Annotated in this window: 95 protein-coding genes and 2 riboswitches (2 of these 97 cut by a window edge); of the genes, 46 read left to right on the top strand and 49 right to left on the bottom strand. The window is 35.7% G+C overall.

Annotated elements, in window-relative coordinates:
• Positions 1-3262: the 5' portion of a GEVED domain-containing protein gene (locus G6R40_RS11030; protein WP_165135321.1), read on the bottom strand. The gene continues 2087 nt to the left of window position 1, outside the view; the window shows 3262 of its 5349 coding nt (coding positions 1-3262); the start codon lies at positions 3260-3262; its stop codon lies beyond the left edge, outside the window.
• 124 nt (positions 3263-3386) lie between these two features.
• Positions 3387-4391: a T9SS sorting signal type C domain-containing protein gene (locus G6R40_RS11035; RefSeq protein ID WP_165135323.1), complete on the bottom strand. Its 1005-nt coding sequence runs from the start codon at positions 4389-4391 to the stop codon at positions 3387-3389.
• A gap of 584 nt (positions 4392-4975) precedes the next feature.
• Here G6R40_RS11035 and G6R40_RS11040 point away from each other — a divergent pair.
• The 3 genes from G6R40_RS11040 to G6R40_RS11050 all read left to right on the top strand — a co-directional run bounded on the left by G6R40_RS11040 (position 4976) and on the right by G6R40_RS11050 (position 9271).
• Positions 4976-6532, top strand: a complete 1557-nt coding sequence (locus G6R40_RS11040) for a helix-turn-helix domain-containing protein (RefSeq protein ID WP_165135326.1) — start codon at positions 4976-4978, stop codon at positions 6530-6532.
• Positions 6533-6669: 137 nt separating this feature from the next.
• A complete protein-coding gene (locus G6R40_RS11045) occupies positions 6670-8220 on the top strand; it encodes a sulfatase-like hydrolase/transferase (RefSeq protein ID WP_165135329.1) in 1551 nt (516 codons plus the stop codon).
• A 1-nt stretch (position 8221) separates the two neighbouring features.
• Positions 8222-9271 carry an acyltransferase family protein gene (locus G6R40_RS11050; protein ID WP_165135332.1) on the top strand — a complete coding sequence of 350 codons (1050 nt, stop codon included), beginning with the start codon at positions 8222-8224 and terminating at the stop codon, positions 9269-9271.
• 2 nt (positions 9272-9273) lie between these two features.
• Here G6R40_RS11050 and G6R40_RS11055 read toward each other — a convergent pair whose 3' ends face one another.
• Both G6R40_RS11055 and G6R40_RS11060 read right to left on the bottom strand, forming a co-directional pair.
• Entirely contained in the window at positions 9274-10299 is a 1026-nt protein-coding gene (locus G6R40_RS11055) for a glycosyltransferase family 2 protein (protein ID WP_165135335.1), read from the bottom strand.
• Position 10300: 1 nt separating this feature from the next.
• Positions 10301-11275 carry a glycosyltransferase gene (locus tag G6R40_RS11060; RefSeq protein WP_165135338.1) on the bottom strand — a complete coding sequence of 325 codons (975 nt, stop codon included), beginning with the start codon at positions 11273-11275 and terminating at the stop codon, positions 10301-10303.
• 181 nt (positions 11276-11456) lie between these two features.
• Between G6R40_RS11060 and G6R40_RS11065 the strand changes: the two genes are divergently transcribed.
• The gene (locus G6R40_RS11065) at positions 11457-12455 is read left to right on the top strand and encodes a glycosyltransferase (RefSeq protein WP_165135341.1); all 999 of its coding nucleotides are present in this window, start codon (positions 11457-11459) and stop codon (positions 12453-12455) included.
• A 35-nt stretch (positions 12456-12490) separates the two neighbouring features.
• Here the strand turns inward: G6R40_RS11065 and G6R40_RS11070 are convergent, their stop codons facing one another.
• The 15 genes from G6R40_RS11070 to G6R40_RS11140 all read right to left on the bottom strand — a co-directional run bounded on the left by G6R40_RS11070 (position 12491) and on the right by G6R40_RS11140 (position 27520).
• Entirely contained in the window at positions 12491-13777 is a 1287-nt protein-coding gene (locus G6R40_RS11070; protein ID WP_165135344.1) for a nucleotide sugar dehydrogenase, read from the bottom strand.
• A 4-nt stretch (positions 13778-13781) separates the two neighbouring features.
• On the bottom strand, positions 13782-14774 hold the full coding sequence (locus tag G6R40_RS11075) for an SDR family oxidoreductase (protein WP_165135347.1): 993 nt from the start codon (positions 14772-14774) through the stop codon (positions 13782-13784).
• A gap of 83 nt (positions 14775-14857) precedes the next feature.
• Positions 14858-15655: a glycosyltransferase family 32 protein gene (locus G6R40_RS11080; RefSeq protein ID WP_165135350.1), complete on the bottom strand. Its 798-nt coding sequence runs from the start codon at positions 15653-15655 to the stop codon at positions 14858-14860.
• Positions 15652-16815 carry a glycosyltransferase family 4 protein gene (locus G6R40_RS11085; protein ID WP_165135353.1) on the bottom strand — a complete coding sequence of 388 codons (1164 nt, stop codon included), beginning with the start codon at positions 16813-16815 and terminating at the stop codon, positions 15652-15654. The genes G6R40_RS11080 and G6R40_RS11085 overlap by 4 nt, the downstream gene beginning before the upstream one ends.
• Positions 16816-16887: 72 nt before the next feature.
• Positions 16888-17760 carry a glycosyltransferase family 2 protein gene (locus G6R40_RS11090; RefSeq protein ID WP_165135356.1) on the bottom strand — a complete coding sequence of 291 codons (873 nt, stop codon included), beginning with the start codon at positions 17758-17760 and terminating at the stop codon, positions 16888-16890.
• Entirely contained in the window at positions 17757-18722 is a 966-nt protein-coding gene (locus G6R40_RS11095; protein WP_165135359.1) for a glycosyltransferase family 2 protein, read from the bottom strand. The genes G6R40_RS11090 and G6R40_RS11095 overlap by 4 nt, the downstream gene beginning before the upstream one ends.
• The gene (locus tag G6R40_RS15380; protein WP_165135362.1) at positions 18715-19020 is read right to left on the bottom strand and encodes a hypothetical protein; all 306 of its coding nucleotides are present in this window, start codon (positions 19018-19020) and stop codon (positions 18715-18717) included. Before G6R40_RS15380 ends, G6R40_RS11095 begins: the two co-directional genes overlap by 8 nt.
• A gap of 168 nt (positions 19021-19188) precedes the next feature.
• Positions 19189-20328, bottom strand: coding sequence for a TDP-N-acetylfucosamine:lipid II N-acetylfucosaminyltransferase (locus G6R40_RS11105; protein ID WP_165135365.1), 1140 nt, complete (start codon positions 20326-20328; stop codon positions 19189-19191).
• Positions 20328-20960: a NeuD/PglB/VioB family sugar acetyltransferase gene (locus G6R40_RS11110; RefSeq protein WP_165135368.1), complete on the bottom strand. Its 633-nt coding sequence runs from the start codon at positions 20958-20960 to the stop codon at positions 20328-20330. The genes G6R40_RS11105 and G6R40_RS11110 overlap by 1 nt, the downstream gene beginning before the upstream one ends.
• 2 nt (positions 20961-20962) lie before the next feature.
• Positions 20963-22045 carry a DegT/DnrJ/EryC1/StrS family aminotransferase gene (locus G6R40_RS11115; RefSeq protein ID WP_165135371.1) on the bottom strand — a complete coding sequence of 361 codons (1083 nt, stop codon included), beginning with the start codon at positions 22043-22045 and terminating at the stop codon, positions 20963-20965.
• 2 nt (positions 22046-22047) lie between these two features.
• Positions 22048-23325, bottom strand: coding sequence for an ABC transporter ATP-binding protein (locus G6R40_RS11120; protein ID WP_165135374.1), 1278 nt, complete (start codon positions 23323-23325; stop codon positions 22048-22050).
• 19 nt (positions 23326-23344) lie between these two features.
• Positions 23345-24205: an ABC transporter permease gene (locus G6R40_RS11125; RefSeq protein ID WP_165135377.1), complete on the bottom strand. Its 861-nt coding sequence runs from the start codon at positions 24203-24205 to the stop codon at positions 23345-23347.
• 5 nt (positions 24206-24210) lie between these two features.
• Positions 24211-25071: a glucose-1-phosphate thymidylyltransferase RfbA gene (rfbA, locus tag G6R40_RS11130; protein ID WP_165135380.1), complete on the bottom strand. Its 861-nt coding sequence runs from the start codon at positions 25069-25071 to the stop codon at positions 24211-24213.
• Between the two features lie 57 nt (positions 25072-25128).
• Positions 25129-26208, bottom strand: coding sequence for a dTDP-glucose 4,6-dehydratase (gene rfbB, locus G6R40_RS11135; RefSeq protein ID WP_165135383.1), 1080 nt, complete (start codon positions 26206-26208; stop codon positions 25129-25131).
• Between the two features lies 1 nt (position 26209).
• The gene (locus G6R40_RS11140; RefSeq protein WP_165135386.1) at positions 26210-27520 is read right to left on the bottom strand and encodes a UDP-glucose dehydrogenase family protein; all 1311 of its coding nucleotides are present in this window, start codon (positions 27518-27520) and stop codon (positions 26210-26212) included.
• A 253-nt stretch (positions 27521-27773) separates the two neighbouring features.
• Here G6R40_RS11140 and rimP point away from each other — a divergent pair, with 253 nt between their 5' ends.
• The 14 genes from rimP (at position 27774) to pckA (ending at position 51821) form a co-directional block, all read left to right on the top strand.
• On the top strand, positions 27774-28241 hold the full coding sequence (gene rimP / locus G6R40_RS11145; RefSeq protein WP_165135389.1) for a ribosome assembly cofactor RimP: 468 nt from the start codon (positions 27774-27776) through the stop codon (positions 28239-28241).
• 19 nt (positions 28242-28260) lie between these two features.
• On the top strand, positions 28261-29496 hold the full coding sequence (gene nusA / locus G6R40_RS11150; protein WP_165135392.1) for a transcription termination factor NusA: 1236 nt from the start codon (positions 28261-28263) through the stop codon (positions 29494-29496).
• 96 nt (positions 29497-29592) lie between these two features.
• Positions 29593-32496: a translation initiation factor IF-2 gene (gene infB / locus G6R40_RS11155; RefSeq protein ID WP_165135395.1), complete on the top strand. Its 2904-nt coding sequence runs from the start codon at positions 29593-29595 to the stop codon at positions 32494-32496.
• Positions 32497-32718: 222 nt separating this feature from the next.
• On the top strand, positions 32719-35562 hold the full coding sequence (locus G6R40_RS11160; RefSeq protein WP_165135398.1) for a SusC/RagA family TonB-linked outer membrane protein: 2844 nt from the start codon (positions 32719-32721) through the stop codon (positions 35560-35562).
• Between the two features lie 23 nt (positions 35563-35585).
• Positions 35586-37052 carry a RagB/SusD family nutrient uptake outer membrane protein gene (locus G6R40_RS11165; protein ID WP_165135401.1) on the top strand — a complete coding sequence of 489 codons (1467 nt, stop codon included), beginning with the start codon at positions 35586-35588 and terminating at the stop codon, positions 37050-37052.
• Between the two features lie 82 nt (positions 37053-37134).
• Positions 37135-38460: a T9SS type A sorting domain-containing protein gene (locus G6R40_RS11170; RefSeq protein WP_165135404.1), complete on the top strand. Its 1326-nt coding sequence runs from the start codon at positions 37135-37137 to the stop codon at positions 38458-38460.
• A gap of 136 nt (positions 38461-38596) precedes the next feature.
• Positions 38597-41473: a SusC/RagA family TonB-linked outer membrane protein gene (locus G6R40_RS11175; RefSeq protein WP_165135407.1), complete on the top strand. Its 2877-nt coding sequence runs from the start codon at positions 38597-38599 to the stop codon at positions 41471-41473.
• An 11-nt stretch (positions 41474-41484) separates the two neighbouring features.
• Positions 41485-42669 carry a RagB/SusD family nutrient uptake outer membrane protein gene (locus G6R40_RS11180; RefSeq protein ID WP_165135410.1) on the top strand — a complete coding sequence of 395 codons (1185 nt, stop codon included), beginning with the start codon at positions 41485-41487 and terminating at the stop codon, positions 42667-42669.
• A 144-nt stretch (positions 42670-42813) separates the two neighbouring features.
• The gene (locus G6R40_RS11185; RefSeq protein ID WP_165135413.1) at positions 42814-44730 is read left to right on the top strand and encodes a putative porin; all 1917 of its coding nucleotides are present in this window, start codon (positions 42814-42816) and stop codon (positions 44728-44730) included.
• Between the two features lie 10 nt (positions 44731-44740).
• On the top strand, positions 44741-46318 hold the full coding sequence (gene bshC / locus G6R40_RS11190) for a bacillithiol biosynthesis cysteine-adding enzyme BshC (RefSeq protein ID WP_165135416.1): 1578 nt from the start codon (positions 44741-44743) through the stop codon (positions 46316-46318).
• A 32-nt stretch (positions 46319-46350) separates the two neighbouring features.
• Positions 46351-48291 carry a LysM peptidoglycan-binding domain-containing protein gene (locus tag G6R40_RS11195; RefSeq protein WP_165135419.1) on the top strand — a complete coding sequence of 647 codons (1941 nt, stop codon included), beginning with the start codon at positions 46351-46353 and terminating at the stop codon, positions 48289-48291.
• Positions 48292-48318: 27 nt separating this feature from the next.
• Entirely contained in the window at positions 48319-49194 is an 876-nt protein-coding gene (gene fabD, locus G6R40_RS11200; RefSeq protein WP_165135422.1) for an ACP S-malonyltransferase, read from the top strand.
• An 11-nt stretch (positions 49195-49205) separates the two neighbouring features.
• Positions 49206-50114: a GYDIA family GHMP kinase gene (locus G6R40_RS11205; protein WP_165135425.1), complete on the top strand. Its 909-nt coding sequence runs from the start codon at positions 49206-49208 to the stop codon at positions 50112-50114.
• A 111-nt stretch (positions 50115-50225) separates the two neighbouring features.
• Positions 50226-51821 (top strand): phosphoenolpyruvate carboxykinase (ATP), encoded by a 1596-nt coding sequence (gene pckA, locus G6R40_RS11210; RefSeq protein ID WP_165135428.1) that lies wholly within the window; start codon positions 50226-50228, stop codon positions 51819-51821.
• Between the two features lie 67 nt (positions 51822-51888).
• Here the strand turns inward: pckA and G6R40_RS11215 are convergent, their stop codons facing one another.
• The 4 genes from G6R40_RS11215 to G6R40_RS11230 are packed head-to-tail and all read right to left on the bottom strand — an operon-like array spanning position 51889 to position 54538.
• The gene (locus G6R40_RS11215) at positions 51889-52392 is read right to left on the bottom strand and encodes an NUDIX domain-containing protein (RefSeq protein WP_165135431.1); all 504 of its coding nucleotides are present in this window, start codon (positions 52390-52392) and stop codon (positions 51889-51891) included.
• 1 nt (position 52393) lies between these two features.
• Positions 52394-53302 (bottom strand): site-specific tyrosine recombinase XerD, encoded by a 909-nt coding sequence (gene xerD / locus G6R40_RS11220; protein WP_165135434.1) that lies wholly within the window; start codon positions 53300-53302, stop codon positions 52394-52396.
• A gap of 24 nt (positions 53303-53326) precedes the next feature.
• Positions 53327-53761: a deoxycytidylate deaminase gene (locus G6R40_RS11225; protein ID WP_165135437.1), complete on the bottom strand. Its 435-nt coding sequence runs from the start codon at positions 53759-53761 to the stop codon at positions 53327-53329.
• Between the two features lie 6 nt (positions 53762-53767).
• Positions 53768-54538 (bottom strand): enoyl-CoA hydratase-related protein, encoded by a 771-nt coding sequence (locus tag G6R40_RS11230; protein WP_165135440.1) that lies wholly within the window; start codon positions 54536-54538, stop codon positions 53768-53770.
• A 359-nt stretch (positions 54539-54897) separates the two neighbouring features.
• Between G6R40_RS11230 and eno the strand changes: the two genes are divergently transcribed.
• The gene (gene eno, locus G6R40_RS11235; protein ID WP_165135443.1) at positions 54898-56190 is read left to right on the top strand and encodes a phosphopyruvate hydratase; all 1293 of its coding nucleotides are present in this window, start codon (positions 54898-54900) and stop codon (positions 56188-56190) included.
• Positions 56191-56273: 83 nt separating this feature from the next.
• Entirely contained in the window at positions 56274-57560 is a 1287-nt protein-coding gene (locus G6R40_RS11240; protein ID WP_165135446.1) for a citrate synthase, read from the top strand.
• 63 nt (positions 57561-57623) lie between these two features.
• Here G6R40_RS11240 and G6R40_RS11245 read toward each other — a convergent pair whose 3' ends face one another.
• Positions 57624-58493: a DMT family transporter gene (locus G6R40_RS11245; protein WP_165135449.1), complete on the bottom strand. Its 870-nt coding sequence runs from the start codon at positions 58491-58493 to the stop codon at positions 57624-57626.
• Positions 58494-58742: 249 nt separating this feature from the next.
• Here G6R40_RS11245 and G6R40_RS11250 point away from each other — a divergent pair, with 249 nt between their 5' ends.
• From G6R40_RS11250 to G6R40_RS11295, 10 genes are all read left to right on the top strand, one after another.
• On the top strand, positions 58743-59657 hold the full coding sequence (locus tag G6R40_RS11250) for a dimethylarginine dimethylaminohydrolase family protein (RefSeq protein ID WP_165135452.1): 915 nt from the start codon (positions 58743-58745) through the stop codon (positions 59655-59657).
• A gap of 66 nt (positions 59658-59723) precedes the next feature.
• Positions 59724-59823: riboswitch (SAM riboswitch) on the top strand.
• 133 nt (positions 59824-59956) lie between these two features.
• Positions 59957-61243: an O-acetylhomoserine aminocarboxypropyltransferase/cysteine synthase family protein gene (locus G6R40_RS11255; RefSeq protein WP_165135455.1), complete on the top strand. Its 1287-nt coding sequence runs from the start codon at positions 59957-59959 to the stop codon at positions 61241-61243.
• An 89-nt stretch (positions 61244-61332) separates the two neighbouring features.
• Entirely contained in the window at positions 61333-62256 is a 924-nt protein-coding gene (gene ctlX / locus G6R40_RS11260) for a citrulline utilization hydrolase CtlX (RefSeq protein ID WP_165135458.1), read from the top strand.
• A 167-nt stretch (positions 62257-62423) separates the two neighbouring features.
• Complete coding sequence (locus G6R40_RS11265) at positions 62424-62774, top strand: S-adenosylmethionine decarboxylase family protein (RefSeq protein WP_165135461.1); 351 nt, start codon at positions 62424-62426, stop codon at positions 62772-62774.
• The gene (locus tag G6R40_RS11270) at positions 62774-64201 is read left to right on the top strand and encodes a DUF4178 domain-containing protein (RefSeq protein ID WP_165135464.1); all 1428 of its coding nucleotides are present in this window, start codon (positions 62774-62776) and stop codon (positions 64199-64201) included. The genes G6R40_RS11265 and G6R40_RS11270 overlap by 1 nt, the downstream gene beginning before the upstream one ends.
• 10 nt (positions 64202-64211) lie before the next feature.
• Entirely contained in the window at positions 64212-64403 is a 192-nt protein-coding gene (locus tag G6R40_RS11275) for a hypothetical protein (protein ID WP_165135467.1), read from the top strand.
• Positions 64404-64415: 12 nt separating this feature from the next.
• Positions 64416-64631 carry a DUF350 domain-containing protein gene (locus tag G6R40_RS11280; RefSeq protein WP_165135470.1) on the top strand — a complete coding sequence of 72 codons (216 nt, stop codon included), beginning with the start codon at positions 64416-64418 and terminating at the stop codon, positions 64629-64631.
• Positions 64624-66138: a polyamine aminopropyltransferase gene (locus G6R40_RS11285; RefSeq protein ID WP_165135473.1), complete on the top strand. Its 1515-nt coding sequence runs from the start codon at positions 64624-64626 to the stop codon at positions 66136-66138. The genes G6R40_RS11280 and G6R40_RS11285 overlap by 8 nt, the downstream gene beginning before the upstream one ends.
• Complete coding sequence (locus G6R40_RS11290) at positions 66113-67708, top strand: NAD(P)-binding protein (protein WP_185670484.1); 1596 nt, start codon at positions 66113-66115, stop codon at positions 67706-67708. The genes G6R40_RS11285 and G6R40_RS11290 overlap by 26 nt, the downstream gene beginning before the upstream one ends.
• Complete coding sequence (locus G6R40_RS11295) at positions 67705-68724, top strand: hypothetical protein (RefSeq protein WP_165135476.1); 1020 nt, start codon at positions 67705-67707, stop codon at positions 68722-68724. The genes G6R40_RS11290 and G6R40_RS11295 overlap by 4 nt, the downstream gene beginning before the upstream one ends.
• A 199-nt stretch (positions 68725-68923) precedes the next feature.
• Here G6R40_RS11295 and G6R40_RS11300 read toward each other — a convergent pair whose 3' ends face one another.
• The 11 genes from G6R40_RS11300 to G6R40_RS11350 all read right to left on the bottom strand — a co-directional run bounded on the left by G6R40_RS11300 (position 68924) and on the right by G6R40_RS11350 (position 83321).
• Positions 68924-71227 (bottom strand): TonB-dependent receptor domain-containing protein, encoded by a 2304-nt coding sequence (locus G6R40_RS11300; protein ID WP_228455850.1) that lies wholly within the window; start codon positions 71225-71227, stop codon positions 68924-68926.
• Positions 71228-71489: 262 nt separating this feature from the next.
• Positions 71490-71828, bottom strand: coding sequence for a DUF3817 domain-containing protein (locus G6R40_RS11305; RefSeq protein WP_165135479.1), 339 nt, complete (start codon positions 71826-71828; stop codon positions 71490-71492).
• 6 nt (positions 71829-71834) lie between these two features.
• Entirely contained in the window at positions 71835-72422 is a 588-nt protein-coding gene (nadD, locus tag G6R40_RS11310) for a nicotinate (nicotinamide) nucleotide adenylyltransferase (RefSeq protein ID WP_165135482.1), read from the bottom strand.
• Between the two features lie 10 nt (positions 72423-72432).
• Entirely contained in the window at positions 72433-74139 is a 1707-nt protein-coding gene (gene recJ / locus G6R40_RS11315) for a single-stranded-DNA-specific exonuclease RecJ (protein WP_165135485.1), read from the bottom strand.
• Between the two features lie 255 nt (positions 74140-74394).
• Entirely contained in the window at positions 74395-75351 is a 957-nt protein-coding gene (metF, locus tag G6R40_RS11320) for a methylenetetrahydrofolate reductase [NAD(P)H] (RefSeq protein ID WP_165135488.1), read from the bottom strand.
• An 88-nt stretch (positions 75352-75439) separates the two neighbouring features.
• Positions 75440-78103, bottom strand: coding sequence for a methionine synthase (metH, locus tag G6R40_RS11325; RefSeq protein ID WP_165135490.1), 2664 nt, complete (start codon positions 78101-78103; stop codon positions 75440-75442).
• A gap of 51 nt (positions 78104-78154) precedes the next feature.
• Positions 78155-79102 (bottom strand): homocysteine S-methyltransferase family protein, encoded by a 948-nt coding sequence (locus G6R40_RS11330; protein WP_410497363.1) that lies wholly within the window; start codon positions 79100-79102, stop codon positions 78155-78157.
• Between the two features lie 76 nt (positions 79103-79178).
• Positions 79179-79499: a four helix bundle protein gene (locus G6R40_RS11335; RefSeq protein WP_228455851.1), complete on the bottom strand. Its 321-nt coding sequence runs from the start codon at positions 79497-79499 to the stop codon at positions 79179-79181.
• 88 nt (positions 79500-79587) lie between these two features.
• A complete protein-coding gene (locus G6R40_RS11340; RefSeq protein ID WP_165135496.1) occupies positions 79588-80778 on the bottom strand; it encodes an O-succinylhomoserine sulfhydrylase in 1191 nt (396 codons plus the stop codon).
• 60 nt (positions 80779-80838) lie between these two features.
• On the bottom strand, positions 80839-82377 hold the full coding sequence (locus G6R40_RS11345) for an ACT domain-containing protein (RefSeq protein WP_165135499.1): 1539 nt from the start codon (positions 82375-82377) through the stop codon (positions 80839-80841).
• Between the two features lie 5 nt (positions 82378-82382).
• Complete coding sequence (locus tag G6R40_RS11350) at positions 82383-83321, bottom strand: alpha/beta fold hydrolase (protein ID WP_228455852.1); 939 nt, start codon at positions 83319-83321, stop codon at positions 82383-82385.
• 63 nt (positions 83322-83384) lie between these two features.
• Positions 83385-83491: riboswitch (SAM riboswitch) on the bottom strand.
• Positions 83492-83780: 289 nt separating this feature from the next.
• Between G6R40_RS11350 and G6R40_RS15330 the strand changes: the two genes are divergently transcribed.
• The 4 genes from G6R40_RS15330 to G6R40_RS11360 all read left to right on the top strand — a co-directional run bounded on the left by G6R40_RS15330 (position 83781) and on the right by G6R40_RS11360 (position 87351).
• Positions 83781-83996, top strand: coding sequence for a hypothetical protein (locus G6R40_RS15330; protein ID WP_317164508.1), 216 nt, complete (start codon positions 83781-83783; stop codon positions 83994-83996).
• A 48-nt stretch (positions 83997-84044) separates the two neighbouring features.
• Positions 84045-85046, top strand: coding sequence for a hypothetical protein (locus G6R40_RS15335; protein ID WP_317164509.1), 1002 nt, complete (start codon positions 84045-84047; stop codon positions 85044-85046).
• Positions 84953-86377, top strand: a complete 1425-nt coding sequence (locus G6R40_RS15340) for an MGH1-like glycoside hydrolase domain-containing protein (protein WP_317164510.1) — start codon at positions 84953-84955, stop codon at positions 86375-86377. Before G6R40_RS15335 ends, G6R40_RS15340 begins: the two co-directional genes overlap by 94 nt.
• Positions 86378-86526: 149 nt before the next feature.
• Positions 86527-87351: a flavin reductase family protein gene (locus G6R40_RS11360; RefSeq protein ID WP_165135505.1), complete on the top strand. Its 825-nt coding sequence runs from the start codon at positions 86527-86529 to the stop codon at positions 87349-87351.
• A gap of 3 nt (positions 87352-87354) precedes the next feature.
• Here the strand turns inward: G6R40_RS11360 and G6R40_RS11365 are convergent, their stop codons facing one another.
• From G6R40_RS11365 to G6R40_RS11385, 5 genes are all read right to left on the bottom strand, one after another.
• The gene (locus tag G6R40_RS11365; protein ID WP_165135508.1) at positions 87355-88143 is read right to left on the bottom strand and encodes an IclR family transcriptional regulator; all 789 of its coding nucleotides are present in this window, start codon (positions 88141-88143) and stop codon (positions 87355-87357) included.
• A 95-nt stretch (positions 88144-88238) separates the two neighbouring features.
• The gene (locus G6R40_RS11370; protein WP_317164511.1) at positions 88239-88997 is read right to left on the bottom strand and encodes an Asp/Glu racemase; all 759 of its coding nucleotides are present in this window, start codon (positions 88995-88997) and stop codon (positions 88239-88241) included.
• Between the two features lie 3 nt (positions 88998-89000).
• Positions 89001-89912 carry a fumarylacetoacetate hydrolase family protein gene (locus G6R40_RS11375; RefSeq protein ID WP_165135511.1) on the bottom strand — a complete coding sequence of 304 codons (912 nt, stop codon included), beginning with the start codon at positions 89910-89912 and terminating at the stop codon, positions 89001-89003.
• Between the two features lie 11 nt (positions 89913-89923).
• Positions 89924-91036, bottom strand: a complete 1113-nt coding sequence (locus G6R40_RS11380) for a cupin domain-containing protein (RefSeq protein WP_165135514.1) — start codon at positions 91034-91036, stop codon at positions 89924-89926.
• The gene (locus tag G6R40_RS11385; protein WP_165135517.1) at positions 91026-92027 is read right to left on the bottom strand and encodes a carbon-nitrogen hydrolase family protein; all 1002 of its coding nucleotides are present in this window, start codon (positions 92025-92027) and stop codon (positions 91026-91028) included. Before G6R40_RS11385 ends, G6R40_RS11380 begins: the two co-directional genes overlap by 11 nt.
• A 242-nt stretch (positions 92028-92269) precedes the next feature.
• Between G6R40_RS11385 and G6R40_RS11390 the strand changes: the two genes are divergently transcribed.
• The 10 genes from G6R40_RS11390 to G6R40_RS11435 are packed head-to-tail and all read left to right on the top strand — an operon-like array spanning position 92270 to position 104767.
• Positions 92270-93061 (top strand): SDR family oxidoreductase, encoded by a 792-nt coding sequence (locus tag G6R40_RS11390; RefSeq protein ID WP_165135520.1) that lies wholly within the window; start codon positions 92270-92272, stop codon positions 93059-93061.
• A gap of 14 nt (positions 93062-93075) precedes the next feature.
• On the top strand, positions 93076-94305 hold the full coding sequence (locus G6R40_RS11395) for a styrene monooxygenase/indole monooxygenase family protein (protein WP_165135523.1): 1230 nt from the start codon (positions 93076-93078) through the stop codon (positions 94303-94305).
• A gap of 10 nt (positions 94306-94315) precedes the next feature.
• The gene (locus G6R40_RS11400; RefSeq protein WP_165135526.1) at positions 94316-94795 is read left to right on the top strand and encodes a flavin reductase family protein; all 480 of its coding nucleotides are present in this window, start codon (positions 94316-94318) and stop codon (positions 94793-94795) included.
• A gap of 32 nt (positions 94796-94827) precedes the next feature.
• Positions 94828-95913, top strand: coding sequence for an LLM class flavin-dependent oxidoreductase (locus tag G6R40_RS11405; protein ID WP_165135529.1), 1086 nt, complete (start codon positions 94828-94830; stop codon positions 95911-95913).
• Positions 95914-95945: 32 nt separating this feature from the next.
• Positions 95946-98258, top strand: a complete 2313-nt coding sequence (locus G6R40_RS11410) for a bifunctional salicylyl-CoA 5-hydroxylase/oxidoreductase (protein WP_165135532.1) — start codon at positions 95946-95948, stop codon at positions 98256-98258.
• A gap of 11 nt (positions 98259-98269) precedes the next feature.
• The gene (locus tag G6R40_RS11415; protein WP_165135535.1) at positions 98270-99025 is read left to right on the top strand and encodes a cyclase family protein; all 756 of its coding nucleotides are present in this window, start codon (positions 98270-98272) and stop codon (positions 99023-99025) included.
• A 48-nt stretch (positions 99026-99073) separates the two neighbouring features.
• Positions 99074-101230: an indolepyruvate ferredoxin oxidoreductase subunit alpha gene (locus G6R40_RS11420; protein WP_165135538.1), complete on the top strand. Its 2157-nt coding sequence runs from the start codon at positions 99074-99076 to the stop codon at positions 101228-101230.
• On the top strand, positions 101227-102750 hold the full coding sequence (locus G6R40_RS11425; protein WP_165135541.1) for an indolepyruvate oxidoreductase subunit beta family protein: 1524 nt from the start codon (positions 101227-101229) through the stop codon (positions 102748-102750). The genes G6R40_RS11420 and G6R40_RS11425 overlap by 4 nt, the downstream gene beginning before the upstream one ends.
• Positions 102751-102778: 28 nt before the next feature.
• Positions 102779-104353, top strand: coding sequence for a phytoene desaturase family protein (locus G6R40_RS11430; RefSeq protein WP_165135544.1), 1575 nt, complete (start codon positions 102779-102781; stop codon positions 104351-104353).
• A gap of 9 nt (positions 104354-104362) precedes the next feature.
• Positions 104363-104767, top strand: a complete 405-nt coding sequence (locus G6R40_RS11435; RefSeq protein ID WP_165135547.1) for an acyl-CoA thioesterase — start codon at positions 104363-104365, stop codon at positions 104765-104767.
• 91 nt (positions 104768-104858) lie between these two features.
• On the opposite strand, the gene rpmA is transcribed toward G6R40_RS11435, so the two are convergent.
• Positions 104859-105116 (bottom strand): 50S ribosomal protein L27, encoded by a 258-nt coding sequence (gene rpmA, locus G6R40_RS11440; protein WP_165135550.1) that lies wholly within the window; start codon positions 105114-105116, stop codon positions 104859-104861.
• Between the two features lie 28 nt (positions 105117-105144).
• On the bottom strand, positions 105145-105519 hold the full coding sequence (gene rplU, locus G6R40_RS11445) for a 50S ribosomal protein L21 (RefSeq protein WP_165135553.1): 375 nt from the start codon (positions 105517-105519) through the stop codon (positions 105145-105147).
• Between the two features lie 150 nt (positions 105520-105669).
• Between rplU and G6R40_RS11450 the strand changes: the two genes are divergently transcribed.
• Entirely contained in the window at positions 105670-107166 is a 1497-nt protein-coding gene (locus G6R40_RS11450; RefSeq protein WP_165135556.1) for a GH3 auxin-responsive promoter family protein, read from the top strand.
• 23 nt (positions 107167-107189) lie between these two features.
• Positions 107190-108428: an MFS transporter gene (locus G6R40_RS11455; RefSeq protein WP_165135559.1), complete on the top strand. Its 1239-nt coding sequence runs from the start codon at positions 107190-107192 to the stop codon at positions 108426-108428.
• A 163-nt stretch (positions 108429-108591) separates the two neighbouring features.
• Here G6R40_RS11455 and serS read toward each other — a convergent pair whose 3' ends face one another.
• The 7 genes from serS to G6R40_RS11490 form a co-directional block, all read right to left on the bottom strand.
• Entirely contained in the window at positions 108592-109860 is a 1269-nt protein-coding gene (gene serS / locus G6R40_RS11460) for a serine--tRNA ligase (protein ID WP_165135562.1), read from the bottom strand.
• A 99-nt stretch (positions 109861-109959) separates the two neighbouring features.
• Complete coding sequence (locus tag G6R40_RS11465; RefSeq protein WP_165135565.1) at positions 109960-110460, bottom strand: hypothetical protein; 501 nt, start codon at positions 110458-110460, stop codon at positions 109960-109962.
• A gap of 38 nt (positions 110461-110498) precedes the next feature.
• Complete coding sequence (locus G6R40_RS11470; protein ID WP_165135568.1) at positions 110499-111737, bottom strand: oligosaccharide flippase family protein; 1239 nt, start codon at positions 111735-111737, stop codon at positions 110499-110501.
• Entirely contained in the window at positions 111730-112881 is a 1152-nt protein-coding gene (locus G6R40_RS11475) for a glycosyltransferase family 4 protein (protein WP_165135571.1), read from the bottom strand. The genes G6R40_RS11470 and G6R40_RS11475 overlap by 8 nt, the downstream gene beginning before the upstream one ends.
• Positions 112882-112887: 6 nt before the next feature.
• Positions 112888-113376, bottom strand: a complete 489-nt coding sequence (locus tag G6R40_RS11480) for a hypothetical protein (RefSeq protein WP_165135574.1) — start codon at positions 113374-113376, stop codon at positions 112888-112890.
• Positions 113377-113490: 114 nt separating this feature from the next.
• The gene (locus G6R40_RS11485) at positions 113491-114276 is read right to left on the bottom strand and encodes a (Fe-S)-binding protein (protein WP_165135577.1); all 786 of its coding nucleotides are present in this window, start codon (positions 114274-114276) and stop codon (positions 113491-113493) included.
• A 78-nt stretch (positions 114277-114354) separates the two neighbouring features.
• Positions 114355-115343 carry the 3' portion of a (Fe-S)-binding protein gene (locus G6R40_RS11490; RefSeq protein WP_165135580.1) on the bottom strand. 349 nt of this gene lie beyond the right edge of the window, so the window shows 989 of its 1338 coding nt (coding positions 350-1338); its start codon lies off the right edge, out of view; its stop codon occupies positions 114355-114357.

The raw sequence follows: 115343 nt of genomic DNA on the forward strand, positions 1-115343 counted from the left end.
TGCCAGCGGGTGGAGATTCTGCTTTGACATCTGCAAAGAAGTAATAAAGAGTTCCGTTTCCATGCCAGTTAGCATTGTAAGTCATCACAAACTTAATGACATGAACGCCTGTATAGCTGCTAACATCTACTGTTTTGTCTTGTCTATGATAAGAATATCCTTGTCCTGAACCTTGTTGAGTTATTGTGGCCTCAAGAGTTCCAGAAGTATCGGTTAAGGTTCCACCAATCTTAAATTCAGCTTTTGAATTAGGGTTTGCATCAAAAGGACCTCCAACAGAATAATAATTACCCGCATTAAAGGTGATTTGAGAAACATTGGTCAAATCTATTTGTTGAGAAACAACAATAGTCCCACTCCCTGAATAGCCAAAGTTAGAACCTAATCTTAACCAATTCCCAGGAAAAGATGATTCAGGAGTGTTTACTATACTTGCTGTTTTTCCTTGTCCACTTGTTCCTGTTACTGTCCAGTCATTCGTGCCGTTTGAAAAATCTCCATTCACCACTCGATTTCCTCCTGATGCGGTAATTACATCATGACTTGCATCGGCTATAACTCCAGAAAGGCTATTGCTTTGGAATTGTGCTTGTGTGGTTTGGAACCAATCTGGATTGGTTTTTGGCGTTTGGTAAGTGAAACTGTAGGCTTCGGTTGTCCAGTCGCTCCATTCGTTATTAACTGAAGCTTTAGCTCTTGCCCTTACATAATAGGTTGTATTATTAGAGGGCGAAAATGCATTCGTGAATGTGAAGTTATTCTCTGTATTGGTATTGAATGTTCCTGTGAAATTTTGCCCCCAATTTGTCCCACCAGCGAATGTTGGATTGCTATTGATTTCTATTTGATACTCGTTGGCTTCTTCTGCTTGATGGCTTAATCTAAACTTTGGTGTAGTGGTGTCTATTCTACTGTTGTTGAAAGCTAATGGCTCTGTACCGCCGTAGTTGTGGAATTGTAGATTTTTAACCGCTAATTGCTCCCAAATCCAAGAAATGCTAGAGTTTTGTGTAATGGTAAAGTTTGCTGTGTCACCAGTTCCTGTAGCTGGTACACTTCCCGTTCCTGTCCAACCGGTAACATTATAACCAGCTCTTGTCCCTGAAGTTGCAGTAACAGAGGTGTTGTTGGCAATGGTGTAGTTTCCATCTGCATGTGATGCTCCTATGTATGCATTGGAAACAGTGAGGGTAGGATCTCCTAAAACAACGAGGTCATAATCCTCAGTTTCTCCATATTCAAAAGTTGTATCATAATTTGCAGAAGTAATACTCTGATCATCATAAGCAGAGCGTACCCTTAACCTTTTTGTTCCCGCCGAAGTTCCAGAAGGAACGGAAATGTTAAATGCTAGTACTTGGTTTCCTGATGTTGTGTTTGCAGAAACGCCAATATACTCATTTGCATCAGCAAAATCTCCATCCTCATTCCAGTCGACCCAAACAGCTACTTTACCACTATTGTATGGCGAGCCAATATCACGGTATGTTGCATTTAAAGTATAAGAATTGCCAGAATTTACGTTAGTACTGAGATTGTACCTATTATATCCAGTTGGAGTATTTCTATAGATAAGATCAGCATTATTATTTGCACTTGTAGAGGTAATTGCTGTTGTATTATTAATGCTACCAAGAGTTACGTTACCAATTTGTATATATCCTATATCTTTATATGCCGCTGCATTTGCATAAGTGTGAGCTGAATGTTTATACTTGTCAACTGCATTATAGGTTATTGTTAAATAAGGTTTATTAGCATCAGCATATCCAGCAATAACATAAAATTTTGTAGTTGTTCCGCTTCCCCATCCTGGGCTAAAACTAACAGGAAAAAATGCCATATTGTTTCCAGATTTTTTTTCAACCTCTGATAAGGCTGCTGTTGTAGTTCCAGGGTTTAAACTTACATTTGCCCAAGTTCCAATATTTTGATTTGGCATATAATTATACGCTCCTCTTGTGTTTCCAGGATCTGTAATTGCAGTATAAAGGTTTGCGTAATTATTTAACCATACTAATCTTGAGAGATCATAACTAGTATGTCCTATATTAATACTATTTGTATTTGATTCACTTACATAAGGTCCCATCGATCCACCTTTATTACTTATGTATAATGATACATTAACTGCCGTGACATTAGATAACGAAGGGAGTGAGGTTAGATTAAAAGTTGCCCAGCCTCTATACCAACCACCACTATAACCTGCAGCAATATTTCCGTTACCGCCATTAGAATTATATGTTTGTCCAGTTGAAAAATTAGTTGTAAAAGGATAAGCAGTTGCTGTTGGGTCAATTGCAATTGGAAAAATCCTCTCATTGGCGAGAATCCAATCTGCTTTTACTTTTGTATATAATATAAAGATATTTCCTATTTTTTCGAAACTTATTTCGGGAGATAATTGGGAGGGTAAACCTGCGACTTCAGAATTATAATTTTCTATTATTTCTGGTGCAGAATACTCCATTATGGCTTCCTCATTAGTGTTAAGTACATATATCCCAGGAATTGTTTGGTATTCTTTTTTTAATTTATTGTATTTCTTAATTCCATTTACGATGTTGAAATTTTTAGGTAAAATGATTTCTTCTTCAAAAACAAGATATTCTGCTCCTGCAGGTACATTTCCTAAATCTGCTTTTGAGGGAATAATGTAATTTAGTTTTCTTTGTCCGGTTTTAACAATATACTCCGCAGAAATTTTCCCAAATAAATTGTGGTAGTAGATTTTATCGCCGTCAACTGTGGCTTTTACATCGGCGGCTTCTTGGGTATTTACTGCGTTGCCATTTGCTTCCCAATACATTTTACCGTTTAGAAATTCTTTTACTTCGCCTTCTTTAGTTTTAGAGATAATTCCTTTATTTGAGGACGCACCGAAGTGGGATTCCATAAGATTGGAGGTGTTTGCAAAAGGAAAGTCTTGCGAATTGTTTTTCTTGATTTTAGTGTCAATGTCTTCCCACTTGCCATTTTTTTGGTAATGCATTGCGCCAGCACCAATAACGGCTGTATAGGATCCATCTTTGTTTTTGAAATGTTTAGCGTCTGCAGTTCTTTTAGAAATATCTTCTATTTTCCCTTTCATCATTTCCAAGGGATGTTTGTCTGAGGTTTTCATCTCTGTGGAAGAATTGGTCAAGGCTTGAGAAAGTACTTGTTCGTTTTTGTTTTGCCCCCAACTAGAAAGTGAGAGTAACAAAACAAAAGCAATAAGTGTTTTTTTTAGGATTTTAGAAGATAGAATATTCGACATGGCCTAAGGATTTGTGTTTTTAGAGTACGTGGATCGTGATGCTGTCTTAAAATGGCATCATCAATAGAAAAGAAAGAATCCCGAAAATTTGTATTCAGGGATTCTTTCATATAGAAAAGTATAGTTAGTTTTTAATTTTTTGGCTTAGTTCTTCGCCGTTTTCTAATTTGGCTTTTAAGATATAAATGCCTTTTGCTAAAGGATTGGCGTTGATTCGAACTTCTTTGTTGTTGTTGTTATCAGAAAGATTTGTGACAAGTTTGCCACTCATGTCATACAGATTGATTTCTTTAATGTTAGAAGCATTGGTTTTTACCACAAAGTTTTCACCGTCTTTGTAAGCATTTAGCTTGTTCTTATTCACTTCTAATGTTCCGGCAGTTGGGATTTTTGTACCTCTAATGATAATATCGTCTATGATAAATCCGCCACCACTTCCATATCCTTCATCCACCACCATACGAAATGCTAGTCGGAAGTTAGGTTGATCTGCTCGGTTAGCGGGTAAAGTTAAGGTTGTTGTTTTTACTTCTGCGTTTCCATAATAGAGACCACCTCCAAATGTACCATGCTCGCTGGTCTGTCCGCCTTGTCCTCCAGACTCGTCCATCAGCCAAGTTGATCCACCATTGATAGACGTGTTGATGGTGCCATAATCGTACACAATATCGTCTTCAACTTCTCCTACGCATCGCCATTTGAATTCTACTGTTATATTTTCGTAACCAGCAGTGGATACGCCAACATGTGCCCAACGTGTTGTATAGAAAGCGCCTGCTGATGGCTCTTCGCCATCCCAAGTTCTGAATGCCTGATGAGCTACATTAGGACTGTTGGCATTGAAGAAGCCCATGCCCAGAGATTTTCCAGAAATAGGCATTACAATATCGTTGCCTCCACTCGCGTCGTCTGACCAATTCCAAAGGTGTCGGTAATTGCCATATTGGGTTGCTGTTGAGCTAGCCAGCCAACCGTTGATAGGCGTTGTTGCGGATACGATTGTATTTGTAAAGTTTCCATTGTTACCATCAAAATTTTGTTGGTAGATAACCTCTTGCGAAAATGCATAGCTGCTTGTCAATAGTGCGGAGCAAATAGCAAGTGTTTTTAAATAGGAATTTTTTCTCATTGTTTATTTAGAGTATTAGAGTTGTATATCGTTTTTGATTTTTTTAAGCTGTTATTTATTATTTAGAATAGATTGTTTTTGTTGATTTGGTTATAAATTGTGATAAAAATATTGTGTTTTTAATTTTTAGTTCAATAATTATCGGCAATTAATGAAAATTACATAAGAATAAAAAGTTTTCACCTATCCGTTTTCTGTAATTTAAAAACGATTTTTCGATTTATGTACTGATAATCAAGATGTTGTTTTCTTTGTTAAATGTTTTTTATGAGTGCGATGTATGAAGTATATACAGCCTGAAATGATTCTTTTGTATTAAAAAGAGCTTGTTTTTGACTTAATTTCATACGGGATTCGACTTTTTTTTGAAGAATATCAAGGTATATCTTGACTTTTACATTTGTTTTATCTATTTTTAGACTAGCTTTATGAGATTGTTATATCAGGATTTAATATTTAATTTTTTGATATTTTTTTTAATAAAGAATGAAAATTTTTGGTGTTTTGTTAATTGTAATAGGTCGTAAGTGGGTGTTATTCTAAATAAGAATTCAATTGTGTATCATTTATATAAACTTTGTTTTATGTTTTGCTTTGTTGTGGTGTCTGGGCAACAAAGTATTGGTATGGAAAAAATCAATAAAGATTTTGAAAAGGCGCTTCATTATGTGACTTCTGATAATCCAGAGAAAGCGATTCCGATTCTGAATCAAATCCATAAAGAAGGTAAAGCTATTGGCTATCAGCATGCTGTGACGCGGGTAGGGCATACGCTTGCTATTATTTATTTTAATAGTTCGGATTATGATAAAGTTATCAATCTGGATGACGGCTTTCTAAAAGTTGGCGAAGAGATCAAAGATTATGAAAAAATGTCGCACATATACAGGCTTAAAGCTTGCGCATATTCGGAGTTGGGCGTCTTAAAAAAAGCCAAAGATGTATATGCTTCAGCTTTAGAATATGCGAATAAAATAGAACCAGGCAATGGCAAACAACATGCTCTAGGCGTTATTTATGGTAACCTGGCGAGTCTTTTTATAAAAAGTGGTGCTCCTCAAGATTCGATTTTTGCGAGTATAGAAAAAAGTATAGCGGCAGCAGATAAAATAACAGAAACAGATAATCTTTATATTTCTAAAAAATACAGTCTGATAGCTTATTCTTACATGATTTTGGCTAATGAGTATCTGAAGTCTGGCAATCAACAATTGGCGGGAACCTATTATCAAAAAGCTTACAAAATTCATAATACCCAACCAGTACCCTTGGTAGAAAAAGTGGTTTTACTAAATGAGTTAGGTTATTTTTATAGTGAACAAAAAGATTATGAAAAAGCCGTAGAATATGCAGAACTTGGACTTGCTATGGAGAAAAAAGCAAGTTTTCCGCAGCTTAGGAAAGTTCTTTTTGAAAGCCTCTCAAAATCCTATTTGGAATTGCAAAAGACAGAAGACTCCAAAAAATACTTTGAACTGTTCACCGCTCTAAATGACAGCATCAACAAAAATGATAGAAGCGCGTTAAGTAGTACCATCATAAAACAAGAGAAACAATATAAGGATAAAGCAGAAAAACAAAGTCTTATCTACGCCTTGTTGTCTGTGGGTTTAATTGTTTTGGTAGTTGTTTTTTTCTTGTATTACAAAAAGAAAAAGCAAAAACAGATTCAGAAAATAAAAAGCATTTTAAAACAACTCGAAGAGCAACATCATGACAATAAAAATGACGTTTCCGTTAGCACGATAATAGAAAAAATAGCCGACAAAGAAGAAGAAATTGCACTAATGCCTCCTGAAGCCGAAGAGAAACTTTTGGAAAAACTTAGCGATTTCGAAAAAGAAAAACATTATCTCGAGCGAAAAGTGTCTTTACCCTATGTAGCAGCAGCTATAGAAACTAATACCAAGTATCTGTCTTATATTATTAAAAAACATAAAGGCAAGGATTTTAATAAGTACATCAATGATTTGAGAATAGATTATATCGTTAGAAAGCTGAATGACAACCCAACTTATAGACATTACAAAATAAACGTCTTGGCCGAAGAAGCTGGTTTTTCGTCACATTCGAAATTTGCCACGGTTTTTAAAGCTTATGTCGGGAGCTCGCCTTCGGAGTTTATAAAATACTTGCAATAGATTTTATGATTAAAGGCTTTGGATGTTTGGAAATCAGTGTCTTGACTTTTAGAATCTATATTTTTATAAATGGGATGTTATGCAAAGCTGTTAACAAGTATAATAAAAATTTTATATTTGCCTCTAAATAAACATTAATGAAAAGAAAAAGATTAAATTATTGTCTTATAGCAGGTTTGTTTCTGGTGTTATTGGCAATTTATTTATTCCTAAACATAAAAACCAATTCTTATCCTTGGCATAATAATATACAGATTACGCGACATAGTGTTGATTATGCATTGGGTTTTGCCTCTTTTAGTTTTTTCCTAGCGCTATTAATAAAAAAAAGTAAATATCTAAAATATGTTGCTTATGTTTTTGTGGTGTTAATGTTTGTTAACGTGTTGATTTCCACAAGTGTATTTTATGTTTATAAAGAAATATTTAATAGGGAAATGGCATATAGCATAATGTCAACATCATATAAGGAAGCTAGTAATATCTCTTCTACTTTTTATATTCCTATTTTTTTCAGTTTAATATATATTGTTTTTTTTAGTGTTTTTATAGAGAAATTAAGTCAGGTTATTAAAATCAATACTTTAGCTTATGTTGTTTCGATACTTTGGATTGTAATTCCAATATGTTGGACTTTTAAAGAAAAGAGGGATATAGAGGCGTATAGAATTACCCATCCTGGTTATGGCGTTCATTATGTAGAGCCAAAATTTGTTTTTCAAACATTTCCTTCATTTTATCAAGGGATTAACTATTTGAATGATATACAGGCTGTTAAAAAATATAAGCCAGATTTTTCCTTAATATCTAAAACGATAAATTATGATGCAATTGATAAAGTTGTTGTTGTCGTTGGAGAATCTGCTCGAAAGCAAAATATGTCGCTCTATGGCTATGGGAGAAAAACAACGCCCTTTGAAGATAAAGAAAAATCAAATATGTTTCTTTATACGGATGCGGTTTCGCCTGCTTTTGTCACATTCCAAGCTGTACCTCTCAGCTTAAGCAGTATTAGTATGGATACTTATGCACAAAACAATTTTGGGGATATAGCAGATAATATCATTAATGTAGGAAGACATTTTAATCGAAAAACTTATTGGATAACTGGATCCAAGTCCGAGCCCGAGCATATATTAGCCTACAATGCCCATCAGCTAATAAAGACCGAAGATAGCCATGATGGCTACCTGCTTCCAGAATTTAAAAAATTAATAAAAAATAAAGAAAAACAGCTTATTGTTCTACATTTGTTAGGATCGCACGCCGATGCAAAAAATAATTATCCAAAAACACATACTATTTTTAAAAATCAAAATAGCTTGGACGAATATGATAATTCCATTGCTTATACCGACTATTTGCTTGGACAAGTTTTTGAAGATCTTAGAGATACTAATAGTGCAGTACTTTATTATTCGGATCATGGACAAGCCTATACGAACGAAAAGTTTTTCCACGCACCATCGCAAGAAGCGAACATGATTCCTCTTTTTGTTTGGTATGGCAGTAAGGTTCCAGAAGCATTGCGAAAACCAGGGGTTGAGACTAGACAGACATCATCAACGATTGTTTATGATTTGGTATTGGAACTTATGGGATTGCAGAATAGCAAGTCAAATAAAAATGATCAAGCAAAATTTCTTAAAAATGGGAAAGTAATTCCTTTTAACGAACTCAAAAAATAATATGCAAGGTTTATATAGTAAAATTGAAACCAACTTCTTTAAAGGTATTGGGATTTTAATGATTGTTTTTCACAATTATTTTCATTCGTTACCAGAATTTGCTTTGGAAAATGAAGCTGGTTTTTCTGCTGTTAATGTTAAATTGTTTACTAAACATTTGGTGAGTTTTGATTTTAATAATTGGATAGGTTCAGTATTCGGATTCCTTGGGCATTATGGCGTGCAGATTTTCATTCTCTTTAGCGCTTATGGATTAAGTATTCAGTTTAGTAAGAGTAGTCAAAGTGTTACACAATTTGTTTTGCGCAGGCTAAAGAAGATTTACTTTTTAATGTTTTTTGGTATCGCTTTTTGCATTGTTCTTTCGTGGCTTGTAGGCAATCCAATGTCGCTTTATGATATCGCTAAGAAAAGCTTTCTACTAGGCTCTACGATTAGTAGTTTTTCAGATTGGTATTTGTATGGGATGTTTACGGGTCCGTTTTGGTTTTTTGCTTTAGTTATACAACTTTATACTATATTTCCAGTATGTTATAAAATCATAACTCGTTTCCAAAAAGAAAAAGTTTGGCTGGTTTTTCTAGGATCTTATGTCATTATCTACCCCATTTATTATTTTACTTTAGGAACACATTTTACTATATTGGGAAGTGTTTTTGGGCATTTGCCCGAAGTGTTTTTGGGAATTGCTATGGCACATTTTAAAATTAAAACATTTGATAAATGGATCGTTATTGCCGCAGGAATTGTTTTCATATTTTCTCAGTTTTTTGAAATCATCTTTCCATTAAGCTTTTTAGCAATCAGCATATTGTTAATCCAAGCTTTTAATTGGTTGGAAAAAGCAAGTCCAACAGTATTAAAAAAGATTATAATTTTTACTGGAGAAATTTCGATGATTTTATTTGTGGTGAACGGCCGTTTTAGATTTTTGCCAATTTTCTCAGACTTTTCGATGTCTCAGGTTATGTATTATATTCCGCTATTATTTGGACTAAGCTATATTCTTTTCGTACTGTATAATGCTCTACAAAAGCAACTGAAAATATAAAATTAATCCACTTTCGCACCGATATCTCGATATTGTTGTTTAAATTGATTTGCCCATTTTTTCCACTCTGTAGACTGTGCGGCAGGATGATTGGCTTTATCTAAAAAATACATTATATAATCATCAGAAAAATCTCTCGGATAGTTCTCCATGGCGTCAAAATCATTATTTAACCAAGCTTCATTAAATATAAAATTCATTCGGTTAACATCAAATTGATCTGCGTATTTATGATAAGATCCTGTGGCTGACGATTTGAAAGTTGTTTTTAAAACTTCTTGATTGGTTCTTGCAAAAACTGCTTTTTTATTATGATGATACCAACTGGCTGCATTTCGCAATTGTTGCTTTTCATCAACTTTTCCGTGGGCATCTTTCCAGATGGCCAGCCAATAATCTTTTCGATACAATCCCATCAATATGGAATTAATACTCCAATATTTTTGTTTGGCGTAATTATCAGTTAAACCAAGTTTATAAAGTATTGTGAAAAATTTAAAACGATTATAAAAGAACAAATCCATGATGAATTTATTCGATGTAAAGAGTTTTTTTGGGATTACAGATGTAATATTTGCGGCCAAAGCTTTGATTTCGCAATATTGATTTTCAGTATAGTTTCCAAGCCAGCCAAGTCTTAAAAGGGGAATTTGATACGTCTTCATATCATCGACCAACACATCAAGATCGACGTCAGATGAAAACCAAACATCATCTTCTATGACCAAAACATAATCTGAGGAGGACTTTACGCTGTTATACCAAAGTTCAGTAGGAATAGCAAAGCCATCTATTGTTGCGCCTGTTTCTAAATTTTGCTGAATAGCGTCAACTTTAGACTTGTATTGAGAGGATTTAAGAAGCTTTATTTCTGGAAATTTTTGCTGTATTTTCTGTAAATAAACATCTGGCGTCCCGTCATCCAAAACATTGATAATGTATTTTCCCGTAACATTTTGTTGGATAGAAGACAAACAACGGTCGAGATAATGCGGTCTGTTAAAGGATTTTATGATAATGTCCGTCATTTTAGCCTATTAGTTTTATCAAATGTTTTTTAATTTTAAAAGCTAATTTGTCAATTATATGATAGCCGAGCAAATTGGTTTTAGGATATTGTAAACCTATCTTTTTATACAAAATCTCAGTTTCTTCTTTAGTGTTAAATGAAATGGAACATCTTAATGCAAAAAGCAAATCTGCTTTATCATTTTTAAAATCCAGATCCAAAACTTTCAAAAAATTATCCGGATCAAATTGTTGATACGTGTCAGCGCCCGTTCTAACATGTTCTTTGTAAAAGCTTCTTATTTTTTCAACAAATAACCATCTCGTAAACTTTGATTTTTTTCGTGAAATAGAGGTTTTTAAAATGCGATATTTCAACAAAACTTCAGGAAGATTGGCAAGCTTTTTTCCAGCGACAATCATATTGAAATACAAGTCATAATCTTCACAAAAAAAAGCTTTTTCGCGGTAACTTTCGACGGATTCTTTGCGAAACATAATCACAGGATGATACAACGAAATTTTCTTCGGCATCCGTTTTACAATATCAACATGATGTTCTATCGCTTGCCAGGTTTCTATAGGTTTTGTATTTTCGTCAACCAGTTCGATGCTTGCGCCAACAATGTCTATCTCAGGATTATTTTCTAAAAAATTAACTTGTTTTTCAAACCGTGTTAGAAACGAAATATCATCGGCATCCATTCGGGCAATATATTTTCCTTTGGCCGTTTTCAAGCCAATATTGAGATTTTCTATAAAACCGGCTGTGCCTTTATTTTGTTCTTTTTTAATGATTTTTATTCGGGGATCATTTTTGGCATAAGATTCCAAGATAATTAAAGTCTTGTCCGTAGAGCAATCTTCGATAATAATAAATTCAAAATCAGAAAATGTTTGATTGAGAATTGACGTTATTGCTTCCTCAAGATATTCTTCTGCGTTGTAAGCCGACATCACTACAGAAATAGTTGGGGTAGTGTCTATGTTGTTCATTTTAAGTTGGTTAAACTTTAAGATTGTTGGAGGTTATACATTTAACAGAAATCTTGTCGACGTGCTGAAATTTGAAAATTCAAAAATTAAATTTTTAAAGAAAATCATCATTATGGTTTCGTGTTAAGCAAAGATACAGATTTCCAAAAATAAAATGATAATTTTGCAAATATTGAAAAACATGACTGAAAAAAAAGTAACCATTTCTATCCCGATTTTTAAATGTGAAGATTTTATTATCAAAACCTTAGAGTCGGTAATTTCCCAAACTTATCCAAATGTTGAAGTGCTTCTTATCAACGATTGTACGCCCGATAACAGCGCTATTTTAGTTAATGATTTTATAAAAGAAAACGCCTTAGCTGGCTGGAAGTTAATCGATTTAGAAGAAAACTCTGGACTGTCTGTTGTTCGCAACAAAGGTATAGATGAAGCATCGGGCCAATATATATTTTTCCTTGATAGCGATGATACTTTGGAAGCTACCGCGATTGCTGATTTGGTGGAAAAAGCTGAGGCTACTAATGCTGAAATGGTCATGGGAGAAGTGAGAGTCATTAAGCTTCCAGAAAATACAGAAGTCGATATTTTTAATCTAAAAGAAAAAGAAGACGCATTGGTTGGGAACAAAATAATTCTTAAAAGTCTAGTCGATGGTGGATTTTTGGTCTCCAGCTGGAACAAATTAATTCGCTTGGATTTTCTTAAAGACCATCAACTATATTTTACCAAGGGACTTTATGCGCAAGATGCTTTGCATACTTTTGAAATGGCGCTGAAACTACAACATGTCGCTTTTTTGAGGAAAAAAACTTATAATTATTTTCTACATTCCAATTCGGTGATTCATAATCGGAAAAAAGTCCATTTTGACAATTGGATTACGATAGCCAACAAAATAAATTCGTATTATTTAAAAGAAAAAGATAAAGAAAGAAAAGAACAGATTCTTAAGTATTTGCTTAATTTTAAAACGATGACTTTGTTGATGAATTGGAAAGCTCAAAAAAATGAAGAACTTTGGAAACGTAGTTATTCAGCCTATTCGAAGCTTAAAGGTTTGGGGATAGGTGATTATTTTTCCTCGACATTTTCCAAAAAAGAGAAGAAAGAAAGCCTCTTAATGTCTTTACCGACAAATTTAGGTTACAAAATATTCCGTAAGAGATTCGGAAGTTAAAACAAAAAACAGACTCAATATTGAGTCTGTTTTGTTTATAGTCTTTTAATATTTTCTGCGGGCTCTAGTTTGCCTTTAACATCATATATCACAGCGTTTGGCTTTAATAAGGTGTTGAGATCTAGCGCTTCGAATTCATTATGAGAAACAGCCAATACCACAGCATCGTATTTCTGATTCGGAAGTGTTGAAAATGTCTCAATAGCATATTCGTGTTTGACTTCTTCGGAATTTGCCCAAGGATCGTAGGTGTTGACTTTAATGTTATAATCTTCAAGATTTTTGATCACATCTACTACTTTCGTATTACGAACATCGGGACAGTTTTCTTTAAAAGTAAATCCTAAAACCAATACGTTGGACTGATTAACTTTGATATCTTTTTTAAGCATTTGCTTTACGACTTCACTTGCCACATAATGTCCCATAGAGTCGTTCATACGGCGGCCTGCCAATATAATCTCTGGGTGATAACCAAATTCTTGTGCTTTTTGTGCCAAATAATAAGGGTCAACACCGATGCAGTGTCCACCAACCAATCCCGGTTTGAAAGGAAGGAAATTCCATTTTGTACCCGCAGCAGCCAAAACATCGTGCGTATCGATGTCCATCAAATTAAATATTTTTGCTAACTCGTTGACAAATGCAATGTTAATGTCACGTTGTGAATTTTCGATAACCTTTGCCGCTTCAGCTACTTTAATCGTTGGTGCCAAGTGGGTTCCAGCAGTGATCACTGATTTATAAAGTTCATCGACCGTTTTTCCAATTTCGGGTGTAGAACCAGAAGTCACTTTTAATATTTTTTCAACCGTATGTTCTTTATCACCAGGATTAATGCGTTCTGGAGAATAGCCCGCATAGAAATCTTGGTTAAATTTTAATCCAGAATTTTTCTCTAAAACAGGAATGCATTCTTCCTCGGTCACGCCAGGATAAACAGTAGATTCATAGATGACGATGTCGCCTTTTTTCAAAACTTTTGCGACGGTTTCGCTGGCTTTGTAAAGCGGTGTTAAATCTGGGCGGTTGTTTTTGTCAACAGGCGTTGGCACTGTGACGATGTAGATGTTAGAGTCTGCAATGTCATTTAATTCGTTAGAACAGTACAAACCTTTTTCTGCGGAAGTAGGCTTGTGGTCTATGCTCGCATTTTTTAGGACGTCGTTATCTACTTCTAAAGTCGAATCAATACCTTGGCGAAGTTCCGAAATTCTTGCTTGGTTGATGTCGAATCCGACAACAGGAAACTTGGTTGCAAATAATCTTGCTAAAGGTAACCCCACATAACCGAGTCCGATAATACTTATTTTGTGATTCATTGTTTTATTTTAAATTTTCCCAATACCATTTTACAGCTTCTTTCAGCCCGTCTTTCATAGAAAATTGAGGTTGGTAATTTAGTAAATTTTTAGCTTTGTCGATGCTTGCTAGCGAGTGCGGAACATCGCCTTTTCTGTAGTCACCGTGGATGACTTCTACTTCTCCAATTTTAGAATCAAACTCAGACAAATAATCTTTAAGATATTTTACTAAATCGTTAAGTGTTGTTCGTTCTCCAAAAGCAACATTATAAACTTGATTGTAAGCTTCTTGATTGTCGGAAGTTACGGCCAGCAAATTCATTTGGATAACATTGTCGATGTAGGTGAAGTCGCGAGAATATTCGCCGCCACCGTTGATGGTGGGTGATTCGTGATTCATAAACTGCATCACAAATTTCGGAATAACCGCTGCGTATGCGCCTCCTGGATTTTGTTTTCTCCCGAATACATTGAAATATCGTAAGCCAATGGTGTCAAAATCGTAAGTTTTTTTGAAAACGTCCGCGTACAATTCGTTCACATATTTGGTAATGGCATAAGGTGAAAGTGGTTTTCCGATGCGTTCTTCAATTTTTGGAAGTGCCTCCGAATCGCCATAAGTTGAAGAACTCGCGGCATATACCATACGTTTAACACCAGCGTCTCTTGCAGCAACCAAAATGTTAAGAAAGCCACCAACATTGACATCGTTGCTTGTAATAGGATCGTTGATTGATCGAGGCACCGATCCCAACGCCGCCTGATGCAAAACGAATTCTTGACCTTCACAGGCTTTTTTACAGGTTTCTAAATCGCGGATATCACCTTCAATCAGTTTGAAATTGGGATGATTTTTTATGGCTTCCAAATTTTCGCGACGACCCGTAGAAAAATTGTCAAGGCAAGTAACATACACGTCATTTTCTAACAAGACTTCGCATAAGTTGGAACCTATAAATCCTGCACCTCCAGTGATGAGGATGTTTTTATATTGTAGTTGAGGTTTAAAATTCATTAATACTTTCTTTTAGCTTATATTGTGTTGCAAATTTACATTCTGCTTTTTAGAAAGAGATAAAAATGGATTAATATTTTAATTTATTTTTTAAGTTTTAAACGCTTTAATAATTTATTTTTAACATATTCAACAATATAAGTGAGCGGTATTTGATCTAAAATCTGGTCAGGTGTATATATTTTGTGATGGTGAATTAGGTGCTTTATAGTTTCTTTAGCATTTTTGTTTTCAACAAATTGTTTGACAATACTGTAAGAATTTACAAATTGTGAATAGAAGTGCTTGTGCTCTTTAATCCAGTTGCCTTCGTAGTGATGCACTACAAAATTAACAGGAATATTTGCCGAAAAATAGTTGGAAGGGTATAGTGTAATACCTTCTTTTAAATGCTGTATTTCGTCTAAGTTAGGCTTAGCTCCATATTTTTCGATAAGAAATTTATTAAAAGTTTCTGTACTGATTACTAATTTATATTCATCTTGTTGGTCATAAAATACTTGCATATCATTAACAAAAGGATGATTAGCTTCTGCACCAAAAAATGCGGAAAACGGTTTTCTGATCATTTCAAAACCACAAATACAACGAGAATCTAAAACTTCATTTAAAGATTTTCGCACTTCCATATCTGTGTCTAGATTGATGCCTCCGTATTTGTTAATAGCCCATACTCTGGCGTAATCGGCAACAAATACCCAGTCCTTTTTTTCAAACGCTCCCTTTACAAATGGGTTTATATTAACATCAAAAGTTTCCTCATTCCATTCCATAAATTGGTAATCAGGAAGATATTTTTTCCAGGTTGCTATACAGTTGTTTGCAAGTTCTGATTTTGGTTTACCACCAAACCAGCAATAATGAATAATTTTTGGAATCATTTTGTTTTATTAATTAAGGATTTGAATAAATTGTCCCATTGTTCTAAAATAGGTTTTACTTGATAATTAAAAGATTTCTCACGGCTTGCATCTCCCATTTGTTTTCGTAAACTAGGATTTTCGATTAAATGATTGATATGGTCTGCAAGTGTAGAAGTATCACCAACTTGGCTCAAGTAGCCATTGATACCATCTTCGATAAGATCACTTGGGCCACACTCGCAATCGAAAGACACCAAAGGCAACCCAAAATGCATGGCTTCTATAAGGACCAAAGGCAAACCTTCGAATCGAGATGTCATTACGTAAATACTACTGTTAAGATATTCTAAATCGACTTGTAGAGAAGGTGGAATAATTGTGATGGAATCTTCTAAATTATATTTTTTTATCAGATTTCTAACTTTGTTTTCTTCTTCGCCATTGCCAACAATTCTTAGTTGCCAGTCTGGATGTTTTTGTGCAACTAGGCGCCAAACGTCTATGAGATAATCGAATCCTTTTTGATAATGAAATCGTCCAACAGCCAACACGGTTTTCGATATACAAGAACTTGTCTTATCGGTTGACAAAGAAATTGGATTGGAAATATAGCTCGTGTTTGGAAATAATTTTTTCCAAGATTGTAGATCTCTTTTGGTTAGCAACACAAAATGATCAAGACCACGAATGCTTTTAATATAAGTGCGACGCGCCATAACATCCAGAATATCTTTCGGGTGTTTGACGTCTTTTAATGTTTTAAGTGTTGAAAGTGGCGATTTGTTAAAAGCGAAATGAAACTCACCAATTTTTTTGCTTTTATCTTTTAGTTTGTACAGAAACTTATATTCTAAACCAAAAGTTGTTGTAATAAGAATATCTTGAGGATTCTGTTTTAAAAATAATTCCAGACTGGATTTGTACTGTTTTAAAAATTGTCTTTCTTGGTTTTTTTTTGATAGAAAATTTCCATTAAAAACAGTATTGCGTCTTATGTCGAGATGTAATTGTTTAACATTCTCCGAAAGTTGAAAAAAGAAACCTTTGTCAAATTGTGAATAGGTAACGATGCTAACCTCATGTCCCAGTACATCTGCAAGATAATTCATCTTGAGGGTAAGGATGCGGGAAATGCCACCTGGATAATGCAAAGAAGGATAGAGATAGGTGATTTTCAATGTTGTGTGTTTTTTTTGAGATTGGTTTTTACAGTTTTAGTCTTTAATAATGTTTAAAAATATTAAAACAATTTATAATTTATAAAATTTTAATTTTTTATTGATTAAAACAATTATGGATAACGGAATCGAAATGTCTTTTAATTTCTCAGTCCATGTTGATTTGATGTCATTGATTTGGAAATCCCAATACGCGTTAAGAGCACTCAATTTAGCTATGAAAGGGATTTTTTCCTTGCTTAATGCTTTGAAAAATAATGAGGCGCCTTTCGGTGATTTCTTTAATAACTGCCAAGATTTTGCAGTTAAGCCGTCTTCAAGATAATCCGCAAAATAGATGGGATCATCAATATACAGGGTTTTATATTTTTCACCAATTTGACGATAGACGTAGGATTCTCTGAAAAATTTTTCTCCTTCAAAATGTGGATAAGGATATTGTTTCTGAATCTCGGTTTTGAAAGCTGTAGCAAAATCTCCTTTTATTCCTAACTGGTAAACGAGTTCGTTATGGGTTAAAAGAATCTCGTGCTGCGGAAGGTTTTTTGAGTAGATAATTTTGCTTTTGTCTTTTATAGAACGACAGCCAATGGCAATTCCGGCGACGTTTTTGTTGTCTTTTATATGGCCATATTTAGCAGTAAGTCTATCAATGGCATCATTTGATAAGAAATCGTCGCTGTCCACAATGAAGAACAGTTCGCCTTTGGCTTTTTCTAATCCATGATTAATCGCAATATGTTTACCATTGTTTACTTGATGATAATAACGAATCGGAAAATCTGCCTTTTCTTGAAATTGTTGTACCAATTGCGCCGTATTATCTGTACTTCCGTCATCGACAATTAACCACTCAAAATCTTTGTGTGACTGCTCCAACAAGGATTGATACAATGTCGGAAGAATGTAAGCGCGGTTGTAGGTTGGCGTGAAGATGGTAATCATTTTTTGATAAAATTAATCCAACGATATTCCATTTTTTTTGGAGTCAAACCTATTGAAATTAATATTTTCGAGAAGTTTTTAATTTCAATTTTTTGTAGTTTAGTTAATATATGAAGTTTTTTTAAATAATTATTGATGAAAATTTTTAAATTAACAGTATCTTGATTTTTAATAATTTTTAGTAATATAAGAATTAGATGCTCATAAGAATTCTCTACTAAATCTTTATCTTTTGTCTGTATGCCAATATGTAGCGCTTTGTTTCTTATATGCAGCTGAGATGGAATGTAATCTGGATTATAATTTTGCGCTTTTTTGGTGATAGAGTTGTCGTGTAGCCGGTACAAAAAAATAGATTTGTTTACAAATCCAATTTCATGTTCTTTAAGATTTGGTAAAATGTTAAGATAAAAATTGGTCTCTTGACCTCGCTTAATATTGGGGTCAAAAAGTTCTTTATCCTTCAGAAAATCTTTTTTAATTAAAGAACTTGGTGTTAATATTGGAAATCGCCAAAAGATGTAATCGTTTACCAGAGAGTTTTTTCGTTCAAAAGAAGATGTTCTTGTAAAGTTGAGCTCGTCATCGACATAGTCATGTTTTGCAAAGACAATTTGTGTTTCTTTTTTGAACAAAGGTATTCTAGAAGATAAAAAATCGTTTAGCATAATATCATCACTATCAAAAAAAACAACTAATTCTCCTTTTGAAAGCTCGAATCCATGATTTCTACAACTATTCCCGCTTTTCACTAGATGGTCAGGTCTGCTATAATAAGAAATTCTACTATCCTTTTTCATGTAGCTTTCTAAAACTTCAGGCGTATTGTCCGTGCTTCCGTCATCCACGATAATACATTCCCAATTTTGATAGGTTTGAGCGATAATAGAATCCAAGGTTTCGCCTATAAGATTGGCTCGATTGTATACGGGGATGATGATAGAAACAAGCGGATTATACATGATGTAAGTTTTCTATAGATAATTTTAATTGTTCTTGAAGTGTTTTTTTGTTAAGCTCTTTGTAAAGAATATTTCTATTATATTCTATTTCTTGATGGTTGTGTATATTGTTAATAGAAGCGTTATTGAGGTCTTTTTCGTAGCTATATACAATAATACCTATTTTTTTTAAATATTGATAAAATGTATTTTTTTCACTTAAAAATACTTTGGCCCCGAAATAAATTAAAGTAATTATATTGCCTACAGCTTGCCGTCGACGATTATTAAAAATAGCAATCTTTATCGAATTAAGCAAAATGTTATAATCTTCTAATTTTAAAAAGTCTGTGGTATGTTGCTAAGGTTCAGGGTTTAAAGGGTTTGATTTTAAAATCTTTTTGACATATTCTTGATTACCATATGAGAGAGGGACAATATGATGTTAATTCTAAATTTTAGTTTTCGTCATTTTCCTTAAGTTTTATTACTGTTCTTTAGCTGATTTTATCAAATTAAATAATTCTTTAGTCCTAGCTTCTACAGTTGTTTTTGAAAAATAATTAAAAATGAAATTTTTATTATACATAATATCTTCAAGATTCATTTTTGTGTTTAATTCTTTAAAATCTATTTTTGAAGTAGGTGTAAATATGACACTATTATCTCGTAAAAATTCTGATGTAACGCTTTTGCTATTTAAAAATATTTTTGCTCCTAAGTATCCCATAACTATTAAATTACCTATAGCCTGTTGTCTAATATGGTTAAAAATTACGTAACCACAATTAAAGATAATATTATTATAATCTTCCATCGGCATAAAGTCTACTAAGGCTAAGAAATTTTTACCGAGCATTTTGTGTCCATAATCAATTATCTTTTTTTTGTATTCTTCGTTCCCAGAGTAGCTGAGAGGAACAACAACTTTTCTGTCCTCCAAGTTAATTTTACTTAATTTGTCTATTATTGAGATATGATTATTGGAAGGGTCTGCAGAGTTACCTAATAAAATATCCTTTTTATTTGATAAATCAATATCCATATTACTGCCAATATACATTTCTAAATAACCATATGTATATGGTAAATATTTTATGTCAGAATTTAATTTTTTAATTTTAGAATATTCATTAGGTAATACAGGAGCAAAATAGTCTATTTTTTTGACCGCTTCTAGTAATTCTGATTTATAATATTTTTTTAAAATATTGTTTCCTAGTATTTTGAAGGATATATTATTATATATGAGTTTATCTTTGATATTATTTAAATTTAATTTTGACTCATCTTTTTCATATAAATTCAAGGCTTCTATTTTCCATTCACTATAGTATTCATAACCCCATAAAAACCAACAATAAATAAGTTTTTTTTTATGTTGGATAATTAAATTCCTAAAAATATGTGGTAAACTATGAAAGAAAATAACATCAAAAGAGGCTGTTATTTCTGAAAATTTATTCTCTATGACTTCAGTAGAATAATGAATGACATTGTTAGACTTTACATAATTTAATTTGTCATTATTTGAAATAACAATATTGATAACATTGTCTTTATGACTTAATTTTTGTATCGCAGAATCTACAAACTTATCATCAATAAATAGCTGTAGTATTCTCATTAGTTTTGCTTTATAATTTTTGCAGGTATTCCCACAACTGTACAATTATCAGGAACATCTTTTGTGATGACAGAACCTGCGCCAATTATTACATTTTTACCTATTTGAATATTGGGAAGTATAGTAGAGTTTGTTCCTATAAAACTGTTTTCTCCTATGATACAATTACCTGAAATAGATACAGAAGGACAGATCTCAACATAATCACCTATAATTACATCATGACCTATAGATGAAAGTTGATTAATAATAACTGATTTGCCGACTATTACATCATTTGTAATAACTACTTTTTGCATGATATTACAACCAACAGCTATCTTATTCCCATAATTTCCAATACTAGAATTTGTTGCAATTATTGTTGTATTTACTCCTCCTATTGCTTCAAATTTTTCGACCAACATCTTTCTTAATGATGGGTTTCCTATTCCAATTGTAAATCGATTATCTTTAGTTTTAAAATAATTTTCAGCATCTTTTATACTTTTTAAAACAGGGAATTGGTTATATAATACATCATCAATATCTACATTCACATCATCATAAAAAGATAGATTTTCGAGATCATTATTTTGATGGCAAATTTCTAATACCTCTTTTGCAAAACCCTTTGCTCCAACTATTAACATAATTAATTGTTTTGAGTTCTCAACATTAATCTACAAATATGATCTACCTCTTCTAATGTTAAATCATGATACATTGGTAAGCATAATACTCGTTTTGAAATATTGTCTGTAATTGGCATTTCAGTAGGTTCTAAATAAGGTAATGCTGATGCTAAACTAGGGTAAAAGTAGCGACGAGTTCCTATTTCATTTAATTGTAAAACCTCTTTACATTTTAGTAACAATTCTTCACTTTCAATAATAATTGGGTAATAAGAATTATTATTGGCAGAGTTTGCATACCATTTAGGTCTATAATGGTTAAATCCTTTTAATTTTTCGTCATATCTATTGGCTATTTGCTGACGCTTATTTTTAATCTCATCAATATGATTTAAATTAACAATACCCATAGCTGCATGAAATTCTGAATTTTTACCATTAATCCCTAATTCAGAAAACGAATCAAAACCAGAAATTCCAAAGTTTCGAATAGATGCTAGTTTTTTTAATAGATCGGGATTTGATGTAGTGATTAATCCTCCCTCAATACTATGATACAATTTAGTTGCATGAAGGCTACAAGTAGAAATATCACCAAATTCGAATATGGATTTTCCATTAACTTCTACACCAAATGCGTGTGCAGCATCATAGATAACTTTCAAATTATGTTTTTTTGCTATTTTTTCAATAGCTATTACGTCACAAGGATTTCCATAAACATGAGTTGCCAAAATAGCTTGTGTATCTTTAGTTATAGCAGCTTCAATTTTTGAAGCATCTATACATAATGTTTCTTCATCTATATCAACAAAGACTGGCGTACAACCTTCCCATACAATAGTAGAGGTTGTAGCTACAAATGAAAAGGGTGTTGTTATAATTTCCCCCTTTAGATTAAGTGCTTTTATCGCCATCTGCAAAGCGATAGTACCATTTGTTACAAATAATAGGTGATTAACTTTAAGATAATCCTTCAAGTTCATTTCCAGTTGACTCGCTAAAGGTCCCATATTAGTTAACCATTGTCTATTCCAAATACCTTTAATAAAATTTTGGTATTCTTCTTGTGGAGGTAAAAAGGGTCTAGTTACAGGTATCATAATTAATAGAAGTTAGCATCCAATAATAGAGAGTTTCCGGGTCTTATTTTTCGACCACTATTAAAAAAGTCGGATTCAATAACAGATAGAACTTTGGCATTAACAAGAACATCACAAAAATCTTTAGGACTGGTTGTCTTGTGAGAAATTTGATATGAGAAAAAATAATTTTCAGCTCTTAGATTGAATTTTGGAATATCAAGTATGATTTCTTTATTACTTTTAATTTCAAAACGCATTTCATCTGAAACCCATGTGACAATTTTATTTTCATACTTATCTGAAAATCCACATGCAATGATTAGATTGTTAAAGTCAATATTAGCATGATTTTCAATCGTAAATTTAATTTTAAGAGCATCTCCAGATAATATTTCGGATGTTGGTTGCCCAAGATTGTTATAAAAAATAATATCGGTTACCTCGACTTGTTTATTTCCTATTTTATCTTTTCTAGATTGTATTGCTTCCTCGTAGTTACCAGCAGTGTCAGATAAGTAACGAGAAATGGTATCTTCTATTTCTCCAACATATTCCAAAGTTCCATTTTTCATATAGACACCAGAATCGCATAAACTTTTTACCGCGCCAATGTTATGACTTACAAAAAGTACAGTTCTTCCTTCACCTTTTGATACATCATTCATTTTGCCAAGACATTTCTTCTGGAACTCGGCATCGCCCACTGCTAAAACCTCATCAACGATTAAGATTTCCGATTCTAAATGTGCGGCAACAGCAAAAGCTAAGCGAACATACATACCAGAAGAATAACGTTTGACAGGTGTGTCGATATAACGTTCTACTCCTGCGAAATCTACGATTTCATCAAACTTACGTGTGATTTCTTTACGTGTCATTCCAAGAATAGCACCGTTCAAATAAATATTTTCGCGACCTGTCATTTCGGGATGAAAACCAGTGCCAACTTCTAACAACGAAGCAATACGTCCTTTGTATTTGATAGAACCTGTTGTTGGTTTTGTTACACGAGAAAGCAATTTCAATAAGGTTGATTTACCTGCTCCATTACGCCCAATAATCCCAACAGCCTGCCCTTGTTCTATTTGGAAATTAATATCTTTAAGTGCCCACACATAATCTGATGCACCTTTTTGAGTTCTATCATTAGTCTCTCCAATTTTTAGATAAGGATCTTCCTGTCCTCTAATATTGGCCCACCATCTTACAATATCATGTTGTAATGATCCAGTTCCCACTTCACCAAGTCGATACTGTTTCGAAACATTTTCGACATCTAAAACAATATTTTTTGACATAAATAAATTCTTAAAAAAATTAAACAGTATCCATGAACGATTTTTCAACTTTATTGAAAATGAATGTGCCAATCAATAATACAATAAATATGAAAATAGTGGAGTAGAGCAACATACCAATGTTAAAATCACCCACACCAAGGTAAGCATATTTGAAGCACTCAAAAATTCCGGTTAATGGGTTGTAGTCCGCAATCCATCTGTAATTTTCGGGTATTGAAGATACGGGATAGACAACAGGTGTTATATACATATACAAAGAGACGCCAAAACCTAATAACATCGATAAATCTTTATATTTTGTTGTCATAGACGAAAAGATCATACCTGTTCCCATAGCAAATGCTGCCATTAAAATAATTAAAAAAGGTGTTGCTAATATCCATAAATTAGGATGCACATTTTTGTCTACTATAAAATAATACAAAAGAAAGCCAACAAATAAAAGGAATTGTACCGCAAATTGCATCAAGTTGGATGTTACAATAGCCAAAGGCATAACCAATCTTGGAAAATAGACCTTTCCAAATATTGAAGCGTTACCTCGGAATACATTGGACGTGTTATTAAGACAAGACGAAAAATAATTCCAAAGGATAACTCCAGATAGATAAAAAGGGATTTTCGGAGCACCATCTGTAGATAAATTAGCAATGTTACCAAAAACAATCACATACATGATGGTTGTGAAGATAGGGTTTATAAAAAACCACAAAGGGCCTAAAATAGTTTGTTTAAAAGAAGTAACGAAATCTCTCTTGACCAACATATAGACCAAGTCTCGATAATTCCAAACTTCTTTTAAGTTTAAAGAAAATAGAGAATGTTTGGCTTCAATTACTTGAGACCATTTTTTATTATCATCAATTGTGTTGTTCATGTGTTTTATTTGACTAAGTTTTTCAAATAGCTACCATAGCCACTTTTACCATATTTTTCTGCGGATTTTAAAAGTTGTTCTTCGTTAATGAATCCTTTGCGGTAAGCAATTTCTTCGATACAAGATATTTTGAAACCTTGTCTTTTTTCAAGAACACGTACAAATTCTGATGCTTCGTGTAAAGAGTCAAAAGTTCCTGTATCAAGCCACGCTGTTCCGCGACTCATCACGCCAACTTCTAGCTCCCCTTTTTCCAGGTATATTTTATTAATATCGGTAATTTCTAATTCGCCTCTTGAGGATGGTTTTAGATTTTTTGCATATTCTACAACAGAGTTGTCATAAAAATATAAACCAGGCACCGCAAAATTAGATTTAGGTGTTGTGGGTTTTTCTTCAATGGAAAGCGCATTGTTGTTTTTATCAAATTCTACAACGCCATAACGTTCAGGGTCAGATACTTGATAAGCAAATACACAACCGCCTTTAAGCTTTGTTTTGCTTTCCAAAAGTTGAGGTAGGCCTGTACCATAAAATATGTTATCTCCCAAAACCAATGCAACAGAATCGTCTCCAATAAAGTCTTCTCCAAGGATAAATGCTTGTGCTAATCCGTCTGGAGATGGCTGTATTTTGTACTCAAAACGACAACCTATTTGAGAGCCGTCTCCAAGAAGTCTTTGGAAAGCTTCCTGATCATGAGGCGTAGTGATAATTAAAATCTCACGAATTCCAGCTAATAACAGTGTGGAAATCGGGAAATAAATCATGGGTTTATCATATACAGGCATTAGTTGCTTGCTGACCGCGATTGTTAATGGGTATAATCTTGTGCCTGATCCTCCAGCGAGAATGATTCCTTTCATATTTTGTGATTATAGTGAAATAAGCTTCAAGGTGTCTCAAAGCTTATTATTCGGTTATTAGTTATATTGCTTTTCGTAATATTTTTGATAGTCTCCAGAGGTCACATGCTCGAGCCATTCTTTATTTGATAAAAACCAGTCGATTGTTTTGGAAAGGCCTTCTTCAAATGTTACAGATGGTTTCCAGCCTAGATCTTTGTTAAGTTTTGTCGCGTCTATTGCATAGCGTTTGTCATGTCCTGGTCTGTCTTTCACAAACGTAATGAGCTTTTCTGAAAAACCAACAGATTTGCCTGTTTTTTCGTCAACTTGCTTGATGAGTTCTTTTACAAGGTCGATGTTTTGCCACTCGTTCCAACCGCCAATGTTGTAGGTTTCACCAGTTTTGGCTTCATGAAAAATCTGGAAAATTGCTTTTGCATGATCGATAACATATAGCCAATCTCTTGTGTATTTTCCGTCGCCATATATTGGTAAAGGTTTTTCGTTCAGTATGTTAGAGATGCAAAGTGGAATCAGTTTTTCTGGAAAATGATTTGGCCCATAATTATTCGAACAATTAGAAACGATAAATGGCATGCCATACGTGTTCCCATAGGCTCTTACCAAATGATCGGAAGCCGCTTTGCTTGCAGAGTAGGGTGATTTTGGATCATAAGAAGTTTCCTCGGTGAAGAAACCTGTTTCTCCTAGCGCACCATAGACTTCGTCTGTAGAAACATGATAGAACAGATTGGTTCTCGTTTCATCAGGGAAATTACCATGTTGATGGTCAGGATTTAGTGCCCAAAATTCTTTAGCCAAATTTAACAGGTTAGCTGTACCATTCACGTTGGTGTTGATAAAAGCATTAGGATCGGTAATGCTTCTGTCGACATGAGATTCCGCCGCTAGATGTATGACGGCGTCAGGATTATGCTTTTCAAAAACTTTTCTAAGTTCTTCAGGTTTTGTTATATCAGCTTTTTCGAAAATGTAATTAGCTTCATTCTCGATATCTTTTAAATTTTCTAGATTTCCAGCATAAGTTAGGGCATCTAGATTGATAATTTTGGTGTTGGGAAGGTTCTTAACAAATTCTCTTACAACATGAGATCCGATAAAACCTGCGCCACCTGTTATGATAATGTTTTTCATATTAGTTTTTTACGGTTTTTCTACCGATTGATTTATAAAAAAATCCGTGTTGTTCTGGAACTTCTAGAGGGAACATATTACGACCGTCAAAGATGATTTTGTTTTTCATTTTGGATGCCATAAGTTCAAAATTTGGATTTTTAAACTCGGGCCATTCCGTTGCGATTAACAGACAGTCAGCATCTTCTAATGCGGAATACATGTCTGTCGCGTATTCGATTTTATCACCGATAACTTTGCGAACATTAGACTCCGCAATTTTATCATAAGCTATGATTTTTGCGCCTTTATCAAGAAGGATTTTGATGTTGTCCAAAGATGAAGCTTCTCGGATATCGTCTGTATTTGCTTTAAATGCCAAACCCCAAAGCGCAATTTTTTTACCACTAAGGTCATTAAAATATTTCTCGATATCGCTTGTTAAAATAACTTTTTGAGCATTGTTAACTGCTTCTGTAGATTCTAAAATTTTGAAGTTAAAATTTTCATCTTTTCCAGATTTTATTAAAGCTTTTACATCTTTCGGAAAGCATGAGCCTCCATAACCAATGCCCGGGAACAAAAACCGGTGACCAATACGATCATCGCTTCCCATGCCCAATCTCACTTTGTCAACATCGGCACCTACCAATTCGCAATAATTTGCGATTTCGTTCATAAAAGTAATTTTTACAGCCAAGAAAGAATTAGCTGCATATTTTGTGAGTTCTGATGATTTTTCATCCATGAAAATTATTGGAATTCCCGTATTGGTAAATGGCTGATAGATTTGTGCCATAATGTTTTTTGCTCTCTCAGAACTGCAACCTACAACAACTCTAGCAGGATTCATAGAGTCTTCAACCGCAAAACCTTCTCTCAAAAATTCTGGATTGGATACAACGTCAAACGGAATATCTGTTTTCGATTTGATAACTGCCCCCACTTTATCCGCTGTGCCTACTGGGACAGTTGATTTGTTAACCACAACTTTATAGTCGGTCATCATTTTGCCAATGTCATTAGCGACTTTTAGAACGTATGACAAATCTGCTGATCCATCTTCTCCTGGCGGTGTTGGAAGTGCCAAGTAGATAACTTCACTTTTGTCTAAAGCTTCTTTAAGATTGGTCGTGAAAAATAAACGATTGGCTTGTATATTTCGAAGAAACATTTCCTCAAGGTTTGGCTCGTATATTGGGACGATACCTTGTTTCATGTCTTCAACTTTTTTTTCATCAATGTCTACACAATATACAGAATTTCCCAATTCTGCTAAGGTTGTACCAGTTACTAATCCTACATAACCAGTTCCTACAATGGTAATATTCAATGTTTGAGTTTTTAAATTTTGTACAAAGATAATTTTTTTTAACATATTTATAATGACTTTAGTCTTTTTCGTGATTTTAGTACAGTTTAATTTTTTTGTTAAATGTTAAGAAGCTTGTTGATGTAAAGCCTTAAAATTCAATATAATTTGGATTTTTTTAAAAAAAGACTTACATTTGCAGAAGATTTACGGAACAGAATGAAAAGGCCTTCGAGAGAGAGCCTTTTTTCGTAGATGTAATTCATGAGAAAATATGAGTTTTAGAGAGAAAGTAGAAGCTTTGGTGGCTTCTTATTTAGAGGAGAGAGAGGATTTGTTTTTGGTTGATCTTAAGATTTCGGCAGATGACCAAATAACAATTATTATCGATGGAGATCAAGGGGTTAATTTACAAGATTGCTTGGATGTTAGTCGCGCTGTCGAGTTTAATCTTGATCGCGAAGAGCATGATTTTGGGCTTCAGGTGATGTCTCCAGGCTTGTCGGAGCCATTGACTTTGGTGAGACAATTCAGAAAAAATCTAGGAAGAGAATTGGATGTTCTTCTGACTACAGATGAAAAAATCCAAGGAGAGTTGATAATGGTTGATGATGAGTCAATCACTTTGATGTTGAGATATCGCCGTCCAAAACTTATTGGAAAAGGTAAAGAAGATGTCGAAGAAGAAAAAGTAATAAGCCTTGCTGATATCAAAAAGGCTTTGGTGGTAATTAAATTTTAATAAAGAAAAATATTAATCAATGGATAATTTAGCTTTAATTGAAGCATTTGGCGATTTTAAAGAAGTAAAAAATATTAGCAAAATTGATTTGATGGCAATCATAGAAGATTCTCTTAAAACACTTTTGAGAAAAAGATATGATTCTGACGATCATTTTGATGTTATTGTTAACCCTGATAAAGGCGATTTTCAAATTTTCTTGAATAAGAGAATTGTTGAAGATGAGATGTCAGAAGATGATGACTTAGAAATCGAAATTTCTGAAGTTAGAAAAATTGACTCAACTTTTGAAGTTGGTGAAGAATATACACAAGAAATTCCTGTGGCTAAATTAGGCCGTAGAAACATCTTGACGCTTAAGCAGATTTTAGCAACTAAAATTCAGGAGCATTTTAATGCAGCTTTGTACGAGCAATTCCGCGACAGGATTGGACAATTGGTAGTTGGAGAAGTTCACCATATTCGTCACAAACATGTTATCATGTTGGATGATGAAGGTAACGAGTTTATCCTGCCAAAAGAAAACCAAATCCCATCTGACTTCTTCAAAAAAGGTGACAATGTTCGTGCAATTGTTGAAAGTGTTGACTTTAGAGGGGCAAAACCACAGATTATCATTTCAAGAACTTCACCGAAGTTTTTAGAGCAATTATTAGAATTAGAAATTCCTGAAATCCAAGACGGAACCATCATACTTAAGAAAGTAGTGAGAATTCCAGGTGAAAAAGCGAAAATCGCGGTTGACGCATACGATGACAGAATTGATCCAGTAGGAGCTTGTGTAGGGGTAAAAGGTTCAAGAATACATGGTGTGGTTAGAGAATTGCGCAATGAGAATATCGACGTAATTCAATGGTCAAAAAATCCGGAAATTCTTGTTAAAAGAGCTTTAGGAAATATCATTATTAATAAAGTAGAAATCAACGAGGAAGCCAACTATGCATTGGTGTATACGCCCGTTGAGGAGATTTCTAAAGTCATTGGTAAACAAGGACAGAATATTAAACTAGCCTCTTGGTTGACAGATTTTGAAATTGATGTTTACAGAGAAAAACAAGAAGACGACGATGTAGAGTTGACAGAGTTTACTGACGAGATTGAAGATTGGGTGATTGCAGAATTCAAAAAAGTAGGATTAGAAACCGCTAGAAGTGTTTTAGATAAAGATACAGAAGCCTTGCTTAATCTTGTTGATTTGGAAGAAGAAACCATCCAAGAAGTTAAAGAAATTTTGAGAGCAGAACTAGAAGATTAATTCTCAAAATTAGTCTTTGAAATATCCTATTAAAAAGTAAAGTTAAAATAGTAGTACCTTTGCTACGACAACTAAAATAAAGAAGTAAATTTAAATATGCCAAAAATTAGATTAAATAAAGCGGTTAAAGAACTTAACATTTCAATACCACGTGCTGTAGAATATCTACAAGGTAAGGGTATTGAGGTTGACAGTAATCCCAACGCTCTATTAGAAGAACAGGCATTTTCTGCATTAGAAGCTGAGTTTCGCAAAGATGGCGAACAAAGAAAAGCTTCTCATGAGGTGGTGATTTCTAAAGTTCCAGACGAAAAACTGGAAATTCAAGAAGCAAAACCTGAGGTTATAAGAGCCAAAGCTAGCGTACCCGAAACTAAAATTTTGGGTAAAATAGATCTTGATGCACAAAAACCAGTAGAAGAGGTGGCTAAGCCAGTTGTGGAAGATGCTGTGCCTGCGAAGCAAGAGGACAAAAAAGAAGAGAAACCAGAACTTAAAATTGTCGATAAAATTGATTTGTCGCAGTTTGAAACAAGGCCAAAAGCTGCCAAAAAAGAAGTTTCTAAAAAACCAAAAGCTGAAGAAGCACCATCAAAAACTGAAGAAGTGAAGCCAAAAGTTGAAAAGCCAATTGAAGCTAAACCTGCAACACAACCAAAAGTTGAAGCACCTGCAAAATCTGAAAAAACAGAAGAACCGGCAATAACATCTTCAGAACCTGATAAAATCGAAACGGTTTATCAAAAACTAGATGGTCCCAAAATCTTGAAAGAGAAAATTGACCTATCACAATTCGCAACAAAACCAAAATCTTCTAATGCTGGCGGACCAAACGCTGCTAAGAAGAAAAGAAAAAGAATTGAAAAACCAGGTCAGCCAGGAGCCAACAACCAACAAGGCGGAAATAATAATAACGCAGGAGGACAAGGCGGTAACAACCAAGGTGGCAACAGATTTGGTAACAATAATAACCGAGGTGGTCAAGGTGGCAACAACCAAGGTGGAAACCGTGGTGGCAACAATAACCGTGGTGGCCAAGGTGGAAATCGTGGAGGCAACAATAGAGGCGGACAAAGAGTGATGCCTGTTGAGTTGACAGATGAACAAGTTAAAAATCAAATTAAAGAGACTTTAGAAAAACTGACCAACAAAGGCGGTAAAAATAAAGGAGCTAAACACAGAAAAGATAAACGTAATTGGAGAAGAGAGCAAGATGAACTTCAACAAGAACGTGAAGCACAAGATACAACGCTTAAAGTAACAGAGTTTATTACGGTTAACGAGTTAGCCAGTCTTATGGACGTTAGTCCAACAGAGGTTATCTCTGCCTGTTTCTCGTTAGGAGTTATGGTAACGATGAACCAGCGTTTGGAAGCGGATACTTTAACATTGGTTGCCGATGAATTCGGTTATAAAATTGAATTCTCTGATGCTGATCTTGAGGAATCAATCGAAGATGAAGTTGCAGATTCCGAAGAGGATTTGTCAACAAGAGCGCCAATTGTAACCGTAATGGGACACGTTGACCATGGTAAAACATCTTTGCTTGACTACGTTCGTAAAGCAAATGTTATAGCAGGTGAATCGGGAGGAATCACTCAGCATATCGGTGCGTATAATGTTAAACTAGAGAATGGTCAGAAGATTACCTTCTTAGATACACCTGGTCACGAAGCCTTTACAGCGATGAGAGCGCGTGGTGCTCAGGTTACTGATATTGTAATTATCGTAATTGCAGCAGATGACGATGTCATGCCACAGACCAAAGAGGCTATTGCCCATGCGCAAGCAGCTGGCGTACCTATGATTATTGCAATTAACAAAGTAGATAAACCAAACGCTAATCCAGATAATATCCGTCAACAACTTTCAGGGATGAATATTCTTGTAGAAGAATGGGGAGGAAATGTACAATCGCAAGAGATTTCTGCTAAGTTTGGTAACAACGTAGATTTGTTGCTTGAGAAAGTATTACTTCAAGCGGAAATGTTAGAGCTAAAAGCTAATCCTGATCGTTCAGCAAACGGTGTTGTAATCGAAGCTGCATTAGATAAAGGCCGTGGTTATGTGTCAACAATGTTGGTTCAGAACGGGACTTTAAAAGTAGGAGATTATATCGTTGCGGGTAAAAACCATGGTAAGATTAAAGCCATGTTGGATGAGCGTGGAAAACCCATGCCAAGTGCAGGGCCTTCTATTCCGGTAACTATTTTAGGTTTAGACGGTGCGCCAACGGCGGGTGATAAATTCCGAGTTTACGAAGACGAAAAAGAAGCTAAAAATATTGCAAACAAACGTGAGCAACTTCAAAGAGAGCAAACACTTCGTACTAAGAAACATCTTACATTGGATGAGATTGGGCGTCGTATTGCACTAGGGGATTTCAAAGAGCTTAATATTATTCTTAAAGGTGACGTGGATGGTTCTGTTGAAGCATTGTCAGATCAATTACAGAGATTGTCTACAGCTGAGATACAGGTTAATATATTACATAAAGGCGTTGGTCAGATTACAGAAAGTGATGTCTTATTAGCCGCCGCATCGGATGCGATTGTTATCGGATTTAATGTAAGAGCAAGTGTTAATGCAAAAGATATTGCAGATAAAGAAGAGGTAGAAATTAGAACATATTCTATTATCTATGCTGCTATCGATGAAGTGAAAGAAGCGATGGAAGGCATGCTTTCTCCAGAGATTAAAGAACAAGTAATTGGTAACGTAGAGATTCGCGAAGTGTTCAAGATTTCTAAAGTTGGTACTATTGCGGGTTGTATGGTTCTTACAGGAAAAGTAACCCGTAACTCAAAAGTTAGACTTCTTAGAGATGGTATCGTGAAATTCGATGGCGAGCTAGAAAGCTTAAAACGTTTCAAAGACGATGTTAAAGAAGTTACCAAGGGCTATGAGTGTGGTCTTAATTTAAAAGGTTACAACGACATTGAGGTTGGCGACATTTTAGAAGTGTACGAAGAAATCTCCGTGAAGAAGAAACTGAAATAAAAAATACTATTCAATGAATAATAGGCTGCTAAGATCATTAGCGGCCTATTTTATTTTTATTAATAATCGTTTTAATTTAAGAATTAACTTGTAAAATAAGACGTGATATAATGTTGTTTTCTTTTTGATTTTAATAAATGTTTAAGAAAGTTTTAAAATTAATTTGGTGTATTAGGAAAAAATTAACATATTTGTAGCTTATAATATCAAATTAGTGTTAATATGAACGTGAAACTACGAGTTTTAAGCGCTGGGGCTATTTTCTTTATGGGGGCCTCAATGTTTTCACAACAAAAAAAATCCGATACGATAACTAATGCTATTGAGGAGGTAGTTATTTTAGGTACGTATGGTATCAAAGAGACCCAAGAACAAAAAGTAGGTTCTTATTCATTAGTTTCTGCTAAAGCCTTAGAAAAGCCTGTTGCGATATCTGTTGATTTAGCCATTGCAGGGCAAGTTTCGGGAGCTGTTATTAGTTCTAATAGCGGACAGCCAGGGTCAAATGCAAAAGTGCTTATCCGGGGTATCAGTAGTCTTAGTGGGGATAATCAACCACTTTATATTATTGATGGTGTTCCGGTTACAGTTGGAGATCAAGCTGGTGTTGCAACCTCTTCCAATGGTTTGTCATTAGTGGATCCTTCAGATATAGAGTCAGTAGAGGTTTTGAAAGATGGTGCAACAACATCACTTTATGGATCTAGAGGGGCTTCTGGTGTTATCATTATTAAAACCAAATCTGGTAAAGGTGGTAGAGGTAAGCTAACTCTTAATATGGAGTATGGTATGGGAACTGCTGCCTACGAGAAGTATAGTTTTATGAATGCTTCACAACAGATGCAGTCTTTGGTAATGGGTTATATGGGGAACGGAGAGTCTTTGGAAGCTGCTACTAATAGTGCAAATGCAATTTTAAGAAATTGGGATGGTACTGTAGATACGGATTGGGAAAAAGCAACAAGACGCTCTTCAACAGGTTTGTACAAATATGGTCTTAATTACTCTTTCGGGAATGAAAAAATCAAAGGTTATGCTTCGGTTGGTTCTACGGAACAAGAAGGTATAATTCGTGATGCATTATATAGAAGAATTAATGCAACTGTAAAATTGAATGCTAAGCTGTCAGATAAAATTAATGTAGCATTTTCTAATATCGTATCTAGAGGAACACAGTGGGGACCATTAGATTATGGTTATTTTGCAAACCCTGTATTGAGTTCTAGATTTGCTTCTCCTACGAGTCCTATTTATAATAAAGATGGTTCTTATAATCTTGATATCGTTACTTCTGCAGGTGAAGATTTTAACCCTGTAGCTATTCAGAATATTAACAGAAGAAAGTCAGCGGTTACAAAGATACTTTCGTCTTTTGGTTTGGATTATAGCATTATGAGTAATTTGAGATTCTCTACTAATTTGGGAATGGACTACAATTACTATGATGAGTCAGAATATCGTAACCCAGATTTTGGTGATGGTAACAACCCAACACAAGGTATTATGGGGTTAGCTTTGCAGAGTGATTTTAGCTATACTACATTGAACTGGTCAAACTTCTTACACTACGATTGGACAATTAATGACGACCATAAAATTAATTTATCTGCAGGGACAGAATATACGCAATTGTGGACAAAACGTTCTCAATCTGCTTCTACAGGTTTTGCAAGTGGACACTATGAGCAGAATAACTTGCAGTGGGGACCAACACCATACATGGCTTGGTCTTATAATGAACAAAGTCATTTGATTGGTCTTATTGGAAGAGCTTCTTATGGTTACAAAGATTTGTTCAATGTAATGGGATCATTCAGAAGAGATAAATATTCACACTTTGGAGATGATAGAAAAGAAGGTAATTTCTGGGCTACTGGAGCTAATGTTAATCTTCATAAATTAGGAAACATTGGAAATTATTTTAATGAGTTAAAAGTAAGAGCGAGTTATGGTGAAGTGGGGAACATAGGAGCTATCCAATATCTTTCTCGTCCAACTTTAGGTGTTGCCAATTATATGCTAGAAAACGGGATGGCTATTAACAATCCTGGAAATGAAGATTTAGGTTGGGAAAAATCTAAAAAATATAACATCGGTTTAGACCTTGGTTTGGTTCAGAATAGATTGAAAATATCTTTAGATGTTTACAAAAATATTGTAACAGAACAGCTAACAACACAAGTGCCTAATGCACCTTCTACAGGTTTTGGTAACTTAGTAGGAAATGCGCTAGGGCATGAGTCAAAAGGTATTGAATCAACAATCTCTTATGATGTGTTCAAGAAAGGAGATTTCAACTGGACAATTAATGCTAACTATGGTTATAACAAATCAGTTGTTACTAAGATTTTAGGACCTTATGTCGGTGTAGATGGATTTAAAAGATATGTTGTAGGGCATAATCCAACAGAGTGGTTCTTGTCACATTATGCAGGTGTTGATAAGTCTAATGGAGATGCATTATGGTATACTGATGCTACCCATACGCAGTTAAGTAACGGTTCTGGTACGAGCGCTTCAGTATTAAGAGACTTTACAGGTAAAAATGCATTACCAGCGCATACTGCAGGATTAACAAATACATTTAGTTATAAAAATTTAACATTAAGCTTATTATTCACTTACCAAGGAGATTTCTATGTGTATGATCTTTGGGGAAGATATTTTGATAATGATGGTCAAGGTGTGAAAGATAATAAGGTTGTAGATGTGTTAAATAGCTGGACGCCAACTAATACAAATGCGGATAGGCCTCAATATAGAGCGGGTAACGCGGTGCCGATGTATCACTCTACAAGATATCTATATAAAGGAGATAATATCAAGCTAAAGAGTGCGGAACTTGGCTATAAACTAACTAAAGATCAAATGAAGATTGATGGTATTAATAATGTGTACCTTTATGTAAGAGGTGTTAACTTATTAACATTTGCATTTGATAAAAACTTGCCTTTCGATCCAGAATCTAATAGCAATCACATGGGAACCATTGGAGGTATGGGATTATACGATCAAACAATGCCATTGATGAGACAATTTATGGTGGGTGCAACGATTGATTTTTAATTAAAACTCTAACAACGATTACAATGAAAAATAAAATTATATTATCACTATTTTTAGGTTCATTATTATTTTCTTCTTGCTCGGACAGCATGTTCGAAGAAAATTATTCTGAAGCTGGGCTTGTAGTAGTGGATGAAAATGCAGTTAGAACTAATGCTGACTTAGAAATGTCAATTAAAGGTCTATATGCGAAATTATCTAGTTCTAACGGTTTCGGTGGAGATCATTTCACTTACCAAGAACTTACAGGAGATATTGGATTCGTTTCTCAATCTAACTCTGGTTATTTTGTGGGAACAAACGGTGGAACACACATCCAAGTTGATGGTGGCGCCGGCGGAGGACTTTGGGCAACTTTTTACAACACAATTGCTAATGCTAACTTCGTACTAAGTTTTGAAGGTAAGCTTCAAGAAGATGAAAATGCAATTCATAAAAATGAAGAATTATTTGCTCATGCAAAAATTATTAGAGCATATAACTATTTAGCATTATTAAGCTATTTTTCACCAAATTACGGTGAGGGAGATCAAAGTCTTGGGGTGCCTTATTCAACAGTTTTTGATATCAAGGCTAAATTACCAAGAGAAACTGTTCCTACAGTAATTAATAATGTTATTTCAGAATTAGAAGGCGTATCAGCATATTTTGAACAAAATGGTATCAGCGAAGGAATTTATGATTTCAAAAGATCATTTAGTCCACTTGCAGTTGAAATGCTATTGGCACGTGCTTATTTATTCAAAAAAGACTATCCAAAAGCTGAGTACTATGCTCAGAAAGTTATCGACGATACCAATATTCCTTTCTTATTGAGAAAAGATGTTGCACAATTCTTTATTAATGGAGAAGAAGCAGCTTATGAAACAATTTTTCAATTGGAATTTAACTCCGTTACACCGCAAGGTTTAACAGATTATTGGGGAACCAATGCGAGATACAAGCAAAACTTTATGGCGCGAAAATTCTGGGAGGCTTCAGGACTTAAAGTTCCTACTAATAGCGCAAAACGTGATGCAAGAGCATTCAGTTGGTATATGACCAATAATATTGTAACAGGATATCCAGATAATCCGAAACCTATCGATGTAAGAAAATACTTATCAGGATCGAGAGATTTAATCCAGCTAAGAAAGTCTGAAGCAGTTTTCATAAAGGCGGAAGCACAGTTTCATTCTAATCCAAGCTTAGCTTCTCAAACGGTTACTAATTGGGTTAAAGAATACCGCTTCCCAGACTATGTGCCAGCGGTTACATCAGGCCCAGGTGTTTTGGATGAAATCTTAACACAAAAAGCTATGGAGTTTTTCCTAGAAGGTCTTCGTTTTTCTGATTTGAAAAGAAATAACAGAGCGGTTGTTAAGTATCAAACAAACTCTATGGGACAACCATTAACAGAAATACCAGTTGGAGATAGAAGATTTATTTGGCCAATTCCATTTAGTGAAATCCAAAACAATCCAAATATTACACAAGCTCCTGGATACTAAATTATATTAATTCGGAGTAATATTATATTACTCCGAATTAAAAAAAATATTTATATTTGAATATCATTTAAAATTTATTATTATGAAAAAATTATTACTTTCTTTATCTGCTTTAGCAATCGGAGGTTTATTACAAGCACAAACCCCAGGATGGGATGGGATGCAAACAGGTGCGCCATCTTTGCATTACCCATATGCAATGTCTGTTATTGATGCTAACACAGTTTGGTTTGCAGATCATGCAATAAGCAGTGCTCCGGACCAAGGGAAATATACAACAAAAACTACGGATGGTGGTGCAACATGGACGAATATCGCAATAACAGGTATTCCTAGTGCGGCTACTTTAGGTGACTTTAGTGCAGCTTCAGCTACAACTGCTTGGGCTGTTTCCTCTGGCTCTGGATCACAAAATGGTGTTTGGAAAACAACAAATGGTGGTACATCTTGGACTAAGCAGACTTCTGCTGCTTACGGAGGCCAATCATTTGCTAACATCGTTTATTTCTGGGATGAGAACGAAGGTATCTCCGCTGGTGACCCTGTAGGCGCTAATTTTGAAATGTACAAAACTACTAATGGTGGTACAAACTGGACAAAAATAACGAATGCACCTGCGCATGCTGGTGATTTCGGTTATACGCATATTAGATTTGTTACAGGTAATAATATTTGGATGGGTACAGATACAGGACGTGTATTATATTCTCCAGATAAAGGCGCTACTTGGCAAACATTCCAGTCACCAGCATTAGACTTTGGTGGTGTTACTACAGCTGGAAGTTTCGCAAACATGGCTTTTAAAGATGCATCAAATGGTCTTCTTCAAACGAATGATAGTGGGGTAGTTGGTCTTTGGAAAACTTCTGATAGTGGAGCGAATTGGACTGAGGTGTTCCCACAAGGAAACTTCAATGGAGAAAATATCGCTTATGTGCCAGGTACAGCTAATACTTATGTAAGTACAAGTGGAGACGGAGCTTCTTATTCTCTTGATGGTGGAGAAAACTGGGTAGATATGGAGTTCCCTGCAGGGGAGGCGCCGTATGCTGGTGCAGTTCAATTTATAAGTCCTACAGTTGGTTATGCTGGAGGGGCGAGCGAGGCTGCTGTTGGAGGCGTGCCTATTAGTGCAATGTATAAATTCAGAGGACAATTCTTAGCAGTATCAGATGTTAATGCTTCTAAAGCTAAATTAACAATTGCTAATAACCCTGTAGGTGATAAAGTTGAATTAAAGTCAACTAAAGAAATTGTTACTGCAACAGTAATTGATATGGCTGGAAAAGCTATAAAAAGAGAAAATGCAGCGTCATTCAATGTTTCTAATCTATCAAAAGGAACTTATATTATCCAAGTTCAATATAAAGACGGAAGTTTTGAAAACACTAAGATGATTAAGAAATAATTTAATTATTTATAACACACGAGCCACCAAATTAGTAATTTGGTGGCTTTTTTATTAAATATTTATGTGTTAAATTTTTGGATATGTTAAATATTATTAACATATTTGCGCCGAGTAAATATTAAATAGTGTTAATATGAATGTAAAATTAAAAGTGTTAACTGCTGGGGTGTTGTTTTTTACAGGACAAGCAGTTTTTGCACAACAAAAAGCAAAAGATACGGCTACAACCTCAATAGAAGAAGTCGTTCTAGTTGGTTATGGAAAACAGAAAAGAACTGATGTAACAGGATCAATTACTACAGTTAAGTCAGAAGCTCTTCAAGAGCAGCCAGTATCGTCGGTTGAGCTTGCATTGCAAGGTAAGGCACCAGGTGTACAAGTTGCAAGTACTGGAGGAAGAGCAGGGAATACTACTAAGATTAGCATTAGAGGGAATGGTTCTTTAAGTGCTTCAAATAATCCATTATACATTATTGATGGAGTTCCCCAAGAATCTATGGGTAATTTGTCTCCTGACGATATAAGTAGTATGCAGGTTTTAAAAGATGCAGCTTCGAGTGCTATTTATGGTTCAAGGGCTTCTAATGGTGTGGTTTTGATTGAAACAAAAGCAGGACGATATAATGGAAAACCAACAGTTTCTTTCTCTAGTTCTTATGGTATTCAAGAGATAATTAAAAGACCTGATCTGTTAAACGCTGAACAATACAGACAAGTACATGAAGCAGCAAGATTGAATTATCTTAGTGATATTCAAAAAGGAATTTTAGCATCTCCTGCTACTGGATCAGTAGGGTATTTAGGACTTAATAATCCAATGACGGATACTGGAATTAATACTAATTGGATGGATTATGTATTAAGAACTGGGGTTATTACAAATAATCAAATTAGTTTTACTGGCGGTACAGATAAATCGAAAATGTATTTGTCAGTATCTCATATTGATCAAGAAGGTATTATCCAACAAGATAAATATCAGATAGCAAGAGTTAGATTGAATGTAGAGCAAAAGATGACAGATAAGTTTAAAATAGGAATGAATTCTTATTTTACATATACTAGTTCTAATCCAATTGCTGATGATAACAATACTTACCAACCGTGGAGTAATGCTATGAATGCGGCTCCAAATCAAGCTGTATATGGTGCCGATGGTAGACCTAATAGGAATCTTAATACGAACAATCCTTTATGGGCTTTTGAAAGACAAGTTAGTGATAAATGGCAGAATATCGGAGCTAATTTCTTTGCTATTTACAACCCAATTAAAGAAATTACCTTAAAAACTTCCATTAGTGGAAATATTGCTTCAAATCGATACAATAGATTTGATGCGCCAAGTACAAGAAGAGGAGAGAAAGAAGGAAAACCATGGGGTTATGGATATTATAGTACGCAAAATAATAGAGATTTTTTAATTGAAAATACAGCGTCCTATGATAAATCTTTTGTAGATAATAAATTGAAGCTTAATGTTTTGGTTGGACAGTCATTTCAACGTTGGGAATATGAAGATTCTTATGTAGCAGGGGAGAACTTTCCGTCGGATAATTTACCATGGTTAATATCTGCAGGAACTATAAACCAAGGAAGAAGTTATTTCACTGCAATGTCTTTAGCCTCGTTCTTTGGTAGAGCACAAATAACTTGGGATAATAAGTATAATTTAATGTTATCAACAAGATATGATGGGTCCTCTAAATTTAGAAAAGGAAATAAGTGGGGTAATTTCCCAGCAGCATCCATTGGGTGGACTGTGTCAAATGAATCTTTCTTTAATGTACCTGCAATTAATGAATTTAAATTGAGAGCGTCTTATGGATTTACTGGAAATCAAACAGGAATTAGTTATGCCGCTGGACAAAATCTTATTTCGGGTGGACAAAATCATAATCAAAACCCTGGTTTAGCCGTAACTGATTTATACAACCCAGATTTGAAATGGGAAAAAGGAAAATCTATAGATGCAGGATTTGATTTATCAATGTTCAATAGAAGACTAAATCTAACAGCAGATTATTATGATAAAACGACAAATGATTTGTTATATAGAATGCCTGTAGGTCAAGAAAGTGGATTTTTAAACCAACTACGTAACGTAGGTTCTATTAACAATAAAGGTTTTGAGGTAGCCTTAGATGCTAAAATAATTAAGGGTTCTATGTTTACATGGGATTTTGGAGCTAATTTCTCATATAATAAGAATACTGTAGAAAAAATTGGAACTAAAGCTGGTCAATATACAACTGGATTTGTTTCTATCGTTAAAGAAGGCGAGTCTCTGGGATCATTTTATATTCTTGAATCTTTAGGAGTTGCAAAAGAAACTTATCAATATAAAGATGCTACTGGTAAAGTTACTAAAACAGTACAAGCTGGAGACATGATTTATAAAGATGTTAACGGTGATGGTATTATTAATAATAATGATAGACAGGTCTTCAGTGGAGGTATTGCGCCAATGTATGGTGGTTTAAATACAAGAATTGCTTATGGAATTGTTGATTTATCAATTAATGCACAATACTCTATCGGGAAAAAAGTATATGCGATGTACAAAGAGAAAAGTGTTAGTGGTGCAGCAACAGGTTATCCCTCTTTCTCAACCAATATGATAGGTGAACAAATGGATTATTGGACACCAGAGAATACAGATACTAATGTACCTCGTCCACATTTGGCTAGTGCTACTTCATCATGGAATAATCAAAAGTCTACAAGATTTTTAGAAAATGCAGACTATTTAAGAATTACTGATATTACTTTAGGGGTAAATCTTAAAAATGAACATTTAGGATTCATTAAATCAATGAGAATTTATGCTCAGGTTAGAAATGCATTTACTTTTACGAAATATAGCGGATTAGATCCTGAAACTTATTATGTGGATCAAACTGTTGGTTCTTCACAAACTACCACTGATACAACTAAGATATCTTCTGGTGTAGACATCAACGGAATTCCAAATGTTAAAATTTATAGTTTAGGACTAAATGTTAACTTCTAAAATTAATTAAAATGAAAAAATTAAGTATATTACTATTGTCATTTGGTTTACTTTTTACTTCATGTGAAAAAGAACTAGACATTAAATCTGAAGTTGCTTTGGATGGAAATTCTTCACTGTCTTCGTCAGATATTGATAAAATATTAACAGGAACCTATAAGAAAGTAATGGAGCCAAGTAATTATCCTTACTTTAACGTTATGGCCTCAGAAATTATGGGTGATAATTATAAACCATTCAAATTTCAATTTATTCAAATACAATATCTTTCTGAACATACTACACCGCCAGATGATATTATGCTAAGTTATTTTTATAAAGATTTCTATGCGGCTATCATGAGAGCACATACTGTACTTAAAGTACCAACTGCATCTAATTCTCAAAAAGGAAAAGCAAGATATGTAAGAGCATTAAGTTATTTAAGACTTTATGATTTATTCGAAGGCGTTCCGGTAGTAGATGAGAATTATGATGGTTCTCCAGTTAAGGCTAATACTCCCAAAGAAGTTCTTAATTTTATTATTGAAGATTTGAAGTATGCTAAAGCTAATATTGAACCAATCAATGTGGGGAACCAAGATTCAAAACTAACTCCAACTAAAGAAGCGGCATCTGCTTTGTTAGCTAGAGTATATAGAATGAACGGTGATCTTGCTAGTGCAGGTGTTGAAGCTGAAGAACTAATTAAAAGTGGTAAGTTTGCTATATCAGATAATCCTAAAAATAATGATAATGAGGTAATCATGAAGTTTGCTGGTAACTTAGCAGAAGCTAATGGTTCATGGGGTTGGATTATGAGCTACGATGCTAGAACTTGGAATTGTTTCGGTGTGTCAGATCAAATTATTGCTTTATTAGGGCAAGATGACACTAGAAGAGTTCTTTTCGATATTGATGAAGCACCACAAACAGGAAATTTCATTTTTTCTAATAAATATTCAAGAGCTGATGATTCGGATTTATTGATTTCAAGAATTCCAGAGATGTATCTTATCTCTGCTGAGGCTGGTAATTCAGCTAGATTGACTGAACTTCAAAGCAAAAGAAAATCATCATTGTCTTTAGATGACGAAAGAAGATTGGAATTGTCTTTCGAATGGGTAAGATGGTCTGATCTAAAATTGAAAGGGGAACCATATAAATTGCCTTTCCCACAAGGAGCTATGGATGCTAATGATTTATTAGGTAAATAATAAAAATTATCATTATTAAAAAGCTGCCTTTCAATTTATTGAAAGGTAGCTTTTTTTGTTGCTATCTTTACTTTAAAATTTTTATTATAAGGAGTTTTTAAGCATTCATAAAAATCCGTTACTTTTGTATTTCAAAACTTTCGAATGAGATACATTCTTTTAGCATTCCTTTTTGGTGTTCAGTTTTTGTCTGCGCAGATTATAACCAGCAAAGACGGCACAAAAAAAAGCGAAGATACTTTGGTTGTGGTTTCGGGCACAAAAGACTCGCTGGAAATTTTTAAACCAACAATTAATGATTACTTGTATCAAACACAGTTTTCACAAAAGAAACTTTTTGATACAAGCTTTTCTATTTCGCGATCCTATGCGTTTACCCAATTCAATAACCGCGATAACTTCGGGAAAATTCAGTTTGTAAATATAGGTTCGGGTTTTCAACCACTGATTTTTGAAACCAATAAAGAGCAAAATCTTTCGGTGCTTCCTACCAACAAATCTTTTTTTATTTTAGGAGCCGATGCTATCAAATATTATGATGTCAAAACGCCAACAGCAACGTTTGTCTATCACAATGCGATGCGAAATGGCGCAGCATTGAGTTCAACTTACACGCAAAATGTAGGAAAAAATTTCAATTTTGCGATAGAATATATGGGATTGCGCTCTCAGGGTTTGTACAGAAATAGTTTGGCAGCGTCAAACAATAGCATATTTTCTGCGCATTACAAATCCAAAAATGAAAAATATGAAGCCTTCGCGCATTACATTCATCAAAATATAAACAATGAAGAATATGGTGGGATTGCAGATATAGACGTTTTTCTTAGTGGAGATTCTCGTTTTAAAAACCGCCAAAATTTGGAAACCAATCTCAGTGATGTGACTTCCAGATTGTATTACAGACGCTATTATTTCAGTCACGAGTTTGCGCCTTTGGATCCTGCAAAATATCCTTTTAAACTTAGACATACGATCTCGCATCAGGGCAACAAATATTATTTCAGTCAAGCTTCAGTACATCCTTTCCTTGGAGACGATGTTATTAATGGTTTTGCCTTGTCGTCCAAGAAATATTCTGATAACTTGAGTAATACCTTCAGTTTAGTTTGGGATAAAGAAAACTTCAAATTGGATGCAGGTGTTCGTCATCAAAACATCACTTTTGGGAATCTTTATCCTTCCGACTCATTGGCCATTCCAGGTACTTTGAAGGAAAACAGGTTCGGTGCTTTAGGAAATTTGGAAATCAAACTTTGGAATCGTTTTCAATTAAAATCTTTTCTTGAATTTTCTAACGGTAATACATTCGGGACTTTTCTTAAAACGACAAATTTAGTTCAGTTCGAGCCCATTAAAGATTATTTCGTAGATGCCCATTTTAACTTCCAAAGTGCAGTGCCTAGTTTTAATAATTTGTTGAACACCTCGATTTATGGACATTACAATTACTATCTTAATGATTCAAAAAATGAAACAACGACAGAGCTGGGTGCAAAACTCCGTTTAAAATGGTTTGACTCAAATATTTATGTTAATTTGGTACGTGTTGACAATTACGCTTATTTTGATAAAACTGGAAAATCTTTACAAGCGCCGGATGCACTCAATATCACACAAGTTGGTGGAGAAGCGACTTTACGTTACGGAAAATTTAACCTCAATGGTCGATTACATTTCCAAAATGCAATTTCGGGGAAAGATTATTTTCCGATGCCGAGCTTTATAGGCCGCGCTAATTTGTATTATCAAACCAAAGCTTTTAAAGATGCTGCCGAAATACAAGCGGGCATTAAAGTTTATTATTTCACAAAATTTGCATCACGCGATTATTCGCCAGTTCTTAACGAATTTATGCTTCCCAATGACAGAGCTTATTCCATCGGAGGCCAGCCGATTGCAGACGCTTACTTTAATCTGAAAGTGAAACGTATGTTCTTCTATATCGAAGCGCAACATTTTAATACGACATTTTTACAAAACAAATCTTATACAGCGCCATATTTTCCGATTTATGATTTTCGGTTGAATTTGGGAATCGTTTGGTACTTATTTAGCTAAATTCAAGAGGATGAATTTGGATTTTAATCATATCAAAAGTATTCCGCAACTTATCAAAGATTTTCTAAGTGATAATCTAGATTTTGCGGCTTCAAAACCTTTTAGTTTTGAAACAATTTCTCAACAAATTGGAGAAAAAGAAAAATCTTACTCGCCCAAAGTTCGTGAAGCTTTGCATCAAAGTTTGACCAAACAATTGCATAACCAAAATTTGTCATTTTTACAACAACAAAATTTGGATTTGTTAAAGCAAGATAATACGTTTACGATAACAACAGGTCATCAACTGAATCTTTTTACAGGGCCTGTTTTTTTCATTTATAAAATTTTACAAACGATAAAAACGACCGAGGAGCTAAAGAAACAATTTCCAACTAAAAATTTCGTTCCTATTTTTTGGATGGCTACAGAAGATCATGATTTTGATGAAATAGACCATTTCAAAACCGAGCATCATTTTTATCAAACCAAAGCCAAACAAGGCGGTCCAGTTGGACGAATAAAAGTTGAAGATCAATATTTTATTTCCGAATTTGAAAAAGAGTTTAAAGATTTTGTGTTCGGTACGGAGTTAATTTTGATGATGAAGGAAGCCTACAAAGTGGGAAATACCTTCGCGGAAGCAACCAGAATTATCGGACAAAATCTATTTGCAGATTATGGGTTGTTGATGTTGGATGGCGACGACAAAGCTTTGAAAGCCTTAATGATCCCTACTTTTAAAAAGGAATTATTAGAGGAGCAACTTTTTAAAACAACTTTGGAAAGAAGAAATCTTTTAGAAAAAAAATACCATAAAGTTCAAGTAAATCCTCGTGCGATTAATCTTTTTTATCTTTCGGAAACCCGAAATAGAATTGATCGGCAAAATGATAAATTCGTTGTTCTCGACACAGACATCAATTTTACAGAACAAGAAATTTTAAAAGATTTAGAAACGAATCCTGAAAAATTTAGTCCCAATGCGGTGCTGCGTCCTGTTTATCAAGAAAGTATTTTGCCTAATCTAGCTTATGTTGGAGGAAATGCCGAAGTTATGTATTGGCTAGAACTTTCAGATTATTTTGCATCGGTTGATGTGCCGTTTCCAGTGTTGATTCCGCGTAATTCTTTATTGTTTTTAAAAGAAAAAACCTTTAATAAAATTGAAAAACTCAGTTTAAATATTTCGGAGTTTTTTGAAGATTTTGCGAGCATTATAAAAAAACATTTGTTGGAAAATCAAGCTTTACACGAGCTTTTAATATTGCAAGAAGAAGAACTAAAAAAGCGTTTCTCTGTTTTGAAAGAAGAAGCTTGGCAGACCGATGTGACATTTAAAAATTTGGTGGAAGCCGAAGAAACACGACAACTAAAATCTTTGAAAAGAATGCAACAAAGATTGCTTCGCGCAGAGAAAATCAAGCATTCTGAAAAACTAAAACGCTACGAAGATATTTTTCTAGAAGTCCATCCTGGAGGGATTTGGCAGGAACGACAATACAACTTTTCGGTTTTTTATGCGGACGAAGGACCAGATTGGCTAAAATCTTGTTACGAACTTATGAATGTTGAAAAATCAGAATTGATCGTTTCGCATTTAATTTGAAAGCCTTATTTTTGTAAATATTATTTTATAAGATGATTAAGAAAATCTTTGTTTTATCTGCATTAACAACAGTTTTAATTGCAAGTGCACAAGCAACTCACAAAGTCGAACCGAAAGAAACGGCCTATGGTATTGCAAAAAAATACGGACTTAGCTTGGCAGAGCTTTATCAACTGAATCCTCAGATTAAAGAAGGAGCAATTGGTATTGGTGACATGTTAAAGGTTTCTAAATCAGGAAGTCAAAATACATCTGCGGCTACAAAACCCGCAACTACTACCACAGCTTCAAATAAAACAGGAGCAATTATTCTTCAGCCAAAACAAACAATTTATGGTATTACAAAACAATATCATATTTCTGAAGCTGATCTTCGCAAACTAAATCCGAATTTGGATAATCACATGAAGATTGGTGACGAAGTGGTTTTGCCTTTAGATAATATTAAGAAATATGCAGACGGAGCAGCTACAAGCCAAACGTCAACTGTTACAACGACAACAACTTCTTCATCCGCAGGAGAAGCAGATGATTTGTACACGATTAAAGAAAAAGATAATTATTATAAAATTTCGAGACAGTTCAACATTACGCAAAAACAATTGTTTGCTTTGAATCCAGGTCTTGAAGAAAAAGGCCTTAAAGCGGGAGATCATATCCGTATAAAAGGAGATCTTTCTAATTCTACAATTGTAGTTGCAGAAACAAAACCTGTAACCAAAGTAGAAACAACGACCGCCAGCAATAATACTGTAGCTACAACCACAGAAACAACAACGTCAACTACGAGTACGGATGACTATATTACATACACCGTGAAAAGTGGTGATACGGTTTTCGGAATTACAAATAAATTCAATGTCGATCTTAATGAATTGTTGGCACTCAACCCAGATTTAGTCAATGGACTTCGTGCGGGAATGCTTTTGAAAATTAAAAAGCTAGACCCAATGTATTCAAAAAAAAATGGCGATAACCTGAATGTGGTTTTGATGTTACCATTTGGTTTTGATGCTAATGATAGCAAATATAGATCGATGGCTTTGGATTTTTTGACAGGAGCAAAACTAGCCGTAGAACGTAATGTGGCTAAGGGAATGAATCTCGATATCAAAGTTATTGATGCCGGAAACGAAAATACTTTTAAAAATAGCATTTCGCAAATTAATCAAGACAATACAGATTTAATCATCGGTCCTTTTTTCAAAACGAGCGTTATTGAGGTTTTAGAATTTGTAAAAAATAAAAAAATCCCTGTTGTTGCACCTTTTGCAAATTCTGAGGATTTATATAATTACAGCAATTTAATCATTGTAGAAACCAACCACGATGCGTATGTCGAGAGAATGATAAAAGAGGTTGGGCAGGTCTACTCTAATCAAAAAATATATATCGTGGCTGACGATACAAAAGCGAATGCAAACGCTATCAAAACAGGATTGGAAAAAAATCTTAAAAAACCAGAAATTATTATAGTAAATTCGGCTAATGATATTCAGTTGGATCAAAATATGATGACAGGTCAATCTGCGCCAATTATTTCGATTCTTGCTAATGACGAAGATAATGTTGGCGCTGCTTACGCTAACCGATTAATTGCTTTATCCAAAGACGTTGACGGAAACAAAGCATTCAGCATGTTTTATAATTCAGCATTTGAGAAAAAAAGCGACGACTTATCAAAGTCAAGTTTAGTCTATTTGATGGATAAAAAAATCAATACCGAAGGGGCTTTCGAAACCGAAGTTTTGAGTGATTACAAGAAGAAATATTGTAAAACGCCAGGCCGTTATGCAGTTGTAGGATTTGACGTGGTTAACGATATGTTGTCTAGAGAGAACAAAAAAGGAGAAATTTTTAAACAAATTAATAAGTCGCAAACACAATTAGCGACCAAGTTTGAATTCACGAGAATCAAACCAAATGGTGCTTATGTCAACACAGGTTACAGAGTGGTGAGATTGGTGCCTTAATTTTTAAGTATAGGAAAGAGTTAATATATGAAAGCACTTGTATTCCCTGGTCAGGGGTCTCAATATGTTGGGATGGGTAAAGAGTTATATGATGCCCGCAGAGACATCAAAGACTTGATGGATTCTGCAAATGAGATTCTAGGCTTCGATATTCTTAACATCATGTTCGCGGGAACGGACGACGATCTTAAGAAAACTAAAGTTACACAACCAGCTATTTTTATCCATTCTGTGGCAGCGGTTAAAGCGATAGACACATTAGGGGCGCAGATGGTAGCGGGACATTCTTTGGGTGAGTTTTCAGCTTTGGTGGCTAATGGCGTTTTGTCTTTTGAAGACGGTCTAAAATTAGTTGCGGAAAGAGCAGCCGCTATGCAAGAAGCATGCGATGCTAATCCGAGTTCTATGGCGGCAATCTTAGGCTTGGAAGATCAAGTTGTTGAAGATATTTGTCAATCTATTGATGGAATTGTGGTTCCTGCAAATTACAATTGTCCTGGACAATTGGTCATTTCAGGAGAAACAGAAGCAGTGGAAAAAGCTTGTGCCGTTTTGAAAGAAGCAGGCGCAAAAAGAGCTTTACTTTTGCCTGTTAATGGCGCATTTCATTCTCCATTGATGCAACCTGCACAAGAAAGATTGGCGGCAGCAATTGAGAATACAAAGTTTAGAAATGCGACGATTCCGGTTTATCAAAATATTACAATGACAGCAGTTTCTGATCCTGTTGAAATTCAAAAAAATCTTATTGCACAATTGACAGGCCCTGTAAAATGGACTCAAAGTGTGCAAAATATGATTAAAGATGGCGCGGAAATGTTTATCGAAGTTGGACCTGGGAAAACCTTACAAGGTTTAATCAAGAAAATAAATCCTGAAATTTTCGTATCTTCAGCCTTATAATTTAAAAAACTATGAGTCAAATTTTTTCTCGCGGGAAATTATTGCTCACTTCAGAATACGTCGTTCTTGACGGCGCAAAAGCTCTTGCTGTACCAACCAATTGGGGGCAAGAGTTTTTTTTTAAGGAGCAACTAGAAAACAAGCATCAGTTATCTTGGACGGGCAAACATCAAGGCGATGTCTGGTTAACTGCCCAGATTGATTTTAAAGCATGGAAGGTTTTGGAATCTAATAATCCACAAGCGGCCGAGTTTGTTTTAAATACTTTGAGGAATTGTCAAGTTTTGGGTTCTAAGAAATTTGATACTAATGAAGGTGTTGATGTGGTTTCTAACCTTCAGTTTCCAGCTAATTATGGTTTGGGAAGTAGTTCTACTTTGATGACGAGTCTTGCAAAATGGACAGACGTTGACGCGTTTAGGCTAAATGCTTTATCATTGGGCGGAAGTGGTTATGACATTGCCATAGCGGAAGCAAATCATGCGATCGTTTTTCAAATCCAGGATTCTGAACCAACTTATGAGCGAATAGATTTTAAACCCGATTTTTTGAAAGATTTGGTTTTTGTTCATCTTAATCAAAAACAAGACAGTCGAGAAGGCATCAGACTTTACCGTTCTAAAGAAAAATCAATGACTTTAATTTCAGAATTTACCCAATTAACGGAAAAGGTTTTAGAAACAAAAAGTTTGACAGAATTCTCAAATTTGATGCAAGAGCATGAAAATTTGTTATCCATTTTTTTAGATAAAAAATGTGTTAAAAAAGAATTTTTTGAAGATTGTCCTGTTTTTGTGAAGTCTTTGGGTGCTTGGGGAGGCGATTTTGTGCTGACTTCAAAATTTGAAGATTATGAAAAATACTTTTCTAAAAAGGGTTTTGAAACAATAATTCCATGGAATGAAATGGTATATTCATAATGTTTAATTAATTTTTTTGAAAACTGACGATTGTCAGTTTATTTAATTTAAAAATATTACTTTAAGGGTTTAAATTTGCAAAAGGTCAAATAATATAGTAATTAGTAAATTATGGAACACATTAAACGCTACCTAGAGCGTAATGGTATCACAACGGACGCAGAGATACTTTACAATCCTTCTTACGAAACACTTTTCCAAGAAGAAATGAATCCTAATAACGAAGGATTTGCTAAAGGAATTTTAACCACAACAGGAGCAGTATCTGTTAACACAGGTGTTTTTACAGGTCGATCACCAAAAGATCGTTACATTGTAAAAGATGCCGCTTCTGAGAACACAATTTGGTGGGATGGTAACATCAACAGACCAACAACAACTGCTATTTTTGATGAATTACTAGGTTTGGTACAGAGAGATATGTCTGGAAGTAAGTTGTATGTTGTAGATACATACTGCGGAACAAATCCAGATACACGTCTTAAAGTAAGATTTATAACAAAAGTGGCTTGGCAGGCGCATTTTGTAACCAATATGTTCATTCGTCCTTCACATTACGAATTAGAGCATTATGGCGAACCAGATTTCTTAGTAATCAATTCTGCAGAAACAGTTAATCCAAATTGGAAAGAGCAAGGTCTTAATTCGGAGGTTTTTGTCATGTTTGATTTAACGAAGAAAATTCAAATCATCGGAGGTACTTGGTATGGTGGCGAAATGAAAAAAGGTATGTTCTCTATGATGAACTATTATCTTCCGCTAAAAGGTATGGCTTCTATGCACTGTTCTGCTAACGTTGGCGAAGAGGGTGATGTTGCGGTATTCTTTGGACTTTCAGGAACTGGTAAAACGACACTTTCTGCTGATCCAAAACGCTACCTAATTGGGGATGATGAGCATGGTTGGGATGAAAATGGCGTATTCAACTATGAAGGTGGTTGTTATGCAAAAGTTATCGACCTTTCTGCTGAAAAAGAACCAGACATTTTTGCAGCTATCAAAAGAGATGCATTATTAGAAAACGTAGTGGTAAAAGACAACGGTGAAGTTGATTTTGCGGATGGCTCTATCACAGAAAACACACGAGTTTCTTACCCAATTTATCATATTAACAAAATTGTTTTACCTTCTAAAGCTGGACACGCTAAGAAGATTATTTATCTTTCTGCAGATGCATTCGGTGTGTTGCCTCCAGTTTCTATCTTAACCGATGACCAGGCGCAATACCATTTCCTTTGTGGATATACGTCAAAATTGGCTGGTACAGAAAGAGGCATTACAGAACCAACACCATCATTCTCTCCAGCATTTGGTGAGGCTTTCTTGTCGCTTCACCCAACAATGTATTCTCATACATTAATTGGAAAAATGAAAGAACATGGTGCCAAAGCTTATTTAGTTAATACAGGATGGAATGGTACAGGTAAGAGAATTTCTTTAAAAGATACAAGAGCTATTATCGATGCTATTATTGATGGTTCTATCGATAAAGCAACTACTGATACAGTTCCTGTAATGAATCTTGAATTCCCAACGGCGCTTCCTAATGTGTCAGAAGGTATTCTGGACCCAAGAGATACTTATGCCGATAAAGCAGAATGGGAAGCTAAAGCTAAAGATTTGGCATCTCGTTATATCAAGTATTTTGAACAATATGCTAATAATGACGAGGCTAAAGCATTAATCGCTAGCGGACCTCAGATCTAATTTTAATTCTTATCTTAAAATAAAATCCCTCACGTTTAGCTCGTGAGGGATTTTTTATGGAATATATTTAATAAGTTTTAAAAAAGTTTTTTTGAGATTCAAAAGCGATGTCTTCGAGATTAATAACTTCTTTTTTAATCCAAATAAAATCAGAAACTTCTTTTTTCTCTAGCTCCGGAACGAACTTTTCATCAACTTCATATTCATAAAATAAATCCAAAGTATTATAGTCGATATCTTTGTAATGATAGACATTGGGAGCGCTTGTTAGGTATTTTAATTTTTTAGTATCGATGTCAAGGTTTAGCTCTTCTTTCAATTCGCGGCGACAAGTTTCTTCTGCGGATTCTTTGGGATCGACAAATCCTCCGCTGAGATCCAACTTTCCGATACTAGGATTTTGATTTCGTTTGGTTAAAAAAATCTCATCACCACAGCGGATGACAACCGCCACGGCTCCAGCGCAATTGTGGTATAATGTATAATCGCATTGTCCGCAACTCCATTTTTTTTCGCCATCCCAAAGTAAGGATTGGTTGCCACATTTTGGACAATATTTTAATTGATTCATATTATAAAGTTTGATTTCTTGGATGATAATTAAGAATGACATCTCTTAATTCTTCAGTTTCCAGTCTGGTGTATATTTGGGTTGTTGTAATGCTACTATGCCCTAGCATTTCCTGGATATAGCGCAAATCTGCACCGTTTTGTAACAAGTGCGTCGCAAAAGAATGGCGAAATGTATGCGGCGAGATGTTTTTGTTAACGCCTGCACGATCGGTTAATTCTTTAATAATTAAAAATACAATAACGCGTGACATGCTAGAACCACGAGAATTAAGGAAAATGACATCTTCAAATTTTTTGTTTATTTTACCTTTGGCGCGGACATCTTTGATGTAGTCCCTCAGGATTGTGGCGGTGTATTCGGCTAATGGAACAAGTCTGATTTTGTTTCCCTTTCCTTGAACTTTGAGATAATGTTCTTTGAGGTTAAGATTAGAAATCTTTAAATCTATAAGTTCCGAAACGCGAAGTCCACAGGCATACAAAACTTCCAGAATGCATCTGTTGCGTTGTCCAAGATCGTTGCTGGTGTCAATAGAGTTTATAATTTTTTCAATATCTTCAAAACTTAGCGTGTCAGGAAGATACAAGCCAAGTTTTGGACCTGTCAACAGTGTCGCGGGATTGTCATTTCGTATTTCGTCTTCTACAAGATATTTAAAAAAAGCTTTTATGGAAGAAATCCATCTTGCTTGCGATCTTTCGCTAATTTTCTTTTTGGAAAGTTGGTATATAAATTCTTGTAAATGATCAAAGCTAATATCTAAAGGCGAGATGCCTTCGAGTTCTGTTTGGGCATATTCTTGTAATTTTTTAATATCCCGTACATAAGCTTCGAGCGTATTGTCGGAGAAGTTCTTTTCAAATTTTAGATAATTCGAAAAGTCGTTTATTTTTTCAGACCAATTCATTATTTGTGTGTTTTATTTGTGTTTTTATTTTAACTCATATAATTTTTCTTCACTTATTTTTAAAATTTCTATTCCTGCGCTTGTTAAAAAATCCAGTCCAGAATTGTCGGAATAATCATTGATATAGACGACTTTACTAATGCCAGATTGTAAAATCAACTTGCTGCATTCTTTGCATGGCGACATTGTAAGGTACAGTGTTGCGCCTTTTGCAGATTGTGTGCTGGAGGACATTTTCAGAATGGCATTGGCTTCTGCGTGCAATACATACCAATGTGTTTTTCCCATGTCGTCCTCACAATTATTTTCAAAACCAGACGGCGTCCCATTGTAGCCGTCTGATATAATCATTCTGTCTTTAACGATTAGGGCGCCCACTTGTTTTCGTCTGCAATACGAAAGATTGGCCCATTCTAGCGCCATTTTTAGATAGGCAATGTCAAACTTATTAAAGTTCATGTTGTTTTAGAAATTTGGTTTTCTCTTTTCTAAAAATGCATTTACGCCTTCTTTTTTGTCCTCGAGGCCAAACAATTCTCCAAAGTTTTTAATTTCTTTTTCAAAACCAGCTTGTGAATCATTAGAAAAGTTGACAGCCTCGATAGCCTTTTCTATGGCTAAAGGTGAGTTTTTTGAAATTGTTTCTGCTAACTCGGTTGTTTTAGTAAGAAGTTCTTCAATTGGGAAAACCTCATTAACTAAGCCGATTTCTTTGGCACGTTGTGCTGTAATCATCTTCGCAGAGAAAATCATCTCATTGGCAAGACCTTTTCCTACCAATTTTGGAAGTCTTTGTGTGCCACCATAACCAGGAATCAATCCTAAGGTAACTTCTGGAAGTCCAAGTTTTGCATTTTCTGATGCGTATCTTATGTGACAAGCCATTGCCAGTTCTAACCCGCCACCAAGAGCAAAACCATTAACCGCAGCAATTACTGGTTTGTTTAGATTTTCAATTTTATCAAATATTAGTTTTTGATTATCTCTAGAAAGTGCTTCTGCTTGCGAAACGTCCAAGTCTGTAAATTCTTTAATATCTGCTCCCGCTACAAAAGATTTTTCGCCAGAACCGGTTAAGATAATCACTTTTATAGATTTGTCCTTCTCGACATTCTCTAAAGCTTTGTTGAGTTCTATTAACAATGGCGCATTAAGAGCATTAAGACTTTGGGGTCTGTTAATTGTTATGTAGGCGATTTTTTCTTTCTTTTCTAGAATGATATTTTCAAAAGTCATCTCTTTTTAATTTTTGTACAATAGTTCTATTTGCAAAATACAATATTTTGTATAATCATATTATAAATATATTCCTTTTTTTATTCTGTATGCAAATTATACTAACAATATTTTTAATAAAAGCGCTTTCTTGTTAATCTTATTCTTTTTTGGGATTTAAAACGGATAAAATATGATCTTGTTTTCTTTTTATAAATTTAAAAACTACTAATGCATACAAATTATTTTATTTTAAAATTTCAATTAAAGACTTTAAAGAATTCTATCAAATATTAATCATGTTTTCATAAAATATCAATTCAATTGACTAATTTTGTAAAGCTTTAAAAATGAATATTAAATCAAATTAAATTTAGAAAATGAGTTACATTTCTTTTATCGATGCTAGACAAATTCTAGACTCTAGAGGTAATCCAACAGTAGAAGTTGACGTATTCACAGAAAATGGTGCAATGGGACGTGCGGCAGTGCCTTCTGGAGCATCGACTGGTGAGCATGAAGCAGTTGAATTAAGAGACGGTGGGAGCGATTATCTTGGAAAAGGCGTCCTTAAAGCTGTAGAAAATGTAAAAGAAGTTATTGCTCCAGAATTAATTGGTTTGCCAGTTTTTGAGCAAAATTTGTTAGACCAAATTATGATTGACCTTGATGGGTCCAACAACAAGGGGAATCTTGGTGCTAATGCTATTCTTGGTGTTTCTTTGGCCGCTGCAAAGGCTGCCGCTAACGAGTTGAGAATGCCACTTTATAAGTATGTGGGTGGTGTTAATGCCAATACGCTTCCTGTACCGATGATGAATGTTATCAACGGAGGATCTCACTCAGATGCGCCAATTGCATTTCAAGAGTTTATGGTAATGCCTGTGAAGGCAGACTCTTTCTCTCACGCTTTGAGAAAAGGAACTGAAATTTTCCACAATTTAAAATCTATTTTACATTCTAGAGGCTTATCAACAGCTGTTGGGGACGAAGGAGGATTTGCGCCAACATTTAAAGGGACAGAGGATGCTCTAGACACTTTATTACAGGCAATTGAAAAGGCTGGTTACAAGCCAGGTGATGATGTGATGATTGCTTTGGATTGTGCGGCGTCAGAATTTTATAAAGATGGTATTTACGATTATAGAAAATTCCAAACGCCAGATTCTGCACAGTTCAGTAGAAGCGAGCAAGTTAACTATTTGGCAGAATTAGCAGCTAAATATCCAATTATCTCCATCGAAGATGGTATGCATGAAGATGACTGGGAAGGTTGGAAAATGCTAACAGACAAAATCGGTGACAGCGTACAATTGGTTGGTGATGACTTGTTTGTAACAAATGTTGAAAGGTTGTCTAGAGGTATTAAAGAAGAAGTTGCCAATTCTATTTTGGTAAAAGTTAATCAAATTGGTTCTCTTTCCGAAACGATGGCTGCAGTTCAAATGGCTCAAAATAATAAGTACACATCTGTAATGTCTCACAGATCGGGCGAGACAGAAGATGCAACCATTGCTGACCTTGCTGTTGCGATGAACTGTGGACAAATCAAAACTGGGTCTGCATCTCGTTCTGATAGAATGGCAAAATACAACCAATTGATAAGAATTGAAGAAGCATTGGGTGAAACAGCCGTTTTCCCAGGTTTGGATGCTTTTAAAATTAAAAGATAAGTAAGTTTTAACAAAATTTTAAAAAGAGCGAACTTTCGCTGTTTGCTCTTTTTTATGTATATTTATACCAAAATTATTTTATAATGTCAGATAATAAAGTTATATTGAATTACGATGGTAATTCCTATGAATATCCTATCGTTGACAGCACTATTGGAGATAGAGGGATAGACATTTCTAAATTAAGAGACCAAACGGGTCTTATCACTTTGGATTTAGGTTACAAAAATACTGGTGCAACAATCAGTGATATTACTTACCTAGATGGTGATAAAGGAGAATTGTTCTACAGAGGTTATCCTATCGAGCAAATTGCTGAAAAATCAAACTTTACAGAAGTAATGTATTTGTTACTTCATGGTGAATTACCAACGCAAGATCAGTTTACTTCTTTTGATAAAAACATCAAAAATTATAATTTCGTAGCAGACGAAATGAAAAAAATTCTTGACGTTTTCCCTCGTTCTGCTCATCCTATGGGCGTTTTGTCTACTTTGACTTCTTCCTTGACAGCTTTTAATCCTAAAGCGGTTAATGTTAATTCAAAAGAAGAAATGGATCACGCAGCAGAATTAATGTTAGCAAAATTCTCTCATCTTTGTGCATGGACTTACAGAAAAACGCAAGGTTTACCAATCAATCACGGTGATAATAGCTTAAGCTATGTTGAGAACTTCTACAGAATGGCATTCAGATTACCAAACGAAGAATTTGTAATGGATCCAGTTGTAGTAGATGCTTTAGATAAATTGTTAATCCTTCACGCTGACCATGAGCAAAACTGTTCTACTTCTACAGTAAGAATGGTGGGTTCTGCACACACAGGGCTTTTCGCATCTATCTCTGCTGGAGTTTCTGCACTTTGGGGACCACTTCACGGTGGTGCTAACCAAGCAGTTATTGAAATGCTAGAAATGATAGAACAAGACGGTGGTGACGTTAATAAGTGGGTGGAAAAAGCGAAGAGCAAAGAAGACAGCTTCAGACTAATGGGCTTCGGACACAGAGTTTACAAAAACTTCGATCCACGTGCTAAGATTATCAAAAAAGCAGCAGACGATATCCTTAACAAATTAGGAATCCACGATAAAGCTTTAGATATCGCAATGCAACTAGAAAAAGTAGCATTGGAAGATGATTACTTCGTATCTAAAAAATTGTATCCAAACGTTGACTTCTACTCAGGAATTATCTACAGAGCATTAGGCATTCCAACAGAAATGTTTACAGTAATGTTTGCATTAGGAAGACTTCCAGGATGGATTTCTCAATGGAAAGAAATGAGATTGAAAGGTGATCCAATTGGTCGTCCAAGACAAGTCTACCAAGGTGCCGGTCTTAGAGACTATGTTGACATGACAAACAGATAATCAAATTTATCTTAAATATAAAACTCCCTATTTTGGGAGTTTTTTTATGTTTTAATTTTATCTTTAAACTTCTTTTCGGGAAGATAACATATTGAGCGAAACGCCGCTTAGTATTAAAACAATTCCGATTAATAAATTGCGTGTGAAAGCTTCATTAAAGAAATAAACACTCACGGCAACGGCAACAACTGGTTCCAAAGCGCCCATAATTGCAGTGGGCGTAGAACCGATTTTCTGGATGGCTAAAACCAAAGTTACACTAGATATTAATGTGGTTACAAATGCAAAACTGACGAAATTTAAAACAATAGAAAAACTAGGAATGCTTAGATTTTCTTTTGAAATCAAAGATTTTATTAAAAAATAAATAGACGTGAATAACATCGAGTAGAAAGACAATTTTATCCCAGAAACATTGATTTTTGCTTTGTTCACGATGATGATATAAAGGCCATAAAACAACGCACTCAGCAATACAATTCCGAGCCCTAGATAATTTATTTCAAATTTATCACCTTTCAAACACAAAATTATAACGCCAGAAAAAGCCAATAATAATGAAACAATGCCCATTTTGGAAAGTTTTTCATGGTAAAATAAAAACATAATCGACGCGACGATAACGGGATAAACGAAAAGAACTGTCGAGGCAATTCCAGCAGATAAATAATCATATCCCAGAAACAAAAATTCTGATGATAGGGCATAAAACAATCCCAAAATCATTAGAATCCCACATTCCCATTTGTTGATTTTAAAATTTACCTTTTTATATAGTAGATACAGGCTCACCATAATTGCTGAAAATAAAAATCTATAAAACAACGTAACGTCCATAGAGAAGTTAATCTGTTTCATCGGAAGTATAAAAATCGGAATCAAACCATACGAAATGGCTGAAATAATGGCTAAAATATATCCTTGAGATTTCATTGCTTTTCAAAAAATTCTTGCAAAGTTACGTCTATGCAATCAGAATTTGTTTGTTTTTGCACCAAATGATATTTTTTTTGCACGAAGTGTTTTTTCCATCTATTCCAAAAACTTTGGATAAATACTTTGAAATTGTTTAGTATTTCAAAAATTTTATATTTTAAATCATCTTCACGCAGATGATATTCCTCATGCCCGCGCCATAGGAGATACTTTGCAATCTGTATATTTGCCTTAGACGAGAATTTTATGAAGCTAAATATTAAAAACGAAACAGGACAACTGAAATCTGTAGTTTTGGGACAACCCAACTCTTTAGGAAATCCACCAAAACTAGAGGAAAGTTACGACGCAAAGTCTTATTTTTCTATTCAAAATAATATTTATCCTACAGAAACCGACATCGTAGCCGAGATGAATGCCTTCGAGCAAGTTCTTCTAAAACATAAGGTTAAAGTCTATCGTCCAGAAGTTATCGAAGATTACAATCAGGTTTTTGCACGCGATGTCGCTTTTGTTATCGATGATAAAATGATTATTTCTAATATTATCGAAGACAGAGCGGACGAGCAGGAGGCTTATCGCAAAATTTTTGAGCAAGTCCCTTGGAGAAATATTATCAACCTTCCAGAAACTGCGCATATTGAAGGTGGCGACGTTATCGTTTGGGACGATTTTGTTTTTGTAGGAACTTGTTACTCACAGGATTATAGGAATTTTAAAACCGCTAGAACCAATGGTTATGCCATAGAAATTTTAAAAGAATATTTCCCTAAAAAACGTATTCTCGATTTTGAACTAAAGAAAAATGATACCGAACCTTACAAAGGAATTCTGCATTTGGATTGTACGTTTAACCCTGTTGGAAAAGACAAATGTATAATTTATAAAAATGGATTTGTTGACGAAAGCGACTATCATTTGATTCTTGATATTTTCGGTAAAGAAAATTGTTTTGAAGTTAATGATGAAGAAATGTTCGAGATGTATCCTAATATTTTTTCCATCTCGCCAGAAGTGGTGGTTTCCGACAAAGCCTTTACAAGATTGAACAATCATCTTCGCGATGTTTGGGGAATAAGCGTGGAAGAAATCCCCTATCGTGAAATTTCTAAAATGGGCGGATTGCTAAGATGTTCTACTATGCCTTTGGTGAGAGAATAAAAAATAGTCTTGCATATTTAAAATTTAGTTAATACTTTTGCTCTTGTAGTTCAAAATATAGAATTACGCTTATCCAGAAAGATGGAGGGATTTGACCCGTTGAAGTCTTGGCAACCTGCTTAGGTAAGGTGCCACATTCAACCTCAGGAATGAGGAAAGATAAGTCAGAGATTATTTGAAATATATTATTAAAAATATTCAAAACTCTTTCGGCTTGTCGGAAGAGTTTTTATTTTTCCGGCAAATGCCCAACATCTTGGATAAGTTTTTAATGTTTAATAATTTTAAATTTATAAAAGATGAACCATTACAAATTCGAGACCTTACAAGTACATGCCGGACAAAGCGTAGATAAAGACACTAACAGTCGTGCAGTGCCATTGTACCAAACTACTTCTTACACTTTTAATGACGCACAACATGCTGCCGATCTTTTTGGATTGAAAGCCTTTGGAAACATCTACACCCGATTGATGAATCCTACAACGGATGTTTTCGAAAAACGTATCGCAGCTTTATATGGAGGCGTCGGCGCTTTGGCGGTTTCTTCTGGACATGCCGCACAATTCATAGCCATTACAAATATTTTGCAACATGGTGATAACTTCGTGACTTCGCCTTATTTGTATGGTGGAAGTCATAATCAGTTCAAAGTGAGTTTTGCAAAATTAGGAATTGAAGCACGCTTTGCAAAAGACGATAATCCAGAAGATTTTGAAGCTTTAATTGATGACAATACCAAAGCTTTGTATGTGGAAACGATAGGCAATCCCACTTTGAATATTGCTGATTTTGAAGCGATTGCAAAAGTTGCAGAAAAGCATCAGATTCCGTTAATTATCGATAATACCTTTGGTGCAGGAGGTTATTTATTTAATCCATTCGAGCACGGCGCAAGCATCATTGTAGAATCTGCCACAAAATGGATTGGCGGTCATGGTACAAGTGTGGGCGGCATCATCGTAGATTCTGGAAAATTTGATTGGACAAATGGGAAATTTCCTTTATTGTCTCAGCCGTCGCCCGGTTATCATGATTTGGTGTTTACTGATGTTTTTGGGAAAAATTCGGATTTTGGAAATATTGCTTTTATCATCAAAGCTAGGGTAGAAGGTCTGCGTGATTTTGGTCCAACGATTTCACCTTTTAATTCGCATCAATTGTTGTTGGGGCTAGAAACTTTATCGCTTCGTTTGGAAAGAACGGTTGAAAATGCTCAAAAATTAGCAGAATTTCTAGAACAACATCCGAAAGTTGAGAAAGTGATTTATCCTGGTTTAGAAAGTTTTACCGATAAAGAAAATGCCGAAAAATATTTGAAACGCGGTTTCGGAGGCGTTCTTAATTTTGAAATTAAAGGCGGAAAAGAAGCGGCTGTAGAATTTATTAATTCTTTAAAGCTAGCGAGTCATCTGGCAAATGTTGGCGATGCTAAAACTTTGGTAATCAATCCTTCATCGACGACGCATGAACAATTGAGCGATGCCGAACAAAAAGCTGCCGGAATTACGCCTGGACAAATCCGTGTGAGTGTAGGAATTGAACATATTGATGATATTATTGCCGATTTTGAGCAAGCTTTTTAAAGATTCTAAATTCATAATGATAAAATGACAAGTTCGGTGGTTTTTCTGCCGAACTTTGCTATTTTTGTGACCTAAACATATTTCACATTATGCAAACAACCAATACTGTTTTGATGATTGAGCCGATTGCCTTCGGTTACAATGCCCAAACGGCAGAGAATAATTATTTTCAAGTAGAACAAAAAGGCTTGGAAGTTCAGGATAAAGCTTTGGAGGAATTCCATGTTTTTGTTGAAAAACTTAGAAGTAAAGGTGTTAATGTTATAACAATAAAAGATACGTTGGATCCGCATACGCCAGATTCGATTTTTCCAAACAATTGGGTGAGCTTTGCTGCGGATGGGACAGTTGTACTTTATCCGATGTTTGCGCCCAACAGACGTGCAGAACGCCGTGAGGATGTTTTAAACGCAATTAAATATAAAGGTTTTAATATCACTAAAATCGATGATAGAAGCAACGCTGAAAAAGATGAAAAATTCTTGGAAGGTACAGGAAGTATGATTTTCGATCATGATCATAAAATTGCTTATGGCTCTGTGTCGTTGAGGTTGGACGAAAAACTATTCCGTGATTTCTGTGCAGAGTATGGCTATACGCCAATTGTTTTTCATTCTTACCAAACGGTGGATGGAATCAGGCTTCCGATTTATCATACCAATGTGATGATGTGTGTCGCGGATAGATTTGTGGTGATTTGCCTTGATTCTATTGATAATGAACTGGAAAGAGAAAAAGTGATTGAAGTGATTAAATCTAGCCAAAAAGAAATCGTAGAAATCTCGGAAGAACAACTTCAGCAGTTTGCAGGAAATATGCTTCAGGTTCAGAATGATCATGGTGACAAATTCCTTGTGATGAGTCAATCGGCTTATCGCTCTCTAGATAAACATCAGATCGCACAAATTGAACAATATTGTGAAATTATCTATTCGGATTTAGAAACGATAGAAACTAACGGTGGCGGAAGTGCGCGTTGTATGTTGGCGGAGGTTTTCCTTCCTAGAAATTAATCTTTTTGTATGTGATGACCAATCTCTAGCCCCGATGGAAGCGGCATCCTTTTTTGAGGTGGCTGAGCGGAGCCGAAGCCCCGTAACAAAAGATACAGCGGACAGCGGGAATAAGCTTCCAAATAATCAAAGACAGACTAAAAATATCTTGAAAAAACACAACATAAATGAATGACAAAGGGCTTCATATTTTAATAACTTTAAAAACAGAAAAAAAAGATTTGCTTTTGGATTGTGAATCTTTTGAATCTTTTGCAATTTCAACTTTAGAAAAATATGAAGCAGAAGTTGTGGGGAAATGCAGGCATATTTTTGATAACCAGAGTTATACTACTACGATTGTTTTGAAAGAATCGCATCTGTGTATACATACTTGGCCAGAATATAATCAACTGCAATTCGATGTTTTTTTATGTAATTATTTACAAGATAATACGAAAAAAGTGGAAGCTATCGCAGAGGATATCGTTTCATATTTTGAAGGAGAAGTTTTGCAACAAGATAAAATATATCGCTAATGGAGTTCGTTTGTCCAGTTTGTAATATAAAAAATCAGCATCAGCTTGACTTTATAATCGAAGAATATGTTTGTTCCTCATGTTATAATCTTATTGATGTCAGACAAAACAAATCGAGAAAACAATTACCTAGACAAGGAAGTAATGTGGTTTTAGACACCACAAAACGCGGAATAATAGATGGTGTAGAGTATTTTGTGGTTGCAGTCACTTGTCGCAACTATGCTAATGTTGCGGAATGGAGAGAATATTTTCTAAAAGACAAAGATGGTAATAATGCCTTCCTGAGTGAGAGCGATGGACATTGGGTGTTTTTAAAATTGCAAGATGAAGCTTTTAATGAGCATCGTGGTTATTGTGATTTTAAAGGCAAATTATATAGACATTATGAGACAACACCAAGTTCAGTTTCTTATCTGGAAGGTTTTTTTGAGGATAGAGTGAGTTTTAAAGTTGCTACATATAAAGAATACGTCAATGGTACAGAAATGGTCTCTTGGGAGCAAAGCGGTTCGGGGAAAGTTTTTTTCTGGGGAAAACATATTTCTAAATACAAGATCAAACAACAATTTCTGCCGAACTATATGCCAAGCTATCAAGGTATAGGTATTGTCCAACCCTTTTATGTAAATATAAAACAGGTAGCTCCGATTTTTGTAATGACAGTTTTGTTGATGACTTTGTTTCAGATTTTTGTAACGAGTAATAACAACAACAAAATAGTTTTCGACCAAAGAATTTTATATAGAGATATTTTTAATAAAGAATTAATCACCAAAAGTTTTAGCTTAGAGGGTGCATCTGCTCCTATGCAAGTAAAATTGGCTACAGATGTTGATAATTCTTGGGCAAGTATAGAGCTTAGTCTTGTTAATGAAAAAACGAATGAAGTGACCTATGCAACCAAAGATATAGAATATTATCATGGTTACGAATCTGGTGAAAGCTGGAGCGAAGGTTCCAAAACTGAAAAGTTTAACTTATGCGGAGTAGCTCCAGGGAATTATCATTTTGTAATTGCTGCCCAAAAGGAAAAAGCGCCTTACATTTACAATGACGTCTATATATCTGAGGATAGATCCAAAAGTTATGTTATGACCAACGACGGTTTTATGGATGTTATTGAAAACCCTACTGGAGATAAGATGGCTATTAATCTTTCAAATTTAGAGAATAATAATCCAGTCGTTTTTAAAGAATTAGAAGCAGCAAAACTTTTTACAAAGAATAATCCATCAGCTGTGCTATCTATCAACGAAGAAGAAACTAATACTGATTTTGGTATTACAGCAGAATGGCTACCAGTTAGCTATAGGAATTTTGTGATTATTATAATTGTAATATTAGCTTTGGGTATAGGATTATATTTTTTGAAAGGATATTTTGATACGATGAAGTGGAAGAACAGCTCTAACTCACCTTATTAATTTTCTAAAAATGAAAAATGTTTTCAATTATATTAAATCGAATTGGTTGCTACTGAGTATTGGTTGCGGATTTTTTGTTTGGTTTGTCTACCTGACTTATTCTGGGAACCAATGGTGCGATTGTGTCAAAACTGAAAAAATTCAAGATGGGCAACGTACAAATACACATACAAGAAGTTTTTACAGATTTTATCATAAATAAAAAATAAAAGAGATGGGAGAATTTAATTACTTACCGATTATAAATTCGATATTGTATTCTTTTTTAGGAATTGCAATTTTGGTACTTTGCTATTGGATTATTGAAAGGTTGACACCAGAAAAAACCTGGCATGAAATTTCAAAAAATAATAATATGGCGCTAGCTATTATTTTTGGTGCCTTTATTATTGGGATTTCTATTATCATAAGCGCCGCAATACATGGGTAGAATAAAACTCTCTTTTGAGATTTTGTTGCTTTTTTCGGTGTTTGTAATAGCAACTTGTGGTCTGGTATACGAGTTGGTTGCGGGTGCTTTGGCAAGTTACCTTTTGGGAGATTCTGTGAAACAGTTTTCTTTCATTATCGGTGTATATCTTTTTGCAATGGGTGTGGGCTCTTATTTGGCAAAGTTTGTTAGAAAAGATCTTATTGACAAATTCGTAGAAATCGAAATCCTTGTAGGCGTTATTGGAGGAATAAGCTCTATAGTCTTGTTTACAATTTTTAACACAACAGACCATTTTGAGTGGGTATTGTATATGTTTGTATTTGTAACAGGATGTCTTGTGGGGTTAGAAATTCCTTTATTGATGAATATTCTCAAAGATAGAGTAGAGTTTAAGGATTTGGTTTCCAATGTGTTTGCATTTGACTATATTGGTGCGCTTATCGCCTCAATTCTGTTTCCCTTAATATTAATTCCGAAACTCGGGATTCTTAGAACACCACTTTTCTTTGGACTCATCAATATCTCCGTTGCTATATTTCTCTGTTTCTATTTAAAAAATGAAATTAAATCTCGCATAGCTTTACAGACAAAATCGATTATTTCTTTTTTTATTTTGTTGGGTTTATTTGTTTTTGCTGACCGAATATTATCCCTTTCTGAAGAAAAACTTTATGGCGAAAATTTAATTTATACGCACAGTTCACCATACCAACGGATTGCTTTAACTAGAAATAATAAAGAGTTTAGGCTTTATCTTAATAATAATTTGCAGTTTTCTTCTACCGACGAATATCGTTACCACGAAGCTTTGGTACATCCTGCAATGTCCATGGCTCCAAAAATTGAAAGAGTCTTGGTTTTGGGTGGAGGTGATGGTTTTGCAGTTAGAGAAGTTTTGAAATACGCGAATGTAAAATCTATAAAATTGGTGGATCTTGATCCAGAGATGACACGGTTTTTTAAAGAAAATACGACAATGCGCCAACTCAATAACGATGCACTGAATAATGCGAAAGTTGAAATCATTAATCAAGACGCCTATATGTGGGTTAAACAAATGAAGGATACTTTTGATGTCATTATTATTGATTTTCCTGATCCATCCAATTATAGCTTGGGAAAGCTTTTTTCATTACAGTTTTATATAGAATTAAAAAAAATAACAACACCGAAAACCTATATTTCTGTACAAACGACTTCTCCTTATTTTGCTCCAAAATCATTCTGGAGTATTCATAAAACAATTAACCAGGTTTTTCCAGAAGTTAAGGCATACCACACCTACGTACCATCTTTTGGAGAATGGGGATTTTGTTTAGCTTCTCAAGAGCTGCAGAACAATAAGATTTATAACAAGTTAAATAATCTTCGATTTTATGATTATAACTTTTCGCAGATGGCTTATTTTAATAAAGACATGATAGCAAAAGATGTGGAAGTTAACCGTCTCGATAACCAAATTTTAGTAAGATATTTTGATGAAGAGTGGGGAAGGATACAATAGAAGAGGCTTTGTTTTAACAATGTTTTGGGGCAGCATGATGTTGCCTTTTTTACAATTCTGTTCTAAGAAAGCAAAATCATTTTTACTAAAAATTACAGGAACTAATCATATTTTGGGACATCGCCTTTGGGCTAAAGATTTTCCAAAAGTTTCCGAAGTTATCCGTACGGAGGTATTGATAGTTGGTTCGGGCATTTCGGGATTATCGGCTGCACGAGAACTTTCGATGCATGCCAAAACAAACTTCTTGATTTGTGAAATGGAAAGTTTCATAGGAGGTAATTCTTCCAATGGAGAAAACAAATATTCTAAATATCCACGTGGAGCTCATTATCTTCCGCTTCCTAATAAAGACAATCAAGAACTTATTGATTTTTTGAAAGAAGCCAAAATCTATCTAGGCGACGATGAATATGAGGATCCAATTTTGGATGATTATCAATTAGTTTTTCCGCAAGATGAACGATTGTTTTTCAAAAATGCTTGGCAAAATGATATAATTCCGCAAAGAGGACTAGATGAAAATTCTAAACAAGAGTTTGATCGTTTCTTTAAAATGATGAATGATTTTAAACTAAAAAAAGATGATTTTGGAAAATTTTGGTTTACAATCCCTAGTCAAAATGTAAGTCAGAATGAAGAGACTAAAAAACTCGATAATTTAAAATTTAAAACTTGGCTGGACGAAAATGATTTTAAATCCCAAGAACTTCTATGGTATCTAGATTATGCATGCAAAGATGATTATGGACTAGGGATTGAGTATGTTTCTGCATGGGCAGGGATTAATTATTTTGCAGGAAGAAAACATGATTGGGCACCCAAAAAATCTGACCAAGTTATGACTTGGCCAGAAGGTAATGCACGCTTATCAAAACATCTTGCTGTACACTCTGAAAACAAAATTCTAAAACAACATCTGGTGTTTGATGTTATAGAAACAGAGCAGAATGTTGAAGTTTTAGTTTTTGATAATGTTAACAAAAAAACGATTAAAATTGTTTCTGATAAGTTGATTATGGCAACACCTCAGTTTGTTAATAACTTTTTTTTTAAAAACAGAAAAATAAAAAATTTCACATACGTGCCTTGGTTGTTGGCGACCTTAACTTTGGATAAAGATTTCGGAGGTGGTGAAGAATTAGCATGGGATAATGTTATCTATGGAGGAGAAGGTTTAGGCTATATCTACGATCAACATCAAAATATTTCTCAAAATATAGGGCATAAAGTTATCACGTATTACAGAAGTTTTTCAACTGATGATTCTAACAAAGCAAGAAAACAACTTTTTAAAATGAAAGAAGAGGATCTAAAAGAATTGGTTTTAAAAGATTTCCGAATAGCGCATCCTCTTATTGATGATTTTATCATCGAGATTGAGTTTAATAAAATTGGACATGCTATGATTGCACCTACTCCTGGGAAAATTTTTGGAAAAGATTCTCAAATAGCTAAAGAGGATATTAATCGGAAAATTTTTTTCGCACACTCGGATTTGTCAGGAATTTCCATTTTTGAAGAGGCCTTTTATCAAGGTATTTATATAGCTCGTAAAATTTTGTCATGAAACAAGCTTGGATACATAATGCCAGAACGGATATAATTTTCATATTGTCGCCACCTATTGTAGTCTTAGCGATTGTATTGTTATTTCATCAACAGTTGGAGCAGGTGCAAGATCATTATTCCTTTTTCACATGGCTGTTTTTAATAGTTTTTGTTGATGTGGCGCATGTTTATTCTACTTTGTTTAAAACCTATTTTGTAAAAGAAGAATTCCAAAGAAGAAAACTAATGTATCTGGGTATTCCAATTTTTAGTTTGATTTTAGGAATTATTCTTTATCAATTTGGAGAGTTGTTTTTCTGGTCTGTTTTAGCTCTGGTTGCAGTCTTTCATTTTGTGCGCCAACAATATGGTTTTATGAGACTTTATGCTAGGTTCGAGTCAAAAGGGTTTTCTAAAACTATCGATAATCTCAGCATATATTCTGCTACTATATATCCGATGATGTATTGGTTTTGCACGCCTCGTAAGTTCAATTGGTTTGTAGATTCAGAGTTTTCTTGGATGCAGAACTTAAATGTTTTTTTGAGATACTTCACAATGCTTTACGTTGCAGTAATTCTATTATGGATTGGTAAAAGTATTTTTGAATTTATAAAAACAAAAAGTATCAATATTCCTAAAAATTTATTGATAGTCGGGAGCTTCTTATCTTGGTATTTTGGAATTGTTTATTTTAATAATGATTTGATTTTTACGTTATTAAATGTCATCTCTCATGGCATACCTTATATCGCGCTAATCTATATTAAAGAAATTGAACAAAAATCTGATTCCGGTCTCAGATCTCTCCTTATTTTTAAACAGGCTTTTGGTGTGGTACTTTTTGTATTTGTTATTTTAGGTTTTGCCCTTTTTGAAGAATTTATTTGGGAAAATCTCGTGTGGAGAGAACATATTAGTTGGTTCGGAATTTCTTCTATAGAAAAGTCTTATTTTGTTTTGATTCCACTTTTGGTTGTTCCCCAACTGACACATTATTTGCTAGATGGATTTATCTGGCGACAACAAAAATGATTTTTTATGACCAATCTCTAGCCCCGATGGAAGCGGCATCCTTTGGCGTTGGCGTGAGGTGGCGGAGCGTAGCGGAGCCAACCGAGCGACAAGGCTAAAGATATAGCGGACAGCGGGAAAAAGCTCCAAAGAAATAAATGAAAAAGCTTCAATCCTAGGATTGAAGCTTTTCATTGAAAAATATAATTTAGTTAAATGTTTATCTCGTTCTCGATTTGATGTCGTCTGCCGCACTGTCGATATTTCTGACTTTTTTAACTTTTTGATTACCAAAGTTGTAAGTTAAACTTACGGTAACACCTCGACGGAATTGATCGTTGAGAACCTTGTTGTAATTGCCATTGGCTTGGATGTCTTCTATTTTGATAATGTTGGTTCTCAAAACATCGCTAAGATTAAGCGCAAAAGTCCAATTGTTCCAAAGTTTTTTGATGCTTAGATCAAGGCTGGATAATGATTTTAGCATACCAAGTTCGATTTGTTGTTTGTCGACATAAAAGAAGTTGACACCAGCGAACCATGTTTTGGCTTTGTCCAGGCGAATGTTGTTGCTGGTTTTTATCACAAAACTCGTGGAATTGGTTTTGTTGATGTATTCTGAGAAAACGTCGCCAGTAGTTGGGTCAATGCTAAGACTTCCGTTGTTGCGGTTGTGTTGTACTCCTAAAGTTAAATTGGCTGTCCAATATTGTTTGAAGAAAGATTTTTGCATCCCAAGCATTGCGGACATCGTTTGCTTGTCTCCGAAATTGGTTCTTATGTAGCGCAATTGTTGAACTTTGTCAATAATTGGTTCCCCGTTTTGGTTTTCCATAGGATTTCCATTGTCATCAAGTCTTGGCACATCCAGTGTTCTTTGTAAAGGAACTTGCGTAATAACATCTTTGAAGTAAGAATGGCTCAGCACCATGAAATATGCATTGTGGAACATATATGTTAACTCATTATTGTAGGAAGATGCGGCTTTTACAAATGGATTGTTTTGGGTGTAATTATTTTCGGTTAAAATATTTCTTACAGGATTCAGTTCCCAAAAGCTAGGTCTTCTCATTCGGCTGGAAAATGCATACGACAGATTGTTTTTTTCATTGATGGCGTAATTCAGACTTAAATAAGGAAGCAGTTTTTTATAATTTTGTTCCACGCGTGCCATGTCTGGACGGTCGATTGGCGCATGGTCAGACGTTCCTACGCTGTTGGTTATTTCGTAGCGTGTACCGATTTTACCTGAGAATTTATCAGAAAATTTCTTCTCTAAAGTTAAATACAGTCCATAGATGTTTTCGTCGTATATGAAATAATTAGGTTCATATTTGGTATCTTTTGATGGAATGTAAAATTGCGTTTCATACTTTGTGTCGTTATCGGTTTTGGTTTTGTTGTAGTTACCACCGACAGAGATTGTAAAGTCATTTTTGAACTTTTTAATATAATCCACCATTCCTGAGAAATTGTTGATTTTTTGTGGAATGCTTTGGAAAATCGTTTGTGATTTTTCAATATAGTTGGCATTGGCATCAGAGAGCCACGTGTCATTTGTAGAATTTTGAATACGTTTGTAGGTAAGATAGGCGGCATTAAGATTAAGCTTACTTCCCAGAGAATCTGTTTTTAATTCGTAGTTCAAATTAAAGTTGTTGTTGTAAGACCTTGCATTTTCGATGTTGTCAGAAATATTATAGCGGTAATCTTCTATAGCTTTATCATTTAAAAATTTAATGGTATTAAAAAGATTAATGCTAGCGCCATAACTTCTATTGGCCCAAGTATTCCATGTAAGTGCCAAATTACTTTTCTCCGTCAATTGATAATCAATGTTGAGATAACCTCCGATATTTTTATTCGGGTCATCTATTCTACCAACCGAAGTGTTTGAATTTTCGGACGTGCCATTCGCGAGTTCATAATATTGCGCTTCGATATCTTCTCCACCTGTGATATTGGCACTTATCCCCAATTTGTCTTTGCGATAGTTAAGGCTAAGACTCGCCGAAGATTCGTTGTATTTTGATTGCGTGTTTGACATTCTCATATTTCCGTTGAGTCCGTCAGAGGTTTTTTTCTTTAAGATGATATTGATAATGCCATCGTTAGCCTCCACCTGATACTCGCTTCCAGGCATGGTTATCACTTCTATTTTTTGAATGTTTTCAGACGGTGTATTTTTAAGAAATTGCGCCAAAGAATCTGCGTCCATATTACTTTTTCGACCATTGATGTAGATCACGGTGTTGCCTTTTCCGGCAATCGTTAAACTTTTGTCATCTGTAGAAGATATTAAAGGCGTTTGTTTCAAAAGATCAAAGGTCGTACTTCCTTTGGCTACTGGCGATGCTGCAACATCATAAACAAAACGATCGCTTTCTTTTTTGAAAACTTGTTTTGTAATAGTAACTGCTTGTATTTCATTGGTTTTTTCAGCTTTTGTGCTGTCGCTAGGTTTTAGCTGAGCCATGGCAAGTCCACTGAAAAATATTGCTGCGATGAGAAGTTTTGGTTTCATGATATTTTGAGTTATGTAAAAATTAATATTTGTTGATACAAAGATATATATTAAAATAAGTAGTATGCAATACAAAGTACTATAAATAGTTAGTTTTAAAATTTAATATGTTGATTATCAGTGTTAAAAAATTAAAATTAAATTTGCTTCTTGTATAATTAGACAACAGACTTTATAGATTTGTTACATAAAAGCATAAAAAAAACACCGATTTTTTTTCGATGTTTCTTAAAGTCTTGATTTTAAATTAGTAAAATCTAAATTATTCGCGTTCTTTCTTAGCCAATTTTTTTTCGACCCATATTGTCGCAAACGGGAAAAAAGCGGAGATCAGCGCAATGACAAAATCTTCGTCATCCCAATTGTATATTTTTCTCATAGATGGCATAAACAAAAGATATAATGTGAAAAATAATCCGTGGATGTTACCAATGATAATGATGTAGATGGTCGGCAAAAGTCCATCTCGGTCTTCTCGTATCCAGATCATCGCGGTGAAGAGGAAAAACCATGAAATAGCTTCTGCGGTACAAACCTGTTTAAACCATTTGATAACTTTTTCTTCAGGATATTTTGCAAAAAATTGTTCTAAAAAATTCATTTCAGTTTATTTATAAAAATTGCTGCCGTCCAAATAATCAAAAACCTCTGGAGGAAGCATTGGACGCGTGTTTTTTCCTTCCTTTATCATATTGCGAATTTCCGTTGCAGACAACTCAATGATTGGCGCGTTGATCAGAATAATATTTTCGCTTTCAGAAGTATAATTATTATCTTTCTTTTCACCATCAAATAATCTTGGATAAACAATAATCTGATGGTTTTTAATTAAAACATCCGCATTTTTCCACTTATGAAGTCCTGCCAAATTATCTTCACCCATAATCAAACTGAATTGATAGTTTGGATATTTCTCCTGAAGATAAGCAAGTGTGTCAATTGTATAACTCGGTTTTGGAAGCCCGAATTCTACATCGGAAGCGCGTATTTTGGGATAATTTTTTATGGCGAGGTTAACCATGTCCAGACGATTGTGATCGGACAAAAGTGATTTTTTATCTTTAAAAGGATTTTGGGGACTCACCACAAACCACAATTCAGACATGTCAGATTTTTCCAAAATGTAATTGGCTAAAATTAAATGCCCAATATGTATTGGATTAAAAGATCCGAAAAACAATCCGATTTTTTTCATGAATTCAATTTTAATGAAACGAAACGTCACGGATATTTAAGAAATATGATACATTACCTTTCCAATGATTTTCTTCCACTGTGAAGGCCATATCAAAAGATTTATTTCTAAAATCATTAGCAAATTCTCCAAGTTTGAAGCCGATGCATTCAATATTTCTGTTGGTACTTGGTTGATGAATGAAGAACTTCAAATGATTGCCATCTTTTCCCATTAATCTAACATAACCAGCCACTTTCACATCTTTTAACACCAAAACTGGCTTCATGTTTTTAGGCCCAAAAGGCGCTAATTTTCTATGGAAATTGTAGAATTCTCGGTTTAGATCATCAATATTAATAACGCTATCGACATAGATCGACGGCTCTTTTTGATGCTCCTGAATGTGATCCCGAACATAACCTTCGAACATGATTTTAAAAACTTCAAAATTTTCCTTTTCCATGGATAAGCCTGCAGCAGCCTGATGTCCGCCAAATTTCAGAAATAATTCGGAGCAATAATCCAAAGCTTCATGAATGTCAAAATCCGATACAGAACGCGCTGAAGCGACCATCTCACCATTGTTCCCATCGGTGAAAACCAAAGTCGGTTTGAAATGACTTTCTATAAGTCGAGATGCGACAATTCCGATAACGCCTTTGTTCCAAGAAGGATCATAGACAATTGTAGAAAGTGTGTCTTGTGAAGATTCCAAAACCTGATTCATCGCCGATTGTGTAATGTTATGATCCATCTCGCGGCGCTCATCATTTAGGTTGATGATGTTATCAACAATTTGCTGTGCTTGTTTCAGATTATCAGAAATCATAAGTTCTACAGCCGCTTTTGCATGAGAAATTCTTCCTGCAGCATTTATTTTTGGCGCGATATCAAAAACAATATTTGAAATTTCGAAATGTGCCAGTTTTTCTTCCGGTATTAATAATCGCAAACCGAATTTTCTCGTTTTACGAAGGAATTTTAATCCTTGTTTTGCTAATACACGATTCTCTCCAGTTAGTGCCACAATATCTGATGCAATACTAATTGCCAAAAGATCGGTTAGTTCAAACAATTCACTTTCCGGAATTTTATAGATGGTATTAAGACCTTGGCAAAGTTTGAAACCAACACCACAGCCGCTTAACTCTTTATAAGGATAGCGACAATCTTTACGTTTGGGGTCCAAAACCGCAACAGCCTTTGGTATTTGGTCGCCGGGTAAGTGGTGATCGCAAATGATAAAATCAACACCTAGTTTGTTGGCATATTCAATTTTATCTACTGATTTTATACCACAATCCAAGGCGATTATTAAGCTGAAGCCATTTTCTTTGGCAAAGTCAATACCTTCATTAGAAATGCCGTAGCCTTCAACATTACGATCTGGAATATAGAAATCAAGATATTTTTTGTCCACGATTTTGCTCAGATAAAGATACATGAGCGCGACAGAAGTTGTTCCGTCCACATCGTAATCGCCATAGACCATCATTTTTTCACCATTTTCTATTGCTGTAGCAATACGCTCGACAGCTTTTTGCATGTCGGCCATCAGGAATGGATTATGGATGTCACCACCATTAGGTTTGAAAAACTCACGCGCACTTTGGTAGTTGTCAATGTCGCGCAAGACGAGAAGTTTGGATTCCAAAGTTCCAAATCCAATCGAGGAAATGAGACCGTCTACAATGTCTTCGTCGGGTTCTGGTTTATAAATCCATTTTTGACTCATAGTTACAAATTTAGTCAAAAATTTGCTGTTTAAGAAATAGTTTTTTTTCTTGGGCAATTCCCTCACCGAACTTTGTCCGCAGCTCGGGTCGGGCTGTTCGCTTTATCTTGAGCTGTGGCGCTCGGTCGGCTCCGCTGCGCTCCGCCGCCTCGCTCCACACCCAAGGATGTCGCTGCCATCCCTATTGCAGAGATGGCAGACCAAAATATAGATGTTAAAAAAAATAATTTTCAAGGATTTGAAAAATGATAGTTTCTAAAAAACCGCGGAAGCAATTTTTTTTGTCACATCGCTTTTTCCCATGGTGTAGTAATGTAGAACTGGCGCACCTTTTTCTAGTAGTTCTTTACTTTGTTGGATGCACCATTCGATACCGATTTCTTTAGCAGCTTTGTTGTCTTTACTTTTGGCAATTTCGATGACCAATTCGTTTGGAATATCCACTTTGAAACGATGCGGAATCATACTTAGCTGGCTTTTGGTAACCAAAGGCTTCAACCCAGGAATTATCGGAATATTTATGCCTTCTTCTCTGCATTTGTCAACAAATTCAAAATATTTTTGATTGTCAAAAAACATTTGTGTCACGATGTAATCTGCGCCAGCTTCAACTTTCTTCTTTAAATAGTGCAAATCTTGCGAAAGACTTGCAGCCTCCATGTGTTTTTCGGGATAGCCAGCAACGCCGATGCAAAAATTAGTTGGACAAGAGTTTTCCAAAGACTCATCAAGATAATTTCCAGAATTAAGACCTTGAATTTGAAGCACCAAATCGCTCGCATTGGCGTGACCGTTTTTTTCAGGTTTAAAATAAATTTCGGATTTTACAGCATCGCCACGAAGTGCTACCACATTTTCGATACCCAGAAAATCCAAATCGATCAGAAAGTTTTCGGTATCTTCACGATTGAAGCCGCCACACAAAATATGAGGAATGGCATCAACTTTATATTTGTTTTGGATTGCGGCGCAAATGCCGACCGTTCCTGGACGTTTTCTGACAACGCGTTTTTCCAATAGCCCGTCGTGTCTTTCGATATATTCGTATTCTTCGCGATGATAAGTCACATCTATAAAAGCGGGATTATAATCAAGCAATGGATTAATCGCATCAAAAATCGATTGAATGTTTTGACCTTTTAAGGGCGGTAATATTTCAAAAGAAAATAATGTTTTTCCGTTTGCGTTTTTTATGTGTTCTGTAATTTTCATGTTTTAGATTATAGAGTCAAGATTCAAGACTTTATTTATATTTTTCTTATTTTTAAACCCACAACTATCAACTGATAACCAACAACCTTTAACCTTCCACCAAAATCGGAGCAAGCCATTTTTTAGCGTTATCCAAGGCGATATTTTTACGATTTGCAAAATCTTCCAATTGGTCTCCTTTAATTTTTCCAACCCCAAAATATTTGGCGTGTGGACTTCCAAAATAATAGCCAGAAACCGCTGCTGTTGGGAACATGGCTAAACTTTCGGTAAGGATAACGCCAATATTTTCTTCAACTTTTAAAAGTTCCCAAATCGTTTCTTTTTCTAAGTGATCAGGGCAGGCAGGATAGCCAGGCGCTGGACGGATGCCTACATATTTTTCGGCAATTAATTCTTCATTTTCTAAATTTTCATGTTCAGCATATCCCCAAAATTCGGTTCTCACTTTGAAATGAAGACATTCGGCAAAAGCTTCGGCAAGACGATCAGAAAGTGCTTTGGCTAAAATGGCATTATAATCGTCATGATCCTGTTTAAAGGCATTCACCAGTTCATCAGTTCCAAAGCCTGTGCTTACTGCGAAACAACCGATGTAATCTTGCTTTCCGGTTTCTTTTGGGGCAATAAAATCGGCAAGCGCAAAATACTCTTTACCGGCTGATCTTTTCAGTTGCTGACGAAGCGTGCGGAAGGTAGAAATTACGTTTCCGTTTTCATCATACACTTCAATATCATCATCGCTCACCGAGTTTGCAGGGAAAATCCCAAAAATTGCTTTTGCCGTTAATTGTTTTTCAGCGATGATTTGGTTCAGCATTTTTTGAGCATCTTGATAAACTTCTCTCGCTTGTTCGCCCACAATTTCATCCTCTAAAATTTCTGGAAATTTACCATGAAGTTCCCAGCTTCTGAAAAACGGTGACCAGTCCAAGAATGGAAGAAGTTCTGCCAAATCAAAGTCTTCAATTATTTGGATTCCTAATTTTTTAGGTTGAAAAATAGTTTCATTTTTCCAATCGATTTTAAATTTATTTTTTCGTGCTTCTTCAATTGGGAGATAAACTTTTTCAATTTGTCTGCCCAGGAATTTTTCACGGAACTCGTCGTATTCGGCTTTTAATTCTTTCTGGTAATTTTCAGAATTTCTATCCAAAAGTTGTGAAACCACACCTACAGCTCTGGAAGCATCATTGATGTGAACTACAGTGTTCTCGTATTTCGGAGCAATTTTTACAGCAGTATGCGCTTTAGAAGTCGTTGCACCCCCGATTAACAAGGGGAATTTTAAGTTTTTTCTTTGCAGTTCATCGGCAACATGCACCATTTCGTCCAAACTTGGGGTAATCAATCCGCTAAGACCAATGGCATCCGCATTTTCATCAATCGCAGTTTGAATGATTTTTTCCGCTGGGACCATCACACCCAAATCCACAATTTCGTAATTGTTACAACCCAAAACCACGCTCACAATATTTTTTCCAATATCGTGAACATCGCCTTTCACGGTTGCCATCACCACTTTTCCATTGGCTTTTCGGGTGCTGTCTTTTTCTGCTTCGATGAAGGGTTGAAGATGAGCCACCGCTTTTTTCATCACCCGAGCCGATTTCACCACTTGGGGAAGAAACATTTTTCCGCTGCCGAACAAGTCGCCTACAACGCCCATTCCGGTCATCAGATTAATTTCGATAACATCCAAAGGTCGTTCTGCAGACAATCGGGCTTCCTCCACATCTTCGATGATGAACCGATCTGTTCCCTTCACCAATGCATGGGTAATTCTGTCCTGCAATGGCTGGTTTCTCCATTCCAGATTTTCTACCGTTTCTTTTTTTGTGGATTTATGTTTTTCAGAATAGTCTAAAAGTCGCTCTGTGGCATCATCTCTACGATCCAACATCACATCTTCCACCAGTTCTAACAATTCTTTTGGAATTTCGTCATACACTTCCAACATCGCAGGATTCACGATTCCCATGTTCATTCCGTTTTTAATGGCGTGATACAGGAAAACCGAGTGCATCGCTTCTCGAACAGTATCATTTCCTCTAAACGAAAATGAAACGTTGGAAACACCGCCACTCACGGAAACATAAGGTAGATTTTCGCGAACCCATTTTGTGGCCTCAATAAAATCTAAAGCATTTCGGCGATGCTCGTCCATTCCCGTTGCTACTGGGAAAATATTAAGGTCGAAAATAATATCTTCCGCAGGAAAACCAACTTTGTTCACTAAAATATTGTACGAACGTTTTGCAATTTCAATTCTTCTGTCGTAATTATCGGCTTGTCCGGCCTCATCAAAAGCCATAATTATCGCCGCTGCACCGTAACGTTTTATGATTTTTGCATGTTGAATAAATTCGGTTTCACCTTCTTTTAGAGAAATGGAATTCACCACCGCTTTTCCTTGAACGACTTGCAATCCTGCCTCCAAAATTTCCCATTTTGAAGAATCAATCATAATCGGGATTCGAGCGATATCAGGCTCTGAAGCAATGAGATTTAGGAATCTTACCATCGAGGCTTTTCCGTCCAATAATCCATCATCGAAATTAACGTCCAAAATTTGCGCACCGCCTTCCACTTGATGACGAGCGATATCCAAAGCTTCGGAAAATTTTTCTTCTTTAATTAAACGCAAAAATTTCTTAGACCCCGCAACATTGCTACGTTCTCCAACATTGATAAAATTGGATTCTGGGGTGATGATGAGGGGTTCGAGACCGCTTAGTTTTAAATATTTCATAGTGTTAATGAATGTAACAATGTATCAATTTACCAGTCTAGCAATTATTTGTTAAACTGTTACATTAATTTTTCTCGGTTGATAATTTTTAGCCAAATCAGCAATCGCTTTAATATGAGGTGGCGTTGTACCGCAACATCCTCCAATAATGTTGATTAAGCCTTTTTCTAAATATTCTTTAACTTGTTGTGCCATTTGTTCGGGCGTTTCGTCGTACTGACCGAAAGCATTCGGTAAACCAGCATTCGGATAGGCTGAAATCAAAAATTCTGATTTAGAAGAAATGGTTTCCAAATAAGGCGTTAGTTGTTTTGCTCCCAAAGCACAATTGAAACCAACGCTCAACAAATCCAAATGCGAAACAGAGATTAAAAATGCCTCTGCTGTTTGTCCGCTCAATGTTCTTCCCGAAGCATCCGTAATCGTTCCTGAAACCATAATGGGAATTCGGATTCCTCGTTCTTCAGCAATTTCATCAATGGCGAAAAGTGCTGCTTTTGCATTCAATGTATCGAAAATGGTTTCCACCAAAAGAATATCTGAACCGCCTTCTAACAAAGCTTCCGCCTGTTGTTTGTACGCAATTCTCAATTCATCAAAAGTAATGGCGCGATAGCCTGGATCGTTAACATCTGGACTCAAACTCGCAGTTTTGTTGGTTGGACCAATAGAACCCGCTACAAATCTCGGTTTTTCAGGATTTTGAGCGGTGAACTCATCGCAGACTTGACGCGCTATTTTTGCGGATTCAAAATTCAGTTCATAGACTAAATCCTCCATGTGATAATCGGCCATCGCGATTGTAGTTCCGGAGAATGTGTTGGTTTCGATGATATCTGCGCCAGCTTCCAAATATTTTTTGTGAACCTCAGCAATGGCTTGTGGTTGGGTTAAAGAAAGTAAATCGTTATTTCCTTTCAAAGGATATTCCCAATCTTTGAAACGTTCACCACGATAATCTTCTTCTTCGAATTTGTAGCGTTGAAGCATGGTTCCCATGGCGCCGTCAAGAATCAGTATTTTAGTTGAAAGTTGATGGTAGAGAGTTGATTGTCTCTCCGATATCAAAGTTTTATTATTTATCATTTTCTAATTTTTTATAGTAGGTAATAAATCCACTAATTAATTTTTTACATAAGACAGTTTGGAGCTGAATCGATTTAAAATCATCATCATTGATATAGTTTTGGTCGAGCGCAATATAAAATTGTGTTTCTAATTCATACAAAGACCCTCTGGCAATATGCAAAAACTGAAGTGTATCTTTTACGGTTCTTCTTCCGCATCCCTCAGCGATATTGGATGGAATAGAAATCGCAGCTCTTCGCATTTGATTAACTAAACCAAACAATTCATCTTTTGGGAAATTCTTTGACAAAATGTAAACTGAATTCACAAGTTTTCTAGCCTCTTGTCAAACTTCTAATTCTGTATATTCCTTTTTCATTTTTCTAATAACCAATAACTTTTAACCGATAACTAATTTAATCCAAAGCTTGCCTTAAATCACCAATAATATCCTCCACATTTTCTAATCCTACTGAACAACGCACCAATCCTGGAGTAATTCCCACCTCGTTTCTTTCGTCACCAGAAAGCTTGGAATGTGTTGTGGATGCGGGATGCGTAACAATGGTTCGGGTGTCGCCCAAGTTGGCGGAAAGGGAACACATTTTTATTTTGTTCAAGAAATTTCGACCGCCTTCGCTGCCTCCTTTCACTTCAAAAGCGACAATATTTCCACCTAATTTCATTTGTTTTTTAGCAACTTCATAGCTTGGATGCGATTTTAAGAAAGGATATTTCACCAATTCTACATTCGGATGATTTTCTAAAAACTCAGCCACTTTCAAAGCATTTTCGCAATGTTTCTCAACTCGAATGGCTAAAGTTTCCAAACTTTTACTCAAAACCCAAGCATTAAAGGGAGAAATTGCGGGTCCTGTGTTTCTCGCAAACAAATAAATTTCCCGAATTAAATCTGCTTTTCCGACCGCTACACCGCCTAAAACACGACCTTGACCATCTATTAATTTCGTTGCAGAATGCACTACAACGTCTGCTCCGTACTTAATGGGTTGCTGCAAATAGGGCGTTGCAAAACAATTATCTACGATAAATAAAAGATTGTGCTTCTTCGCGATTTGGGCCAAAAATTCTAAATCTAAAATCTCAATCGCAGGATTGGTGGGTGTTTCAACATAAAGAATTTTGGTGTTGGGTTGGATGTATTTTTCAACATTCTTTTCGTCTTCGGCTTTGAAATAGGAGGTTTCGATATTCCATTTTGGAAAATATTTTGTGAATAAAGTATGCGTTGAACCAAAAACCGACTGGCAACTTACAATGTGATCGCCAGAATTCAACAAAGCGGCAAAAGTGGAATAAATTGCCGCCATTCCCGTTGCGAAAGCGTAACCAGATTCTGCGTCTTCCATTTTCACTATTTTATCGATAAACTCAGTTACGTTGGGATTAGAAAATCGGCTGTACAGATTTTTGTTTTTTTCATCTGCAAAACTTGCGCGCATATCTTCGGCATCTTCGAAAACGAAGCTTGATGTAAGATATAACGGTGTAGAATGCTCATCGAACTGCGTGCGTTCGGTTTGGGTGCGAACGGCAAGGGTTTCGAAATGGTTATCAGTTGTTGGTTGTTGATTGTCGGTACTCATTGTTTTATTTTATTAGTCTACCATTTTATGAACTATTGTTACATTGCTATATTATCTAATTTATTTCGTTTCACTCAATCTTAAAATATCTCCGAAAACGCCACGAGCGGTTACTTTTGCTCCAGCACCAGCTCCCATAATTACAATCGGATTTTCGCCGTAACTTTCGGTATAGATTTCAAAAATAGAATCAGAACCTTTTAGTTGTCCCAATGCGGAATTGGCAGGAACGGAAATTAATTTCACGTCCAATTCGCCTTTGTCTTTTTGCAAATCGCCATGCAAATCTCCGACGTAGCGAAGAACGTGATTCGGTTCTTGATCATCTTTCGTTTTTTGGAAAACCTCATCTAGCTCTTCAATTCTCGATAAAAATTCATCTTTAGAAATTGGAAGAAGTGGTTCTGTAACGAGGTTTTTGATGTTGATATCTTCAAATTCGTTTACTAAATCTAATTCTCTCGCCAAAATCAACAGTTTTCTTGCGACATCATTTCCAGAAAGGTCTTCACGAGGGTCTGGCTCTGTAAAACCTTTGTTCATTGCTTCTTTCACTATGCTTGAAAATTTCTCATCCCGAACTGAAAACTGATTAAAAACATAACTCAAAGTTCCCGAAAAAACACCTTTAATTCGTGTAATATTTTCTCCCGAAAGATGCAGAAGTTTAATGGTGTCAATTAAAGGTAAACCTGCTCCCACATTGGTTTCGTATAAGTATTTTTTGTTATTTTTAGCAAGAATGTTTCTGAAATCTCGATAGTCGGAAATCGAAGAGGTGTTGAAAATTTTGTTAGAAGAAACGATATCAAAACCATTGTCCACAAATTCTGTATAATTTTTAACAAAATCTTTGCTAGCCGTATTGTCCACCAAAACAAGGTTTTCTAGATTGTGATCTTTGGCGTAATGGATAATGTCTTGAATATTAGTTTCTGTATTTGAATAATTGATTTTTTGTCGCCAATCGCTTCTGAAGCCGGATTTATTTAATACCATTTTCTTTGAATTGGAAATTGCAATGATTTTTAAATCAATTCTTTTTCTTGTTAAAATGTCATAGGCCGAATCTAAAATCTGTTCAATTAAAGTAGAACCAACATTTCCATGCCCAATTAAAGCCAGATGAACGACTTTAGGTTTTCCAAAGATCTCGGTTTCGATGATGTTTTGGGTAATTTCCGTTTGGTTATCTGTCACCACAATGTTGACGCGACCAGTTGATGATGCTTGACTTAGTAATAAAGGGAAGATTTTATTACGTTGAAGCTCGGATAGTATTTTTGTATTCTGTTCCGATACAAAACCGAGTACACAAAGGTTATCAATGCTGTAAATATTGCTAACGATGCCCGCGTTTTTTTCATGTTTAAATTCTTTGGAAAGCAATGTTACAGCCGCTTCTGCGTCTTTCTCATCGACCAAAACCGAAACGCCATTTTCTATAGCCTGTTGAGAAATAACGCCAACGCTGATGCCGCCATTGTTTAAAGTGTTAAAAATTCTTGAATCTATACCAATTTGACCAAGGAAGTCCTTGCCTTCGAAATTAACTAAGGCTTTTTTTCTGTATATATTGATGGAGGGTTGATCTGTCATGGTGTTTAGTAAATAGGTTTTAGAAGTTCTTGTAATTGTTTGTATTCCATTAAAAAAGCGTCGTGGCCATGGCTGGATACGATCTCGTCGTAGAAAATATCCTTTTTGTCCTGTTTAATTTTTTCGAAACATTTTTTAATTTCAGATACTGGAAAAAATAGATCCGTATTAATAGCGATGAGGTTGATATTGGCTTTAATTTTTCTTAAATATTTTTCATCCGTATCTATGGTCATCAACAGTTGGTTCATGAGCTTGTAGGCTTTCAAACTAAATCTTTCGTTGAGTTTTTTGCCGTGATAGATAAGCCAATCTTCTGATTCGCGCATGGATTTTTCTGGAAGTATTTTGTTATTAAATCTTTCATTAAGAGATTCTGGCGTTCTGTAACATAACATGGCGTGTACGCGGGCTTTTTCTAAAGGCTTCTCTGCGGAATCTAAAAGGTACTTTTGTACCAAGCATTGTGAATAAAGCCAATCGTGGGTTTTGTAATCTGAGGCAATTGGGATGAAGTTTTCGGCAAGATTTGGTTGTAATGCTAACATTTCCCAAGCAATAGAACCTCCTAGAGAACCTCCAATAATACTATGGAGTCGCTGGATTTTTAAATGTTTTAATCCAAGTAAAAATAGATTTGCAATATCTTTACTCGTAAAGCTTTCATAATCCTCGATAAAAAAATCGTTGTAACCATTGCCAGGAATATTAAAGCTAAGAATACTGTATTTTTTAGTTGAAATAATCTGTTGCGCTCCGATGATATTTTTCCACCAACCTTTGCTTCCAGAAACGGTTGAGTTTCCAGTTAGGGCATGATTTACTAATACAATTGGCGCAGTGCCGAGAGTTTTGCCAAAGACTTCGTAGCTAAGAGGAATTTCAAAGTGTTTTCCTGAAAGTGTTTTGTAATTGATGTGGATTGTTAATAATTCTTTTTTCAATGTTGATGATGTTTTTAAATACATTGAAAATGCCGTTGAGAATGGCTGAAAAAAGAACTTCAGTTGTTATCTGTCCAAAATATTTTGGTAGAACGTAGCACCTTCTTCGCTTTCGCAAAGGGTTGCCAAGGTTTCGTAGGGTCTAGTCCCTCAACCTTTCTGGATAACATTTTCAATATGTGAATGAACGCTTGTGCAAATGTAGCAACTTAATTTTAATTTCCAATAAAAAAATCTAAAAATAACAATATTTTAGAAAATTTTATGGGTAAAGTGTTTTTGTTTTAAGTTTTTATTTAAAATATTCTAATTTCTGATTTTGCTGAGTAGGGGTTTTTTAATCTTTTTTAAACATATTTATTGTGATAAAATTTAATGTTTTGAGAACGCCGAATTTTGTAATTTTGTTAGTGAGACTTTATCATTTTAAATAAAATATTTTGATAAGAATAATAGCAAATGGTAGAATTTGAAAGAATAAATAATCCGAATTGGAAAAAATGGGGCCCTTATGTTAGTCACCGCCAATGGGGAAATGTTCGGGAGGATTATAGTAATAATGGTGATGCGTGGGGATTTACAAACCACAATAATGCCGAAAGTTGGACGTACCGTTGGGCGGAAGAAGGCATTGCCGGAATTTCTGATGACAGGCAGTTGATATGTTTTGCCTAGTCTTTTTGGAACAAAAAAGATGCAATTATCAAAGAGCGTTTCTTTGGGTTGAGCAATTACCAAGGCAACCACGGTGAAGATATTAAAGAGATTTTTTATAATCTCGATAATACACCATCGCACAGCTATATGAAAATGCTTTACAAATATCCTATAAATGCTTTTCCATACGAGGATTTAATTAATACCAATGCACACCGAACCAATAAGGAAAGAGAATACGAAATTATCGATACAGGTATTTTTGATAATGATGAATATTTTGACATTTTTATAGAATATGCTAAAGTTGGAGAAGATGATTTTTTGGTGAGAATTGATGTTCATAATCGTAGTGATAATGATGCGCCTTTGGTTGTTTTGCCAACACTTTGGTATCGTAATAATTGGCGATGGGGTTATAACGATTACAAAGCTCAATTAAAATTTTCTAAACAAGGCGAAATTGATATTCATCATGATAGTATCCCGCTGAAGAAGCTTTATTCCAGAAATAAAAATGTAGAAGCGCTGTTTTGTGAAAACGAAACCAATAGGCCGAAACTCTTCGGGGAAACACACGACGATGGTTTTTATAAAGATGGGATTAATGATTATATCCTCCGTGGCGGAACTTCTGTAAATCCTGAGAAATTAGGAACCAAAGCGGCTTTTCGTTGCGAAGAACTTATACCAGCAAAAGCCAACAAAATTTTTGAATTTCGTTTGTCGCCACATATTCTAGAAGATGCCTTTTGGGATTTCGAAGAACATTTCAATCGCCGTATTCAGGAGGCCAATGATTTTTATGCCCATATTCAACAAGATATAAAAAGTGAAGATGAAAAAAATGTCCAGCGACAAGCTTTCGCGGGACTACTTTGGAACAAACAATTTTACCATTATAATGTCGGGAAATGGCTGACAGGCGATCCAGATAATCCTGTTGAGCGTTTAGGCTATATTAGAAATCATGATTGGCAACATCTGCACAACAAAGATATTATCTCGATGCCCGACAAATGGGAGTATCCTTGGTATGCGACGTGGATTTGGCATTTCATTGCGTAAGTTTTAGTTTGATAGATTCTCTTTTTGCAAAAAATCAACTTTTGTTGCTGACCAAAGAATGGTATATGCATCCTAATGGACAACAACCAGCCTACGAGTGGAATTTCAGTGATGTCAATCCGCCTGTACATGCATGGGCAACGTTTCGTGTTTTTAAGATTGATGAAAAACATAATGGAAAACTTGATTTATTCTTCTTAGAAAGTGTATTTCAGAAACTGTTATTAAATTTCACTTGGTGGGTTAATCGTAAAGATTTGAATGGAAATAATATTTTCGGTGGTGGATTTCTTGGCTTGGATAACATCGGCGCATTTGATAGAAATATGAAACTCACCGAAGGTGAATATCTTGAGCAGGCGGATGGCACGAGTTGGATGGCGATGTATGCGCTTAATATGATGCGTATTGCGATGGAACTGGCGACATACAATCCAGTTTATGAAGATATGGCGATTAAGTTTTTCGAACATTATTTGTACATCGCGGAAGCTATGGAAAATATAGGAAACGAAACCAATGGACTTTGGAATAAAGACGATGGGTTTTTTTATGATCTTTTACAATTGCCAGATGGATCCAGCGTTAATTTAAAACTTCGAAGTATTGTTGGTTTAATTCCGATGTTTGCTGTTGAGGTTATTGAGGATAGTTTGCTAGAAAAACTTCCTAATTTTAGGAAAAGGATGGATTGGGTGTTACACAACAAAAAAGATTTAACGCAATTGGTGTCCAAATGGTATGTTGAGGGCGAAGGTAACAAACATTTGATGAGTATCATGCGGAAAACGCGTCTTAAAAAAGTCTTGGACAGAATGTTGGACGAAAAAGAATTTCTGAGTGATTATGGAATTCGCGCCCTGTCAAAAGTTTATGAAGAATATCCTTTCAAATTCAGTATTGCAGGGTATCATTACGAAGTGGGTTATCTTCCCGCAGAAAGCGACAGTCGGATGTTTGGCGGAAATTCGAATTGGCGAGGTCCAATATGGTTTCCGATAAATTTTTTAATTGTCGAAAGTCTGCAACGCTTTCATTTTTTCTATGGTGATAATCTGAAGGTAGAATTTCCGAAAGCTTCTGAAAATGTCGTTAATCTTAACGAGGTTTCTAAAGGACTTTCACAACGATTGTGCAATATTTTTCTGAAAGACAAGCATGGAAATCGCGCGTTCAACGGTGGCGATTCAAAATTCAATCAAGACCCGTATTTCAAAGATTACATCATGTTTTACGAATATTTCCATGGTGACAATGGTCGGGGTGTTGACGCGTCGCATCAATGTGGCTGGACGGCTACGGTTGCCAAATTATTGAAACCGAGATTTTGATCTTTTTTAATGATTAAAGGAGTATGGATTTTTAATATTTAAAATTGGATCTAAAACATCGGAAATCTTGATTGTTATTAGTATTTTTGAGAAGGATTAAACCCTATTTTTTTACAATATTTATTAAATTAAATTTTAAAATTCTAAGAATGAAAAGTTTTGCAGCCACAGACATTTCGACTTACGAAATGCAGGATATTATGAAATATGCGATTGCGCCGCGTCCTATTGCGTTAGCTTCCACCATCGACTCAGAAGGAAATTGCAATTTGTCGCCGTTCAGTTTCTTTAACATGTTCAGTGCAAAACCGCCGATACTGATTTTTTCGCCATTGCGACAAGGAAAAGACGATCCTAATAAAGACTCTTTACGGAATATTTTGGAAGTTCCCGAAGTTGTGATTGGGTTGGTTAATTTTGATATTGTTCAACAAATTTCGTTAGCGTCGGCGCCTTTCGGTCGCGAGGTTAATGAGTTTGAAAAAGTGGATTTAACAACTTTGGACGCTGACCTTGTAAAACCAAAACTTATCGCAGAATGTCCAGTTAATTTTGAATGTAAAGTTCTTGAAGTGAAAGCGCTTGGTGAAAATGCTGGCGCTGGCAATCTTATTATTTGTGAAGTGCTAAAAGTTCATGTTAAAGATGATTGTTTTGGGGAGGATGGAAAAATTGATCAGGCTAAACTAGATTTGGTGGCGCGGCTGGGTGGCGATTGGTATTCGCGAAATAATGATCAAAATCTATTTAAAGTGCCACGACCAAATAATCAAAATATTGGTATTAATAATCTTCCTTTTGAATTGAGAAGTAGTAAAGTTTTTACTGGAAACGATCTAGGAATGTTGGCAAATATCGATGCGCTTCCTGAAGCTCTGTTTTCTTCCGATGTTGACCATCATAAAAAAGCGCAAAACTTCCTGCTTCAGAACAGAATTGAAGAAGCATGGGAAGTTTTAATTTTAAAATCTTGATAATTATTCCGGGAGTTGATAGCCTCTTTTTTGAGAGATTTCAAGGCCAGCTTGTTTTAGCATTTTTGCGGCGCTTCCGTTGATGCGGTCGTCGAGTCCACCGATTTTTCCCATAATGGTTAAACCGGCAATCATGGTGTTGGAAAAGTCAAAAATAGGAACCGAAATTGCCGTGAGATCCGATAAGATTTCTGCGCGACCTTGGCTGATACCGTCTTGTTTAACGGTCTCAAGCATTTCTTTCACTTTGTTAAGATTGTTTTCCAGGTCAAGTTCTCCTTTGTTGCTCTTGATTTCTTCGATAATCATCGGCATCATTGAGCTATGGGGAAGATGTGCCGCAAAGTTTTTACCAACTGCTGAGGTGAGAATAGGTAATACACTTCCGATTCTTAAATCAAATAAAGTTTCGCTATATGTGCCGTCCAATCTATAGATAATGGTTGGGCCGCGGTTACCCCAAACGCCTAAAAATATGGTGTGTCCCAAGTCGTTTGCGAGTTGACGCATATGGGGTTTGCAAAGTTCTGCAAGATCGGATTGGTCGAGATAGGCAAGTCCGAGTTTCAAACAAGAAGTGCCCAAGCTGTAAAAGCCAGTATCGGGATTTTGTTGTACAATTTCTTCTTCCTGAAAACTGACAAGATAAGAGTGGATTTTGCTCGGGGAAAGTCCAATTTGCTCTGAAATTTCTTTTAACGGTAACGGATATTGAGATTGCATTAATGCTTTTAATATAGAAAAGCCAACATTAATTGATTGTATGCCTCTTTTCTTTTTGCCTTCCTCCATGTGATTCTAAACTTTTTACAAAATTAATAATTTTAATGCCAGTTTTATTATAATTAAATAATAAGGCTCTACATTTTCCGTAAAGCCTTTTGTTTTTAGTATTTTCCTGAAAGTAAAGCTCCTGCATTAGGAACTTTTGCTTCGAGTCCTAGTTCTTTTAACATTCTATAGGTTGTAGAGATTGCGGCGGTAATAACTGGTAAGCCAGATTCGTCTTCTACAAATTGTACCGATGGTAAAGATGGCATCTGGACACAAGCTGAAAGTACGATTGCCTCTACACCGTCGAGATTTAGTTTTTTATAAATTTCTTTTAAATTCTCCGGATCCAAAGCTGCAACTTCCAGATTGTCGGAAACCTCTAGTGCGATCCAATCTTTTACAGTAAAACCTTGATCTTCTATATAATCAACAACCATTTGTGTCAAAGGCTTCATGTAGGGTGCAACAACGGCAATGTTTTTTACGCCCAATGTTGTAAGGCCTTCTATCAATGCGCCGGCGCTCGTTACGATAGGTGTGGGATAATCGTTTTCTACTGTTTTTTTATAAAGGCGCTCTTGAGAAACGCAATGATAGCCTTTTCCCATAGACATGATCGCTACCAAGCAGGCATAACCCATAACATCTACGTGAGCATCAGAAAGTTCTAAAGCGCATAAGTCTGAATTAGCGTCCATTTTTGCAAGTTCTTCTTTGGTAACATGTTTCATTCGCATTCTTGCAGAGTGAAATGTAAAACGTTCAGGAAAAATGCTTTCGCGAAGTCTAAACATTGCAGGGATTTCCGTTTCCATCGTTACGTTCGAGCTTGGCACGATTTGTCCAATACGGTAATTTAATTTCTTTGCCATGGTTTAAGCTTTAACAATGTAATTTTTTAAAGTTCCTAATTTGTCAATTGTGATTTCTACAACGTCGCCTGGCCACATGAATTCTTGAGGCTCGCGACCTGCGCCAACACCTGCGGGAGTTCCTGTTGCGATGATATCGCCGGGTTCAAGGCTTATAGACTCGCTGATGTCTTCGATGATGTCGTTAACATTGAACAACATGAATTTTGTATTCCCGTTTTGTTTTTCAACGCCATTTACTTTCGTTGTAATTTGTAAATCGTGAGGATTGCTTAGTTCGTCAGCTGTGATTACATAAGGACCCATTGGTGCGTAGGTGTCTTGACCTTTCGAAACAATCCATTGTCCAGAACGGCGACAATCTCTTGCGCTAATGTCGTTGATAATAGTATATCCAAATACGTAATCTAGAGCTTTTTCTTTTGAAACTTGTGTTGCTTTTTTGCCCATGATAACGGCCAATTCGCCTTCCCAGTCCATTTGTTTGGTAACATTTTCATTGTGCTTGATAGCATCACCTGGGCCGATAACTGTTGTCGGAGGTTTTGAGAAGATAACACATTTCTGTGGTAGATCTTTTGAGGTGTCGAGTGTTCTTGCGGATTCTGCTACGTGCTCTGTGTAATTAAGTCCAATTCCGAAAATGTTCTTGCGTGGTTTCGGTATTGGGGCGGTAATAATTGCGTTGGATAAAGGGATGCTTGTTGCCACCAAGCTTCTAGCCTCGATATTTTTTAAAGTTTCTGCTACTGCTTTTACTGCTGCTGGTCCAAGATCAATAAATTCCAGCATTGTTGACGGTAGGTCGAGATCGTTTTCGATGCCCCAAGATTCCATGTCAATAATGAGATCTTCGTGTACAATTCCTAATCTGATTTCTGATTCGATATCGCTTCTAAAACTTACTAACTTCATAATTTTATATTTTATTTTAATTGCTGGTGTCCTTCTGGGTGTGCTTTTTCTTGATAAAAACCTAATTTTTCCACGGTTGGTAAATCATTGAAAGAGAATAAATACAACTCTTCTGTTTCGGATGTGTTAGCGAATTCGTGATACAGCCAAGATGGAATGCAGAAAGTGTCTTTTTCTTTAAACTCATATTTAATACCGTCTATGATAACATAACCTTGGCCTTGTGCAACTTGAAATACAAAAGAACCGGTATGTTTGTGGGCTTTGGTTTTTTGTCCAGGTTTTAGCATTTGCATAGTAGCGCCCATTGTTAGCATAGGATGTCCACCTGTTAGAGGATTGGCGTATCGCATGATGTAGGCGTCATAAGCTGTGCCTTCGCTAACTTGAGCTAGATTTTGTAAAGCTTTTTGTGTATTTTCCCAAGAATATTTGAATAATGGTGAGTAAGGTTTGTCCCATTCTCGGTCTATTGGGATAACGCCAGCACCTGAGTAGCTCATTGGTGAATAATTTTCTGCGACAACCAAATCTTGTCCGCCAGCTTCTTCTTCCAATACAGCATAATCATTTGCTTCGAAAGCGTTAATCATCGGAATGTCCAAGCCGTCTAGCCAAATGCAGGTTTGTCCATCTTTTTCTACGCCATGCTCATGCCATGCGCTATTTGGTGTAATCACAAAATCGCGAACGCCTAGTTCTATTTTGTTGCCGTCAACAATAGTGTAGCCTTTTGCGCCTTCCATGATGAAACGAAGCGCAGATGCTGCGTGGCGGTGCGCGGGTGTGAACTCGCCAGGTTGCGTTATTTGGATGCCGGCATAGAGTAGTCCGACAGCGGCTTTTTCCTTGATTCTATTCTTATTTTGAAGATAAACAACGCGTCTGCCTGCTTCGCCAGGAGTTACCAAACGTGCCGCTTCCAAGACAAATGGACGTAACTTTTCGTAGCTCCAAAACATAGGGGCGGAAATGGTATGTGGTTCCCATGGTTCGATATCGTTGGCGACAGTCCATAACGCGCCTGTGTCCATGTCTTGTAGTTCTTTATAATATATTTCTAGTTCTTCGGAGCTTTTTACTTTAGCTCTACCATAGATGTCATCGCTGTAGTTAGTTTCCATAAGTTTGATTTTTATTGTAATCTAATTCTTCAATTGTTTCATAAAACTGAGCAGGAGTTTGGGGTGTGGTATTCACTTTAAAGTCAAAGATATCAAATCTGTTATAGTGACCCAAAATGTCGTGCATCTGTTTTGGTTGGATGCAAGCGGATAAGTCTATTTCAGCGTAAGCAATGCCTTCTTTGTCAATTAATGGTTCGCCAATAACTTGCCCGTTAGGGTCGATGAAGCCTGAAAATGCAGAGTTTTCTCTTTGGAATAATGATCGACATTCTGGATTTTCTTCTTCAAAAAGTTTAATAATATCCTCATTAATTGTACTGCAAGAGATAATGGTGTAAAGTTTACCCTCGAACGAATGAGCGGCTGCACGAATTTTTATAGCTTCAGCCATATTGTAGTCAACTGGTGCTACAGGAAGGCTGATGTAGTTGGCGATATGGATCAGTTCTCCTTGAGAAATTAAAGCAAAACGGGCTAAGGTGTTCGTGTTTTCTCCGCACGCCAGAGTTCCTAATGGGCCAACGGAAGTGTCATAAACTTTAAGAGAAGAACCGTCGCCACCAGTCCAAGTTAGCTTTTCTGCCCAAGTCGGAACCAGCTTTCTGTGCCTTCCCAAAAGTTGACCTTCGTTTGAGATAATCAAATTGGTATTATATATAGTACCAGTCTTTCTGTTTTCTTTTTCGTTAATTCCGATAACGACATTGATGTTGTTGAGTCTTGCGGCATCAAATAATTTTTGTAGCCTCGGATCGTCAATGGCGATAGAGTTTTCATATAATTTTTTAAACCATTTGCTGCCCTTTACCGGATTCATAATCCAATTCCAATATGGGTAAGCGCAAATGAAAACTTCTGGAAATGCTACTAGTTCGGCGCCATTGCTTGCTGCTTCTGCTATCAAATTGCAGGCTTTATCAATGGTCGCTTCGATGTCAAAATATACTGCGCTGGTTTGTACGGTTGCAGCCTTGAATTTTCCTAACATGATTTGGTGTGATTTTTTACTTTGATTCAAAAATATAAAATTGATTTCAATAATGGTGAATAAAAATATAAAAAAATCAAATAAAATTTTGATTTAAATATTATTTGGCTGAAAATCAAATAACTAGAATAATTCAGCAAAAAAAATATGCAAATATTGAATTTATTTTACCAATGTTGAATTTTTTTTATACATTAGCAAAACCCAAACATTACAAAATATTAATATGAAAATTCATTATTATGGTTCAATTAAAAGATAAAGTATTTATAATAACGGGGGGCGTTGCTTCAATCGGTTATGAGATTGCAAAGAAAATGATTGATCTAGGGGCTAGAGTTGTGATTGCTGATATTGCAGATGATATGGGCAAGGCGGCCCAAGAGCGCTTAGGAGAACACGCGTTCTTTGTTCATACAGATATTACTAAAGATGAAGATTGTGAAAATCTGATTCAGCAATGCGTAAATAGATTCGGTAAAATAGATGTTTTAGTAAATAATGCTGCATCTTATGGTGATGATGGCGCTAAGACCACTCGTGAAACATGGCTCCATACACTTAATGTAAATGCTGTTGCGGCAGCAATTTTGGGTGAGATGGCACGTCCTTATTTGAAGGCGTCAAAAGGTTGCATTGTTAATACGGGCTCAATATCTGGAGCTTTTCCTCATATTGAACGCTGGGCCTATCCTGTATCAAAGGCAACATTAATCCATCTTAATAAAACCCAGGCTGTTGAATATGCAGCGGACGGTATTCGTGTTAACATGGTGCGTTTAGGGCATGTTTGGTCTGCGCCTTTCGAAGGTTTAACTCAGAATGATCGTGCGCATGCGGATAAAGTTACGAAAGCTTATAATCTTATTGGTCGTGTGGCTAATGGAGAAGAAATAGCGAATGCGGTAGCTTTTGTAGCGTCTGATGATGCTAGTTATATGACGGGTTCGGAGATTGTTGTGGATGGTGGCTATAGTGCTATGGGGCCAGAGCAACATTATCCGTTGATGTCAAAATTAATGAAAAACCAATAAGCAAATTATAATATATGTCAAGAAAAGTTTCAATTGTAGGTGCGGGGCAATCCGGCCTGCAGCTAGGTTTAGGCTTAGTACAAAAAGGTTACGATGTAACAATTTATAGTAATCGTACGCCTGAGCAAATTAAAAATGGAAAAGTAATGTCGAGCCAGTGTATGTTTGACATGGCTTTGGAAAATGAAAGAGAGTTAGGTATTAATTATTGGGAAGATACTTGTCCGCCAGTTGAAGGCTTGGGTATCACAGTGCCTCATCCAGAAAAACCAGGAGAAAAATTATTCACTTGGGCAGGGAAATTGGATAAGCCTGCATATGCAGTCGATCAACGTATCAAGATGCCTTACTGGATGGAGAAATTTGAAGAAATGGGTGGTAAAATCATCATTAAAGATGTTGATGAAAACGATCTAGAAGATATTACTGCAGAAAGCGATTTGACCATTCTTGCAGCAGGTAAAGGAAGTATTGTGCAAATGTTCGAGAGAGATGCTGAAAAAAGTATGTATGACAAACCGATGCGTGCTTTGGCGTTGACTTATGTGAAAAACATGGAACCTAATAAGCCATTTTCCAAAGTGGCATTTAATTTAATTCCTGGTGTTGGAGAATATTTTGTTTTCCCAAGCGAAACTATTAATGGTTCTTGCGAAATTATGGTTTTAGAAGGTATTGTTGGTGGTCCAATGGATTGTTGGCAAGACATCAAAACACCAGAAGAACACTTGGCTAAAAGTTTAGAAATTCTTAAAACCTATTTACCTTGGGAGTACGAACGTTGTAAAAATGTAGAGTTAACAGATGATAACGGTATTTTGGCAGGACGTTTTGCGCCAACGGTGAGAAAGCCAATAGCGACACTTCCTTCTGGTAGAAAAGTTTTCGGAATTGCGGATGTTGTTGTTGTTAATGATCCAATTACAGGACAAGGTTCTAATAACGCTTCGAAGTGTACCAAAATTTATTATGATTCTATTTTAGAAAGAGGCGATCAAGCTTTTGATGAAGCTTGGATGCAAGGTACTTTTGACCAATATTGGGAAGCTATTAAAGACGTAGCACTTTGGACAAATACATTGCTAGGCCCACCGCCACCACATATTCTTAAATTCTTAGGTGCGGCAGCTTCTCAACCAAAATTAGCACATTTGTTTGCTAATAATTTTAATGATCCTAGACAATTCTTCCCTTGGTGGTTGGATCCAGTAAAGACTGACGAATTAATCGCTGAAAACGCTTAAAATAAAACTTATGGAAATTAAAGAGTTTGACAGCAGAGCCTTTCGTAATGCCTGTGGGACTTTTACTACAGGTGTTACAATTATCACGAGTAAAAAAGAAGATGGTACAGTGCATGGGATGACGGCTAATGGGTTTATCTCTGTTTCTTTGGATCCGCCATTAATTGCCGTTTCCATTGGTAACAATCAAAAGATGCTCGAGACGATTAAAAATTCTGGCGTATATGGCGTAAGTATTCTTAAAGATGATCATTTGGAGCATTGCAACCACTTCGCAGGAAAACACAATCCAGACTTGGTGGTAGATTTTGTTGAGTATGACGACGTTCCTGTTTTGCCAAATGCCTTAGCGCATTTCGTAACCAAAGTTCATTCCTCGCATTTGGCGGGCGATCACACCCTTTATATTGGGGAAGTTTTAGATTTTTATTCAGAAGAAGATGGTAATCCCATTCTTTTTCACCGAGGACAATTTAGAGAATTAAAGTAATTTAATTCCATTTCAAATTTCAAAATATTATAATGAGTTCACATCCTTTTACAGAAAAAAATAAATTTATACTTGGTACATTCTCAACCAATTGCGGCGGTGGAATGACCGTTTCCAAGCTTGATGACCGTTGGAAAGCAACTTGGGAAAACAATGAAAAACTTGCCGTGTTGCTTGACGAGGCGGGTATCGATTTTATGCTTCCTATCGCACGTTGGGTAGGTTATGGTGGTGAGACAGACTTTCATGGTGAGGTTTTAGAAACAGTAACTTGGGCAACTGCTTTGCTGGCAAAAACTAAAAACATCCAGATTTTTGCAACCGTTCATACTGTTGCTAATCATCCTTTGGTGTTAGCGAAACAAATCGCAACCATGGCAAAAATAAGTGGCGATCGCGTCGGTCTTAATATCGTTGCTGGTTGGAATAAGCCAGAATATGATGCCTTAGGTTTAGATTTACCAAACGATCACGAAACGCGTTATGCTTATGCGCAAGAATGGATTGACTTTGTGAAAAAATTATGGACAACAAAAGAAAGGTTTGACTGGAACGGAACGTATTTTAAAACCAAAGGAAGTTACGGAAATCCATTGCTGGAAAAAACACCGCCAATTCTTAATGCGGCAGGTTCGCCACAAGGTCGTTCTTTTGCAATTAATAACGTGAATTATCTTTTCACACCAGCCATTGATCTTGAACGTTCTAAAACTGAAATCGCTGAACTTAAAAAACAAGCAGAAGCAGAAAATAAAAAAATCGGTGTGTTGACTTTCTCTCATGTAATCTGTAGACCAACAGAGGAAGAAGCGCTTGCCGAAAAGAAAAGAATTCTTGATAATATTGATGACGGTGCTGTTGACAATCTGGTTAATTTGCAGTTTGCACACGCGCATAGTTTTCCTCATGATTTGTTAGCGGAGATTAGAGAAAGCATGGCACTTGGACATGGCGGCTTCCAGTTAGTTGGGACACCACAGCAAGTTGCGGATAAGATTTGTGCTTTGCATGATGCCGGCTTTGGAGGAACAACTTTGTCGTTTTTCGATTATGTAAAAGAGTTTCCATATTTTAGAGATAATGTTTTGCCGATCTTGGCAGAGAGAGGTATTAGATAACTTATATAGCATTTAGCTTAAAATTATTTTTCATGAAAATAACGGTAATTGGAGGAGGACCAGGTGGAATGTACTTTTCAATTTTAACAAAGAAAAGAATTCCAAATGCGCAAATTGATATTTATGAACAAAACAAACCCGATGATGCTTTTGGTTTTGGAGTAGTTTTTTCGGACGAAACGCTTAGTGAGTTTTTGTCTTACGACGAACGTTCTTATGAGTTAATCCGAAATAGCTTTGCCTATTGGGATAATCTGGACGTTGCCCGTGATGGAGAAATTGTCAGGATTGAAGGGAATGGCTTTTGTGGATGCTCTCGCAAAACTTTGCTAGAGCTTTTGCAACAGCGCTGCAAAGAAGAAGGTGTTAATCTTCACTTTGAAACCCGCGTTAACGATGTATCACAATTTGATGATAGCGATTTGGTTTTATTTGCTGACGGTATTAGTTCTTCCATGCGTGGAAAATTTGAAAACGAATTTGGTACCGAAACAGAAATGCGTAAAAACCGTTTCATCTGGTGCGGAACAAGCAAGCCTCTAGACGCTTTTACCTATTTTTTTAGAAATACACCTTACGGTGCTTTTTGTGCGCATTCTTACCAATATGAAGAAGGAAAAAGTACGTTTATTTTCGAGTGTTCTCAAGAGACTTACGACAAAGCGGGTTTTGTAGAACAGGATGAAGCGGGTTCTTTAGCAAAATTGGAAGAGCTTTTCAAGGAAGAATTAGATGGTCATAAGTTGATTGGTAATCGATCTTGGTGGCGTACTTTTCCTAGAGTTTATAATGCCAATTGGTATTTTAACAACAAAGCACTGATTGGTGATGCCAAAACATCGGCCCATTATTCTATTGGATCAGGAACCAAATTGGCGATGGATTGTGCGATAGGACTTTCGGATGCCGTGGTTGCCAATCAAGACAATATGCAAAATGCATTAGAGGATTATACCAAACGCCGCAGAATGCCAGTAGATATGATTCAGCATGCTGCAGACGTTTCTTTGATGTGGTTTGAAGATATGGACCGTCACATGAAGTTGGATTTTGACACTTTCAGTTTTGCGGTGATGTCTCGAAGTAAAAAAATTACCATCGAGAATCAAGCGCGCCGTGATAAGAAATATGCAGAACGAATTATTCAGAATTTTAATAAAAGAATTGGGTCAGAAGATCTTAATACGCCTCCTGCATTTACGCCTTATCAATTAGGAAAATTAACATTACACAACCGCATCGCTATGAGTGCGATGGGGCAATACAAATCTGTGGACGGTATTCCTGGTGAATGGGATTTCGTGCATTTGACCTCACGTGCTGTTGGTGGTACAGGTTTAATAACTACAGGTTTGGCGGCAATTTCACCAACGGGAAGAATCACGCCAGGTTGTTATGGACTTTATAATGACGAACAGGTTACAGCTTGGAAACGCATTACAGAGTTTATCCATCAACATACAGATTCTAAAATTGCTGTGCAGATTGGGCATTCGGGCAGAAAAGGTTCTTGCCAATCGACTAACTTAGGAAAACATCTTGAGGAAGGCGCGTGGCCATTAATTTCTGCAGATGCAATTGCCTTTCGGCCAGAATTTCCAACGCCAAAAGCAATGGATATTGAGGATCTCAAAACGGTGAAAATGGAATTTGTTGATGCAGCTAAACGCGCTCTGGAAGCTGGTTTTGATGCGGTGGAATTACAAATGCATAATGGGTTTTTATTGGCTTCATTCCTTTCGCCTTTGACCAATAAGAGACAAGACCAATATGGGGGAAATATTGAAAACCGAGCGAAATATCCTTTAGAAATTGTAAAAGCGATAAAGGAAGTTCTTGGCGATGTTCCTTTAATTGTTAAACTAAATGTGATCGACTGGCATCCTGAAGGTATTACAAAAGATGAGGTGGAATATGTCGCAAAACAATTGAAATCTTTGGACGTTGATATGTTAAATGTAAGTACAGGAAATACCGTAATCGATCAAAAACCGTTTATGGGAAGAATGTGGCAAACACCATTTTCCGAATGGATCAGAAATACAATTGATATTCCAACCATGACTTCTGGTCGTATTGAAAGCATTGATCAAATCAACACCTTGTTGCTAAATGCGCGCGCGGATATGGTTGCTTTGGGACGTTCTCTGTTAACAGATCCTTATTTTGTTCTTACAGCTAAAGCTTATGAGCAATACAAAGCAAATGATCCCATGTCAATTGGTGCACCATATCCTTATATGGGAGGCGTTGCAACAGAGTACATGAAAGCTAAAAAAGACCGTGAAGAATTTGAACAAATGAAACGTGAATTAAAACCAGTAAGTCACCAACTTCAAAAATAAAACATACACCAATGAACAATTTATTAGATATTTTAAAAACGAAAAAAATTGTTGATCTAACACATACACTTAACGAAAGTTTTCCAGCCTTAGCGCTTCCACCAGAAATGGGGCAAGTCGCAACTTTCAAAAAAGAACAAATCTGCCGTTATGACGAAAAAGGACCGGGTTGGTACTGGAATAACTTTACGGTCGGCGAGCATTTTGGAACACACTTCGATGCGCCCTCACATTGGATAACAGGAAAAGATCATAGCAACAATACTGTTGACAACATTCCAGTGGAAAATATGATGGCAGGCGCTTGTGTAATAGATGCAAGTGCAGAAGTTTCAGAAAATCCAGATTTTGTATTAACACCAGAATTTATCCAAGAATGGGAAAAGCAACATGGCGAACTCGAGAAAGGTGCGTGGGTGTTATTCCGTACCGATTGGAGCAAAAGAACCTTGGATGAAGCTTTTACAAATACAGATGAAAATGGACTAAATCATACACCAGGACCAAATAAAGAAGCGGTGGAGTATATGATTTCTAAAGAGGTGTTGGGCTTCGGTGTTGAAACCGTTAATACAGATGCCGGGATGTCTTTTACTTGGGAGTTTCAATTGCCGTGTCATACGTTGATGCATGGTGCAGGGAAATATGGTTTGCAATGTTTGAAAAACCTAGATCAATTACCTCCAAAAGGAGCAGTAATCGTTGCAGCACCGTTAAAAATTGAGGACGGTTCTGGAAGCCCGCTAAGAGTTTTAGCAATTGTTTAAAAAAATCTTATTATTTTTTAGTTTGAATTAAATTAAAATGTTGGAGTTATGGCTGAACGTTCGTTTAAGCAAGAAGTTGAAAAATTACGATTAAAAGAAGGTGAAATTTTCCATGGAGAAGGGATTTTAGCCGTAACTAAAGCCTTGCTGCAATGTGGTGTTGGCTATGTTGGTGGTTATCAGGGGTCGCCGATTTCGCATCTTATGGATGTATTCGCAGATGCAGATCCACTTTTGAAAGAACTGGGCGTTTATTTTGAAAATAGTGCCTCGGAAGCAGGTGCGGCAGCCATGTTGTCGGCATCTGTAATGTATCCCGTGCGTGGTGCGGTAACATGGAAGTCGACGGTTGGCACCAATGTAGCTTCGGATGCGCTTTCAAACTTGGCGTCGTCTGGTGTTACGGGTGGAACAGTGGTTATTATCGGTGAAGATTATGGCGAAGGTTCGAGTATTATGCAGGAAAGAACACATGCTTTTGCGATGAAATCTCAGATGTGGTTGATCGATCCACGACCAAATTTACCAAGCATTGTCCACTTTACGGAAAAAGCGTTTCAGCTTTCGGAAGCGAGTAACACGCCCGTTTTTTTGGAATTGAGAGTTAGATCTTGCCATTTGTACGGGCAATTTGTGGCCAAAGACAATCAAACACCAAAATATACTTTAGCGGAGGCGCTTAACAATCCAATTCGGGATCTCAATAAAATAGTCCTTCCGCCAGCGTCGTTCCTACAAGAGGAAGATAAAATTAAACGTCGATTACCGGCTGCTATTCAGTTTATTAAAGATAATAAAATGAATGAATTTTTGTCGGGAGATCGTGAGGATATCGGAATAATCGTTCAAGGGGCTTTGTTTAATAACTTGAATCGCGCATTAATTCAATTCGATTTATCAGATCATTTGGGTAATGTCAAGATTCCAGTGTATGTGATGAACGTAACTTATCCTGTGATTGATGATGAGGTTTTAGAATTTTGTAAAGGTAAAAAAGCCGTACTTCTTGTTGAAGAAGGTCAACCTAATTATATCGAACAAAGTATTGGTTTGACCTTGTTCCATAAGGAAGTGAAAACAAAACTTCACGGTAAAGATTTGTTACCGATGGGTGGCGATTATACCATCGGACGATTGGAAACAGCCTTGTCGGAATTTTTTAATCTTTATCAAAAAGAAATTGAAATCTCAGAACGAGAAGGTTCTATTAACATTTTGGCGGAAGATGCCAAAGCTTTATCAGAAGCAGTACCTGCAAGACCGGCAGGTTTTTGTACTGGGTGTCCAGAACGCCCAATTTTTGCAGCCTTAAAATTGGTGCAACAAAATATGGGTGACTATCACGTTTCGGCAGATATTGGTTGTCATTTGTTTTCTATTTTACCCCCATTTAATATTGGTGCTACCACGATGGGTTACGGTTTAGGTGGCGCTTCGGCTTCGGCATTTAATATGGACTTTGTCCGAAAAGATAATGGACAAAAACGCGTTATTTCCATAATGGGAGATGGCGGATTTTGGCACAACGGTTTGACAACAGGTATTACCAATGCTGTTTTTAATAATAATGATGGTTTAACAATTATTATTGATAATAATTATGCTGCAGCAACGGGAGGGCAGGATGTACCATCGTCTAGATTTAATAATAAAATCCGAACGATTAATAATCCGATTGAAAAAGCAGTTCACGGTGTTGGCGTCAAACATGTCGATTTTATTGATAATACTTATGATGTTGACAAAATGGTAAAAGTAATTACCAAAGCTTTAACGTCAAACGAAAAAGGTCCAAAAGTTATTATTGCACAATCCGAATGTATGCTGAATAAGCAACGTCGTGATAACAAAGTGAAAAAGAAAAAACTAGAAGAAAAAAAACGCGTTGTCAACGAGAAGTTCGGTATAGATTCCAAAGTTTGTACAGGCGATCACGAGTGTATGCGACTTTCGGGCTGTCCATCGTTGACGTTGACCTACAGCGATAATCCGCTGCGCGAAGATCCTATTGCAACAATAGATTCTTCTTGTGTGGCTTGTGGTAATTGCGGTGAGGTGGCAGAAGCAGCAGTATTATGCCCATCATTTTATAAAGCACAAGTGGTTAAGAACCCAACAAGTTGGGAAAAGTTTAAACACAACGTGAAGCAAAGTATTTTTAGTTATTTACAAAATAGAAGAGAGAAAAAAAGACAATTGGCATGAAAACTTTAGAACCTATTAAAATAGCTTTATTAGCAGTTGGAGGCGATGGTGGCGGCGTTCTTACAGGTTGGATTGCACAACTTGCGGAGAACAATGGCTATTTTGTTCAATACACTTATATTGCGGGAGTTGCCCAAAGAACGGGCGCAACTGTTTATTATATCGAATTATTTCCAACCAAAAATCTGCAAGATAACGTAGCAGAAAAAACGCCCGTACTTTCACAAATGCCAGGCCCACACGATGTGGATATTTTGATGGCGACAGAATTAATGGAAGCGGGTAGATCCATTCAACGCGGCTTTGTTTCCAAAAAGACAACGATGATTTTCTCGACCAACCGTAACTTGGCGATTCGTGAAAAAGAAAGTTCGGGAGATGGCATTGCAGATGGCGCGAAAATTTTTGAAATGACCGAAAAGTATTCTAAAAAATCGCTATTCGGAAATCTTAAACTCATTGCAACCAAAAACGGAAGTATTGTATCTTCTAGTTTGTTTGGAGCTTTGGCAGCAAGTGGAACGTTGCCGTTCTCTAAAGATGAATTTATCAAAGTGATCGAAACTTCTGGCGGAAAAGGCATCAAACAGAGTCTTAACTCTTTCAATGAAGCTTATCAATATATTAAAGATTTTATTTCGCAGCCCAAACCTTATCTGCCGGATATACGTCCTGCGGTGTTCCAGGCTTTACCAACGTCGGTTTCATCTAAAAAATTAAATGAAATTTTAGAAGAAGTGAAATCAAAATTTCCTATGGAAACGCATGACGTCGTTTGGCATGGACTTAATCATGTTATCGATTTTCAGGATTTAAAATATGGAAAGGTCTATTTGGACAAAGTTTTACAAATATTAAATTTAGATTCTTCGGATAAAAATTATCAGTTAACAAGACAAACCGCGAAGAACTTAGCTGTAGGAATGGCTTATGACGATTTGATTTTTGTGTCTGACGAAAAAACCAAAAAATACAGACAAAAAGAAGTCTATCAACAAGTTGGTGCCAAAGAAAACGAAATCGTTAATACATTAGATTATTTGCATCCAGGCTATGAGGAGGTTATCGGGTTTTTACCGGCGAGCTTGGGCAAAAAGTACATCGATAATGAAAAAATGCGCGACTTTTATAAACGAAAGTTTGACAAAGACAGAAGAATGCACTCGACAGGATTGTTTAATTTTTTGATGCTTTATGTGATGGGAGGCATGCGCGGATGGCGTATGAAAACTTTCCGTCATTATGAAGAGATGGAGAATGTCGATCAATGGTTAGAAAGAATAAAAACGATTACTAAAGTTAATTACAACTTAGCCGTTGAAGTTGCCAATTCTTATCGACTGAAAAAGGGTTATGGCGATACTTATAAAAAAGGACATTCCAAATTTGCAATGCTTAATAAATATGCAACAGATTACATGAATGTTCCGAATATCGAAGAAAAAGTTCAGCACATCTTGTCGGTGGCTATTCAGAATCATGACAAAAAAGAAACCGAAAAACTTATCGCAAACCTATAAGGTTTAATAATTTAATAAAAATCATTGTATGTCAAATTACCATACTATTCTTGTTGGAGGAGGAATCAATAACTTGGTTTGCGCTAGTCTTCTAGCAAAGTCTGGAAAATCGGTATTGCTTCTAGAAAGAACCGAATTTCTTGGTGGCTGCATCCGTAGCGAAGAATTGGCAGGATGTATTATCGATAGCCTTTCCACGGCATATCCATTGTTTGTGACCTCGCCAGCGTACGCCGCTTTGAAAGAGGATTTGGACAAAGAAGGTGTCGAGTTTGTTTCTACAACCACGCCAACAGGAACGGTATTGTCTAATAAATCTTATGCTTTAATTACGACGGATAAAGCAACAAACGATAAAACCTATAATGGGCTTTTTGATGGTGATGGGAATCGTTATCGCGATCAAATTGCTTTTATTGAACAAAATGCGGATTTGCTTTTTTCTTTTTTAGGAAAAGATTTGATGACTACTTCCATGGCGACTTATCTTGCGAAATACGTTTGGAAGAATAAAATTAAAAATACAACCGAGAAAGTCGGCTCTTTCGTGGCTAATGTCAGAAACGATTTTCCGAGATATTATAAAGGAAAAGAATTGCAAGCTTGCCTTGCACCTTGGATTTTGCATACAGGTCTTGCCCCAGAAAGTCCTTTTTCATCAACGATGGCGAAGATTATAGCTTTTACAGTAGAGTTGGTAAGTTTACCTTTGGTGAAAGGTGGAAGCTACAAAATTGTCGATGCTTTTAAAAATATTATCGAAAAAAATGGCGGCCAAATTTTACTTAACCAAGAAGTTGACGAAATTTTAGTAGATGTTGACGAGAAAGTAAAAGGCGTTCGTACCAAAGATGGAAAAGCTTTTGAATCCAAAAACGTTGTTGCAAGTGTTACACCAAAACAACTTTATGGAAATCTATTAAAATCTTCAGCAAAAGTTTCTAATGAGGTGAAAAATGATGCCGAAAATTATCGCTTCGGGATGGGAAATATGCAGATTCATGTGGTGATGAATGAAGAACCGAAATGGTATGACGAGGCGCTTTCCAAAGTTACCTATTGCCATCTTTCGGATGGTATTAATGATATTTCCAAAGCTTGTATCCAGGCGAAATGCCAAGAATTACCAGAGCAACCAACCATTGCTATTGGGCAGCCAACTGCGACAGATCCTACTCGTGCAAAAGATGGCAAACATGTTTTGTGGATTCAGCTTCCAGAATGTCCTAATTTTCCAGTAAAAGACGCTGCAGGACAACTGTCGCATCTTTGCAATGGCGAATGGACTGAAGAACTCAAAGAAGCTTATGCAGATAGGGTTTTAGAAAGAATTAGTCAGTATATTAGTAATGTTAAATCAGCTTGTGTCGCAAGAAAAGTTATTTCACCGAAAGATTTAAGTGAGCTAAATATTAATCTTGTTGGTGGCGATCCGTATGCCGGATTGTGTGAGATAGAACAGTATTTGGTTTTTAGACCTTTGAAGTCAACAAAAAATCATACAACGCCAATTAAGAATCTTTACCAAAGTGGTGCTTCAACACATCCAGGGCCAGGATTGGGCGGAGGGTCTGGCTTTTTAATAGCTCAAGCTTTAAAATAAAATTTGAAAATGAAATTTATTAAAGAACAACGTATCCGTTTCGAACATTGTGATCCCGCAGGAATTGTATTTTATCCTCGATATTTTGAAATGTTAAATGGGCTTATGGAAGATTTCTTTCGTGAGGTTTTAGAATATCCGTTTGAGCAGATGCATCAGGATAGCGGTATTCCGACGGTGGATATCAAAACACAGTTTAAATCCCCAGCACGTTTGGGCGATATTATTTCCAAAACGATGTTTATATCAAAGTTGGGTAAAACCTCGTGTACATACCAATATCATTTTAGTTTAGATAATAAAACAATTTTGGAAGGCGAAGGGACTGTTGTGTTTGTGAGTCTTAAAAACAATGGAATAGAGCCTAAAGATTGGGCTGCGCTGCGTGACAAAATGCAGGCTTATTGTGAATAAAACAGATGGAAATGTATTGTTAAAAGAAGAAAAGTGAAACAAAAAAACCTCGTAGATTTGCGAGGTTTTTTTATGTTTTAAGTATGTCAGATTAAGCGTTAGCTTCTACAGATACAAAAGATCTGTTGTTAGCTTTCTTTCTGAATACGACTTTACCGTCAACTAGTGCGAACAAAGTGTGGTCTTTACCGATTCCCACGTTTTCACCTGGGTGGTGTTGTGTACCTCTTTGTCTTACAATGATGTTACCAGCGATAGCTTCTTGACCACCGAAGATTTTAACACCTAATCTTTTAGAGTGAGATTCTCTACCGTTTTTGGAGCTACCAACTCCTTTCTTATGTGCCATCTTATTTTAGCTTTTTAAAATTAAACAATTATTCAGCTGATGTTTCTTCTTTTTTAGAAGCTTTTTTAGCTGGTTTAGCTTTTTTCTCACCGTCGAATCCTGTGATAGATACGATTTGGATTTGAGTTAATTGTTGTCTATGACCGTTTTTCTTAGCATAACCTTTTCTTCTTTTCTTTTTGAAAATGATTACTTTGTCAGCTTGAACGTGGTCAAGGATTTCTACTTCTACGGTGATACCGCTTACAGCTGGGGCGCCTACAGTTACTGCTCCGTTAACAGTCATAAGAACTTTGTCGAAAGATACTTTCGCTCCTTTTTCTCCTGCTAGACGGTTTACAAACAACTTCTGGTCTTGCTCAACTTTGTATTGAAGCCCTGCTATTTCTACAATTGCAAACATTGTTTATGATTTTTATATAATTATTCGAGGTGCAAATATAGTGTTTTTTACGAATTATAATATCAAATTATCTTTTTTATTTAAATTATTTATAATTCTGAGTTTTAATTCATTAGCTATTGGTAAATTTGGACTCGAATAATCAACTTTATGTTAGGATTTTTAAAGAAAAAAATTGCCAAAATTTGGGCAAAAAAACATGTTGCCAAAACACATGATTTTAAAACGAATGCTGTCGCACAACAAGAAGCTTTACTCTTAGATTTAATTAAAACTGCCGATAAAACCTTATTCGGACGTAGTCATCAGTTTGAAACGATACAGTCGATTGGCGATTTTCAAAAGCAAGTTCCGATTTCGGATTACGAAGATCTTCGCCCTTATATTGAAAAAATAAAAAAAGGTCAAGCCAAAATCCTTTGGTCAGGACTTCCAGAATATTTTGCGAAAACTTCTGGAACCACTTCGGGCGCGAAATATATCCCGATTTCTAAAGAAGCAATGCCTTACCAAATTGCTGCCGCGCAAAGTGCCATTTTCCATTATATTGCTAAAAAAGATAACGCAGATTTCGTAAACGGGAAAATGATTTTTTTGCAAGGTTCGCCAGAACTAGAAGAAGTGAATGGGATAAAAACAGGGCGACTTTCTGGGATTGTGGCACATCATATTCCTAATTATTTACAGAAAAACAGATTGCCAAGTTGGGAAACCAATTGTATCGAAGATTGGGAAGCCAAAGTGGATAAAATTGTGGAAGAAACGGAATATGAGAATATGACTTTGATTTCCGGGATTCCGCCCTGGTTGATTATGTATTTTGAAAAGTTGACCGAGAAACATGGTAAAAAGATTTCACAAATTTTTCCGAATCTTCAATTGATTATTACAGGTGGTGTTAATTATGAGCCTTATCGTGAAAAAATGAATGATCTTTTGGGAAAACCTGTAGATATTGTACAGACATTTCCTGCTTCGGAAGGGTTTTTCGCTTTTCAAGATGATTTTGAAAAAGAAGGCTTGTTGTTGTTGACCAATCATGGAATTTTTTACGAGTTCGTGCCTTTGGAAGATTTTGGAAAACCAGAGGCTAAACGCTTAACTTTAAAAGATATTGAACTCAATAAAGATTACGCATTGATTCTTACAACCAATTCTGGATTGTGGGCCTATTCTATTGGTGATGTTGTGCGTTTTATTGACAAGCATCCACACCGCATTTTGGTAAGTGGAAGAACCAAACATTTTACGTCTGCTTTCGGTGAACATGTTATCGCTTACGAAGTTGAAGAAGCCATGAAAGCAACGGTCGAAAAACACCCATGCCAAATCACAGAGTTCCATCTGGCGCCACAAGTAAATCCTGTAGAAGGTTTGCCTTATCACGAATGGTTTATCGAGTTTGATAAAGAACCGGAAAGTTTAGAACAATTTAGATTAGAACTGGATCAACAATTAAGAGCACGGAATACCTATTATGATGATTTGATTGCTGGAAATATTCTTCAAACTTTAAAAATTAAAAATTTAAAGAAAAATGCTTTCCAAGATTATGCAAAATCCGAAGGCAAGTTGGGAGGACAAAATAAAATTCCTAGATTGGCTAATGACCGGAAAATTGCTGAATTTTTAAAAAAATTGAGTTAATTACTTTAAAAGATATAGTATTAATGATTTCCCTCGAACCTCTTAAAGTTTTAAAAAATCAAGAATATAAGAATCTTCTTATGGGAAGATTTTTTTTAATACTTGCCTTCAGAATGTTGGCGACATTGCTCGGTTGGTGGGTTTATCAATTGACCAAAGATCCTTTGTCGATAGGTTTAATAGGGCTTTCGGAAGTTGTTCCCGCTGTTGGAAGTGCGCTGTATGCCGGCCATATTATTGACAATAACGAAAAAAAGAAATTGCTTTTAATCTGCAATTATGCTTATGTCGTTTTAATTAGTTTTCTTTTAATTCCTGCTTTTTTGGGACACAAATTTCATTTTACCGGGCACGAAATCACGTATTTTATTTATGTAATTATTTTTTTTACAGGGATTTGTCGTGCTTTTTTAGGACCTTTGGTTCCGTCCATGATTCCTAAAATCGTGAAGATGGAAAATCTTCCGTATGCTGTAACGATGAATCAGGCGACTTTTCTTACAGCATCTGTTTCTGGACATGCTATTGGCGGGTTTTTAATTGCTTTAATCACTATCAAATATACGTTGGTGGTCATTGTTTTTAGTATGATTATCGCTTCTATTTTCTTTTGGAATCTTAAAAAACAACATCCTGTTGTAGACCACGATGAAAAGCCCAAAGTTTGGCAAAGTATTAAAGAAGGCCTTTCTTTTATTGTGAGAACTAAGGAAATTCTTGGGGCGCAAATGCTCGATATGTTTGCTGTGTTATTTGGTGGTGCAGTGGCGATGATTCCCGTTTTTGCAAGCGACATTCTCAAAGTCGGTTCCGAAGGTTTTGGATTGTTAAATGCCGCGTCGGATATTGGATCGATGTGCGTTATTATTTTCTTGTCTATTGTTCCTTTAAAACGCAATCAAGGTAAAATTCTGTTAGCAGTGGCGGCAGGTTTTGGCTTGTGTATTATTGGATTTGGCTTGTCGGAGCTGTATTGGCTGTCATTTGGATTTCTAATGCTGAGTGGCATGCTAGACGGCATAAGTGTTGTAATCCGCGGAACGATTGTTCAATTAAAAACGCCTGACGAATTGCGTGGTCGCGTGATGAGCGTTAACTCTATATTTATTATGTCGAGTAACGAGTTGGGACAATTTGAAAGTGGTGTAATGGCGAAGATTTTTGGAGTCGCAAGATCGGTTGTTATTGGCGGTACATTAACTTTTGCGACTGCAGTATTTATTGGATCGACTTCACCAAAACTTCGCAAGATGGAATACTAATTTTTTGGGCAGCTATTTCCGTCTTCCGCTCCCAATCTTTTGTCATTCCTCATTCTTCGTCATGACAAAAGGATTTCCGCTCAAGCCGGGCTGCACAAGAATTGCACATAAAAAGGCGAACATTTTAAAATGTTCGCCTTTCATTATAATTTATCTTTTAAGACTAATTAATCAATTCAAATCTTGCGTATTCGGCAATTTTCTTTGGAAGTCTGATGCCTTCAGGTGTTTGGTTGTTTTCCAACAAAGCCGCCATAATTCTTGGAAGCGCCATTGCAGAACCATTTAATGTGTGCACCAATTGTGTTTTGCCCTCAGTTTTGTAACGGCATTTCAAACGGTTAGCTTGGAAGGTTTCAAAATTAGAAACAGAACTTACTTCTAACCATTTTTCTTGTGCAGCACTCCAAACTTCAAAATCATAAGTCATCGCAGAGGCAAAACCCGTATCGCCACCACAAAGTCTTAAAATTCTGTATGGTAATTCTAGATCTTCAAGAATAGATTTGATATGCTCTACCATTTCTTCAAGAACAGCATAAGAATTTTCTGGTTTTTCAATTCTTACGATTTCCACCTTTTCGAATTGATGAAGACGGTTAAGACCTCTTACGTGCGCACCATAACTTCCTGCTTCTCTTCTGTAACATTGTGAGAAAGCTGTGTTTTTGATAGGCAGATCTTTTTCGTCCAAGATAACATCACGATAAATGTTGGTTACCGGAACTTCCGCAGTAGGAATCAGATACAAATCGTCTGCACCAACATAATACATCTGTCCTTCTTTATCTGGTAATTGTCCCGTTCCGTAGCCAGAAGCTTCGTTAACAACATGTGGCGGATTAACTTCCAGATAGCCAGCATCGGTGTTTTTGTCCAAGAAATATTGCACCAAAGCACGTTGCAATCTTGCACCTTTTCCTAGATAAACGGGGAAGCCAGCACCAGCTATTTTTACACCCAATTCAAAATCGATAAGATTGTATTTTTTTGCGAGTTCCCAATGTGGGATTGCGCCTTCGCCAAGTCCTTCTACTGGTGTTGATTGATAGATGTTTTGATTGTCTTCTTCAGAACTACCCGCAACAACTTTATCGTTCGGGATGTTTGGGATTTGATAAAGAATATCTAACAAAGTTTTTTCAGCATCATTTAGTTGCTGTTGCAATTCTTTACTCGACTCTTTGTACTGCGCAGTTTGGGATTTTGCAGCTTCGGCGTCGTCCTTTCTGCCTTCTTTCATCATGATGCCAATTTCTTTCGAAATTTTGTTCATTTCAGCAAGTTGGGAGTCAAGGTCGAATTGAAGTTTTTTTCTGTTGTCGTCTGCGGAAATGGCAGCATCTACCAATTCTAAATTTTTGAAATGACGTTTCTTTAAACCTTCAATAACGCGCTCTTTTTCTTCGCGTAAAAAATTAACTTGTAACATAATTTTGTTGTTAGTATATTGATTTTGTTGATGCTTTCTGTTTTAAAATTAAATTTAAAAATCAAAAAACATCAGTTAAGATTGCAAAATTAGTGATTTTTATTTCACGATGTTGACAATATTCGGTTGAGTATCCGATTTTGTAAAGACCAATTGGTTGGAATGCCACATTTTGGAAACTTCAAACTTTTGTGGTGTCCAGTTGTATTCTATTCTTATCGTGTCATCGTCGATAACTGGCGCCTTGTCAACAATTTTTGTTAAACGAATAATCATCGACGAATAATAACTTTTTGAATTTTCGTTGATAGAATCTTTTATCAGACGTGTTGCGCCCGCCACATATTCCACATAACGTACAGAATCTTTGTCCATGATAATGTTGGAGCTAACCGGCTTTTGGTCAGTTGTTGCTAACAAATCTAACAGAGCGACATTGGTATAATGAGCATCAAGTTTTGTATTTAATAAATCTTGACCCGCATCATTTTTGATATAGATATTGAGGATTTGATCAATGTCTTGTACCACGTCGTCATCAGATCGGCAAGCGAGCAATGTTAGGAGGCTAAATATAAAAAGTGAAAATTGTCTTTTCATAGAACAAAGATAATTTTAAATCTTTAAAAAATTTAAGTTTAAAGACTCTTAAGGTATTTTGTAAAGAAGAAAAAATAAATTAAGCCTTCCCAAACCAAAATCGTAGTTAAGGAAATTCCCATACCGATTAAGCCAAATTCTTTAACCAACTGGAACGAAATAAGTGTCAAAAGAAGCAACGATATCGCCGACACCCACGTGTTAATTTCTATTTTTCCTACTGCTGGCAAAAGGTTTCCGTAAATGTTGCGAGAGAGCATTCCAAAGCAAAAACCAAATAATAGAATCATGAGCAAGTTGCCGTTTTCAATATATGTTTTTCCAAAAAATAACTGAAGAAGATCTGTTTTAAAAAAGTAAAAAAAGCCGAAAATAAAAATACAAATCGGGATGAATAATTTGTAATAGTTTCTTAAATAGGACGTCAAAAATGCTTTGTCTTTATGGTTTTTTGTAAGTCTTGGATAATCGCTCTGCATAAAACTTATCGCAAGAAACGGAATGTTCGAAGGTAACAAAATAGCGACTTTATAATTGGCGACAGCGGTTTCGTTCATTAAAAAACTTAATAACAAAATGTCTAATGAAAATAAAGTTTCGGAAATAACAGACGTGAATGCTGTGAAAATCCCGAAGCGCCATAATTCGCGCGTGTTAGGAAAGAGGCTTTTTTTGAAACTGAACATTTCCTTTTTTAACCAAAATAAAGAGGAGAAAGGCATCAGCGCCATCGCGGTCAAATAACCGTAAAATCCCCAATAATATGTCAGTAAAAAAAGCAGAATAAATCCACCAATATTATTAACATTATTGATTCTTGCAAAAATGTTATTTCGGCCTGTTATTCTGTAAAAAGTCTGTATATGATTCAGAAAATAAAATCCGAAAAGCCTTACGCCACAAAATAAAAATATAGTCAGGATGTCATCGTATTTTTCCATGTAAAACATAGAAAAACCAATAAAAATTGCGACCAATACGATTTCGTAGAAAAAGCCTTTGAAGAAAAGATAAGACGATAGTTTTCTTTTGTCTTCTTCATCATGCAAGGAGCCGTATCTCAAGAGAATTTGGTTGCTTCCTAATCCTGCAAATGGTAAAAATATTGCGAATACGGATAGCACGATGCTGAGAATTCCGAATTCATTTTCTGGCAATAATTTTATGATGACAATTGAGGATAAAAACCCACAAATTTTTGCAATCAAAAAAGATAAGAAAACAAAATGCCCTTTATTATTGAAAAAATTATTTAAAAATTCTTTCAAGCTATTCATGTGATTTCAGTGTAGCATGTTGGTTAATAGTCTGCTGGTAGATGTCGTCAAATTGCCTTGCAATCGCCTCTTGAGAAAAATTTTCTACCGCATATTCTCGGATTTTATTTGGATCTGCAAAGCGGATTTCTCCAGAAACAATTTTTTCTAGTTTATTGTACAAATCCTCTTGATTGGCTTTTTCGACACCAACGGCAAAATTTTCTATTATAAACTCTTTGGCGCCACCAACTTCTGTTGACACAACAGGAACGCCACAAGCATAAGATTCTAAAATGACACAACCTTGCGTTTCGTTATCGCTGAAAAGAATGAAACAATCGGAGTTTTGCATTTTTTTGGCAACTTCCTGATAAGAAATGGCACCAAAAACTTCGATGAAAGCGTTTGCGTTAAGTTGTTTTATTTTGTTTTGTAAAGGCACGATATCGCCGTCACCGCCAATTTCCAGTTGTACTTTATAATTGTTTTGGTGCAATTTGGCAACAACTTCTATAATTTCCAAAGGCCTTTTTCTGTCTATTAAACTAGAAACATGCAAAAATCTGAAATTCTGTTTTGGAAACTTCTGCTCACTAATGTCGAAAACCTCTGTCGATACAACATTTGTGATAATCTTCATCGGCGTTTTTATTCCAAGTTGAGAAAGGCTTTCTTTCAGATTGTTGCTTACAGGCATTACAAAGTTAGCTTTGGAAGCAATGTATTTAGCAATTTTAATAATAAACTGGGAAGTCTTGGCATGATTGTCTTTTTGTAAAGCGGTCCAATGTTCGGTAACAACAAAAGGAATCTTGTATTTTTTCTTTAAGTAAACCGCAAAAAGCATATTGTTATGCAACACGTTAGCGTGCACCAAATCTGGTTTTTTCAATTTTGAAAAGCCCAATTTGTAAGCTTTCATTCTTCTCAGAAAATTCGTGGCAGGATTGTTTGTGTTTTTGTAATAAACAATCAAAGTCCGAATGCCATTAATCATTTGGTCATCGAATATGAATTTCTCCTTTTGGTTAAAATCGCCAATAGCATGGAGGATTTCAACTTCGTGTTTCAGCGCCACAGCTTGGGCATGACGTTGCACAAAATTACCATTGGTAGGTTCTAATCTGTTAGGAAACCAAGAAGAAATGAAAAGTATTTTCAATGCAAATTATTTTATAGTCGCCGCCCAACTTCTGTTAAGTGGTTGCAAAAAATGGCTTAAAAAATCTAAATACGTATTTTTAGAAAAGTCGAAAACTTCAATGTCTTTTGATAATTCTCCATTTCTGATTTTATTTTTAAAATCGATAAGTTTTAGCGTTTTAACTTCTCCATTTTCCACAAAACTGGCTTTCATTCTGTCGAACAAACCAAGTTCATATTCTTTATCAAATTCGCGCATTAAACTTCCCAAAGCATCAATGCTACAGCCAGAAGCCATTTCTTTTTCCTCGTCCACACAGATGATGATGAATTGGTTTTTCTCAATTTTGAAAGAAGCTTCCAGAGGCTTGCCGTGCGCTGCCCAAGTTGACAAAAATTCGTACAGACGCTCTGCGATGTCTTTTGCTTCTTTTGTGGCAAAAGGACGTGACGCAGGATATATTATTACTCTATAATCGTTGGTTTCTACGATGCTAGATTCTTCAATTTTCATTTTAAATGTATTTAAATTTAAACCTAAAATTACGAAATATTCTTTAGTTGGCTATTCTAAAAAATAAAACCCAAGCCGTGCCTGAGTTTTAATTGTATTTTGAAAAGTCGGATATTACAAGTCGTCTGCTTCGGCAATAAGTTCTACAATATCTTTGACTTGTACTTCTTCGGTTTTGTTGAAATGCTTCACGCCATCTGTCATCATGGTATTACAGAAAGGACAACCTGTTGCGATGACTTTTGGTTGCTCTGCAAGCGCCTCTTCGGTTCTCTCAACGTTAATGTCTTTGTTGCCTTTTTCTGGCTCTTTGAACATTTGCGCACCGCCAGCACCACAACAAAGCCCATTGGTTTTGCAACGTTTCATTTCTACCAGTTCGGCATCTAGCTTTTCTAAAAGCATTCTTGGTGCTTCGTATTCGCCATTGCCTCTTCCTAAATAGCAAGGGTCATGGAAAGTGATTTTTTTACCTTTAAATTGTCCACCTTCTATCTTCAGACGGCCTTCTTCCATCAGTTGTTTTAGAAACTGCGTGTGGTGAAGAACTTCATATTTTCCGCCAAGACTTGGATATTCGTTTTTCAAGGTGTTGAAACAATGCGGACAAGCTGTAACGATTTTTTTAACATCGTAAGCGTTAAGAATTTCGATGTTTGTAAGTGCCATCATTTGGAAAATAAATTCGTTGCCAGCACGTTTTGCAGGATCTCCTGTGCAAGATTCTTCTTGTCCAAGAACTGCAAATTCAACACCTATTTTGTTTAGAATTTTACAAAAGGCTTTGGTGATTTTTTTGGCGCGGTCGTCAAAACTTCCTGCACAACCTACCCAAAACAAAACTTCTGGTGATTTTCCTTCGGCAGCATATTCTGCCATTGTTTTTATAGTGAAATCCATAATTAGTTTACCAATTTAATCAATGTATCAATTTACCAAATTTCAGTAATGTTACATTGCTAGATTTTTATATTTGTATTAGTTTTCGTTTGCCCAGTTGAGTCTGTCCGCTTGGTTGTATTGCCAAGGTGCAGCATTGTTCTCAACATTGGTCATCATCATATTCAGTTCTTGTGGCGCTGCGGATTGTTCCATAACCAAGAATCGTCTCATTTCAAAAATAATGGATAAAGGATCGAGTAGGATAGGACAAGCTTCGGTACAAGCATTACAAGTTGTACAGGCCCAAAGTTCTTCTTTGGTAATGTAATCGTTTAATAATTTTTTACCATCGTCCACAAATTTGCCGCCGTTGGCGTCCATATTCTTGCCGACTTCTTCTAGGCGGTCACGTGTCTTCATCATTATCAAACGCGGTGATAATTCTTTCCCAGTAATATTGGCAGGACAGTTAGCGGTACAACGACCACATTCTGTACACGAATAAGCGTTAAGAAGCTGAACTTTATTAAGATCAAAAACATCTTCGGCTCCGAACTTTGATGGCACTTCTGCTTGGTCTTCAGCTGGCGCCGCGTATGGATCAGCGTTGGGATCCATCATTAATTTGATTTCTTTGGTTACAGATTCCAAATTGTTGAATTCGCCTTTTGGATCAAGATTCGCATACCAAGTACTTGGAAATGCCAAGATGATATGTAAATGTTTAGAATAATAAAGGTAATTCATGAAGATTAAAATCCCTACAAAATGGAACCACCATGCTGCTTTTTCTACAAGAACTAAGAAGCCGTTGTCAAAGTTGAACCATTCCAAAATAGGAACGAACAGCATGTCGCTTATTGGAAAATAACCTGCGGCTTCATAAAAGCCTCTTGCCTGAAGAATAGATTCTGAAGCATTTAGTTTGAAGAATGCCATCATCAAAGCAAACTCGATAATCAAAATGATGTTGGCATCATCTTTTGGCCAGCCGACAAGTTCTTTCATTGTTAAACGTTTTACGCCAACAATGTTTCTTCTGATAAAGAATACAACAACTGCAAAGATTACTAAAATAGCCAATA

The sequence above is a fragment of the Chryseobacterium sp. POL2 genome (genome assembly GCF_011058315.1).
GTDB lineage: Bacteria > Bacteroidota > Bacteroidia > Flavobacteriales > Weeksellaceae > Soonwooa.

Excerpts from the sequence above, each read along its gene's own strand:
- G6R40_RS11035 (WP_165135323.1), bottom strand. The coding sequence starts at position 4,391 with ATGAGAAAAAATTCCTATTTAAAAACACTTGCTATTTGCTCCGCACTA.
- G6R40_RS11040 (WP_165135326.1), top strand. The coding sequence starts at position 4,976 with ATGTTTTGCTTTGTTGTGGTGTCTGGGCAACAAAGTATTGGTATGGAA.
- G6R40_RS11045 (WP_165135329.1), top strand. The coding sequence starts at position 6,670 with ATGAAAAGAAAAAGATTAAATTATTGTCTTATAGCAGGTTTGTTTCTG.
- G6R40_RS11050 (WP_165135332.1), top strand. The coding sequence starts at position 8,222 with ATGCAAGGTTTATATAGTAAAATTGAAACCAACTTCTTTAAAGGTATT.
- G6R40_RS11055 (WP_165135335.1), bottom strand. The coding sequence starts at position 10,299 with ATGACGGACATTATCATAAAATCCTTTAACAGACCGCATTATCTCGAC.
- G6R40_RS11060 (WP_165135338.1), bottom strand. The coding sequence starts at position 11,275 with ATGAACAACATAGACACTACCCCAACTATTTCTGTAGTGATGTCGGCT.
- G6R40_RS11065 (WP_165135341.1), top strand. The coding sequence starts at position 11,457 with ATGACTGAAAAAAAAGTAACCATTTCTATCCCGATTTTTAAATGTGAA.
- G6R40_RS11070 (WP_165135344.1), bottom strand. The coding sequence starts at position 13,777 with ATGAATCACAAAATAAGTATTATCGGACTCGGTTATGTGGGGTTACCT.
- G6R40_RS11075 (WP_165135347.1), bottom strand. The coding sequence starts at position 14,774 with ATGAATTTTAAACCTCAACTACAATATAAAAACATCCTCATCACTGGA.
- G6R40_RS11080 (WP_165135350.1), bottom strand. The coding sequence starts at position 15,655 with ATGATTCCAAAAATTATTCATTATTGCTGGTTTGGTGGTAAACCAAAA.
- G6R40_RS11090 (WP_165135356.1), bottom strand. The coding sequence starts at position 17,760 with ATGATTACCATCTTCACGCCAACCTACAACCGCGCTTACATTCTTCCG.
- G6R40_RS11095 (WP_165135359.1), bottom strand. The coding sequence starts at position 18,722 with ATGTATAATCCGCTTGTTTCTATCATCATCCCCGTATACAATCGAGCC.
- G6R40_RS11105 (WP_165135365.1), bottom strand. The coding sequence starts at position 20,328 with ATGAGAATACTACAGCTATTTATTGATGATAAGTTTGTAGATTCTGCG.
- G6R40_RS11110 (WP_165135368.1), bottom strand. The coding sequence starts at position 20,960 with ATGTTAATAGTTGGAGCAAAGGGTTTTGCAAAAGAGGTATTAGAAATT.
- G6R40_RS11115 (WP_165135371.1), bottom strand. The coding sequence starts at position 22,045 with ATGATACCTGTAACTAGACCCTTTTTACCTCCACAAGAAGAATACCAA.
- G6R40_RS11120 (WP_165135374.1), bottom strand. The coding sequence starts at position 23,325 with ATGTCAAAAAATATTGTTTTAGATGTCGAAAATGTTTCGAAACAGTAT.
- G6R40_RS11125 (WP_165135377.1), bottom strand. The coding sequence starts at position 24,205 with ATGAACAACACAATTGATGATAATAAAAAATGGTCTCAAGTAATTGAA.
- rfbA (WP_165135380.1), bottom strand. The coding sequence starts at position 25,071 with ATGAAAGGAATCATTCTCGCTGGAGGATCAGGCACAAGATTATACCCA.
- rfbB (WP_165135383.1), bottom strand. The coding sequence starts at position 26,208 with ATGAAAAACATTATCATAACAGGTGGCGCAGGTTTTATCGGATCTCAT.
- rimP (WP_165135389.1), top strand. The coding sequence starts at position 27,774 with ATGAGTTTTAGAGAGAAAGTAGAAGCTTTGGTGGCTTCTTATTTAGAG.
- nusA (WP_165135392.1), top strand. The coding sequence starts at position 28,261 with ATGGATAATTTAGCTTTAATTGAAGCATTTGGCGATTTTAAAGAAGTA.
- infB (WP_165135395.1), top strand. The coding sequence starts at position 29,593 with ATGCCAAAAATTAGATTAAATAAAGCGGTTAAAGAACTTAACATTTCA.
- G6R40_RS11160 (WP_165135398.1), top strand. The coding sequence starts at position 32,719 with ATGAACGTGAAACTACGAGTTTTAAGCGCTGGGGCTATTTTCTTTATG.
- G6R40_RS11165 (WP_165135401.1), top strand. The coding sequence starts at position 35,586 with ATGAAAAATAAAATTATATTATCACTATTTTTAGGTTCATTATTATTT.
- G6R40_RS11170 (WP_165135404.1), top strand. The coding sequence starts at position 37,135 with ATGAAAAAATTATTACTTTCTTTATCTGCTTTAGCAATCGGAGGTTTA.
- G6R40_RS11175 (WP_165135407.1), top strand. The coding sequence starts at position 38,597 with ATGAATGTAAAATTAAAAGTGTTAACTGCTGGGGTGTTGTTTTTTACA.
- G6R40_RS11180 (WP_165135410.1), top strand. The coding sequence starts at position 41,485 with ATGAAAAAATTAAGTATATTACTATTGTCATTTGGTTTACTTTTTACT.
- G6R40_RS11185 (WP_165135413.1), top strand. The coding sequence starts at position 42,814 with ATGAGATACATTCTTTTAGCATTCCTTTTTGGTGTTCAGTTTTTGTCT.
- bshC (WP_165135416.1), top strand. The coding sequence starts at position 44,741 with ATGAATTTGGATTTTAATCATATCAAAAGTATTCCGCAACTTATCAAA.
- G6R40_RS11195 (WP_165135419.1), top strand. The coding sequence starts at position 46,351 with ATGATTAAGAAAATCTTTGTTTTATCTGCATTAACAACAGTTTTAATT.
- fabD (WP_165135422.1), top strand. The coding sequence starts at position 48,319 with ATGAAAGCACTTGTATTCCCTGGTCAGGGGTCTCAATATGTTGGGATG.
- G6R40_RS11205 (WP_165135425.1), top strand. The coding sequence starts at position 49,206 with ATGAGTCAAATTTTTTCTCGCGGGAAATTATTGCTCACTTCAGAATAC.
- pckA (WP_165135428.1), top strand. The coding sequence starts at position 50,226 with ATGGAACACATTAAACGCTACCTAGAGCGTAATGGTATCACAACGGAC.
- G6R40_RS11215 (WP_165135431.1), bottom strand. The coding sequence starts at position 52,392 with ATGAATCAATTAAAATATTGTCCAAAATGTGGCAACCAATCCTTACTT.
- xerD (WP_165135434.1), bottom strand. The coding sequence starts at position 53,302 with ATGAATTGGTCTGAAAAAATAAACGACTTTTCGAATTATCTAAAATTT.
- G6R40_RS11225 (WP_165135437.1), bottom strand. The coding sequence starts at position 53,761 with ATGAACTTTAATAAGTTTGACATTGCCTATCTAAAAATGGCGCTAGAA.
- G6R40_RS11230 (WP_165135440.1), bottom strand. The coding sequence starts at position 54,538 with ATGACTTTTGAAAATATCATTCTAGAAAAGAAAGAAAAAATCGCCTAC.
- eno (WP_165135443.1), top strand. The coding sequence starts at position 54,898 with ATGAGTTACATTTCTTTTATCGATGCTAGACAAATTCTAGACTCTAGA.
- G6R40_RS11240 (WP_165135446.1), top strand. The coding sequence starts at position 56,274 with ATGTCAGATAATAAAGTTATATTGAATTACGATGGTAATTCCTATGAA.
- G6R40_RS11245 (WP_165135449.1), bottom strand. The coding sequence starts at position 58,493 with ATGAAATCTCAAGGATATATTTTAGCCATTATTTCAGCCATTTCGTAT.
- G6R40_RS11250 (WP_165135452.1), top strand. The coding sequence starts at position 58,743 with ATGAAGCTAAATATTAAAAACGAAACAGGACAACTGAAATCTGTAGTT.
- G6R40_RS11255 (WP_165135455.1), top strand. The coding sequence starts at position 59,957 with ATGAACCATTACAAATTCGAGACCTTACAAGTACATGCCGGACAAAGC.
- ctlX (WP_165135458.1), top strand. The coding sequence starts at position 61,333 with ATGCAAACAACCAATACTGTTTTGATGATTGAGCCGATTGCCTTCGGT.
- G6R40_RS11265 (WP_165135461.1), top strand. The coding sequence starts at position 62,424 with ATGAATGACAAAGGGCTTCATATTTTAATAACTTTAAAAACAGAAAAA.
- G6R40_RS11270 (WP_165135464.1), top strand. The coding sequence starts at position 62,774 with ATGGAGTTCGTTTGTCCAGTTTGTAATATAAAAAATCAGCATCAGCTT.
- G6R40_RS11275 (WP_165135467.1), top strand. The coding sequence starts at position 64,212 with ATGAAAAATGTTTTCAATTATATTAAATCGAATTGGTTGCTACTGAGT.
- G6R40_RS11280 (WP_165135470.1), top strand. The coding sequence starts at position 64,416 with ATGGGAGAATTTAATTACTTACCGATTATAAATTCGATATTGTATTCT.
- G6R40_RS11285 (WP_165135473.1), top strand. The coding sequence starts at position 64,624 with ATGGGTAGAATAAAACTCTCTTTTGAGATTTTGTTGCTTTTTTCGGTG.
- G6R40_RS11290 (WP_185670484.1), top strand. The coding sequence starts at position 66,113 with ATGAAGAGTGGGGAAGGATACAATAGAAGAGGCTTTGTTTTAACAATG.
- G6R40_RS11295 (WP_165135476.1), top strand. The coding sequence starts at position 67,705 with ATGAAACAAGCTTGGATACATAATGCCAGAACGGATATAATTTTCATA.
- G6R40_RS11300 (WP_228455850.1), bottom strand. The coding sequence starts at position 71,227 with ATGAAACCAAAACTTCTCATCGCAGCAATATTTTTCAGTGGACTTGCC.
- G6R40_RS11305 (WP_165135479.1), bottom strand. The coding sequence starts at position 71,828 with ATGAATTTTTTAGAACAATTTTTTGCAAAATATCCTGAAGAAAAAGTT.
- nadD (WP_165135482.1), bottom strand. The coding sequence starts at position 72,422 with ATGAAAAAAATCGGATTGTTTTTCGGATCTTTTAATCCAATACATATT.
- recJ (WP_165135485.1), bottom strand. The coding sequence starts at position 74,139 with ATGAGTCAAAAATGGATTTATAAACCAGAACCCGACGAAGACATTGTA.
- metF (WP_165135488.1), bottom strand. The coding sequence starts at position 75,351 with ATGAAAATTACAGAACACATAAAAAACGCAAACGGAAAAACATTATTT.
- metH (WP_165135490.1), bottom strand. The coding sequence starts at position 78,103 with ATGAAATATTTAAAACTAAGCGGTCTCGAACCCCTCATCATCACCCCA.
- G6R40_RS11330 (WP_410497363.1), bottom strand. The coding sequence starts at position 79,102 with ATGGGAACCATGCTTCAACGCTACAAATTCGAAGAAGAAGATTATCGT.
- G6R40_RS11340 (WP_165135496.1), bottom strand. The coding sequence starts at position 80,778 with ATGAGTACCGACAATCAACAACCAACAACTGATAACCATTTCGAAACC.
- G6R40_RS11345 (WP_165135499.1), bottom strand. The coding sequence starts at position 82,377 with ATGACAGATCAACCCTCCATCAATATATACAGAAAAAAAGCCTTAGTT.
- G6R40_RS15330 (WP_317164508.1), top strand. The coding sequence starts at position 83,781 with ATGGTAGAATTTGAAAGAATAAATAATCCGAATTGGAAAAAATGGGGC.
- G6R40_RS11360 (WP_165135505.1), top strand. The coding sequence starts at position 86,527 with ATGAAAAGTTTTGCAGCCACAGACATTTCGACTTACGAAATGCAGGAT.
- G6R40_RS11365 (WP_165135508.1), bottom strand. The coding sequence starts at position 88,143 with ATGGAGGAAGGCAAAAAGAAAAGAGGCATACAATCAATTAATGTTGGC.
- G6R40_RS11370 (WP_317164511.1), bottom strand. The coding sequence starts at position 88,997 with ATGGCAAAGAAATTAAATTACCGTATTGGACAAATCGTGCCAAGCTCG.
- G6R40_RS11375 (WP_165135511.1), bottom strand. The coding sequence starts at position 89,912 with ATGAAGTTAGTAAGTTTTAGAAGCGATATCGAATCAGAAATCAGATTA.
- G6R40_RS11380 (WP_165135514.1), bottom strand. The coding sequence starts at position 91,036 with ATGGAAACTAACTACAGCGATGACATCTATGGTAGAGCTAAAGTAAAA.
- G6R40_RS11385 (WP_165135517.1), bottom strand. The coding sequence starts at position 92,027 with ATGTTAGGAAAATTCAAGGCTGCAACCGTACAAACCAGCGCAGTATAT.
- G6R40_RS11390 (WP_165135520.1), top strand. The coding sequence starts at position 92,270 with ATGGTTCAATTAAAAGATAAAGTATTTATAATAACGGGGGGCGTTGCT.
- G6R40_RS11395 (WP_165135523.1), top strand. The coding sequence starts at position 93,076 with ATGTCAAGAAAAGTTTCAATTGTAGGTGCGGGGCAATCCGGCCTGCAG.
- G6R40_RS11400 (WP_165135526.1), top strand. The coding sequence starts at position 94,316 with ATGGAAATTAAAGAGTTTGACAGCAGAGCCTTTCGTAATGCCTGTGGG.
- G6R40_RS11405 (WP_165135529.1), top strand. The coding sequence starts at position 94,828 with ATGAGTTCACATCCTTTTACAGAAAAAAATAAATTTATACTTGGTACA.
- G6R40_RS11410 (WP_165135532.1), top strand. The coding sequence starts at position 95,946 with ATGAAAATAACGGTAATTGGAGGAGGACCAGGTGGAATGTACTTTTCA.
- G6R40_RS11415 (WP_165135535.1), top strand. The coding sequence starts at position 98,270 with ATGAACAATTTATTAGATATTTTAAAAACGAAAAAAATTGTTGATCTA.
- G6R40_RS11420 (WP_165135538.1), top strand. The coding sequence starts at position 99,074 with ATGGCTGAACGTTCGTTTAAGCAAGAAGTTGAAAAATTACGATTAAAA.
- G6R40_RS11425 (WP_165135541.1), top strand. The coding sequence starts at position 101,227 with ATGAAAACTTTAGAACCTATTAAAATAGCTTTATTAGCAGTTGGAGGC.
- G6R40_RS11430 (WP_165135544.1), top strand. The coding sequence starts at position 102,779 with ATGTCAAATTACCATACTATTCTTGTTGGAGGAGGAATCAATAACTTG.
- G6R40_RS11435 (WP_165135547.1), top strand. The coding sequence starts at position 104,363 with ATGAAATTTATTAAAGAACAACGTATCCGTTTCGAACATTGTGATCCC.
- rpmA (WP_165135550.1), bottom strand. The coding sequence starts at position 105,116 with ATGGCACATAAGAAAGGAGTTGGTAGCTCCAAAAACGGTAGAGAATCT.
- rplU (WP_165135553.1), bottom strand. The coding sequence starts at position 105,519 with ATGTTTGCAATTGTAGAAATAGCAGGGCTTCAATACAAAGTTGAGCAA.
- G6R40_RS11450 (WP_165135556.1), top strand. The coding sequence starts at position 105,670 with ATGTTAGGATTTTTAAAGAAAAAAATTGCCAAAATTTGGGCAAAAAAA.
- G6R40_RS11455 (WP_165135559.1), top strand. The coding sequence starts at position 107,190 with ATGATTTCCCTCGAACCTCTTAAAGTTTTAAAAAATCAAGAATATAAG.
- serS (WP_165135562.1), bottom strand. The coding sequence starts at position 109,860 with ATGTTACAAGTTAATTTTTTACGCGAAGAAAAAGAGCGCGTTATTGAA.
- G6R40_RS11465 (WP_165135565.1), bottom strand. The coding sequence starts at position 110,460 with ATGAAAAGACAATTTTCACTTTTTATATTTAGCCTCCTAACATTGCTC.
- G6R40_RS11470 (WP_165135568.1), bottom strand. The coding sequence starts at position 111,737 with ATGAATAGCTTGAAAGAATTTTTAAATAATTTTTTCAATAATAAAGGG.
- G6R40_RS11480 (WP_165135574.1), bottom strand. The coding sequence starts at position 113,376 with ATGAAAATTGAAGAATCTAGCATCGTAGAAACCAACGATTATAGAGTA.
- G6R40_RS11485 (WP_165135577.1), bottom strand. The coding sequence starts at position 114,276 with ATGGATTTCACTATAAAAACAATGGCAGAATATGCTGCCGAAGGAAAA.